Raw genomic sequence first — 112,372 nt, 5'->3', positions numbered from 1 at the left:
TACGGGCATTGGCCTGGCGGTGTCGAAACGTCTGGCGAAAAGTATGGGCGGGGATATCACCGTTGCCAGCCAGCCGGGTAAAGGCTCCACCTTTACGCTTACCGTCCACGCGCCTGCCGTCGCGGAAGAGGTGGAAGATACGTTTGAGAACGACGATATGCCGCTGCCAGCCCTGCACGTCCTGCTTGTGGAAGATATTGAGCTGAACGTCATTGTCGCCCGGTCGGTACTGGAAAAACTCGGCAACAGCGTGGATGTGGCGATGACCGGCAAAGCCGCGCTGGAGATGTTCACGCCGGGCGAGTACGACCTGGTGCTGCTCGATATTCAGCTACCGGACATGACCGGGCTGGATATTTCCCGCGAGCTGACGCGCAAATACGCTTCTGACGAGCTGCCGCCGCTGGTGGCGTTGACCGCAAACGTGCTGAAAGATAAAAAAGAGTACCTCGAGGCCGGTATGGACGATGTGCTCAGCAAGCCGCTGGCAGTGCCTGCCCTGACGGCGATGATCAAGAAGTTCTGGGATACCTGTGATGAAGAGGAGAGCACCATGACGTCTGTTGATAGCGCCAAAGCCCAAACGATTCTGGATACCGCCATGCTGGAGCAGTATATCGATCTGGTGGGACCCAAACTGATCACCGATGGCCTGGCCGTGTTCGAAAAAATGATGCCGGGCTATCTGAACGTGCTCGAATCCAACCTGACGGCGCGTGACCAGAAGGGCATCGTCGAAGAGGGACATAAAATCAAAGGCGCGGCTGGCTCCGTCGGATTACGCCATCTCCAGCAACTGGGCCAACAGATTCAGTCACCTGATTTACCTGCCTGGGAAGATAACGTGGGTGATTGGGTTGAAGAGATGAAACAAGAGTGGCAAAACGACGTGGCAGTGCTGAAAGCCTGGGTGGATGCCAGAAAAAAATGACCCCGGCTATACCGGGGTGCGCGAATACTGCGCCAACACCAGGGAAATCGTGGCTGCGCCTGATTTTTATGGGTTGTTTTCGCATGGACGCCGCCTGAAAATTGAGGCCGCACGCAGACAAGATAGCAAATCTTAAATAGTTTGTTACATGAATCAGTGAAATATGTGAAGCATAGCGTTTTAATCAGAATTTTTAATGTGCTTCAGCGAGTTGCATAGAAGGATCGTCAGAATGAAAAAGATTGGTGTCGTGCTGAGCGGATGTGGTGTTTTCGATGGTTCAGAGATACATGAAGCCGTATTAACGCTACTGGCATTATCGCGCCAGGGGGCGGAGGTTATCTGTTTCGCCCCGGATAAAACCCAGGCAGACGTGATTAATCATCTTACCGGCGAGCCGATGGCGGAAAGCCGTAACGTCCTGATTGAAGCGGCGCGTATTGTGCGCGGGGATATTCACCCGCTGGCACAGGCTGATGCCGCTGAACTTGATGCCCTCATCGTGCCGGGCGGTTTTGGCGCGGCGAAAAACCTGAGCACGTTTGCAACTGAGGGGGCGGCGTGTCATGTCGATCCTGATTTAAAAGCGCTATCGCTGGCGATGCATGCGGCAGGTAAGCCACAGGGCTTTATCTGCATAGCGCCAGCCATGCTGCCGAAAATTTTTGATTTCCCACTGCGGCTCACGATCGGAACCGACATTGATACCGCTGAGATGGTCGAGGATATGGGCGGCGAACACGTGCCATGTCCGGTAGACGACATTGTGGTGGATGAGGACAACAAAATCATCACCACGCCAGCCTATATGCTGGCGCAGAACATCGCCGAGGCTGCCGCAGGCATTGAAAAGCTGGTGGACAGAGTCCTGGTTCTTACCGAATGAGTCGTAAATTATCCCCCGGCGGGTGGCTAAAACGGATCCTGCTGCGTTTTGTGTTGGTTCTGGCGGTTTTCTGGGGCGGCGGTATTGCGCTTTTCAGCATCCTGCCCGTCCCGTTCTCCGCCGTGATGGCAGAGCGGCAAATTAGCGCCTGGCTCTCCGGTGATTTTGGCTACGTTGCCCACTCAGACTGGGTCAGCATGGATGCAATCTCCCCGTGGATGGGGCTGGCGGTCATTGCGGCAGAAGATCAGAAATTCCCGGAACACTGGGGTTTTGACGTGGCGGCGATCGAAAAGGCGCTGGATCATAATGAACGCCATGAGAACCGCGTCCGCGGCGCATCGACGCTTTCTCAGCAGACGGTAAAAAACCTGTTCTTGTGGGACGGTCGTAGCTGGGTGAGAAAAGGGCTGGAGGCAGGGCTGACGCTGGGAGTCGAGACGGTGTGGAGCAAAAAACGCATTTTAACCGTCTACCTGAATATCGCGGAGTTTGGTGACGGCGTGTTTGGGGTCGAAGCGGCATCGCAGCGCTATTTTGGCAAGCCCGCCAGCAGGCTGACTATGTCCGAAGCGGCACTGCTCGCTGCCGTTCTGCCGAACCCGCTGCGGTTTAAGGCCAGCGCTCCGTCAGGCTACGTGCGAAGCCGCCAGGCGTGGATTATGCGCCAGATGCGTCAGCTGGGTGGGGAAGGGTTTATGGAGCGAAATCATCTCATGTAGAGCGGGTGAGCGCAGCGCCACCCGCCAGAACAGCAGGTTTTAGTCTTCGTCAAACCCGGCATTAAACAGGGCAATCACCGCCGCCAGCGCTTCTTCTTCCTGCGGGCCGGTGGCTTCCACTTCAATCTGGCGGCCTTTGGCAGAATCCAGCATCAGCAGCGCAATCACGCTGTTGGCTTCTGCCTCGGTTCCCTCGTCGTTGCGCAGCAGCACCTCAGCATCAAAACCCTGCATCAGTTCAAACAGCTTCATCGCCGGGCGCGCATGCATGCCCAGCTTGTTGGTGATTTCGACGGTCTGTTTTACGGTCATGTTTTGCGTTTTTCCAGCGTGCGATGACGGGACTGAACGTTCTTCCCGCGTGAGCGGAAGTAATCGGCCAGCTGTTCGGCAATGTACACCGAACGATGTTTACCGCCGGTACAGCCAATCGCTACCGTCAGGTAGCTGCGATTGTTTGTTTCCAGCATAGGTAACCATAGCTCAAGGTAGCTTCGCGTCTGGTAGATAAAATTGTGTACTTCTGTGTGTCGATCGAGGAACGCCGCCACGGGCTTATCCAGACCGGTCATAGGACGCAGTTTCGGATCCCAGTGTGGGTTCGGCAGGAAACGCACATCAAAAACGTAATCCGCATCGATAGGTATGCCGTGCTTAAAGCCGAAGGATTCAAACACCATTGTCAGTTCGCGCTCGCGCTTGCCGAGTAAGCGAGTACGCAGCATTTCCGCCAGCTCGTGGACGGACATTTCTGAGGTGTCGACAATCAGGTCGGCCCGGGAACGCAGCGGCTCAAGCAGATCGCTCTCTTTATCGATGGCGCTTTCCAGCGAAAGATTTTTACTGGAGAGCGGATGCAAACGACGTGTATCGCTGTAACGACGGATCAACGTGTTGCGGTCAGCATCCAGGAACAAGAGCTGAGGCGAGAAGCATTCCGGCAGGCTGTTCATTGCCTGCTCGAAGATTTCCGGCGATTCCGGCATGTTACGCACGTCAATACTGACCGCGGCAGAGATTTGCCTGTCCGCAAGCGTCCGCGCCAGATCGGGTAACAGCACTACCGGTAGGTTATCTACGCAGTAAAATCCCATGTCTTCCAGCGCGCGCAGGGCCACGGACTTCCCGGACCCCGAACGACCGCTGACGATCATCAGCACCATGTTCCGTTTCTCCTCAGGGCAGCAGTTCTGAAAGCCATCTCCCGATTATGCCTCATCCTGGTGGCCTTCTGCTTCAGTGATAATTTGATAAAGCTCTTCATCACTTTGGGCTGAGCGCAGTCGACGACAAATGGTTTTATCCGCCAGACGTTTGGCAACCAGCGACAGCGTGTGCAGGTGGGTTTTGGTCTGATCGGCAGGAACCAGCAGCGCGAAGAGCAGATCCACAGGCTGGTTATCGATGGCGTCAAAAGCGATAGGCGTTTCCAGTTGCACAAACACCCCCACGGCACGCAACGTATCTTCTTCCAGCTTGCCATGCGGGATCGCAATGCCATTGCCGATGCCGGTACTGCCCATTTTTTCACGGGTCAGAATGGCTTCAAACACGATCTGCGGCGGCAGACCCAGCTGCTTTGCGGCCAGCTCACTGATAATTTCCAGCGCACGTTTTTTGCTCTGGCAGTGAACGCCACTGCGGGTACAATCCTGGTTAAGGACATTGCTCAGTTGAAGAGCGGAATCGTTGTTTATCATAATTTCACCTAAGCGCTAACTGTACAAATGGCCTGTTGTGTTTCACAACAGGCCGTCCTGCACCCGTTAACTGCCCGGACAATTAGTGTTGTTTCAGTTTATCTTTATGTTTATTGAGCTGTCTCGCAAGCTTATCAATCAAGCCGTCGATAGCCGCGTACATGTCTTGCCCTTCCGCACTGGCATGGAGTTCCCCTCCGTTGACGTGCAGGGTCGCATCCGAGATATGCGTCACTTTCTCCACTTTCAACACAACATAGACCTGGTTGATCCTCTCGAAATACTGCTCGAGTTTCGCAAACTTAGTGTTTACAAAATCGCGTAAAGCCTCAGTAATCTCGACGTTATGTCCGGTGATATTGAGCTGCATAGTGTCTTCCTTATCGGTTGTGTCAAACCAGTTGTTTACGCTGGTTAGACGGCGGAATGGATAAAGACTCTCGATACTTCGCGACAGTACGACGTGCCACCATAATACCCTGATCGGACAGCATGGTGGTTAACTTACTGTCACTGAGTGGCTTCGCGGGGTTCTCCGCGGCGATCAACTTCTTCACCAGTGCGCGAATGGCCGTTGACGAGGCTTCGCCGCCGCCTTCGGTATTCACGTGGCTGGAGAAGAAATACTTAAGCTCAAAAATACCGCGCGGGCTGTGCAGATACTTCTGCGTAGTCACGCGGGAAATGGTTGATTCATGCATCTCGACGGCCTGGGCGATGTCCGCCAGCACCATCGGTTTCATAAACTCTTCGCCCTGCTCAAAGAACGCCTGCTGCTGTTCGACAATACAGCGGCTGACGCGCAGCAGCGTGTCATTACGGCTCTCCAGACTCTTGATCAACCAGCGTGCTTCCTGAAGGTTGCTGCGAATGTATTGATTGTCGGCATCGTTACGTGCGCTGGTGCACATGGAGGCGTATTGCTGGTTGATTTGCAGGCGAGGGATGCTGTCGGCGTTCAGTTCAACGACCCAGCGGTCATTGTGTTTTCTCACCAGCACGTCCGGGATAACGTACTCGGGTTCGCTGGTCTGGATCGACTGCCCCGGACGCGGATCGAGGGACTGGATCAGATTCACCGCTTCCTTCAGCACCTCTTCTTTCAGGCGCGTCACGCGCATCAGGGTGCGGAAGTCGTGGTTCGCTAGCAGATCCAGATGATCGCTGATGATGAGCCGGGCTTCGTCAATCCACGGTGTCTCTTTGGCAAACTGCGAAAGCTGGATCAGCAGGCAGTCGCGCAGATCTTTCGCGGCGACGCCAATCGGGTCGAAACGCTGAACGCGTTTCAGGACGGCTTCGATCTCTTCCATCTCAATGTCGTCATCGCCGATGCTTTCCAGTATTTCGTCCAGCGTCACGGTCAAATAGCCCGTGTCGTCAACGGCATCGACAATGGAGGTGGCAATCGCGCGATCGGTATCGGAGAAAGGGGTCAGCTCGACCTGCCACATCAGGTAGTCCTGAAGCGACTGGGTCGTTTCGCCCTGATAAACCGGCAACTCGTCGTCCTGGTAGTCTGCACGGGTCCCGGAGGGCGTACCCGCGGTGTAGATTTCATCCCAGCTGGCATCCAGCGGCAGTTCGTCTGGCATCTCTTTCTGTTCGAGCGCATCTACGGAGTCGAGCGTTTCTGTGTCCTGCGTCTGCTGGGTGTCTACCTCGTCATGAAGATCGGTTTGCTCCAGCAGCGGGTTACTGTCCAGCGCTTGCTGGAGCTCCTGCTGGAGTTCTAACGTGGACAACTGCAACAGACGGATTGCCTGCTGTAGCTGCGGCGTCATGGCCAGTTGCTGGCTGAGCCGTAATTGCAAACCTTGCTTCATGTTCAGCGCGTTTTTCTCCGGTTCGGCGTGATTTAACCTCTACCCTATCAGAGTCTGAAGTCTTCCCCAAGGTACACGCGCTTAACATGCTCATCTTCGAGGATTTGCTGCGGCGTACCGTGGGCAATCAGATGGCCCTGGCTCACAATGTAGGCGCGCTCACACACGGCCAGCGTTTCACGAACGTTGTGGTCCGTAATCAGTACGCCAAGCCCGCTGTCGCGCAGATGCTCAATGATACGTTTGATATCGATAACGGAGATGGGGTCAACGCCCGCAAACGGTTCATCCAGCAGGATGAATTTCGGGTTTGCTGCCAGCGCGCGCGCAATCTCAACGCGGCGGCGTTCACCGCCAGACAGTGCCTGACCGAGGCTGTCGCGTAGGTGTTCGATATGAAACTCTTCCATCAGCTCGTTCGCACGGTCAGTGCGCTGCTCGCTGGTCAGATCGTCACGGATCTGGAGCACGGCCATCAGGTTATCGAACACGCTTAAACGGCGGAAGATAGAGGCTTCCTGCGGCAGATAGCCGATGCCACGACGCGCGCGAGCATGCAGCGGCAGCAGGCTGATGTCTTCATCATCGATAATAATGTTGCCAGCGTCACGCGGGACAATGCCCACCACCATGTAGAAGGTCGTGGTTTTACCCGCACCGTTAGGGCCAAGCAACCCCACGATTTCGCCGGAGTTGACGGTCAGACTGACATCTTCGACGACGCGGCGGCCCTTGTACGCTTTCGCGAGGTTTTTTGCAGTTAATGTTGCCATAACGAATTAGTTACTCTTTTTCTGTGCCGGAGCCTGACCGTTGTTCTTGTCCTGCAACTGCGAAGGCACAAGCACGGTAGTGACGCGTTTGCCTTTTTCGCTGGAGGCCTGCATTTTCTGCTCTTTCACCAGATAGGTGATCTTGTCGCCTTTGATATTGCTGTCCAGCTGTTCCAGGTAGGCATTACCGGTCAGGATGACCAGATCTTTCGCCAGTTCATAGTGCATATGCGAGGCATGGCCTTTCACCGGCTTGCCGTTGTCCTGCATCTGGTAGAAGGTGGCCGGGTTGCCATAACCATCGATAATCTCTTTGCCCTGCTCGCCGCCCGGACGGGTAACGACCACTTTGTCGGCGTTGATTTTGATGGTGCCCTGGGTCATGACGACGTTGCCGGTAAAGGTGACGACGTTACCCTGCATATCCAGAGACTGGGTATCGGATTCAATATGAATCGGCTGTTCGGTATCGCCAGTCACAGCAAGCGCGGGAAGACTGGCCGCCAGCAGCGCGCTGGCGATAACCACTTTAAGGCTGAGTTTGTTTGTTTTGAATTTCATAGGAGGTTCTAACCTTTTCAATCAGCTCGGCGTTTTTGCTGCGTAAGTTCCCGCGCATTCTTAAACCGCTGGAATTAAATGTTGTGCCATACAGGGTGACTAAATCCTGCGACGTGACATCCTGGGTGACCAGGTTGATCTGGGCGTTATCCGTCGTAATTTTGCGCAGTTGAGCGTCAGCGGTCAGGGCGTTGACTTCAACGTGCCCATACAGGTAAAGCATACGGTCATTTGTCAGTTTTGCCCGGTCAGACTTGATCGACCACGTCGGCACTTTGTCCGTATCAAAGGTGGTCATGACCGGTTGGGTAAACCACGACGTACCGTCATCTGAAAAATATTCGACATGCTGCGCAACCAGGCGATAGTTCAGCGCGCCTTCCGGGCTATAGACCACGGTATCGCTGTGATCGCTTTTATAGGTCGGGTCGCTCGTGTTAACCACTTCCGCTTGTGAATCATCGCGATCGGCGAGGTTTACGCCAATCAGTACCAGGGCGACAAGCGCAAGCAGAATGATAACCCAACGTCTGGTTTTACTCATATTGATTGCCCTTTCGCCTCATCAAGCTTGCCCTGCGCCAGCAGAAGCAGATCGCAGACTTCACGGACGGCGCCACGGCCACCGTGAATATGGGTTACGTAATCAGCACGCGGGATCAGCAGCGGGTGCGCGTCAGCCACGGCGATGCTCAGACCCACCTCCGCCATCACTGGCCAGTCGATCAAATCATCGCCGACGTACGCCACATTCTCTGGCGCAATGCCCAGTTTTCCCAGCAGATCCCGGAAGGCTACCATCTTATCAGACTGCCCCTGATAGAGATGGGTAATGCCCAGCGTTTCACACCGATCTTCTACCAGTTTAGCTTTCCGTCCGGTGATGATTGCAACTTCAATGCCGGACGTGAGCGCACAGCGGATGCCGTAACCGTCGCGAACGTTAAAGGCTTTCAGCTCTTCGCCGTTATTGCCCATATAAATCAGACCGTCAGAGAGCACGCCATCTACATCGAGGATCAGCAGGCGGATATTTTCCGCCTTTGCCATCATGTGGGCACTCACCGGGCCATAACAGGTTGCAAGGGATGCACCCGCATTACTCATTGTCTTATCCTTCATTACACTACGCCAGCGCGCAGCAGATCATGCATATGTACCACACCCAGCAGTTGGTCGCCATCGGCAACCATCACTGAGGTAATATGACGGGACTGCATCAGGTTCAGCACATCTACCGCCAGCGTACCCGGACGGACGCGGATCCCGCCTGGCGTCATCACATCAGCGATACCCAGCGTTCGGACATCCACACCCATATCGAATACCCGGCGCAGGTCACCGTCGGTGAAAATGCCCTGAATCTTCATCAGGTCATCGCAGATGACCGTCATGCCCAGGTTTTTACGGGTGATCTCCAGTAACGCGTCGCGCAAAGAGGCCTCTTTGCTGACGTGCGGGATCTCATCCCCGGTGTGCATAATATCGTTCACCCGCAGCAGCAGCTTGCGCCCGAGCGCGCCGCCGGGGTGAGACAGGGCGAAATCTTCAGGCGTAAAACCACGGGCTTCCAGCAGCGCAACGGCAAGGGCATCGCCCATCACCAGCGCGGCGGTTGTGCTGGAGGTCGGCGCCAGCCCCAGTGGACAGGCTTCTTTTGGCACCTTCACGCAAAGGTGGATATCCGCCGCACGCGCCATACTGCTTTCCGGGCGGCTGGTCATGCAAATTAGCGGTACGTGCAGACGCTTCAGCACCGGGATCAACGCCAGAATTTCATTCGATTCCCCGGAGTTGGAGAGCGCAATAACCACGTCCTGCGGCGTAACCATGCCGAGGTCACCGTGCGCGGCTTCACCGGGATGAACGAAGAATGACGACGTGCCGGTACTGGCAAAGGTCGCCGCCATTTTGCGCCCGATATGGCCGGACTTGCCCATCCCCATCACCACGACTTTGCCGGCACAGTAGAACATTTTCTCACAGGCCCGACTAAAATCCTGATTAATGTACTGATCTAACTGCGCCAGACCTTCACGTTCAATCTCCAGAACGTCTTTGCCTGCTTTCTGAAAGTCAAAACCCGGTTGCAATTCTATTTGCGACATAATGCGTTTCCGTTTACCCAGAGAGAAGAGGCGAAAGCCAGTACAGCATCGCCAGCCATACGATAAATCCACCCGTCAATAGCGCGCCTGCGCCTTTGCCGATCTGCTCTTTTCGCCGCCAGCAGAGCAGGGCGAAAATCACGCTGACCAGCAGCATCACACCGTAATCGCGCGTGAAGACCATAGGGTTAAACGGCCCCGGCGAAATTAACGCTGGCAGCCCCGTCACGATCGCGATATTGAAAATATTAGAGCCAATGATATTGCCGATGGCGATATCATCTTCCCCTTTACGCGCCCCGGCGATGGCGGTAGCCAGCTCTGGCAGGCTGGTGCCGATGGCGATGACCGTCAGGCCGATTGTCAGTTCGCTCATCGCAAACGCGTTCGCCAGCACCGTCGCGTTATCGACTACCATCTGCGTGGCCATTGGCATGATGATCAGCGCGACGCCCAGCCACAGCAGGGCGACGGGCAAGGTCCCTTCCCGGGGCAGCTCGGCGAGATGCTCACGCGTGAGGCTATCGTTACCCTGTTTTTCCGCCAGACGTGCGATCTTCACGCTGTAAAGCAACCAGATCACGGCCAGGGCGAGCAGGAATATACCGTCATCGACGCTCAGCACGCCGTCATAAAGCACGTAGCCTGCCAGCAGGCTAACGAATAACATTAGCGGCAATTCACGACGCAAAACATCAGAATGCACGCGAAATGGATGCAATAATGCGGCTAAGCCTAAAATCAGTAAGATATTGACGATGTTAGAGCCAATCGCGGTGCCGATAGCGAGGTCGACCTGGCCATGCAGCGAGGCTGAAACAGAAACGATGATTTCAGGTAGCGATGTGCCTACACTGACCACCGTCATGCCGATAATGATGGGCGGCATGCCAATGAGTCGACAGAGAATGGATGCGGCAAAGACCAAACGGTCAGCACTGTAGACCACCAACAGTAAACCAATTATTAACAGTGCTGTTGCTAAAAGCATCAAAAGTCCTTTCTTCAGGTATACTCGCTGGTCCACTGCGCACGAATGTTGGCGCCAGATGAAGTCTGAGACGTAACGAATTCCTAATTTTGACTTTATGCGCCGGAAAAGTAAAACAAATGCCAGCTTTCGCTAACCCCAATAGTGAATATTCTGTAAAAATGCGGGGTTTAGGGCTGATTTACGCTTCATGCCAGCCGTGAAGCAAGGTAAGTAAGGAACCATAAATGAGCCAAACGATGGCGAATATAGTCGATGTCCGGGGCGTCAGTTTTTCTCGCGGCAACCGGTTAATATTTGATGATATTTCGCTGACCGTGCCGCGCGGTAAAATCACCGCCATCATGGGGCCGTCAGGGATCGGTAAAACCACGTTGCTGCGTCTGATCGGCGGGCAAATCCCCCCTGATAGCGGCGAAATTCTCTTCGACGGCGAAAATGTCCCGGAGATGTCTCGCTCGCGCCTCTACACGGTTCGCAAACGGATGAGCATGCTCTTTCAGTCGGGCGCGCTGTTCACGGATATGAACGTTTTTGACAACGTGGCCTATCCGCTGCGTGAGCACACCCATCTTCCCCCTGAGCTGTTGCACAGCACGGTGATGATGAAGCTTGAAGCCGTAGGGCTGCGGGGGGCGGCGAAACTCATGCCGTCCGAACTCTCGGGTGGGATGGCGCGCCGCGCCGCGCTGGCGCGTGCTATTGCCCTGGAACCCGATTTAATCATGTTCGATGAACCGTTCGTCGGGCAGGACCCTATCACCATGGGCGTGCTGGTAAAGTTAATCTCAGAGCTGAACAGCGCCCTTGGCGTCACCTGCGTGGTGGTGTCCCACGATGTGCCGGAAGTGCTGAGTATCGCTGATTACGCCTATATTGTGGCTGACAAAAAGATCGTCGCCCACGGCAGCGCCCAGGCGTTGCAGGAGAATGGCGATCCGCGTGTGCGGCAGTTCCTGGACGGTATCGCAGATGGGCCAGTGCCTTTCCGCTATCCGGCGGGCGACTATCATGACGATTTACTGGGAATAGGGAGTTAAGCCACTCATGCTGTTAAATGCGTTGGCGGGTCTTGGACACCGTGGCCTAAAAACCATCAGTACGTTCGGGCGTGCCGGATTAATGTTATTCAACGCGCTGGTTGGCAAACCGGAGTTCCGCAAGCATGCGCCGTTACTGGTGCGGCAGCTCTATAACGTCGGCGTTTTGTCGATGCTTATCATCATCGTGTCGGGTCTGTTTATCGGCATGGTGCTGGGGTTGCAGGGGTATCTGGTGCTGACAACCTACAGCGCGGAAACCAGTCTTGGCATGCTGGTGGCGCTTTCGCTGCTGCGTGAACTCGGGCCGGTGGTTGCCGCGCTGCTGTTCGCCGGGCGTGCCGGGTCCGCACTGACGGCTGAAATTGGCCTGATGCGCGCAACCGAACAGCTCTCCAGTATGGAGATGATGGCGGTTGATCCGCTGCGCCGGGTCATCTCTCCGCGTTTCTGGGCCGGGGTTATCTCCTTGCCGTTACTGACTATCCTCTTTGTGGCGGTAGGTATCTGGGGAGGCGCGCTGGTTGGCGTCAACTGGAAAGGCATTGATGCTGGCTTCTTCTGGTCTGCCATGCAGGACGCCATCGATCTGCGTATGGATCTGGTGAACTGTCTGATCAAGAGCGTGGTTTTCGCTGTGACGGTTACCTGGATTGCGTTGTTTAATGGTTACGATGCCATTCCGACGTCGGCGGGCATTAGCCGTGCAACGACGCGTACTGTCGTACATTCGTCGCTGGCCGTTTTAGGTCTGGATTTTGTGCTCACCGCACTGATGTTTGGGAATTGAGTTCATGCAAACGAGAAAAAATGAAATTTGGGTTGGCGTGTTTCTGCTTCTGGCGCTGCTGGCCGCGCTGTTCATCTGCCTGCGAGCGGCGGACATCACCTCAGTTCGCGCCGAGCCGACGTATCGCGTCTACGCGACTTTCGATAATATCGGCGGCCTGAAGGCGCGCTCACCGGTGCGTATTGGTGGCGTCGTTATCGGACGTGTCGCTGATATTACGCTTGATGAGAAAACCTATCTGCCGCGCGTCGCGATGGATATCGAAGAGCGTTATAACCACATTCCAGACACCAGCTCACTTTCTATCCGCACCTCTGGCCTGCTGGGGGAGCAATATCTGGCCCTTAACGTTGGTTTTGAAGATCCTGAGCTGGGAACGACTATCCTTAAAGACGGTAGCGTTATCCAGGATACCAAGTCAGCGATGGTGCTGGAAGATATGATTGGTCAGTTCCTTTACAACAGTAAAGGGGATGATAAAAAGTCTGACGATGCCCCTGCGCAGAGTGAAGACCACACCAACGTCGAACCGACGCCAGGCGCGACGAATTAATTTCAGGAGAAGTCATTCATGTTTAAACGACTGTTAATGGTTGCCATGCTGGTCATTGCCCCTCTTACCGCGGCGCATGCCGCGGATCAGAGTAACCCGTACAAACTGATGGATGAGGCCGCGAAGAAAACCTTCGACCGTCTTAAAAACGAACAGCCAAAAATCCGCTCTAACCCTGATTATCTGCGTGATGTGGTGGATCAGGAACTGCTGCCGTATGTGCAGATCAAGTATGCGGGCGCACTGGTACTGGGCCGTTACTACAAAGACGCGACCCCGGCACAGCGCGAGGCTTACTTCGCGGCGTTCCGTGAATATCTGAAACAGGCTTACGGCCAGGCGCTGGCGATGTACCACGGACAGACCTATCAGATTGCCCCTGAGCAGCCGCTGGGCGATGCCACCATCATTCCTATCCGCGTGACGATTATCGATCCAAACGGTCGTCCACCGGTTCGTCTGGATTTCCAGTGGCGTAAAAACAGCCAGACCGGTAACTGGCAGGCGTACGACATGATCGCTGAAGGCGTCAGCATGATCACCACTAAACAGAACGAGTGGAGCGATCTGCTGCGCACTAAAGGCATTGATGGCCTGACGGCTCAGCTTCAGTCTATCTCTCGTCAGAAAATTACCCTGGACGAGAAGAAGTAATGTCGCAGCAGCTTAGCTGGGCGCGTGACGGCGAGACGCTGACGCTGACGGGAGAGCTGGATCAGGATCTGCTTAACCCGTTGTGGGACGCTCGCCATAACGTGATGCAGGGCGTGACGCTGATTGATCTCCATGGCGTCACGCGGGTAGATACCGCCGGTATTGCCCTGCTGGCGCACCTGGTGGCCACGGGGAAAAAGCAGGGGAGCAACGTCACCCTGACGGGGGTAAGCGATAACGTGATTACCCTTGCACAGCTTTACAATTTGCCGCAAGACGTATTACCTCGCTAATTTTTTCAGTACGTTACTTCCGAAAGCCCCGACAGTTTACTGGTTGGGGCTTTTTGCTTGTTTAAGACCGCGCCACTTTGCTCTAAGATGTTGGGCTTGTTTTCACTATCAGATGATGTAGACCCCATGGAAAATAATGAAATCCAGACTGTGCTGATGAATGCACTCTCCCTTCAGGAAGCCCACGTCTCTGGCGATGGCAGTCACTTCCAGGTTATTGCTGTGGGTGAGATGTTCGACGGAATGAGTCGCGTGAAGAAACAGCAGGCTGTGTACGCGCCGCTGATGGAATACATTGCGGATAACCGCATTCACGCCCTGTCGATTAAAGCGTTCACCCCACAGGAGTGGGCACGCGATCGCAAACTAAACGGTTTTTGAGCTGAGGGCGAAGCGCCCGCAGCACGGTTGAATTTATAAGAGAGCAAACAATGGATAAATTTCGTGTTCAGGGACCCACGCGTCTCCAGGGCGAAGTCACAATTTCTGGCGCTAAAAACGCCGCGCTGCCCATTCTTTTCGCTGCGCTGCTCGCAGAAGAGCCGGTAGAGATCCAGAACGTACCGAAGCTGAAAGATATCGACACGACCATGAAGTTGCTCGGCCAGTTGGGCACCAAAGTGGAGCGTAACGGTTCCGTCTGGATCGATGCCAGCAACGTGAACAACTTCTCAGCACCATATGAGCTGGTGAAAACCATGCGTGCGTCCATCTGGGCGCTTGGTCCGCTGGTGGCGCGTTTTGGTCAGGGACAGGTTTCACTGCCGGGCGGATGCGCTATCGGCGCGCGTCCAGTCGACCTGCATATCTTCGGCCTCGAAAAACTCGGCGCGGAGATCAAGCTGGAAGAAGGTTACGTTAAAGCGTCCGTAAATGGTCGTCTGAAAGGCGCGCACATTGTCATGGACAAAGTGAGCGTGGGCGCAACGGTCACCATCATGTCGGCTGCTACGCTGGCAGAAGGCACCACCATCATCGAAAACGCCGCACGTGAACCGGAAATCGTGGATACCGCGAACTTCCTGGTCGCGCTGGGTGCGAAGATCAGCGGGCAGGGCACTGACCGTATCACCATCGAAGGCGTTGAACGTCTGGGTGGCGGTGTGTACCGCGTACTGCCAGACCGTATCGAAACCGGTACTTTCCTGGTCGCGGCCGCGATTTCTGGCGGTAAGATTGTCTGCCGTAACGCCCAGCCGGATACCCTGGATGCGGTGCTGGCGAAACTGCGCGATGCGGGTGCGGACATTGAAATCGGTGAAGACTGGATCAGCCTGGATATGCACGGGCAGCGTCCTAAAGCCGTTAACGTGCGTACTGCGCCACACCCGGCATTCCCGACGGATATGCAGGCACAGTTCACGCTGCTGAACCTGGTGGCCGAAGGCACGGGCTTTATCACGGAAACCATCTTCGAAAACCGTTTCATGCACGTACCGGAACTGATCCGTATGGGTGCGCATGCTGAGATTGAAAGCAACACGGTAATTTGCCACGGCGTTGAAAAACTGTCCGGTGCGCAGGTGATGGCGACCGATTTGCGCGCGTCTGCGAGTCTGGTACTGGCTGGTTGTATTGCGGAAGGGACTACCGTTGTCGATCGTATCTACCACATCGATCGTGGTTATGAGCGTATTGAAGACAAACTGCGCGCGCTGGGTGCTAATATCGAGCGTGTGAAGGGCGAGTAATCTTTCCGGCACCCCCCTGCCAGAACAGGCCGGGGGATTGCTGTTCCTGTAAATCTGTGTGCATCAGCCCTGATGTGCTTTCTTCGTTTTGCTCTGGCGCATCATGCGCGTTCTGTCGATAAATTCATGGGTAATGGGATCGTGGTAGCGTGATGGCCAGATTACCCACGGATGCGTATCCAGCGCCGTCGCGATAATCAGTTCCCCCTTCGGCCATGGGCGGGTCAGTGCGTTTGCCAGCGTCGACGAGCTCAGCCCATGACGACGTGATTCGGCAGCCAGCGATGTCCCTTTTTTACGCAGTGCCGCAATGATGTCAGCAGAATGCCAGTCGATGAATTTTGTATCCATAATGCTGTCCTTGTGTTCGTTATCGTCCACGTCGTTTCGTGTGAAAAGACAGCATTACTATACTCACTTCGAACTTCTGTTCTAAAAAGTTCATGTTACGAGAAGCAATATTCAGAATAAGACACGGCTTTATACATGCGGCCTGTAACCTGATGAGCTTACACGGGAAAGTAATTTACTGGTGCGTACTGGAATCTCCCTGCAAGGACGCAGGGAGACGAGGAGAGGATTAACGGTCGCGCTGAACGGCGATGTGGGCGAGGCCGATTAACGCATCACGCCATGGGCTGTCAGGGATGACCTGAATTGCAGCGATGGCTTTGTCTGCTTCTTCTTCAGCGCGCTGGCGCGTCCATTCCAGGGAGCCGCAGATTGCCATTGTTTCCAGTACCGGTTCCAGAAGATGGCGACCATTTCCCTGCTCGATAGCTTCCCGGATCATTTTCGCCTGCTCTGGGGTGCCGTTGCGCATCGCATGGAGCAGCGGCAGCGTTGGCTTGCCTTCGTTGAGGTCATCGCCGACGTTTTTACCGAGCGTTTCGCCATCCGCGCTGTAATCCAGCAAATCATCAATCAGCTGGAACGCGGTGCCGAGGTAACGGCCATAGTCCTGAAGCCCTTTTTCCTGAGCTTCGCTACAGCCCGCCAGAATGCCAGAGCACTGCGCGGCTGCTTCAAACAGACGTGCGGTTTTGCTGTAAATCACCCGCATATAGTTCTCTTCGGTGATGTCCGGGTCGTTAACGTTCATCAGCTGTAGGACTTCGCCTTCAGCGATAACGTTCACGGCTTCTGACATCACTTCCAGCACCTTCAGCGAGCCAAGGCTGGTCATCATCTGGAACGCTCGGGTATAGATAAAATCCCCTACCAGAACGCTTGCCGCATTACCAAACGCGGCATTAGCGGTGGCTTTGCCACGACGCATGTCTGATTCATCCACAACATCGTCGTGAAGCAGGGTGGCGGTGTGGATAAATTCGATCAGCGCCGCGATCGTGACGTGGGCATTTCCCTGATAGCCAACCGCGCGTGCGGCCAGAATGGCAATCATCGGACGAATACGTTTACCGCCGCCACTGACGATGTAATAGCCCAACTGATTGATCAGCTGAACGTCAGAGTTGAGTTGCTCCAGGATTGCTGCATTCACACCCGCCATATCTTGCGCGGTTAACTCATTGATTTTTTCTAAATTCATCGCAAAAGCCGGGCTTTTTATCCTGTTTATCCCACACGAGATGGGTACACAAAGGGTTTCGGTTTATAAATAGTATTGCTGATTGTACTGAAAAAACGGCTCAGATAAACGTTACCGTACGTGTTGTGTTTTTTTTCTTCATGTATTGATGGTAGCACTTGTCAAAGGCTCGCGTTTTGCGTAATATTCGCGCCCTATTGTGAATATTTATAGCGCACTCTGAATCATACGAGGATGTGCGCGGAAGCGGAGTTTATATGTACGCGGTTTTCCAAAGTGGTGGTAAACAACACCGAGTAAGCGAAGGTCAGACCGTTCGCCTGGAAAAGCTGGACATCGCAACTGGCGAATCTGTTGAGTTCGCTGAAGTTCTGATGATCGCAAACGGTGAAGAAGTCAAAATCGGCGTTCCTTTCGTTGATGGCGGCGTTATCAAAGCTGAAGTTGTTGCTCACGGTCGTGGCGAGAAAGTTAAAATCGTTAAGTTTCGTCGTCGTAAACACTATCGTAAGCAGCAGGGCCACCGTCAGTGGTTCACTGATGTGAAAATTACTGGCATCAGCGCCTAAGACCTGAGGAGAGATTTAAATGGCACATAAAAAGGCTGGCGGCTCCACACGTAACGGTCGCGATTCAGAAGCTAAACGCCTGGGCGTTAAGCGTTTCGGTGGCGAATCCGTTCTGGCGGGTAGCATCATCGTTCGTCAGCGTGGCACCAAGTTCCACGCAGGTACTAACGTAGGTTGCGGTCGTGACCACACTCTGTTTGCTAAAGCAGACGGTAAAGTGAAATTTGAAGTTAAAGGCCCGAACAACCGTAAATACATCAGCATCGTTGCTGAGTAAGGTTTTCTCGGTCCGGTAACGGATTAAAGCCCCGCAACGTGTTGCGGGGCTTTTTACATTGGAAACCCGGAAAATTTTCTGTAGGGAAAACGGGCATGAAGCAGCAGGCCGGCATTGGTATTCTTTTGGCGCTCACTACCGCAATGTGCTGGGGTGCACTGCCAATTGCAATGAAGCAGGTACTGGAAGTGATGGAACCGCCGACGGTGGTGTTTTATCGCTTCCTGATGGCAAGCATTGGCCTGGGCGCCATTCTGGCCGTCAAAGGTAAGCTGCCACCGCTGCGCATCTTCCGAAAACCGCGTTGGCTGGTGTTACTGGCTATCGCGACGGGCGGACTGTTCGGTAACTTCATTCTGTTCAGCTCTTCCCTGCAATATCTTAGCCCTACAGCGTCGCAGGTGATTGGTCAGCTTTCACCGGTCGGCATGATGGTCGCCAGCGTATTTATCCTCAAGGAGAAGATGCGTGGCACGCAGATCATCGGGGCAAGCATGCTGCTTTGCGGTCTGGTGATGTTCTTTAACACCAGTCTGATCGAGATTTTTACCCGCCTGACGGATTACACCTGGGGTGTCATTTTTGGGGTGGGTGCAGCAACGGTCTGGGTGAGTTATGGCGTCGCGCAAAAGGTGTTATTGCGCCGTCTTGCCTCACAGCAGATCCTCTTTTTGCTGTACACTTTGTGTACACTTGCATTATTGCCGTTAGCGAAGCCGGGTGTGATCACCCAGCTCAGCGACTGGCAACTGGCGTGCCTCATTTTTTGTGGGCTGAATACGCTGGTCGGTTATGGCGCGCTGGCTGAAGCCATGGCGCGCTGGCAGGCAGCACAGGTGAGCGCCTTAATCACGCTTACCCCGCTGTTTACGCTGTTATTTTCAGATTTGTTATCAATGGCCTGGCCCGATGTCTTCGTCAAGCCGATGCTCAACCTGTTGGGTTATCTCGGTGCGTTTGTCGTGGTTGCGGGCGCGATGTATTCCGCCATTGGTCATCGTCTCTGGGGACGTTGGCGCAAAAATGAAGCGGTTGTAGTAGTCCCCCGCTCAGGCGAATGAGTTACGGAGAGTAAAATGAAGTTTGTTGATGAAGCGACGATTCTGGTCGTGGCAGGTGATGGCGGTAACGGTTGTGTAAGCTTCCGCCGTGAAAAATATATTCCTCGTGGCGGTCCTGACGGCGGTGACGGTGGAGACGGTGGAGACGTGTGGCTGGAGGCGGATGAAAACCTCAACACGCTGATCGACTACCGTTTCGAAAAATCTTTCCGCGCCGAGCGTGGTCAGAACGGCCAGAGCCGTGACTGTACCGGTAAACGCGGTAAAGACGTGACGATCAAAGTGCCGGTGGGTACGCGTGTGATCGACCAGGGCACGGGCGAAACCATGGGTGATATGACCAAACACGGTCAGCGCCTGATGGTGGCGAAAGGCGGCTGGCACGGTCTGGGTAACAGCCGTTTCAAATCTTCCGTAAACCGTACCCCGCGTCAAAAAACCATGGGTACCCCGGGTGATAAGCGCGACCTGCAACTGGAACTGATGCTGCTGGCGGATGTTGGGATGCTGGGTATGCCAAACGCCGGTAAATCGACGTTTATCCGTGCTGTCTCTGCGGCGAAACCAAAAGTGGCGGACTATCCGTTTACGACGCTGGTGCCGAGCCTGGGCGTTGTCCGTATGGATAACGAGAAAAGCTTCGTGGTAGCGGACATCCCGGGTCTGATTGAAGGGGCAGCAGAAGGCGCCGGTCTGGGTATTCGCTTCCTGAAGCACCTTGAGCGTTGCCGCGTACTGTTGCACCTCATCGACATCGATCCCATCGACGGTTCCGATCCGGTTGAAAACGCCCGTATCATTATTGGCGAGCTGGAGAAATACAGCGAAAAACTGGCGCAAAAACCACGCTGGCTGGTCTTCAACAAGATCGACCTGATGGACAAAGCGGAAGCTGAAGCGAAAGCTAAAGCGATTGCCGACGCGATGGGATGGGAAGATAAGTACTACCTGATCTCTGCCGCCAGCCAGGTTGGCGTGAAAGATCTCTGCTGGGATGTGATGACCTTTATCATCGAGAATCCGGTTGTTCAGGCAGAAGAAGCGAAACAGCCTGAAAAAGTCGAATTCATGTGGGATGACTACCACCGCCAGCAGCTCGAAGAGCTGGAAGCGGAAGAAGATGATGAAGACTGGGACGATGACTGGGATGAGGACGACGAAGAAGGCGTCGAATTCATTTACAAGCACTAACCCCTGTATCAAGCCCCTTAACGGGGCTTTTTTTTATCCTATTTTCGCGGGTAACCAACAACTGGCGATTAATCCGCCCTCAGCACAGTTCTCCAGCGTTAAATGGCCATGATGGAGCTGCACGATTCGCTGTACGATGCTCAGCCCAAGGCCGCTGCCGCCATAGCGCTGGTCGAGACGGCGAAAAGGTTGGGTGATCGACTGGCGGTGTGCCTCATCAATACCCGGCCCCTGATCGGTAACGCTGATCCGGGTACCGCCCTCCGTCGCTGTTAATGCCACTTCAATGGTTGTGCCTGCCGGGCTGTAGCGGGCGGCATTCTCCAGAAGGTTCCTTAGCATCAGGCGTAACAGAACGGCGTCCCCCTGTACCGTCAGCGCGCTGTGCGCCGGCCATATTACCGTGTGCTCTTTGGCTTCATGTTCCAGGCTGAGCGGGGCAATGATCGTCTCTGTCCAGTTCACGGTATCGTAGTGGCCGCTGGCCATCGCCTGCCCGGCACGCGCCAGCATCAGCAGCTGTTCCACCGTATGCATTAACTGATCGATACGGCTTATCAGAGGCGTGGCCTGAGGGGAACCGGACTGGGCCATTAGTTCCAGATGGAGCCTGATCCCCGCAAGCGGTGTTCGTAACTCGTGTGCCGCATCGGCGGTAAACAGGCGTTCCTGTTGAATAGTGTGGTCCAGCCGGGCGAGCAGTTGATTCAGCGACGTGGTCACTGCGCCAATCTCTTCCATATCGGAATACATCGGCAGGGGGGTCAGATTATCCGCCGATCGGTTCGCCAGGCTGTCGCGAAGTTTATTGAGGGGCCGGGTGATCCAGGTGACCGCCCAGAATGAGAAGAACAGGGTAAAACCGACCATCACCAGGGAAGGGACCAGCAACGAGGCTATGGCTTCGCGGATCTCTTTTTCGACATGGTTGTTGCGCGCTTTCGCGGACAACGTTTCGTTCACCAGAAAACCGATTTGCTCACGGCTTTCATGCCATAGCCAGATAACGCTAATCAGTTGGAAAAATAACAGAATAACCGCCAGCAACACCATTAATCGCCGACGCATACTGTTCATTTCTGACTCTCCAGACGATAGCCCACGCCGCGCACGGTTTTGATGCGATCTTTGCCAAGCTTACGTCGCAGGTTGTGTATATGGACTTCAAGCGTATTTGATCCCGGATCGTCCTGCCAGGAGTAGATGTCCTGTTGCAGCGTTTCACGGTGTACCGTCTGTCCGCTGCGCATGATCAGGCGCGTCAGCAGAGCGAACTCTTTTGGTGTCACTTCCACAGGCTGAGACTGGCGCAGCACCTGCTGGGTTTGCAGATTGAGGGTGATATCCCCGTCCGTCAGCAGGTTGTCGCTGTGACCCTGATAGCGGCGAATCAACGCCCGTACGCGAGCCTGTAGCTCGGCAAGGGCGAAGGGTTTTACCAGATAATCGTCAGCGCCAGAATCCAGCCCGTTAATTCTGTCTTCAATGGCATCGCGGGCGGTAAGAATCAAAACGGGATTCTCCACCCCGCGCCGACGCCACTGGCAGAGCAGCGTCGCGCCGTCTTTATCCGGCAGCCCCAAATCCAGGATCACCAGACTGTATTCTCCGCTCTGGATCAGGGCATCTGCTTCAGCGGCCGTGGCGGCACAATCCAGGGCGTAGCCTTCATTCCCCAGCGCCAGCGCTAACCCTTCCTGCAATAACAGATCGTCTTCAACTATAAGTAGTTTCATCGCTAGTTATTCTGGTAGATGTCCTTATAGAGCCTGCTTTCGAAACGCACCAGTGGAATACGACGATTGCGCTGGTCAGCCGGTTCGACGGCATAGCCGGAAAGATACTGCACAAATGCCATGCGTTGTCCGCTGGCTGTCGTGATAAAACCGGCAAGGTTGTAAACACCTTGCAGAGAACCCGTTTTCGCCGACACTTTGCCATCCACGCCCGCAGCGTGAAGGCCCGCACGGTACTGAAGTGACCCATCGTGCCCGGCAAGCGGCAGCATCGTAATAAAGTTTAGCTCAGCGTCATGCTGAGCAATGTACTGCAACACCTGCATCATGGTGGCTGGCGAGATCAGGTTATGACGCGATAAACCGGAACCATCGACCGCAATCGTATTGCCCAGATCGATTCCCGCCTGCTGGCGCAGGATTTGACGTACGGCATCCGAACCGGCCCGCCAGGTGCCCGGCACACCGAAGCGCGCGTGTCCAATCATGCGGAACACCGTGTCGGCAATCATGTTATCCGACTTTTTCAGCATAATCTTAAGCAAATCATGCAGTGGCGCGGACTGTTTACTGGCGATCACCGTGCCTGGTTCATTCACCTGCGTCTGGCGCAGCAGCGTTCCGGTGTAGGTAATACCCGCCTGCTTCAGTTCGTCTTTAAAAATGGCCCCGGCATAGCCTGCGCCATCCTGAATGGCGAATGCCAGCGGGAGTGGGTCAGCCCGCTGGGTCAGGCAGCCAGTCAGCGTATAACGGTTGAGATCGCCAGGTACAACGTCCAGTTCGCAATACTGTGCCTCAGGCGAGCCTTTCGCCAGCGTCCGGACCTGGCTGAACATCGTGACCGGGTAGTAAGATGCGACGCGGATAAAAGCTAAGTCATTTGGTTTTGGCGCGCTGTAAAGCGATACGGAGAAGCAGTTACGGTCGACGATGGCGGCGGCTGGCGGGGCGCTAAAGCACTGCGTCATGTCGTTCCACGGCCAGCCAGGTGCTTTATCGTGGCTGGCGAAAATGGAGGTGTCGATCAGCACATTGCCATCGATTTTTGTCACGCCGGATTTTTTCAGAACCGCCACCATGTTGCGGACATCCTGGCGCTTAAAGGTGGGATCGCCACCAAAACGGGCGATAAGATCGCCTTTCAGTTCGCCACCCTCAACGTTACCTCTGGTTTCAAGGGTGGTGGTAAAACGGAAGTCGGGCCCGAGCTGAAGCAGGGCGGCGAGGGCAGTGATCACCTTCTGGGTACTGGCAGGCAGCGCCATCTGTTGACTGTGATAGTCAATCTCGGGAGCCTGCGCGCCAACCTTTTGCACCATCAGGGCAAGGTTCGCGCCAGCGGGCAGTTGATTAATGTACTCATCAACATTCGCGGCCTGAACGGTGAACGTTATACTGGTAGTCAATCCGATGATAAAACTGGAAAATCGCATAATCTCGCGCTAACAACCCGAAAACAAACCGTCATACTACGGTGCATGGCACTGTAAAGTAAACGATGACCCATAGTGAACTTCGCGGTAAAATGCGTATCAAATTGAAAAATTGCTGCTGACCTGGGACGTTGCTCCCGGGTCGGTTTTCTTTTTGCTTCTGGCCTGTTCAGGTGGGCTGGAGCAGGGAACACTGCTCCCAACAGGAATGTTTAAGAGGTATAACAAATGCAAGCTATTCCGATGACCTTACGTGGTGCCGAAAAACTGCGCGAAGAGCTGGATTTTCTCAAATCCGTGCGTCGTCCTGAAATCATCGCCGCTATCGCGGAAGCGCGTGAGCATGGCGACCTGAAAGAGAATGCTGAATACCACGCGGCGCGTGAGCAGCAGGGTTTCTGTGAGGGGCGCATTAAGGATATCGAGGCGAAACTGTCTAACGCGCAGGTTATCGATATCACTAAAATGCCAAACAATGGCCGTGTGATCTTCGGCTCTACCGTCAGCGTCCTGAACCTGGATAACGACGAAGAGCAGACCTATCGCATCGTGGGTGATGATGAAGCGGACTTCAAACAGAACCTGATTTCGGTGAACTCGCCGATTGCTCGTGGCCTGATTGGCAAAGAGCAGGACGATGTTGTCACCATCCGCACCCCTGGCGGCGAAGTAGAATACGAAATTATTAAGGTTGAATACCTGTAATTCGCTTCTCTACTAAGATGTTGATACATTGTAAAGAAAAGAAAAAGGCCGCATAGCGGCCTTTTATCAACTCAAGGAGCATGGCATTTTGCTCGCCTGCTGAAAGAAATCCCTCGTTTCACACAGAAAATGTGTTCGATTCAGGATATCCTTAACGTGGCAGCGAGATTTTGCGCTCTTTAGATGGGCGATAGAGCACCAGCGTTTTACCGATGACCTGTACATTACAGGCGCCGGTTTCGCGCACGATGGCTTCCACGATCAGGTTTTTAGTGTCTCTGTCTTCAGAGGCGATTTTCACCTTGATCAGCTCGTGGTGTTCCAGCGCTTGTTCAATCTCGGCAAGCACCCCTTCGGTCAAACCATTGTTGCCAAGCATCACTACAGGCTTGAGCGGATGTGCCAGACCTTTAAGGTGCTGTTTTTGTTTAGTACTCAGATTCATCGTATATTTTTGCTTACGTTGGGATTGAAAACGGTTCATTCTACCGCCATCTCCCTAATATCGCCAAATAGCTGCGTAGAAATTTACGTCACAGGCAAGTAACGATGAACCAGGACGGAAATGTTAAATGACAGGTAAAAAGCGTTCTGCCAGCTCCAGCCGCTGGCTTCAGGAACACTTTAGCGATAAATATGTTCAACAGGCGCAGAAAAAGGGGTTGCGTTCCCGCGCCTGGTTTAAACTTGATGAAATACAGCAAAGTGACAAACTTTTTAAACCGGGAATGACGGTGGTCGACCTCGGTGCGGCACCGGGCGGATGGTCCCAGTATGCGGTTACGCAGATCGGCGGAACGGGCCGAATCATCGCATGCGATCTTTTACCAATGGATCCCATCGTCGGTGTCGACTTCCTTCAGGGCGACTTTCGTGATGAATTAGTGCTTAAAGCATTACTTGATCGTGTAGGTGACAGTAAGGTCCAGGTTGTCATGTCGGATATGGCACCAAATATGTGTGGAACACCGGCGGTGGATATCCCCCGCGCCATGTATCTGGTGGAACTAGCGTTAGAAATGTGTCGTGATGTACTAGCGCCTGGTGGTAGTTTTGTTGTGAAGGTGTTTCAGGGCGAAGGTTTCGAGGAGTATCTTAAGGAAATTCGCTCCCTGTTTGCGAAGGTCAAAGTTCGTAAGCCGGACTCTTCCCGGGCCCGTTCCCGTGAAGTGTATATTGTAGCGACCGGGCGAAAATGATAACCGGTAGATTTCAGGCGAAAGTTTGAATGAAACTGGATATAGAGTATCCTGACGCTGTTTTTAACACAGTTGTAATATGAGGTTAATCCCTTGAGTGACATGGCGAAAAACCTAATACTCTGGCTGGTCATTGCCGTTGTGCTGATGTCAGTATTCCAGAGCTTTGGGCCCAGCGAGTCGAATGGCCGCAAGGTGGATTATTCTACCTTCCTGCAAGAGGTCAATCAGGACCAGGTTCGCGAAGCGCGTATCAACGGACGTGAGATCAACGTTACCAAGAAAGATAGTAACCGTTACACGACTTACATCCCGGTGAACGATCCTAAGCTGCTTGATAACCTTCTGACCAAAAACGTCAAAGTGGTAGGCGAGCCGCCGGAAGAACCAAGCCTGTTGGCTTCTATCTTCATTTCCTGGTTCCCGATGCTGCTTCTTATCGGCGTCTGGATCTTCTTTATGCGCCAGATGCAGGGCGGTGGTGGCAAAGGTGCCATGTCGTTCGGTAAGAGCAAGGCGCGTATGCTGACGGAAGACCAGATCAAGACCACGTTTGCTGACGTCGCAGGTTGTGACGAAGCAAAAGAAGAGGTGGGTGAACTGGTTGAATACCTGCGCGAGCCGAGCCGTTTCCAGAAACTGGGCGGTAAGATCCCGAAAGGCGTCCTGATGGTCGGCCCTCCGGGTACCGGTAAAACCCTGCTGGCAAAAGCCATCGCGGGTGAAGCGAAGGTACCGTTCTTTACGATTTCAGGTTCTGACTTCGTTGAAATGTTCGTGGGTGTCGGTGCATCTCGTGTGCGTGACATGTTCGAGCAGGCTAAGAAGGCAGCACCGTGCATCATCTTCATCGATGAAATCGACGCCGTAGGCCGCCAGCGTGGCGCAGGTCTGGGCGGTGGTCACGATGAACGTGAGCAGACCCTGAACCAGATGCTGGTTGAGATGGATGGCTTCGAAGGTAACGAAGGTATTATCGTTATCGCGGCAACTAACCGTCCGGACGTACTCGACCCTGCGCTGTTGCGTCCAGGCCGTTTCGACCGTCAGGTTGTGGTTGGTCTGCCGGATGTTCGTGGTCGTGAACAGATTCTGAAAGTGCACATGCGTCGCGTTCCGCTGGCGCCAGATATCGACGCGGCAATCATTGCGCGTGGTACTCCGGGCTTCTCCGGTGCGGATCTGGCTAACCTGGTCAACGAAGCCGCACTGTTTGCCGCTCGCGGTAACAAGCGCGTGGTTTCCATGGTGGAATTCGAGAAAGCGAAAGACAAAATCATGATGGGTGCGGAACGTCGCTCCATGGTGATGACGGAAGCGCAGAAAGAGTCCACGGCATATCACGAAGCGGGCCACGCGATTATTGGTCGACTGGTGCCGGAACACGATCCGGTGCACAAGGTGACGATTATTCCACGTGGGCGTGCGCTGGGTGTGACCTTCTTCCTGCCTGAAGGCGACGCGATCAGCGCCAGCCGTCAGAAGCTGGAAAGTCAGATCTCAACGCTGTACGGCGGTCGTCTGGCTGAAGAGATTATCTACGGTGCGGAACATGTTTCTACCGGTGCGTCGAACGATATTAAAGTGGCGACAAACCTGGCGCGTAACATGGTGACTCAGTGGGGCTTCTCCGACAAACTCGGTCCGCTGCTGTATGCAGAGGAAGAGGGCGAAGTATTCCTGGGCCGCTCTGTGGCAAAAGCGAAACATATGTCCGATGAGACGGCACGTATCATCGACCAGGAAGTGAAAGCGCTGATTGAACGTAACTACGGTCGCGCCCGTCAGATCCTGAACGACAATATGGACATTCTGCACTCGATGAAAGATGCGCTCATGAAATATGAGACCATTGATGCACCGCAGATTGACGACCTGATGGCGCGCCGCGAAGTGCGTCCGCCAGCTGGCTGGGAAGACCCAGGTGCGTCTAACAATTCTGACAACAATGGCACCCCGCGTGCGCCGCGTCCGGTCGATGAACCGCGTACGCCAAACCCGGGCAACACCATGTCAGAGCAGTTGGGCGACAAGTAAGTCACTGCTGTTGAAGCGTTTGTCTGTATCTCAAACCCTGGAGCTTGCTCCGGGGTTTTTCTTATCTGTTTAACCACATCAATTCCAGGGATTTCACCATGAAACTATTCGCCCAGGACTCGCATCTCGACCTTTCACATCCCCATGTGATGGGGATCCTGAATGTCACGCCTGATTCCTTCTCTGACGGCGGCACGCATAACTCGCTCATCGACGCGGTTAAACACGCGAATTTAATGATCAACGCGGGTGCCACCATCATTGACGTTGGAGGGGAGTCAACGCGGCCTGGCGCGGCGGAGGTTTCGGTGGAAGAAGAGCTAGCGCGCGTGGTGCCGGTGGTTGAGGCGATCGCGCAACGTTTCGAGGTATGGATCTCCGTCGATACGTCCAAACCCGAAGTGATCCGCGAAGTGGCGAGAGTGGGCGCTCACATTATCAATGATATCCGCTCACTGACCGAGCCTGGCGCGATTGAAGCCGCCGCAGAAACCGGGCTACCGGTGTGTCTGATGCATATGCAGGGCCAGCCTAAGACAATGCAGGAGGCGCCGAAATATGAAGATGTGTTTGCTGACGTCACCCGCTTCTTTATTGAGCATATCGAACGCTGTGAACGTGCGGGTATCGCAAAAGAGAAATTGCTGCTCGACCCGGGCTTCGGTTTCGGTAAAAATCTCTCACACAATTACGCGTTGCTTGCGCGCTTATCAGAGTTTCATCAGTTCGGCCTGCCACTGCTGGTGGGAATGTCGAGAAAATCGATGATTGGTCAGTTGTTGAATGTCGGGCCGAGCGAACGTCTGAGCGGCAGTCTGGCCTGCGCGGTGATTGCCGCGATGCAAGGTGCACACATCATTCGCGTCCATGACGTAAAAGAAACAGTAGAAGCCATGCGTGTGGTGGAAGCCACACTGGCAGCGAAGGAAAACAAACGCTATGAGTAATCGTAAATATTTTGGTACCGATGGCATCCGTGGGCGCGTAGGCAATGCGCCAATTACCCCTGATTTTGTCCTGAAGCTGGGCTGGGCGGCGGGGAAAGTGCTGGCGCGTCATGGTTCCCGTAAGATCATTATTGGGAAAGATACCCGTATTTCGGGTTATATGCTGGAATCCGCGCTGGAAGCCGGGCTTGCGGCGGCGGGGCTTTCCGCTTCTTTTACAGGCCCAATGCCGACCCCTGCTGTTGCTTACCTGACCCGTACCTTCCGTGCGGAAGCGGGCATCGTCATTTCAGCTTCGCATAACCCGTTCTACGACAACGGTATCAAATTCTTCTCCATTGACGGCACCAAACTGCCGGATGACGTGGAAGAGGCGATTGAAGCGGAAATGGAAAAAGAGATCACCTGTGTCGACTCTGCTGAACTGGGTAAAGCAAACCGTATTGTCGATGCGGCAGGTCGCTACATTGAATTCTGCAAAGGCACCTTCCCGAATGAACTGAGCCTGGCACACCTCAAAATTGTGGTGGACTGTGCCAACGGTGCGACGTACCACATTGCGCCGAATGTGTTCCGCGAGCTGGGCGCGAAAGTGATCACGATTGGCTGCGAGCCGGACGGCCTGAACATCAACGAAGAAGTTGGCGCGACAGACGTGCGTGCCTTGCAGGCGCGTGTACTGGCTGAAAAAGCCGATCTGGGCATTGCCCTGGATGGCGATGGCGACCGTGTGATCATGGTTGACCACGAAGGTAACAAGGTCGATGGCGATCAGATCCTCTACATCATTGCGCGTGAAGGCCTGCGTCAGGGACAACTGCGCGGTGGCGCGGTGGGCACGCTGATGAGCAATATGGGTCTTGAGCTGGCGCTGAAACAGCTGGGCATCCCGTTTGTCCGTGCGAAAGTGGGTGACCGCTACGTGCTGGAAAAACTCCAGGAGAAAGGCTGGCGCATTGGCGCGGAAAACTCCGGCCACGTGATCCTGCTTGATAAAACCACCACCGGTGACGGCATTGTGGCGGCGCTTCAGGTTGTTGCCGCGATGGCGCGTAACCATATGAGCCTGCACGATCTTTGCAGCGGCATGAAAATGTTCCCGCAGATCCTGGTGAACGTACGTTTCACCGCCGGTAAAGGCGATCCGCTGGAAAATGACAACGTGAAAGCGGTGATGGCAGACGTTGAAGCCGCTTTGGGCAGCCGTGGGCGTGTCCTGCTGCGTAAGTCAGGTACGGAGCCGCTGATCCGCGTGATGGTGGAAGGTGAAGACGAAGCGCAGGTGACTGAATTTGCGCACCGTATTGCGGATGCGGTGAAAGCTGCATAATCTTTCAGAATAAGTGTTTAAAAAGGCGGCGTTTGCCGCCTTTGTTTTAAGCAATTAATGGCTTTTTGCTGTTTTTTTCCGCAGTTGATACAATGCCTCGAAAATGCCCTTGCGAAGGTGATTCGCTTTGGTTAGTATTCACACCCGCTTCAGTGGGAAACAAAATCCTGCTAATTGGTCGAAGCATTGGTATGCGGCAAATCCGCAAGGAACAGGTTGATTATGTACGAAGCTCTTTTAGTTATTTTCCTTATTGTAGCCATCGCTCTCGTAGCGCTGATTATGCTACAGCAAGGTAAAGGCGCTGATATGGGAGCCTCCTTTGGAGCAGGCGCTTCCGGTACGCTGTTCGGTTCAAGTGGTTCTGCGAACTTCATGACCCGTACGACGGCGATTCTGGCTACGCTGTTCTTCATCATCAGTCTGGTGCTGGGTAATATCAACAGCAACAAGACCAGTAAAGGAAGCGAGTGGGAAAATCTGAGCGCGCCAGCAAAAACTGAGCAAACTCAGCCAGCTGCACCGGCTAAGCCAACCAGCGATATCCCGCAGTAAGTATTCCGTACCGAGGTGGTGGAATTGGTAGACACGCTACCTTGAGGTGGTAGTGCCCTAACGGGCTTGTGGGTTCGAGTCCCATCCTCGGTACCAATATTCCAGAAGAAAGACGTCGCAAGACGTCTTTTTTTCGTCTGTACATTGTGGTGGCGGGCAAATGGCGGGTGGCGCTGCGCTTACCCGCCCTATAAATACCCAATAAAAAAGGCGCCTGTTGGGCGCCTTTTGCATGTCTGGCTGTCGATTACTTCTTATCGCTGTGTTCCAGGTTCTCGACCTGCGGCAGACCATTACCGGAATGCGCGGAGAGCAGGCCATTCTCAACATAGTTGAACAGCTTCTCACGGGTATCGGTGATGTCCAGGTTACGCATGGTTAGCTGGCCAATACGATCGTCCGGAGAGAACACTGATTCACCTTTCTCCATGGTCAAACGCTCTGCTTTATAGGTCAGGTTGTCAGACACGGTATTCAGGATGGAGTAGTCATTGCCGCGACGCAGTTCCAGCGTCACTTCGCCGGTGATTGCGCTTGCCACCCAACGTTGCAGGGCGTCACGCAGCATCAGTGCCTGTGGATCGAACCAGCGGCCCTGATACAGCAATTTGCCCAGCTGACGGCCATGAGAGTGATACTGCTCAATGGTGTCTTCGTTGTGAATACCGGTCAGCAGACGCTCGTAAGCGATATGCAGCAGCGCCATCCCCGGCGCTTCGTAAATGCCACGGCTTTTCGCTTCGATGATACGGTTTTCGATCTGATCGCTCATGCCCAGACCGTGACGACCGCCGATGCGGTTTGCTTCCAGCATCAGTTCAACATCGTCGGAGAAGGTTTTACCATTCAGGGCAACCGGATGACCCCGTTCGAAACGCACGGTCACTTCTTCCGCCGGGATCTTCACGTTCTCGTCCCAGAACTTCACGCCCATAATCGGGTTAACAATTTTGACGCTGGAGTTCAGGAATTCAAGGTCTTTCGCTTCGTGCGTTGCACCCAGCATGTTGGAGTCGGTTGAGTAAGCTTTCTCAACGGACATTTTGTAGTCAAAGCCGCAGGCAATCATAAACTCAGACATTTCATGACGGCCACCCAGCTCGTCGATGAAGTCGGTATCCAGCCACGGTTTGTAGATCTGCAACTCAGCGTTGGTGAGCAGGCCATAACGATAGAAACGTTCAATATCGTTGCCTTTATAGGTGCTACCGTCACCCCAGATGTTCACGCCATCTTCTTTCATGGCGGCGACCAGCATGGTGCCGGTGACGGCACGGCCCAGCGGGGTGGTATTGAAATAGGTCAGGCCGCCGGTCGTGTTATGGAAAGCACCGCACTGGATCGCGGCAATCCCTTCGGCAACCAGCTGCTTACGGCAGTCGATCAGACGTGCGTTCTCTGCGCCATATTCCATGGCACGACGAGGGATCGCGTCATAATCTTCCTCGTCCGGCTGACCCAGGTTCGCAGTATATGCATAAGGAACCGCTCCCTTCTGGCGCATCCACAGCAGTGCAGCGCTGGTATCCAGGCCGCCAGAGAAAGCGATGCCAATACGTTGTCCTACCGGGAGATGCTTGAGAATCGTCGTCATATAATAAAACCCTGCTTGATTGACTGATTAGAGACCGCTTTCGCTCTCGATGCATGTTTATGCAAAATAAGTGAGTATTCATTTAATCATCTTTTATCGACGACCGAAAGAGACGTATGCGTTTTTTGTAAAAATTTCCCTTTTATTACCCTGACTGAAGTTGGGTTGACAGGTGGGGTCAACTATCAATATACTGAACGCCGATTTTACGTCCCGTCTTCGGTACCAAATCCCAGCATTATTTGCAAATTCTGTCCAAAACGCGTAGAATTTGCCACGTTTCAGGCGCGGGGTGGAGCAGCCTGGTAGCTCGTCGGGCTCATAACCCGAAGGTCGTCGGTTCAAATCCGGCCCCCGCAACCACTTTCCCATAAAGTTCTTTTTCAAATATACTGTGAAGACTTAGAGCCTTCGTAGCTGGATTTGAAAAAATTCTTTCGGAGAGTGCTCCAGGCCACAGTTGTGGCTATAGGGTTCAGTTATCTAAAGCCCCGATTTATCGGGGTTTTTTGTTATCTGACTACAGAATAACTGGGCTTTACGCCCTTTTTTTATGTCTTGGGGGTGGGCTTGTCCACATTAGAGCAAAAATTAACAGAGATGATTACTGCACCGGTCGAAGCACTGGGCTACGAACTGGTCGGCATCGAATTCGTTCGCGGCCGTACATCCACACTGCGCATCTATATTGATAGTGAAGATGGCATCAATGTTGATGATTGTGCTGATGTCAGCCACCAGGTGAGTGCGGTTCTTGATGTTGAAGATCCGATTACCGTTGCGTACAACCTGGAAGTTTCCTCACCTGGCCTCGATCGCCCGATGTTCACGGCCGAGCACTATGTGCGCTTTACCGGTGAAGAAGTGGCTCTCGTTCTGCGTATGGCCGTACAGAACCGCCGTAAATGGCAGGGAATTATCAAAGCCGTTGATGGTGAAATGATCACGGTAACAGTCGAAGGCAAAGATGAAGTGTTCGCGCTGAGTAATATCCAGAAGGCGAACCTGGTTCCCCACTTTTAACAGTCTGGATTGAGGTGAAAAGCCCGCGATGAACAAAGAAATTTTGGCTGTTGTTGAAGCCGTCTCCAACGAGAAATCACTGCCGCGTGAGAAGATTTTCGAAGCGCTGGAAAGTGCACTGGCTACAGCAACCAAGAAAAAATACGAACAAGAGATCGATGTTCGCGTAGAAATCGATCGTAAAAGCGGTGACTTCGATACATTCCGTCGTTGGGTAATTGTTGAAGAAGTGACCCAGCCGACCAAAGAGATCACCCTGGAAGCGGCACGTTTTGAAGACGAAAGTCTGAACGTGGGTGACTACGTTGAAGATCAGATTGAATCTGTCACCTTCGACCGTATCACCACCCAGACCGCGAAGCAGGTTATCGTGCAGAAAGTGCGCGAAGCCGAGCGCGCGCTGGTTGTCGATCAGTTCCGCGATCAGGAAGGCGAAATCATCACTGGCGTGGTGAAGAAAGTGAACCGCGACAACATCTCTCTGGAGATCAAATCCGAAGGGCTGCCGGGTAACGCTGAAGCCGTGATCCTGCGCGAAGACATGCTGCCGCGTGAGAACTTCCGCCCAGGCGACCGTATTCGTGGTGTGCTGTATGCCGTACGCCCTGAAGCGCGTGGTGCACAGCTGTTCGTGACGCGTTCTAAACCAGAAATGCTGGTTGAACTGTTCCGTATTGAAGTGCCGGAAATCGGCGAAGAAGTTATCGAGATTAAAGCGGCGGCCCGCGATCCGGGTTCCCGTGCGAAAATTGCGGTGAAAACCAACGACAAGCGTATCGACCCGGTCGGTGCTTGCGTCGGTATGCGTGGCGCACGTGTTCAGGCGGTGTCTACCGAACTGGGCGGCGAGCGCATTGATATCGTTCTGTGGGACGACAACCCGGCGCAGTTCGTGATCAACGCAATGGCACCGGCTGATGTGGCGTCTATCGTTGTTGACGAAGACAAACACACCATGGATATCGCTGTAGAAGCGGGCAACCTGGCGCAGGCGATTGGCCGTAACGGTCAGAACGTACGTCTGGCGTCACAGCTGAGCGGCTGGGAACTCAACGTGATGACCGTTGATGACCTTCAGGCCAAGCATCAGGCTGAAGCCCACGCGGCGATCGATACCTTCACCAAATACCTGGACATTGACGAAGACTTCGCCACTGTGCTGGTTGAAGAAGGTTTCTCTACGCTGGAAGAACTGGCCTACGTGCCAATGAAAGAGCTGCTGGAAATTGACGGTCTGGATGAACCAACCGTTGAAGCCCTGCGTGAACGCGCTAAAAACGCACTGACCACCCTGGCGCTGGCTCAGGAAGAAAGCCTTGGCGATAAGAAGCCGGCTGATGACCTGCTGAATCTGGAAGGTCTTGATCGTGCGATTGCGTTCAAGCTGGCTGCCCGTGGTGTTTGTACGCTGGAAGATCTCGCTGAGCAAGGCGTTGATGACCTGGCTGATATCGAAGGTTTAACCGACGAGAAAGCCGGCGAACTCATCATGGCCGCACGTAATATTTGCTGGTTCGGCGACGAAGCGTAATAAACTGTAGCAGGAAGGAACAGCATGACTGATGTAACTGTAAAATCGCTGGCTGCTGAGATTCAGACCTCCGTGGACCGCCTGGTACAGCAATTTGCTGATGCAGGGATCCCGAAGTCCGCTGATGACTCGGTGACCGCGCAAGAAAAACAAACCTTGTTAGCGCACCTGAACCGTGAACACGGCTCTACGCCTGACAAGTTAACGCTACAGCGCAAAACGCGTAGCACGTTGAACATCCCTGGTACCGGTGGCAAAAGCAAGTCGGTACAAATCGAAGTCCGCAAGACGCGCACCTTTGTAAAACGTGATCCGCAAGAGGCAGAACGCCTTGCCGCGGAAGAGCAGGCACAGCGTGAAGCGGAAGAACAAGCTCAGCGTGAGGCAGAAGCCACTGCCAAACGTGAAGCAGAATTAAAAGCTGAACGTGAGGCCGCAGAAAAAGCGAAACGCGACGCCGGTGAAAAAGCGAAGCGTGACGCTGCGGAAAAAGACAAAGTGAGCAATCAACAGACCGACGAAATGACCAAAACAGCCCAGGCTGAAAAAGCCCGCCGTGAAAATGAAGCTGCCGAGCTGAAGCGTAAAGCGGAAGAAGAAGCCCGCCGCAAGCTTGAAGAAGAAGCTCGCCGCGTCGCCGAAGAAGCGCGTCGCATGGCAGAAGAAAACGAGAAGAATGGTGTGAATACCGCTGAACCAACTGAAGATACCAGCGATTATCACGTCACCACGTCTCAGCATGCGCGCCAGGCAGAAGACGACAACGACCGTGAAGTTGAAGGTGGTCGTGGCCGTACTCGCAGTGCAAAAGCTGCACGTCCTGCGAAAAAAGGTAACAAGCACGCTGAATCGAAAGCTGACCGTGAAGAAGCACGTGCAGCGGTTCGCGGCGGTAAAGGCGGCAAGCGTAAAGGTTCCGCTCTACAGCAGGGCTTCCAGAAGCCAGCTCAGGCCGTTAACCGTGACGTTGTGATCGGTGAAACCATCACCGTTGGCGAACTGGCTAACAAGATGGCGGTGAAAGGCTCTCAGGTCATCAAAGCGATGATGAAACTGGGCGCAATGGCCACCATCAACCAGGTTATCGACCAGGAAACCGCACAGCTGGTTGCCGAAGAGATGGGCCACAAAGTTATCCTGCGTCGTGAAAACGAACTGGAAGAAGCGGTAATGAGCGACCGTGATACGGGTGCAGCGGCTGAACCGCGTGCTCCGGTTGTGACCATCATGGGTCACGTTGACCACGGTAAAACCTCTCTGCTTGACTACATTCGTTCTACTAAGGTTGCCTCCGGCGAAGCGGGTGGTATTACCCAGCACATCGGTGCTTACCACGTAGAAACCGAAAACGGCATGATCACCTTCCTGGATACCCCAGGCCACGCAGCGTTTACTTCAATGCGTGCTCGTGGTGCTCAGGCAACGGATATCGTTGTACTGGTTGTTGCTGCCGACGATGGCGTGATGCCACAGACCATTGAAGCTATCCAGCACGCGAAAGCGGCGCAGGTGCCTCTGGTTGTCGCAGTTAACAAAATTGATAAGCCAGAAGCCGATATGGATCGCGTGAAAAACGAACTCTCCCAGTACGGCGTTATGCCGGAAGAGTGGGGCGGTGAAGCGCAGTTCATCCCTGTATCTGCAAAAGCAGGTACCGGTATCGACGACCTGCTGAACGCTATTCTGCTTCAGGCTGAAGTTCTGGAACTGAAAGCGGTGCGTAAAGGTATGGCGAGCGGCGCGGTAATCGAATCCTTCCTGGATAAAGGTCGTGGTCCGGTTGCAACCGTTCTGGTTCGCGAAGGTACTCTGCACAAGGGCGATATCGTTCTGTGTGGTTTCGAATATGGTCGCGTTCGTGCTATGCGTAACGAACTGGGTCAGGAAGTGCTGGAAGCGGGTCCATCCATTCCAGTGGAAATCCTCGGCCTGTCCGGTGTTCCGGCTGCCGGTGACGAAGTTACCGTGGTACGTGACGAGAAGAAAGCGCGTGAAGTGGCTCTGTATCGTCAGGGTAAATTCCGTGAAGTGAAACTGGCTCGTCAGCAGAAATCTAAACTCGAGAACATGTTCGCCAACATGACCGAAGGCGAAGTTCACGAAGTGAACATCGTTCTGAAAGCGGACGTTCAGGGTTCTGTGGAAGCAATCTCCGATTCCTTGCTGAAACTGTCTACCGACGAAGTGAAAGTGAAGATCATCGGTTCTGGTGTAGGTGGTATCACCGAAACCGACGCAACCCTGGCAGCCGCGTCCAACGCTATCCTGGTTGGCTTCAACGTTCGTGCTGACGCATCTGCGCGTAAAGTGATTGATGCTGAAAGCCTGGATCTGCGTTACTACTCCGTCATCTATAACCTGATTGACGAAGTGAAAGCAGCGATGAGCGGCATGCTGTCTCCTGAGCTGAAACAGCAGATCATCGGTCTGGCTGAAGTACGTGACGTGTTCAAATCACCGAAATTCGGTGCGATCGCGGGCTGTATGGTTACCGAAGGGACCATCAAGCGTCACAACCCAATCCGCGTACTGCGTGACAACGTGGTTATCTACGAAGGCGAGCTGGAATCCCTGCGCCGCTTCAAAGATGACGTTAACGAAGTCCGTAACGGTATGGAATGTGGTATCGGCGTGAAGAACTACAACGACGTTCGCGTTGGCGATATGATCGAAGTGTTCGAGATCATCGAAATTCAGCGTACCATCGCGTAATCTTCGTCAACAGAAGATTAATAAGCGTAGGCCGGGTAAGCGAAGCGCCACCCGGCAGTAATTTTAAAAAGGGGCTTAAGCCCCTTTTTTGTCTGGAGAATTTATTATGGCGAAAGAATTTGGTCGCCCACAGCGCGTCGCGCAGGAGATGCAGAAAGAGATCGCACTCATTCTGCAACGTGAAATCAAAGATCCACGCGTGGGTATGATGACCACCGTGTCTGGCGTGGAAATGTCCCGCGACCTGGCGTACGCCAAAGTGTTTGTGACTTTCCTGAATGATCAGGATGAAGACGCAGTGAAGAACGGCATTAAAGCGTTGCAGGAAGCCTCTGGTTTCATCCGCTCTCTGCTTGGCAAAGCGATGCGCCTGCGTATCGTGCCGGAACTGACCTTCTTCTACGACAACTCGCTGGTTGAAGGTATGCGTATGTCCAACCTGGTGACCAGCGTGGTGAAACATGACGATGAGCGTCGTGTTAACCCGGCGGACGACAGCAAGGAGGACTGATGAGTCGTCCTCGTCGTCGCGGTCGTGACGTGCATGGCGTGCTGTTGCTGGATAAACCGCAGGGTGCATCCAGCAACGACGTGCTGCAAAAAGTGAAGCGTATTTATAACGCCAACCGTGCAGGGCACACTGGCGCGCTGGATCCGCTGGCAACCGGCATGCTGCCGATCTGCCTGGGGGAAGCGACAAAGTTTTCCCAGTACCTGCTGGATTCCGATAAGCGCTACCGCGTGATTGCCAAACTGGGCCAGCGCACGGATACCTCCGATGCAGATGGTCAGGTCGTGGAAGAGCGCCCGGTGACCTTCAGCGCAGAGCAACTTGATGCGGCACTGGACAGTTTCCGTGGTGATACGCTTCAGGTGCCGTCGATGTATTCGGCGCTGAAATATCAGGGCAAGAAGCTCTACGAATATGCGCGTCAGGGCATTGACGTTCCGCGCGAAGCTCGTCCGATTACCGTGTATGAGCTGCTGTTCATCCGCCACGAAGGTGATGAACTGGAGCTGGAAGTGCACTGTTCGAAAGGGACCTACATTCGTACCATCATTGATGACCTCGGTGAAAAGCTGGGCTGCGGCGCGCATGTGATTTATCTGCGTCGTCTGGCGGTCAGCAAATATCCGGTCGAACGCATGGTGACGCTCGAGCATCTGCACGCGCTGGTTGAACAGGCGCAAGCGCAGGGAATGGCGCCAGCCGATCTGCTGGACCCGCTGCTAATGCCGATGGACAGTCCGGCAGCAGATTTCCCGGTTGTTAATCTTCCTTTAACATCGTCCGTTTACTTTAAGAACGGGAACCCGGTTCGTACAACGGGGGCGCCGCTTGAGGGCCTGGTACGTGTGACAGAAGGTGAAGAAGGGAAATTCATCGGGATGGGCGAAATGGACGGAGAAGGGCGCGTGGCGCCGCGTCGTCTGGTCGTCGAATATCCGCTCGAAGCATGACGGTGATAACGCCTCACCTTGCGATAAGCAGGGGAGACGAGTAGAATATCGCCGCTTAACGCCTGGTAAATTGTTTAACAATCTGCGGGGCGTACATGGGATAGCTGAATTAGAGATCGGCATCCTTACATTCTTTATACTTTGGAGTTTGAAAATGTCTCTAAGCGTTGAAGCTAAAGCTAAAATCGTTTCTGAGTTTGGTCGTGGTACTAACGACAGCGGTTCTACCGAAGTTCAGGTTGCACTGCTGACTGCACAGATTAACCACCTGCAAGGTCACTTTGCAGAGCACAAAAAAGATCACCACAGCCGTCGTGGTCTGCTGCGTATGGTTTCTCAGCGTCGTAAACTGCTCGACTACCTGAAGCGTAAAGATGTTGCACGCTACACCGCGCTGATCGAGCGTCTGGGTCTGCGTCGCTAAGTCTTGCGAGTTTCAGAAAAGGGGGCCTGATGGCCCCTTTTTTCAACCAGACGGCAGCAATTCAATGGAAACTATTGTATTGTTGCTATAAATGATCTTCATTGCAGAGGTTCGCGCGGCTAATGAGAGGCTTCACCCATGGGGGTGTCGGTTGTCATTAGTCGCGAGGATGCGAAGAAGGTCGGGTTAAATCGTCAGCACACCTGAGGTGTGCTTTCAAACATTTAAGAAAGGACAGAATTTTGCTGAATCCGATCGTTCGTAAATTCCAGTATGGTCAGCATACCGTCACGCTGGAAACCGGCATGATGGCGCGTCAGGCTACTGCTGCCGTAATGGTAAGCATGGATGACACTGCTGTATTCGTTACCGTAGTTGGCCAGAAAAAAGCTAAACCAGGTCAGGACTTCTTCCCGCTGACCGTTAACTACCAGGAGCGTACCTACGCTGCCGGTAAAATCCCGGGTGGCTTCTTCCGTCGTGAAGGCCGTCCAAGCGAAGGCGAAACCCTGATCGCGCGTCTGATTGACCGCCCGGTTCGTCCGCTGTTCCCGGAAGGCTTCGTCAATGAAGTACAGGTTATCGCAACCGTTGTTTCCGTTAACCCACAGGTTAACCCGGACATCGTCGCGATGATCGGTGCGTCTGCTGCCCTGTCACTGTCTGGTATTCCATTCAATGGCCCAATCGGTGCTGCGCGCGTTGGTTACATCAACGATCAGTACGTGCTGAACCCAACTCAGGAAGAGCTGAAAGAGAGTAAGCTGGACCTGGTTGTTGCCGGTACTGAAGCCGCGGTGCTGATGGTTGAATCCGAAGCTGAACTGCTGAGCGAAGACCAGATGCTGGGCGCTGTGGTATTTGGCCACGACCAGCAGCAGGTTGTTATCCAGAACATCAACGACCTGGTGAAAGAAGCCGGTAAACCACGTTGGGACTGGCAGCCAGAAGCGGCCAACGACGCGCTGAACGCACGTGTTGCTGCCCTGGCAGAATCTCGTCTGAGCGACGCATACCGCATCACCGACAAACAGGAGCGCTATGCTCAGGTTGATGTGATCAAATCTGAAGTGACCGCGACCCTGGTTGCCGAAGACGAAACGCTGGACGCTAACGAAATTGGCGAAATCCTGCACGCCATCGAGAAAAACGTTGTTCGTAGCCGCGTACTGGCAGGCGAGCCGCGTATCGACGGCCGTGAAAAAGACATGATCCGTGGTCTGGACGTGCGTACCGGCGTACTGCCACGTACACACGGTTCTGCGCTGTTCACCCGTGGTGAAACGCAGGCGCTGGTAACCGCGACCCTGGGTACTGCACGTGACGCACAGATCATCGACGAACTGATGGGCGAGCGCACTGACAGCTTCCTGTTCCACTATAACTTCCCTCCGTACTCTGTGGGCGAAACCGGTATGGTTGGCTCACCGAAGCGTCGTGAAATTGGTCACGGTCGTCTGGCGAAGCGCGGCGTGCTGGCAGTGATGCCAGAAGCAGACAAATTCCCGTACACCGTACGTGTTGTGTCTGAAATCACTGAATCCAACGGTTCTTCTTCCATGGCTTCCGTGTGTGGTGCCTCTCTGGCGCTGATGGATGCAGGCGTGCCAATCAAAGCCGCCGTTGCGGGTATCGCAATGGGTCTGGTGAAAGAAGGCGACAACTACGTTGTTCTGTCTGACATTCTGGGTGACGAAGACCACCTGGGCGATATGGACTTCAAAGTGGCGGGTTCCCGCGACGGTATCTCTGCCTTGCAGATGGATATCAAAATTGAAGGTATCACCAAAGAGATCATGCAGGTTGCTCTGAACCAGGCTAAAGGTGCGCGTCTGCACATCCTGGGCGTGATGGAACAGGCTATCAACGCACCACGCGGTGATATCTCTGAATTCGCTCCGCGTATTCACACCATCAAGATCAATCCAGACAAGATCAAAGATGTCATCGGTAAGGGCGGTTCTGTTATCCGTGCGCTGACCGAAGAAACGGGCACCACCATCGAAATCGAAGATGACGGTACTGTGAAAATCGCAGCAACCGACGGCGAGAAGGCGAAATACGCTATCCGTCGTATCGAAGAGATCACGGCAGAGATCGAAGTGGGCCGTATCTACAATGGTAAAGTGACCCGTATCGTTGACTTTGGTGCGTTCGTTGCCATCGGTGGCGGTAAAGAAGGTCTGGTACACATCTCTCAGATCGCTGACAAGCGTGTTGAGAAAGTGACCGATTACCTGCAAATGGGTCAGGAAGTACCGGTGAAAGTTCTGGAAGTTGACCGCCAGGGCCGTATCCGTCTGAGCATTAAAGAAGCAACCGAGCAGTCTCAGCCTGCTGCGGCGCCGGAAGCTCCGGCTGCTGAACAGCAGGGCGAGTAAGGTTGCCATTTGCCCTCCGCACTGGCGGAGGGCTTATTATCAGGCAGGACGCCTTGTTAAGCCGCCGGGGGACAGGACGTTCATCCAATAGTTGTCTTCGGGAGTGGGAAATGAAGCCTTTTTTGCGCTGGTGTTTCGTTGCGACAGCTTTAACGCTGGCAGGATGCAGCAACTCTGCCTGGCGTAAGAGCGAAGCCCTCGCAGTGCCATTGCAACCGACTTTGCAGCAGGAAGTCATTCTGGCACGCATGGAACAAATACTTGCCAGTCGGGCTTTAACCGATGACGAACGCGCACAGCTTTTATATGAGCGCGGAGTGTTGTATGATAGTCTCGGTCTGAGGGCATTAGCGCGAAATGATTTTTCACAAGCGCTGGCGATTCGACCTGATATGCCTGAAGTATTCAATTACTTAGGCATTTATTTAACGCAGGCAGGCAATTTTGATGCTGCCTATGAAGCGTTTGATTCTGTACTTGAGCTTGATCCAACTTACAACTACGCGCACTTGAATCGCGGTATCGCATTGTATTACGGCGGTCGTGATAAGTTAGCGCAAGATGATCTGCTGGCGTTTTATCAAGACGATCCTAATGATCCTTTCCGCAGCCTGTGGCTTTACATCGTTGAGCAGAAGCTCGATGAGAAGCAGGCCAAAGAAGCACTGAAACAGCGCTTCGAGAAATCGGACAAGGAACAGTGGGGATGGAACATTGTCGAGTTCTACCTGGGCAACATTAGCGAAGCAACGCTGATGGAACGCCTCAAGGCGGACGCAACGGATAACACCTCGCTCGCTGAGCATCTCAGTGAAACCAACTTCTATTTAGGTAAGTACTACCTAAGTCTGGGGGATATGGACAGCGCTACGGCACTGTTCAAATTAGCGGTTGCTAACAACGTACATAACTTCGTTGAGCACCGTTATGCATTGTTGGAATTATCGCTCTTGGGCCAGGAGCAAGACGACCTGGCAGAATCGGACCAGCAATAGCTGACGACATAAACATCAGCCCGTAATCTTTTGATTGCCATCACCTTCACTGGTGAGGGCGTTGTTGTTCGTCAATACACCTAATTTGAGCCGGTTCACACTTTTCAATGAAAATTGCTAATCATTTTCACGATGAGCTAAGTAGACTGGCCGCCATTAATATCGAGGCACTTGTACTACATGGCTGAATTCGAAACCACTTTTGCAGATCTGGGCCTGAAGGCTCCTATCCTTGAAGCCCTTAACGATCTGGGTTACGAAAAACCATCTCCGATCCAGGCTGAGTGTATCCCACACCTGCTTTCTGGTCGTGACGTGCTGGGCATGGCCCAGACTGGTAGCGGTAAAACCGCAGCATTCTCGCTGCCGCTGCTGAACAACATTGATCCGGACCTGCGTGCACCGCAGATCCTTGTCCTGGCTCCAACCCGTGAACTGGCTGTTCAGGTTGCTGAAGCCATGACGGAATTCTCTAAACATATGCGCGGCGTAAACGTGGTAGCCCTGTACGGCGGCCAGCGTTATGACGTGCAGTTACGCGCCCTGCGCCAGGGCCCACAGATTGTTGTCGGTACGCCGGGCCGTCTGCTGGATCACCTGAAGCGCGGTACCCTGGACCTCTCTAAACTGAGCGGCCTGGTACTGGACGAAGCCGATGAAATGCTGCGTATGGGCTTCATCGAAGACGTTGAAACCATCATGGCGCAGATCCCGGAAGGTCATCAGACCGCTCTGTTCTCTGCAACCATGCCAGAAGCGATCCGTCGCATTACCCGCCGCTTCATGAAAGAGCCGCAGGAAGTGCGCATTCAGTCCAGCGTCACTACTCGCCCGGACATCAGCCAGAGCTACTGGTCTGTGTACGGCATGCGCAAAAACGAAGCGCTGGTGCGTTTCCTGGAAGCGGAAGATTTTGATGCGGCGATTATCTTCGTTCGTACCAAGAACGCGACCCTGGAAGTGGCTGAAGCCCTGGAGCGTAGCGGCTACAACAGCGCCGCGCTGAACGGCGACATGAACCAGGCTCTGCGTGAGCAGACGCTGGAGCGTCTGAAAGACGGTCGTCTGGATATCCTTATTGCAACTGACGTGGCAGCACGTGGCCTGGACGTTGAGCGTATCAGCCTGGTTGTTAACTATGATATCCCAATGGATTCCGAGTCTTACGTTCACCGTATCGGCCGTACCGGTCGTGCGGGTCGTGCGGGTCGTGCGCTGCTGTTCGTTGAGAACCGCGAGCGTCGTCTGCTGCGTAACATCGAACGCACCATGAAGCTGACCATTCCAGAAGCTGAACTGCCAAACGCAGAACTGCTGGGCAAACGCCGCCTGGAAAAATTCGCCGCGAAAGTACAGCAGCAGCTGGAAAGCAGCGATCTGGATCAGTACCGTGCGCTGCTGTCGCAGATCCAGCCTGTCGCTGAAGGCGAAGAGCTGGACATGGAAACCCTGGCCGCAGCACTGCTGAAAATGGCCCAGGGCGAACGTAGCCTGATCGTGCCACCTGATGCACCGATGCGTCCTAAGCGTGAGTTCCGTGACCGTGACGATCGTTTCGAACGTCGTGGCGACCGTAACGACCGTGGTCCACGTGGTGACCGTCCAGAGCGTGGTGGTGAAGACCGTCCACGTCGTGAGCGTCGTGACGCGGGCGACATGGAACTGTATCGCATTGAAGTGGGCCGTGATGATGGTGTTGAAGTTCGTCACATCGTTGGCGCGATCGCGAACGAAGGCGACATCAGCAGCCGTTACATTGGTAACATCAAGCTTTTCGGTTCCCACTCCACCATCGAGCTGCCAAAAGGCATGCCGGGCGAAGTACTGCAACACTTTACTCGCACCCGCATCCTGAACAAGCCGATGAACATGCAGCTGCTGGGCGATGCACAGCCACGTCCTGACCGTGGCGGCGAACGTCGTGGCGGTGGTCGCGGTTTCGGTGGTGAGCGTCGTGAAGGCGGTCGTAGCGAAGGCCGCGGTGAACCCCGTCGTTTCTCCGGTGAGCGCCGCGAAAACCGTGGTCCACGCCGTGAAGAAGGCACCAGCCGTCGTCGTTTCGGTGACGCGTAAGCCTTTCGATTCTGACGTAAAGTAAAATATACAGCCCCGATAGTTGCTATCGGGGCTTTTTTTATTCCTTTTGTACTCCTGTACTGGTACAGTGCAACACACTAAAATACAGAACCACATTTTTCACTGGAGATCAGGCCGCATGGCAACACTAACCACCACCCAAACGTCACCATCGCTGCTTGGCGGCGTGGTGATCATCGGCGGAACCATCATTGGTGCCGGGATGTTTTCCCTGCCTGTGGTCATGTCCGGTGCGTGGTTCTTCTGGTCACTGGCGGCGCTGGTTTTTACCTGGTTTTGCATGCTCCATTCGGGGCTGATGATCCTTGAGGCCAACCTCAACTACCGCATCGGCTCCAGCTTCGACACCATCACCCGGGATCTGCTGGGCAAAGGCTGGAACCTGGTGAATGGGCTGTCCATCGCGTTTGTGCTCTATATCCTGACCTACGCGTACATTTCTGCGAGCGGGTCGATTCTGCACCACACCTTCTCCGAGATGTCGCTGAACGTTCCGGCGCGTCTGGCGGGACTCTGCTTTGCGCTGGGCGTGGCGTTTATCGTCTGGATGAGTACCAAAGCGGTGAGCCGCATGACGGCCATCGTGCTGGGCGCAAAGGTCATTACTTTCTTCCTGACCTTCGGCAGCCTGCTGGGGCACGTCACGCCAGCCACGCTGTTTAACGTTGCCGAAGTGAACACCTCCTATACGCCGTACCTGCTGATGACGCTGCCATTCTGTCTGGCGTCGTTTGGCTACCACGGCAACGTGCCGAGCCTGATGAAGTACTACGGCAAAGATCCGCGCACCATCGTGAAATGCCTGGTTTACGGCACGCTGCTGGCGCTGGGGCTGTATGTGATCTGGCTGCTGGGGACGATGGGCAACATCCCTCGTCCGGAATTTATCGGCATTGCGCAGAAGGGCGGTAACATCGACGTGCTGGTGCAGGCCCTGAGTGGCGTGCTGAACAGCCGCAGCCTGGATCTGCTGCTGGTGGTCTTCTCGAACTTTGCCGTGGCGAGCTCATTCCTCGGTGTGACGCTGGGCCTGTTTGACTACCTGGCGGATCTGTTTGGTTTTGATGACTCTGCGATGGGGCGCTTCAAAACGGCGCTGTTGACCTTCCTGCCACCAATCGTGGGCGGTCTGTTGTGGCCGAACGGCTTCCTGTACGCCATCGGCTATGCAGGACTGGCGGCCACCATCTGGGCGGCGATTGTGCCAGCGCTGCTGGCGCGCAAATCACGTAAGCGCTTCGGCAGTCCGAAATTCCGCGTCTGGGGCGGCAAGCCGATGATTGCGCTGATTCTGGTATTTGGTATCGGCAACGCCGTGGTGCACGTGCTGTCGAGTTTTAATCTGTTGCCTGTGTATCAGTAAATCGTGCGGTCTGAACCCCTCACCCCGGCCCTCTCCCACAGGGAGGGGGAGAAAAGAATGTAGGCCCGGTAAGCGTAGCGCCACCGGGCGAAACAATGGCTACCCCACCAACTCCTCTTTCACCTGCATCGCCAAATCAAACGAATGCAGACGCGCCTGGTGATCGAAAATCTGGCCGTTGACCATAATCTCATCCGCCTGCGTTTCACGCAGCACCGCCTCCAGCCCGTGACGCACTTTCGCCTTATCACCCACCAGCGACATGCTCAGCGCCTGCTGCACGCCATACTGCTCGGAGGTCGACCACAGCTGATGCATATTCTCTACCGGCGGCGGAAGCTGGCCTGTCTCGCCGCGACGCAGCTTCACAAACGCCTGCTGCATGGAGGTAAACAGGAATTCCGCGTCGCGGTTGCTGTCAGCGGCAATGATATTGATACACACCATCGCATACGGCTTCTCCAGACGTTCAGACGGTTTGAAGTGCGTGCGATAAAGATGCAGTGCCTGATGCAGCATATCCGGCGCGAAGTGGGAAGCGAACGCGAACGGCAGCCCCAGCTGGGCGGCGAGCTGGGCGCTGTACAGGCTTGAACCTAACAGCCATACCGGGATCTTTTCCCCGTAGCCCGGCACAGGACGCACGTGCGGGTTCGGATCCCGCGCGTCAAACCAGTCCACCAGTTCTGCGACATCGCGTGGGAAGTTATCGATATCGCCGCTCATATGACGGCGCAGGGCGCGCATGGTCGGCTGGTCGCTGCCCGGCGCGCGGCCAAGGCCTAAATCAATACGCCCCGGATAGAGGGTATTCAGCGTCCCGAACTGCTCGGCAATCACCAGCGGGGCGTGATTCGGCAGCATCACGCCGCCAGAGCCGAGGTGCAGAGTAGTGGTATTCGCCGCCAGATAGCCAATCAGCACCGAGGTGGCGGCACTGGCGATGCCCACCATGTTATGGTGCTCTGCCAGCCAGTACCGGTGATAGCCACGCTTTTCGGCAAGTTGAGCAAGATCGAGAGAGTGCGTAAAGGCCTCTCTGGCCGAGGAGCCTTGCGGGATCGGCGCCAGATCCAGCACCGAAAATGGAATGGTTTTGTCAGTCATAACAGCTCACTTTGTCGACGGTCAATCTTTAATACTGCATTAAAAAATGATAACCGTTGTTAACAAAGTGAGCTTTTTTTACGCCTGCAATTCCAGCCCGGCGAGACGTCGCCAGTAACCGTTGCAGTCGCTGTTCGCCGTCAGCGGCAGCGGCGAGGTGCCGTTTTCGTTGGCGCGAAAGGCGTCCAGCATCGCGAACACGCCGGTATCAAGCGGCGAAAGACGCACCATATCCACCAGCCCGTGCATTGACGCCAGTTCGTTGCCGAGGTTATAGACGTAACCGCTCATGGTCTGAATGCCGTTGAGGACAAACACCTGCTGGTTCTCCTGCGACAGCATACTGCGTCCGTTCGGGTACTTAATGCAGCAGGTTTCACACTCATCTTTCGGACGATCTTCGGAACGCGCGGTAAAGCAGCGGGCGGAGTAGGCCAGCGGCAGATGGCCGTAGCTCAACACTTCCACTTCAAACTGATTGCGAATACCCAGTTCGTCACACTGATTCAGCAGGTTGGCCAGCCAGTCGCGGGAGAGTTCCACCGGCATGCACCAGCGCGTCATCCCCTGTTTAAGCAACAGGCGCAGGGTCACCGCGTTATAGCAGTTCAGCGCATGTCCGGCGACAAACGGTAGCTTACGCTCGGCGCACAGGTTCACCACGCCCAGGTCGCTCGCCTCCAGCAGAAACTCACCGTTTTCGACGTAGCGCTTCAGCTCGCCCAGCTCAGAGGACGCCTGCACCAGCGCCAGCGTCGAGAGCACAACCTGTTTGCCGCTCCCGGCCAGACTTTTCGCCATATCCAGCCAGTCGCCCACTTTGGTAGCGCGGCGTTTGCTGCACACCGCTTCGCCGAGGTAAATCACATCGGCGCTGCTGGTGGCGGCCTGCTGGTAAAAATCTTCCAGCGTCTCTTTTGACCAGTAGTAGAGCACCGGCCCTAACGAATATTTCATGATGATCTCACTGCCATTTACGGTGATACGCGCCAAGCGTGGTTTGGGTACCTTCGGACATCGCGCCGAGCGTCTCCATCCAGGCCGCTTGCGGGGCGTAGTTTTGCGGGTCCGCCATGCAGCGGTCGATGGCCTGACGCCAGACCTTCGCCACCTGGCTCACGTAGGCCGGGCTGCGCTGGCGGCCTTCGATTTTCACCGAGGCAATATTGGCGGCCAGCAGTTCCGGCAGCAATTCCAGCGTGTTGAGGCTGGTAGGCTCCTCCAGCGCGTGGTAGCGCTCGCCGTCTACCAGATAGCGGCCTTTGCACAGCGTCGGGTAGCCCGCGTTTTCACCGTCCTGATAGCGGTCAATTAACACGTCATTCAGGCGCGACTCCAGTCCCTGCGGCGTTTGCTGCCAGCGAACGAAGCGGGCAGGCGAGCAGGCACCGACGGTATTGGGCGATTCCCCGGTGAGATATGAAGAAAGATAGCAGCGGCCTTCGGCCATGATGCACAGGCTGCCGAAGGCAAAAACCTCCAGCGGCACTGGCGTGACGCGCGCCAGTTGCTTAACCTGATGAATAGAGAGCACGCGCGGCAGCACCACGCGGGCTACGTCAAAGTGTCGATGATAAAAACGCACGGCCTCTTCATTGGTGGCCGATGCCTGAACAGAGACGTGGCGCTCAATATGCGGATAACGTTCTGCCGCATACTCAAGCATGGCGAGGTCGGCCAGGATCAGCGCATCGGCGCCCAGCTGGGCCGCCATATCCACGGCGCGCTGCCAGCGGGCATAGCCATCAGGATGGGCAAAGGTATTGATGGCAATGTGCAGTTTGCGCCGGTGCTGGTGAACGAAGTTAACGGCTTCCTGAAGCTTTTTCTCCGTAAAGTTAAGACCCGCAAAATGGCGGGCGTTGGTATCATCCTTCAGCCCGATATAGACCGCATCGGCCCCATTTTCGATGGCCGCCTTAAGCGCCGGAAGGTTTCCGGCAGGGCAGAGCAGCTCCATAATTTATCCCGATGTTGTCGATCGCAGGGATCGTAAAAAATGTTAACGAGCTGGGATTTTAATTAACCCATACGCGACAATTTTTGATTTAAGGCAGCTAATGGCGTATTGATGGCACCAATAATGAGGTATACCGGACAACGGTTTGTTGATTTACGCCGCTATCTTCTTGTCGGGATATGGCAAAATAGCAGGACTATAGCTATCAGGGAGTAAAGCTCGTGCTGGATAAACTGCGTTCACGTCTCGTACAATTTGGTCCATCAATGCTGAGCGTGCCGGTAAAACTGGCGCCGTTCGCGCTTAAACGCCAGGTGCTGGAGCAGGTGCTGAGCTGGCAGTTCCGCCAGGCGTTACAGGATGGTGAACTGGAGTTTCTGGAAGGCCGCTGGTTACAGATTGAAGTGCGCGATATCGGGTTGCGCTGGTTTACTTCCGTCGAGAACGAACGGCTGATCGTCAGCGAGTCCGCCAGCGCGGATGTGAGCTTTAGCGCGGACGCCAGCGATCTGCTGATGATCGCCGCGCGCAAACAGGATCCGGACACACTTTTCTTCCAGCGCCGACTGGTGATTGAAGGCGACACGGAGCTTGGTCTGTACGTCAAAAATTTAATGGATGCCATTGAGCTGGAGCAGATGCCGAAAGCGCTGCGTATGATGTTGATGCAAATGGCAGATTTCGTTGAGGCCGGGCTGAAAACCCCGCCGGACAGTAAACACACTTCAGTAGGTGAGCCATGCTGATTCGAGTCGAAATTGGGATTGATGCGCCGGGTATCGATGCGTTGTTACGCCGCTCTTTTGCAGGCGACGCCGAAGCCCAACTGGTTCACGATCTCCGCGAAGATGGCCTGATTACGCTGGGCCTGGTTGCCACCGACGATGAAGGGCAGGTGGTCGGCTACGTGGCGTTCAGCCCGGTGATTGTGCAGGGTGAGGAGTTGCAGTGGGTCGGGATGGCGCCGCTGGCGGTGGATGAAAACTACCGTGGCCAGGGTCTGGCACGCCAGCTGGTCTATGAAGGGCTGGATTCCCTGAATGAATTTGGCTATGCCGCGGTTGTCGTGCTGGGCGATCCGGCGTTCTATGAACGTTTAGGTTTTGAGCCAGCGGCTAAACACGATCTGCGCTGCCACTGGCCGGGCACGGAAACGTCGTTCCTGGTGCATCCTCTGGCGGACGATGCGCTCGACGGCGTTAACGGTCTGGTTGAGTACCACGATCATTTCAATCGCTTTTAATCAGGCTTTCGCGTAGCGCCTCAAAAGAGCCGTCTCCGGTAACGAGGCGCTCTTTCTGGCGCTTCGTCAGCTGCTTGATGCGGTATTCCAGCCTGAGCGCCAGTGATCTGTCGCCCACGGCGGCTGAAAACGCTAAATGAAGTTCACCTTTCCCCCGCAGTGCTTTCGCCCCTTTCCCCGTTTGATGTTGTAAAAAACGCCGTGCCACATCGGTGGTGATCCCGGTGTAGAGTGCGTTATCAGCGGTTCGGACAAGATAGAGAAACCAGCACACAGTAGACAGATTCAGTATGTTAAGGTGAACGCACCATAGCATGAGAGAGAGCGAAAATGGAAACACTGGCCGCCATTAACCGCTGGCTGGCAAAGCAGCATGTCGTGACCTGGTGCGTCTGTAAAGACGAGGAGATGTGGTGCGCAAATGCCTTTTATTACTACGATCCCGAGCGCGTGGCCTTTTACGTGATGAGCGAAGACAAAACGCGACATGCGCAGATGTCAGGCCCGCAGGCAAAAGTGGCGGGCACGGTAAACGGTCAGCCTAAAACCGTTGCGCTGATCCGCGGGGTTCAGTTCAAAGGCGAAATTCGTCGCCTGGAAGGTGAGGAAAGCGACGCACAGCGTAAACGCTATACGCGCCGCTTCCCGGTGGCCGCGGCGCTAAAAGCCCCGGTGTGGGAAATCCGCCTTGATGAGCTGAAATTTACCGACAACACCCTGGGCTTTGGCAAGAAACTGCACTGGTTACGCGCCGAGCAGGCGTAGCGCTTCGCGGTTAAATGCAGGCAGATCGTCAGGCGTACGGCTGGTGATCAACTGGTCGTTATCGTTCACCACTTCCTGATCGTAAAACTCGGCTCCCGCGTTTTTCAGATCGATAACGATCGGCTTCACCGCGGTGAGCTTACGCCCGCGTACCACCTCAGCGCTGATCAGCAACTGCGGACCGTGGCAAATGGCAAATACCGGTTTACCGGTGCCGACGAAGTCACGGGTAAAGGTGACGAAGCGTTCGTCTCCGCGCAGGGAATCCGGTGAATGGCCGCCCGGTAACAGCAGGGCGTCGAAATCCGACGGGCTGACGTTATCAATGGATTCATCAATGGTCACGCTGGCTTCGCCCTTATGGCCTTTCACGGTTTTACCCGCTTCTTTCTCGATGGTGACCACCTCGTGGCCCGCCTTGCGGAATGCCTCTGCTGGCGACGTAAATTCTGAATCTTCAAACTCGTCGGTAATCAAGACTGCGATTTTTTTACCCATGCTTCCTCCGTTGTTTTCGCTTCAGACTGTTTTTTTCCCGTTTGTGGTAAATACTTACCGGTAACAGACTTTTAAGTGTGGTAGAGCAGGCCCAGAACGCAAACGGACAATTCTGTAAAGGGGATAAGATGAGTCAGGTACTGATTACCGGCGCAACCGGGCTGGTGGGTGGACATCTGCTGCGGCTGCTGATCCAGGATCGCCATATCAACTCTATCGCCGCACCGACGCGTCGTCCGCTGTTGGATATCACCGGCGTCTATAACCCGCACGATCCACAGCTCACCGACGCGCTGGCGCAGGTGCAGGATCCCATTGATATCGCCTTTTGCTGCCTTGGCACCACCCGACGGGAAGCGGGCAGTAAAGAAGCCTTTGTCCATGCGGATTACACGCTGGTGGTGGATACCGCCCTGACGGCGAAAAAGCTGGGTGCGAAGCATTTTCTGGTGGTCAGCGCGCACGGTGCGAATGCAGGCTCGCCGTTTTTTTACAATCAGGTGAAGGGCAAGATGGAAGAGGCGTTAATCGCGCAGAAATGGGAGCGCCTGACCATCGTGCGGCCTTCCATGCTGATGGGGCACCGTGACGAACGTCGTTTTAACGAGTCTTTTTTCGCTCCGCTGTTTCGCATTCTGCCGGGTAACTGGAAGTCCATCGAGGCGCGGGATGTCGCGCTGGCGATGCTAAAAGAGGCGCTGGCTCCGTCGCAGGAGGGCGTTAATATTATCCCTTCGGCAAAACTGCGTGAAATCGCGCAGGGCGAGGCGTAAACTTCCCCGGCTTATTAAATAACACCTTCCGGGGAATGGTATGACTGGTCAGTCTTCATCTCAGGCGGCAACACCTGTTCAGTGGTGGAAGCCCGCACTCTTCTTTCTCGTGGTCATCATTGGCCTCTGGTATGTGAAATGGCAGCCATACTACGGTAAAGCCTTTACCGCCGCCGACACTCACAGCATCGGTAAATCAATCCTCGCCCAGGCCGATTCCAGCCCACTACGCGCGGCGTGGGATTACGCCATGGTCTATTTTCTTGCCGTCTGGAAAGCGGCGGTATTGGGCGTATTGCTTGGCTCGCTGATTCAGGTACTCATCCCGCGTAACTGGCTGGTGAAAACCCTGGGTCAACCGCGCTTACAGGGGACGCTGCTGGGAACGATATTCTCCCTGCCGGGCATGATGTGCTCCTGCTGCGCCGCGCCGGTGGCGGCGGGCATGCGCCGACAGCGCGTGTCGATGGGCGGCGCGCTTGCCTTCTGGATGGGTAACCCTCTGCTGAACCCGGCGACGCTGGTGTTTATGGGCTTTGTACTCGGCTGGCATTTCGCGTTTATCCGTCTGGTGGCTGGCCTGCTGACGGTGGTGCTTGTCGCTACGCTGGTCCAGCACCTGGTGAAAGACAACGAGGCCGGGCCTGCCTCCGTTGAGCTGGACGTCAGCGAGCCGCAGGGCAGTTTCTTTGCTCGCTGGGGTAAAGCGCTGTGGCAGCTTTTCTGGAGCACCATTCCGGTTTATATCCTGGCCGTACTGGTGCTGGGGGCGGCGCGTGTCTGGCTGTTCCCGCATGCGGATGGCGCTATCGACAACACGCTGATGTGGGTGATTGCGATGGCGGTGGCCGGGTGCCTGTTTGTGATCCCCACCGCGGCGGAGATCCCGATTATTCAGACCATGATGCTGGCCGGTATGGGTACCGCACCGGCGCTGGCGCTGCTCATCACGCTGCCAGCGGTGAGTCTGCCATCGCTTATCATGCTGCGTAAGTCATTCCCGGCGAAAGCGCTGTGGCTGACGGCGGGGCTGGTGGCGTTGAGCGGAGTGATTGTGGGAAGTATGGCGCTTGTGTGAAAAAAAGCCCGGTGGCGCTAGCGCTTACCGGGCTTACTGCCAGGCGGGAATTACTTGATGTAGGTAAAGGCGGTGGTGACGTGTTTCACGCCGCTCACCCGGCTGGCGATATCCGCTGCCGCTTTCCCTTCACGTTCCGTTACCAGACCCAGCAGGAACACTTCGCCGTTCTCCGTGGTCACTTTCACGTTTGAGGATTTCACCTGGTCGGTCCCCAGCAGCTGGGAACGGACTTTGGTGGTGATCCAGGTATCGGATGACGCGGTGCCGAGACCAATCGGCTGGCCCTGGCGGATCTCGTTAAACACTTCCGCCGTGCCTTCCACACCCATCGCGATCTGTTTGGCGCGCGAGGCGAGTTCAGGGTTTGGCGCCTGGCCTGCCAGCAGCACTTTGCCCTGATAAGCCGTCACGTTGATGCGTGCTTCCTTCTTAATCTGTTCGTCTTTCGACAGCGCACTGTTAACGCGCAGCTCAAGCGTACCGTCATCCACCTGCGTCCCAACGGTACGCGGATCGGTCGCTGCTTTGGTGCCGACCGCTGCGGTACCGACTACAGCGGCAGCGATGCATCCCTGAAGCAGTAATGCAGACATCACGACTGCAAGGGCCGATAAAACCTTCATGAGAACTCCTTAATCATCCTGGTGAGGGAAAAGCGTGTTATCGATCAGATCGCATAAGCAGTTCACCGTGAGCATATGCATCTCCTGGATGCGGGCGCTACGGTGCGAAGGAATGCGGATCTCCACATCCTGCGGCCCCAGCAGGCCAGCCAGCTCACCGCCGTCGTAGCCGGTCAGGGCGACAATCGTCATATCCCGGGTCACTGCCGCTTCAACTGCTTTAACGATATCCCGGCTGTTACCGCGCGTGGAGATCGCCAGAAGCACGTCTCCGGCATGGCCCAGGGCGCGCACCTGCTTGGCGTAAATTTCGTCATGCAGACGATCGTTGGCAATCGCAGTTAAGACCACGTTATCGGTGTTTAGTGCAATGGCAGGTAAACTCGGGCGCTCGGTTTCGAAGCGATTGATCATGCTGGCAGCAAAATGCTGTGCGTTGGCGGCGGACGTGCCATTGCCACAACAGAGGATTTTGTTGCCGTTGAGCAGCGACTGAACCAGCGTCATCGCTGCACGAGAGATCGCGTCCGGAAGGGCTTCCGCCGCGGCAATCTGCGTTTGAATGCTTTCTGTGAAGCACACTTTAATTCGTTCGAGCACGGTATCCCTTTAAAATCTTATTTATGCGTCTTCGCCAAACGCGTTTTTAAGCCAGTCGATCGCATTTCCGGTGAAGGCTACCACATCGAAACGGCAATCCACAGTATCAAAACTCCCATTATGGCGGGCAAGCCACAAGTGGGCAGTCTGTAATAATTTTTGTTGTTTGGCGAGCGTCACGCTGGCGGCAGCACCGCCAAAACGGGACGACTGTCGGTAGCGAACTTCAACAAACACGATGGTCTGACCGTCTTTCATGATCAGGTCAATCTCGCCGCCGCGCCCGCGAACGTTGGCGGCGACAAAGCGCAGTCCTTTGCCTTCAAGCCAGCGGCGCGCCGTTAACTCCCACGCGTCGCCGGTCTGTTTACGGCTTAACTGGCCGGGACAATCTGCCCCTGCTGGTATTTGAGCCATGATAACTTCCTGTTAATCACACAATCCTGGTCGGCAGTCAGATCGCCGGTATTCCCGTTAAGCTCGAAGCCCGGTACCTGACGCATCTGGGTGAAGTGGTTTGCCAGCGCCCAGGCATCGACCCCCATCGCGTACAGACGCGCCAGGGAATAGTCATTGCGCACCGCGCCCAGCGCCTGCTGCATCAACTGCGGGTTACTGCCCGCCAGCATAGGGATCTCGCTGTATTGCAGCCCGTCCATTTCCAGACGGAAATCCGGGCCTGCGGTACCCTGTGCGCTGCGTGAGCTGGCGTAGAGCGTTGCGCCGCTCTGGCTGCCGTTCCGCATGGCGATCATCGGTTTGATAAAGGCGATCTCTTCCGGCGTAGCGACGATGTATGCCGAATCCACTTTACCGCCGCCGCTGATTTGCGCGTCGGTAGGTGGTGCCGGGATCGTCAGGCCGCCGATGGTGACGCTCTGCTGCTGCGGCAGGCTGGCGGAGACCGGGCTACCGTTGAGGGCAATACCTGCCCCGCCGTTCACGCCTGCTCTCAGTTCAGACGCTGAACCAAATTTTTGCTGCAACACCACGCCGCCGCCAAGGGTTTGCCACTCCTGGGCAAACGCGTTGGCAACGCGGTCGCCCAGCGTGCTGCGCGGGATCAGCAGCAGCGGCGCCTGTTTGCCCTGCTCGTGAATATGACGGGCCGCGTCGCGGGCTTCATCCTCCGGAGAGAGGGCGAAGTAACAGATATTGGCGCGGTTCTGAACCTGCTCAGGCTGGTTAAGCGCCAGCACGTTCAGCGTGGTGTTGCTCTTCATCAGCGCTTCCACGTTGTTTTTTAACAGCGGGCCGACAACGATGCTGGCCCCGTCCTGCTGAACCTGCGCCAGCACCTGGTCAAGCGGCTGGGCGCTGGTGTCGTAGATTTTCAACTCTGCGCCAGGGTTAGCGCTGGTGGTGGCCACAGCCTGCGGCTGGGTTGCTGGCTGCTGTTCCGGCTGCGTGGTTTGCGGCTGAGGTTGTTCTGCCGTAGCGGCTGCTGGTGTTTCAGCCGGGGCCTGTGTCGCCGCAGGCGCTGGGGTCGCGGGCTGCGTCGTTGGGGCGGTGACCGGGTTCTGCATGGTGCCCTGCGCAGGGGTTTGCGCGGTGGTCAGGTCGCTGGTTTCGGCGGCGGACGGGCTGACAACGTCATTCACGTTTGCCGCCTGTGCAGCCTGCGCCGGAACGGCGCTGCCGGTGACGGCGGTGGTGCCGTTTTTCGCGGCTTCAAAACCTTGCTGAATGGCGCGACCAAACACCGCTGCCTGGCCGTTCAACGGCAGCAGCAGGGCGATTTTGCTGGTGGAGGCGGGCTTAAAGTTTTGCACGTTCACCAGCTGCGTGGGCAACATTTTCGCCCCCGGGTTTTGCGGGTAGCGCTTCTGCCAGTCGGTAATACCGGCTTTCAGCATGTCCGGATCGCTGCGGTTGTTGAACCACATCTGTTGCAGATCCAGCCAGCCTTGCAGGACATTCTCATCGGCGTTGATCACCAGCGTTTTGGCCTGATCCGGCGTCATGGAGGCGAGCGCCTGCCAGGTTGCGTCAATATTTTTCTGCTTGTCCGCACCCGCGAGCAGAGGCTCCTGGGCAATCAGCGCGCGGAGTAGCGTCAGGGAAGGGCGACCCTGCTCAGCGGTGATACCGGCCTGCCAGAAACGGGCCTGCTGGTTTTTATCCAGCGTGTTCAGATCGATGGTGCCGAGGATCTTCTTCGCGCCGTCATAATCTTTCTGCGCGACCTTCAGTTCTGCCGACAGCAAGGTCTGCTCACGACGCTGATCGTCGTTAAGCTCCTGCGGCAGCTGGCTGAACAGTTCGGCGGCCTGCTGGGTTTTCCCTTCTTTCAGCAGTGCACGAATGGCGAGTAATTGCCAGTTGATCCTGGTATCATTTGTACTCTGCGACATTTGTTGCAGATAAAAGCCAGAATCAGCCTGAGCGGATCCCTGCATATGAGCAGTGCTCTGGTCAGGTGCCTGGGTGCCGCAGCCTGTAAAGATCAGGGCTGCCAGCAGGAGGGGCACGCTGTGCGCGGCTTTTTTTCGAAGAAACGTTAACGGTACCATACTGTATCCAGTGATTTTTTTACGCAATGCTCAATATTAAATCGGCAATACGGACGAGACAATGAAACAACACGAAACGGCAGATAATTCTCAAGGCCAGCTTTATATTGTACCTACTCCTATCGGGAATTTGTCTGATATTACCCAACGTGCACTCACTGTATTGCAAGCTGTTGATTTAATTGCGGCTGAAGACACCCGTCATACCGGTTTACTGCTACAACATTTTGCCATTAACGCTCGTTTGTTTGCCCTGCACGATCACAATGAGCAACAAAAAGCCGAAACGCTGGTGGCGAAGCTTAAGGAAGGACAGAACATCGCGCTGGTCTCCGATGCGGGAACGCCGCTGATCAACGATCCGGGTTACCATCTGGTGCGCACCTGCCGTGAAGCCGGGATCCGCGTGGTCCCACTGCCGGGGCCGTGTGCTGCTATTGCCGCATTAAGCGCGGCGGGCCTGCCGTCCGATCGTTTCTGCTACGAAGGTTTCCTGCCGGCTAAATCCAAAGGTCGCCGCGATGTATTAAAGGATCTTGAAGCCGAACCGCGTACGTTGATCTTCTACGAATCCACTCACCGTCTGCTGGAAAGCCTGGAGGATATGGTGACCGTCTGGGGCGAAGGGCGCTACGTGGTGCTGGCGCGCGAGTTGACCAAAACGTGGGAAACCATTCACGGTGCGCCGGTCGGTGAACTGCTGGCGTGGGTGAAAGAAGATGAAAACCGCCGCAAGGGCGAAATGGTGCTGATTGTCGAAGGACACAAAGCGCAGGAAGACGCTCTGCCTGCTGATGCGCTGCGTACGCTGGCCCTGCTACAGGCTGAACTTCCTCTGAAAAAAGCGGCTGCGCTGGCGGCGGAGATCCACGGCGTGAAGAAAAATGCGCTGTATAAATATGCACTGGAGCAGCAGGGGGAGTAAGTCCCTGCCGCCTGTTTTGCCGGGTGGCGGCTGCGCCTTACCCGGCCTACAAATTATACCGTTATGATTTCGGTGCCCGTTTTACCCAGCAGTTCTTTTTCCTGCTTTCCGATCCCATCATCCGTGATCACACAGTCGATTTTCTCCATCGGCAGCACCTGGTTAAAGCCGCGACGGTTGAACTTGCTGGCGTCCAGCACGGCAACCACCTTGTGCGCGGCAGCTGCCATCACGCTGCTGATGGAGTAACCCTCATTGAAAGTGGTGATGCCATTGGTGGCATCAATACCGTCAGCCCCAACAAACATCAAATCGGCACTGATGCCAGTCAGCGAACGCTCGGCGATAGTGCCGTGCATAGAGTGCGTTTTATGGCGCACCGTGCCGCCGCAGACTACCAGCGTAATGTCTTTGTTCTCTGAGAGGGCAAACGCGGCGGGCAGGCTGTTAGTGATGACCGTAATATTGGCTTTTTTGGTCAACGCCTCGGCGATCAGCATCGTGGTGCTTCCGCTATCCAGAATGACCGTCATCCCTTCTTCAATCATGGCCGCCGCTGCTTGTGCGATGCGTTTTTTCGGATCGCTCGCCAGCTGGTAACGGTCTTCCAGGACGACTTCCTGACTTTCGCTTTCGGCCAGATTGCTGCCAGGCCTTGCGGCGCCACCGTGAAAGCGAGTGACCAGTCCTTTTTCTTCCAACAGGCGCAGGTCTGTTCGAATAGTCACTTCTGAAATGCCAAACATATTCGACAGATCCAGCACCATCACGCTGCCATGCGTGTTGACGAGGTCAACGATTTTATTCCTTCGCTCAAATGAGTTCATATTGAAATGCCTGATAATTAACTGCCTCCTATTCTAATCGAAGGTATGCGAAAGGGGTACGGTAATATTCGAAAGCAAATGTGAGCCAGCTCAGGTTTGCTGGCTCGCGAGGTTATGCGAAGCGCAGCATAATTTTGCCCTGCATGGGTGAACCGTTCAGGGCCTGCACGGCCTGAGCAAAACTTTCACTGTCGCCACTGTGCGCGACAAGCGGAGCTAACTGTAGTTTTTTATCTGCGAGCAGACGGGCAGCCATTTCCCACTCTTCCCCAGGCCATGACGCGGAATAGTTCATCCAGCTTCCCAGCAGCGTCAATTCCTTACGCAGAATTTTGCCGAAAGTTGCAGCGGGTAAATGCAGGTCATGATGCAATGTTCCTACCAGTGCAAGCTGGGCTCGCGGCCCGGCAATATCAATGGCAAGCGTGACGGTTTGCGGGGTTCCGGCAGTCTCCAGTACCAGTTGATCAAACCGGCTTTCGCTGAGCGCACTGTAGATGTCATCAGCGCTCATAGAACGGCTGTTAAATACCCGGGTCGCGCCCAGCCGGGATGCCAGGGCAAGCTTTTCGTCGTTGATATCGATCGCGGTGACACTGCTGGCACCCAGCGCCAGCGCGCACTGCATCGCCAGCAGACCGATGGTACCAGCACCGACAATAATGACATTTTTTCCCTCGCAGCCTGAAGCCAGGTGGAACGCATGTAACCCGACGGTAATCGGCTCAATAAATGCACCATCTTCAATCGTCATCGTCTCTGGAAGACGGAACAAATTTGCGCGCTTAACAACCACATATTCCGCATTGCCGCCCTCACTGCGTGAACCAACGAACTGGTAATGCTTACATAATGAGTAGTAGCCTTTTTCACATTCGGGGCAAGAAAAACAAGGAAGTAGCGGAACACACGCCACACCATCACCAACCTTAAGATCGGCTACGTCGGTGCCGCATGCTTCGACGTATCCGCTGAATTCATGGCCTAACGTGATGGGATAGTAGTGTGCGCCTTTGGCGAAAATTCGTGGAATATCCGAGCCACATAACCCAGAGCAGGTAACGCGTACCAGCACATCATCTGCGGCCTGAATGAAAGGAAGGGGGCGTTCTTCAACCCGCACGCTGCCCTCAGCGTGAATTACCACTGATTTCATGAATGACTCCAGAAAAAAGAGGGGAGCGTCGCTCCCCCTGTTATTAAGATGCCGTCTGGCTTTGAGGATTGGCGGCGCGTTTTTCTGCCGCAATAAAGGTGCGGGCACGACGCCATGTCAGCAGTACGCCCGTAAAGTAAATCGCAGCAATTACGATGAACCCCACTACGTTTTGCCAGGTAAAGAGTTGAATCAACAGCCAGGTTATCGGTGATCCACCCTGGTCCATAGAGGCCACCAGCCCGCCAGCTTTCAACGCGCCAGCGTTTTGCGCAAGCTGGGTATGCAGGCCGATGGTCTGGGTCGCAATCCACAGGGTGATGCCCATTATGATGACGCCGGAGATAAGCGTGCGGAACAGATTGCCCTGGTGAACTGCGACCGCCATTGCCACAAAGAAGCCGATAGTGGCGAGGTCGCCGAACGGTAGCACCTGATTTCCCGGCACCAGCACTGCAATGAGGATGGTGAGCGGGATAAAGATCAGGCTGGCGGAGACCACGGATGTATGACCCAGCAGCAGCGCGGGATCGAGCCCAATTAAAAACTCCTGGCCGCCGAATTTAGCTTGCAGACGCTTACGGGCATGTTTGGCGATGGGGTTCAGGCCGTCCATGATCGGCTTAATCACGCGCGGCATCAGCAGCATAACGGCGGCGGTTTTTACTGCCAGCTGGAGAACAGATTTAGCGTCATAGCCTGCCAGCATGCCGATAACCAGTCCCATGACAAACCCAACGGTCACAGGTTCCCCAAACGGACCAAAGCGTTTCTGAACGTCGTCAGCGCTAAAGTGAATGCGATTCAGACCCGGAATTTTGTTGATAATCGTATCCACCAGGACCGCGATCGGGCCGAGATACGCTGATGAGCCGTGAGGGATAGCGATCCCTTCGAGACCAAAGAAGTCTCGCGTGTCTTTGGCAAACCAGTCCCCCAGTTTGTAGACAAAGGCTGCGTGTACGACCACTCCCAGGATCCCGAGCCAGTAAGAGCCGGTTGCCAGGTGCAGCATCGCACCGGTGAAGGTCATGTGCCAGATGTTCCAGATATCCACGTTCACCACGCGGGTCATTCGGGTGACCAGCATGAGAATATTGACGCCAATGGCTACCGGAATTGCCACCAGCGCTATCTGCGAAGCCCAGGTCATCGGTGATGAACCCGGCCAGCCGACGTCCACCACGTGCAGATTGATCTGAAATTGCTCTGCCATCGCTTTGGCTGCCGGGCCGATGGAGTCGAGCATCAGGCCGATAACCAGCCCGATCCCCACGAAACCGATGCCGATATGCAAACCGGATTTAAAACAATCACCCAGCTTCATCCCCAGGAGCTTAGAGAAGATGATGATGACGATAGGCAGCATTACGGTTGGCCCCAGATCGAGGATGTACCGCATGATTTCGGTAAACATAATCTTACCCCTCGAGGATGGTCAGAATTTTTTGTTGCAGGGCTTCGATACCAACGCCAGAGACAAACGGCATACCGTGTACCACGGGAATGTCGCCAAAAGATCTGTCGACTTTCGCCGTGGTGCAGATGAGATCCGCGCCATCCATGTAGGTTTCAATTTCGGTTACCCGGCACTGCACCAGATCCAGCTCAATGTGGTGGGCCTCACAAAGCTCTTTGATTTCTTCTGCGGCCATAGTTGAGGTGGCAACAGCGCCGCCACAGGCGACGATAATTTTACGTTTCATAGGGTACACCTTCTTATTATCAGTATGTTATGACGCCTGGGCACAGGCCTCAGGCTCAAGGATCGTCGTCCGGAAACGGTCCGCCAGATGCTCAGCAGGGGTCGCCAGAAGCATGTCCAGCGTGTCCGGGTTTTGCAACTCACTAAAAAGGCGGCGCAGCAATTTCATTCGTGCCGCAGGGTTTTCAACAATTAGGGCGATAATGAGCGACACGGCGACGTCGCCATCATCATCTGCCTGCTGAAAGTTGACCGGTTTATCCGGGCGAATCAGGTAAATGGCGGGGCTTTTCGCATGTACGGCTTCACAGTGCGGAATTGCAACCGCATGTCGCTCCAGGGCAATGCCGGTGGGGTAGTTCATCTCCCTTTCCAGGAGTGCATCGGGATAGGTAGCGTGCACGACACCTTTTGTCAGCATCTCCTCGCCAATATGCGCCAGTGCCTGCTGGCAATCTTCAAACTCAATTCCGGTACGGACAAAAACGTGACTCATACACTCTCCGGTATCAAACGTGTTCAGGGGTACAGCCAAATCGATAGGCGCGTAATACATCCTGTATTTTGTCGATGATGAGATTTTGCGGTGTTGCCGGGATCGCATTCATTGACAATCGCTCGAACTGGACGGGCATAAACTGGCTGATTAACCCCAGAGGCAGGGACGCTGCGCTCAGGTTAGCGATCAATTTCTCTACGCTCTGGCGAATACGCGGGTGCGGCCAGTAGTAGCGAATGCGATCGGACAGGCTAAAGTGAATATCCACCATCGCCTGGCTCCAGGTCGGACGGTAGTACTTTTTCCAGTAGCCAGGTTCGTTCAGCATCACTTCATCGATGACCTCAAGCACATGGCTCCGTTGCTCCGGGGCGATGAGCGCTTGCTCCATCTGCGCAAGGGCGAAGATGGCTTCGCGCAGGGCAAAGGTGAGCGCCGGGCCGACTTTCAGGATCGCAAAGTGATCGCGAACCAGTGCTCGATAGGCCTGACGGGTCTGATAATCAGTTGAATGCGCTTCGTAAACTATCGGGGTCTGACGGATCCAGCCGGAGAGCGCTTCTGCTGCGTGTGACTGGTAGTGAATAATTTGCGTGTGGTCGAACTCCACCCCTGGCTGAACTACCATCGCAATGACGCGCGACATAGCGTCATCCAGGCCGAGCGCACCAAAGGCCACGCGATGCGTTTCCAGCGTCTGCTCTGCATCTTCCACGCGCGTCACATGTACGCGATTAATGCTGCTGGCTTCGCCTCCTGGTACAGGGACTTCTGTGCCAATGACATAGGTCAGCGCCGCTTTTTGCGCGTCGGTGGCCGTCTCCTCTGCCGCCTGACACAGACGCGCCGCACGCTGGGCTACGACCATTGGCGCTAGCGGGACAGGGTCATCGGCGCAGGACATTGAGGCATCCAGATGGATCTTGCTAAACCCGGCCGCGACATAGGCTTTGATCAGCTCAATGGACTTTTCCATCGCCGCCTCTGCGGGTTCATTCTGCCAGCAGTTTGGCCCCAGATGATCGCCACCCAAAATCAGGCGTTCCTGTGGAAAACCGACTTCCTTAGCGATTTTGAGGACAAAGTCACGGAAGTCAGCCGGTTTCATGCCGGTATAACCGCCGAACTGGTTTACCTGATTCGAGGTAGCCTCAATCAACACCTTATTGTTTGTTTGCAAATCGAAGCGCAGGGCGGCCTCAATCACCAGCGGGTGGGCTGAGCAAACTGAGCAAATGCCGAGGTGTTCTCCCGCCTTATGGCGAGCAATAATATCTTTCACGTTTCCTCCAGTTCGGGACAACAGGCTTTCGTATTCAGAGTTTTCCTTCACAGCCACAGTCAGCAATCACCTTACGCACCACCTCCTTCATGGCGTTCTTGGCAGGCACCATGTAGTGACGTGGGTCGCTGGCAGCAGGATGTGAAGAGAGATAGGTTTTCAGGGCATTCGAGAAGGCAATTTTCAGTTCTGTGGCGACGTTGACTTTACAAATGCCCAGGCTAATCGCGGTACGGATATCCGCAGCCGATAAACCGGACGCGCCATGCAGAACCAGTGGCACGTCGACCTGATTGCGGATCGCTGCCAGACGTTCAAAATCAAGTTTTGGTGTGGCAGTGTACAGTCCGTGAGCGGTACCGATAGCAACGGCCAGAGAGTCGATACCCGTCAATTCCACAAACTCGCGAGCCTGTTGCGGATTGGTGTAAAGGGCATCCTTACTGTCGACGATGAGGTCATCCTCCTGACCGCCAAGGCGGCCTAGCTCGGCTTCAACGCTTACATCGTAGCGGTGACAGAAATTCGTCACTTGCTTCACCAGTGCGACATTTTCAGAGAACGGATGATGAGAGCCGTCGATCATCGCTGAGCGGATACCTGCATGGATTTTCTGTGCGATATCGTCGAAATCTTCATGGTGATCGAGATGGATCGCCAGCGGCTGGTTGTGGGTTTTCGCCAGATCGCTGGCAATGGCGACAACATTTCCTGTTCCGGCGTAGCTGAACGTGCCGGGAGTGCCCGCAACAATCAGCGGAGAACGCATTTCAGCGGCGGTTTCAATAACCACTTGCAGCGTTTCGAGATTATGAATATTGAATGCCGGGACGGCGTAACCTTCACGCTGAGCCTTCAGCAGCATCGCTTTCGATGAGATGATAAACATCTTTCCTCCGAAACCTTTCGTTTTGTTTATGCGAAAGAAGATATAGGGTTTCGGAATATTTTTTTGTGATTCACATCTTAAAAATGAAAGAGACGAAAGTGAAAGTAAGAATGCGAAAGAATCGAAAGCAAAAAAAAGCATGGCCGAAGCCATGCTAAGCAAGGTTCACTATGAATTCACGTCACCGGCGCCGGGTTAAACACCGCCAACTGGTTATGCAATCCCCATTGATCGGAGAAGGTTTTCTTCCGCCCGCTTGCCACATCCAGAATGAAGTGGAACAGCTTCCAGCCCACCTCTTCAATACTCTCTTCCCCGGTGGCGATGGTGCCCGCGTTGATATCCATTAAGTCATACCAGCGGTTTGCCAGTTCGGTGCGGGTCGCCATTTTGATCACCGGGACCGCCATCAGGCCGTACGGCGTGCCGCGCCCGGTGGTAAAGACCTGCACCGTAATACCGGACGCCACCTGCTGGGTACCGCAAACGAAATCACTGGCAGGCGTTGCCGCGTAGATCAGGCCGCGTTTGGTTGGCCGCTGGCCAGGCGAGAGCACTTCCACAATCGCGCTCTGGCCGGATTTGGCAATCGAGCCGAGGGCTTTTTCCACCACGTTCGCGAGGCCGCCTTTCTTATTCCCCGGCGACGGGTTGGCGCTGCGGTCGGTTTTGCCCATATCGAGATAGTTATCGTACCAGGCCATCTCCTCCAGCAGGCGCTTGCCCACCTCCTCGTTGGCGGCGCGCGGCGTAAGCAGGTGGATGGCGTCACGCACTTCGGTGACTTCGGAGAACATCACCGTGGCGCCGCAGCGCACAAACAGATCGGAGGCATAGCCCACTGCCGGGTTAGCGGTGACGCCGGAAAACGCATCGCTGCCGCCGCACTGTGTCCCAACGACCAGTTCAGAGGCCGGGCAGGTTTCACGCTGGCGTTTATTCAGCTTCTCCAGATGGCGTTCTGCCACCTGCAAAATGTCGTCGACCATCGATCTGAAGCCGACATGGTGTTCATCCTGAAGACGCACAATACTGGCATCGTCAACCGGAATGGCTTTCACATCCTCCGTACCCTGCAACAGGCGTTCTGGCTGTAATTTTTCACAGCCGAGGCCAATCACCATTACCTCGCCGCCAAAGTTGGGGTTGAGGGCGATATTGTGGATCGTGCGGATCGGCACGACCGCCGCGGGTGCGTTGATCGCCACGCCGCAGCCGTACAGGTGGTTAAGACCCACCACGCCGTCGACGTTCGGGTACTTCGGCAGCAGATCGCGCTCAATCAGTTTCACCACGTAATCCACGACGCCCGCCACGCAATGCACGCTGGTGGTAATGCCGAGCAGGTTTTTGGTTCCCACACTGCCGTCCGCGTTGCGGTAACCTTCGAAGGTATAACCTTCCAGCGGAGGCAACGGCTCAGGCACGCGGGTAGCCAGCGGCAACGTCTCCAGCGGCGGGGCGGTGGGCAGCTCAACCAGCGACTCCTCGATCCAGCTACCCTGCGGGATAGCGCGCACCGCATAGCCGATGACTTCGCCATAGCGCACGATTTCGCCGTGCGCCGGGATGTCGACCAGGGCGACTTTATGCCCCTGCGGAATGTGCTCAATCAGCTCCAGGCCATCCGGAAAGCGGGTGCCTGCTTTTAAGCCATTGTCGTTGACGATAATCGCCACGTTATCGGTATCGTGCACTTTTATATAGAACGCCGTCGGCGATGCCTGTCGAATTTCAATATCGGCCATTGTTCACTCTTCTCCAGCAAAAATATCTGATACTCACTATAGCCAGATGGGTAATTGTTTCTTATTGAAGAAATAAAGAATGTCAGGTGAGGAAAGGTGAGAATGTGATCGCGATCGCTACCGAACCATTAATCGTTGATTCTGTGCATCAGCGCCCACTGTATTGTGCATATGCTCAAAATAGCGTTCGGCTCACGATGGATAATTGAGCATTAAAACAATGTACTGCCGTGTGGTGACGATTATACTGAATGACGATTTTATAACGCCAAAATTCAGGCAGGAAAATAAATATAACGCTGACGATGAGTCGGAATAAATAAAAAGATCCTGGCTAAAACTGCGGAATTAAAAAAGGTATAAGTAATGAACGACGACATCTTCCCGAATAAATTTAAGGCGGCCCTCGCCGCGCACCAGATTCAGATTGGCTGCTGGTCTGCGCTGGCCAACCCCATCAGCACCGAAGTGCTGGGTCTCGCCGGGTTCGACTGGCTGGTGCTGGACGGCGAACATGCGCCGAACGATATCAGCACGTTTATTCCGCAGCTGATGGCGCTGAAAGGCAGCCACAGCGCGCCGGTGGTGCGCGTACCTACCAACGAGCCGGTGATCATTAAGCGGCTGCTGGATATCGGCTTCTATAACTTCCTGATCCCGTTTGTTGAAACGGAAGAAGAAGCGGTGCTGGCCGTGGCGGCGACCCGCTATCCGCCGGAAGGGATCCGCGGCGTGTCCGTCTCGCACCGCGCCAACATGTTTGGCACCGTGCCGGACTATTTCGCCCAGTCAAACAAGAACATCACCATTCTGGTTCAGATCGAGAGCCAGCAGGGGGTCGATAACGTCGACGCCATTGCCGCGACCGATGGGGTGGACGGTATTTTCGTCGGCCCAAGCGATCTGGCTGCCGCTTTTGGTCATCTGGGCAACGCCAGCCACCCGGACGTGCAGCGCGCTATCCAGCACATTTTTGCCCGTGCCAAAGCGCACGGTAAACCGTGCGGCATTCTGGCGCCAGTGGAAGCCGATGCCCGCCGCTACCTGGAGTGGGGCGCAACGTTTGTTGCCGTCGGCAGCGACCTCGGCGTATTCCGCGCCGCCACGCAGAAATTAGCGGACGCTTTTAAAAAATAAACATCATTGAGGAAACAGATTATGACGCTGAAAGTGGGTTTTATTGGCCTGGGTATCATGGGCAAACCAATGAGCAAAAACCTCATCAAAGCAGGTTACTCACTGGTGGTTTTAGATCGTAATTCAGACGCGGTGGCAGAGGTGATTGCGGCTGGCGCAGAAACGGCGACTACTGCAAAAGCGATTGCTGAGCAGTGCGACGTCATTATCACTATGCTGCCAAACTCACCGCACGTGAAAGAGGTGGCGCTGGGTGAGAACGGCATTATCGACGGCGCGAAGCCGGGCCTGGTGGTGATTGATATGAGTTCTATCGCACCGCTGGCGAGCCGCGAAATCAGCGAGGCGCTGAAAGCGAAAGGCGTGGAGATGCTGGATGCGCCGGTCAGCGGCGGCGAGCCGAAAGCCATCGACGGCACCCTGTCGGTGATGGTCGGCGGCGATAAGGCCGTCTTCGACACATACTACGACCTGATGAAAGCGATGGCTGGCTCCGTGGTGCACACCGGTGAAATTGGCGCAGGCAACGTTACCAAGCTGGCGAATCAGGTCATTGTGGCGCTGAATATCGCGGCAATGTCCGAAGCGCTGACGCTGGCCACCAAAGCGGGCGTTAATCCGGATCTGGTTTATCAGGCCATTCGTGGTGGTCTGGCGGGCAGCACCGTGCTGGATGCCAAGGCGCCGATGGTGATGGATCGTAACTTCAAGCCGGGCTTCCGCATCGACCTGCATATTAAAGATTTGGCGAATGCGCTGGATACGTCCCACGGCGTGGGGGCACAGCTGCCGCTGACTGCCGCCGTCATGGAGATGATGCAGGCGCTGCGTGCGGATGGTCTGGGCACTGCCGATCACAGCGCGTTAGCGTGCTACTACGAAAAACTGGCGAAGGTCGAAATTGCTCGCTAATGACGTCCTGCCCGGTGTCGCCATGATCACCGGGCCTACGGTCCAGGCATATCACTATGAAAATCGTAATCGCGCCAGACTCTTATAAAGAAAGCCTGTCTGCCACTGAAGTGGCGCAGGCAATAGAAAAAGGATTTCGGGAAATTTTCCCCGACGCTCATTACGTCTCTGTTCCCGTTGCTGACGGTGGGGAAGGTACGGTTGAAGCGATGATCGCCGCGACGCAGGGCACCTGGCAACAGGCTGTCGTCACCGGCCCGTTAGGGGAAAAGGTGAATGCCTGCTGGGGGATCTCGGGCGACGGTACCACCGCATTTATCGAGATGGCCGCCGCCAGCGGCCTGGCGCTTGTTCCTCCCGCGCGGCGTAACCCGCTTATCACCACCACCCGCGGTACGGGGGAGCTGATCCTCAGTGCGCTGGATAAAGGCGCGCGCAATATCATTATCGGTATCGGCGGGAGCGCAACCAACGATGGGGGCGCAGGCATGATGCAGGCGCTGGGCGCGAGGTTTACGGATGCGAACGGGACGGAGATCGGCTACGGCGGCGGTAGCCTGATGGCGCTAAACCATATTGATATTTCGGGTCTCGATCCGCGTCTTCAGGGATGCACAATCCGCGTCGCCTGTGACGTGACGAATCCGCTGGTGGGTGAAAGCGGCGCGTCGCGTATCTTTGGCCCGCAAAAAGGGGCGACGGAGGCGATGATCCTCGAACTCGACGCCAGCCTTAGCCACTATGCCGAGGTGATCAAAAAATCGCTGCGTATTGACGTCAACCCGGTGCCGGGGGCAGGCGCCGCGGGCGGCATGGGCGCGGCGCTGATGGCCTTCCTGGGGGCTGAGCTGAAAAGCGGCATTGAGATTGTCACCCAGGCGCTCAATCTTGAAGAACATATTCACGACTGCACCTGGGTGCTGACAGGGGAAGGGCGTATCGACAGCCAGAGCATTCACGGCAAAGTACCCGTTGGCGTGGCGAGCGTTGCCAAAAAATATCATAAGCCGGTGATAGGGATTGCCGGAAGTCTGACGCAGGACGTGGGTGTGGTACACCAGTACGGCATCGATGCGGTGTTCAGCGTACTGACCCGCATCGGTTCGCTGGAAGAGGCGTTCCGGGGAGCCTCTGACAACATTTACCGCGCCTCGCGCAATATCGCGGCCACATTGCAGGTAGGCATGCGCAGCCAGGGGTGACAGCGGCGCGCAAACCCTCTATACTGCGCGCCGAAGCTGACCAGACAGTCGCCGCTTCGTCGTCGTCCCTTTCGGGGGAGACGGGCGGAGGGGAGGAAAGTCCGGGCTCCACAGGGCAGGGTGCCAGGTAACGCCTGGGGGGGAAACCCACGACCAGTGCAACAGAGAGCAAACCGCCGATGGCCCGCGCAAGCGGGATCAGGTAAGGGTGAAAGGGTGCGGTAAGAGCGCACCGCGCGGCTGGTAACAGTCCGTGGCACGGTAAACTCCACCCGGAGCAAGGCCAAATAGGGGTTCACATGGTACGGCCCGTACTGAACCCGGGTAGGCTGCTTGAGCCAGTGAGCGATTGCTGGCCTAGATGAATGACTGTCCACGACAGAACCCGGCTTATCGGTCAGCTTCAACTTCTTACAAAACCCCGCTTCGGCGGGGTTTTTGCTTTCTGAAGGTTGCTGAAGAGTGGGTAAGCGTAGCGCCAAACGACATCAATTCTCAATTTTGCGACGCTAAGCACATTTCACTGTTTTCTCCGATACACGTTCCTCTCATCTGCTGCGCATGATCGCAATCACAAAATTTAACGCTATAAAATGAGAAAAATGTAGTGTTGATTCAATGTTGCATTTGTTGGCTTTGTGATACGGAATGTTTTTTATTTGATAATCGAATATTGAATCTAAAAACATTCTTCTGGTGAATGTGTGATATATCCCACCCTTTAACCGAAAATGGAATAAATATTCCTGGTAAAGTTGATAAACCACAAAAATGTTTTAAAGGAATAATGCTGTTTTATTAACCTTTAATTGCCTGAAAGATAGCCTTTATTAATATTTTTAAGGCAAAAAATTCACGCTGGTTATTGCCATAAAATAAATTTATTACTGCGTTTTTTATTGGTCAATATCAGCGTAATTGCGTATTTTTATTGTGATAACTAGTTGATTAATAAAGAAATAAATCGCTATTGGGTGCGTTTGAAAAATGGGCGTTCTGGCAAATTGTGAGTAACAGCACATACCCCCGGAAACAATATTGGGTAGAATCCGCTGCGTCATAGGGAAATAAGCGCAGAATATTATGAATACTATTATTCTACCGAAAACACAGCACCTCGTGGTATTTCAGGAAGTCATCAAAAGTGGCTCCATAGGTTCTGCTGCAAGACAACTGGGGCTGACGCAACCTGCCGTCAGCAAAATCATCAGCGACATCGAATCCTACTTTGGGGTGGAAGTGATGGTGCGTAAAAACACCGGCGTAAAACTCACTGCCGCTGGCCAGGTGCTGCTGTCGTACGCTGAGTCGATCACCCGCGAAATGAAAAACATGGTAAGCGAGATCAACAGCCTCAGTTTCAGTACCGTCATGGACGTTTCCTTTGGCTATCCGTCGCTGATTGGCTTCACCTTTCTGTCCGGGATGATCAAAAAATTCAAGGAAGTGTTCCCGAAAGCGCGCGTCTCCATGTATGAAGCGCAGCTCTCTTCATTCCTGCCCGCCATTCGCGATGGTCGGCTGGATTTCGCCATCGGCACGCTGAGCGACGGAATGCAGCTTCAGGATCTTCACGTCGAGCCTCTGTTTGAATCCGAGTTTGTGCTGGTGGCGAGTAAATCACGAACGTGCACCGGCCCGACCAGACTGGCATCGCTCACGCATGAGCAGTGGGTGATGCCGCAAACCGATATGGGCTACTACAACGAACTCCTGACCACCCTGCAAGACAACCACATCAGCATTGAAAACATCGTCCAGACCGATTCCGTCGTCACCATCTATAACCTTGTCCTCAATGCCGATTACCTGACGGTGATCCCCCGTGACATGATTGCACCATTCGGTTCGGATCAGTTTATCGTTTTGCCAGTAGAAGATGAATTACCCGTGGCGCGTTATGCCGCCGTGTGGTCGAAAAATTACAGTATTAAAAAATCGGCGTCAGTATTAGTTGAGTTGGCAAAACAATATTCGTCGATGAATATCGAAAAACGACGATAGAAATAATGATGATTTAAAACACCCGGAGCGATGCTTTTTAACGCTCTGATACCCTGACTTTGCCTGAAAACAATGAATTATTATAACGAGGATATTATGCACATTACTTACGATCTCCCGGTGACTATTGAAGATATTCAGGACGCCAGAAAAAGACTGGCGGGAAAAATCTATAAAACCGGTATGCCGCGCTCAAATTATCTCAGCGAACGGTGTAAGGGTGAGATATTCCTGAAATTTGAAAATATGCAGCGTACCGGTTCGTTTAAAATACGTGGAGCGTTTAATAAATTAAGCTCGCTGACCGATGCGGAAAAACGCAAGGGCGTGGTGGCCTGCTCTGCGGGAAACCACGCGCAGGGGGTCTCGCTCTCCTGTGCCATGCTCGGCATTGACGGCAAAGTGGTGATGCCGATGGGCGCGCCGAAATCCAAGGTTGCCGCCACGCGCGACTACTCCGCCGAAGTGGTGCTGCACGGCGAAAACTTTAACGACACCATCGCCAAAGTGAGCGAAATCGTCGAGATGGAAGGGCGCATATTTATCCCGCCTTACGACGATCCGAAAGTGATCGCGGGTCAGGGCACCATTGGCCTGGAAATCCTCGAAGATTTATATGACGTGGATAACGTGATTGTCCCCATCGGCGGCGGCGGTTTAATTGCCGGTATTGCGACAGCAATTAAATCCATCAACCCGACCATTAATATTATCGGCGTACAGTCTGAAAACGTGCACGGCATGGCGGCATCGTATCAGGCCGGAGAAATAATCAACCATCGCGTTACCGGTACATTAGCCGACGGCTGCGACGTGTCTCGCCCGGGTAAATTAACCTTCGAAATCGTTCGTGAATTAGTCGATGACATTGTGCTGGTCAGTGAAGACGAAATTCGCAACAGCATGATCGCGCTTATTCAGCGAAATAAAGTGGTGACGGAAGGCGCGGGCGCGCTGGCGTGCGCGGCGTTATTAAGCGGCAAACTTGACCACTATATTCAGGGCCGAAAAACCGTGTGCATTATTTCCGGCGGCAATATCGATCTCTCCCGTGTTTCCCAAATTACCGGCTTCGTTGACGCATAAAGGATGACTTATGAGCAACACAGAAAGCATTATCGTTGGCCAGACAAAAACGTCCACCTGGCGTAAATCGGATACCACCTGGACGCTCGGCCTGTTTGGTACCGCCATTGGCGCAGGCGTGCTGTTTTTCCCCATTCGCGCAGGCTTTGGCGGACTGATCCCCATCCTGCTGATGCTGGTACTCGCCTTCCCGATTGCGTTTTACTGCCACCGCGCGCTGGCGCGCCTGTGTTTGTCCGGCAGTAACGTCTCCGGCAACATCACCGAAACGGTGGAAGAGCATTTTGGTAAGACCGGCGGGGTGGTGATCACCTTCCTCTACTTCTTCGCCATTTGCCCGCTGCTGTGGATTTACGGCGTCACCATTACTAACACCTTTATGACCTTCTGGGAAAACCAGCTCCAGATGCCCGCGCTGAACCGCGGCGTGGTGGCGCTGTTCCTGCTGCTGCTGATGGCCTTTGTGATCTGGTTCGGTAAAGACCTGATGGTGAAGGTGATGAGCTACCTGGTGTTCCCGTTCATCGCCAGCCTGGTGCTGATTTCTCTCTCGCTGATCCCGTACTGGAACTCAGCGGTTATCGACCAGGTCAACCTGAGCGATATCGCCTTCACCGGTCATGACGGCATTCTGGTCACGGTGTGGCTGGGGATCTCCATCATGGTCTTCTCCTTCAACTTCTCGCCTATCGTCTCGTCGTTCGTGGTCTCCAAGCGCGAAGAGTACGAGCCGGAGTTCGGGAAAGAATTCACCGAGCAGAAATGTTCCAAAATCATCGGTCGCGCCAGCCTGCTGATGGTTGCCGTGGTGATGTTCTTTGCCTTTAGCTGCCTGTTTACGCTCTCGCCGCAGAACATGGCGGACGCCAAAGCGCAGAACATCCCGGTGCTCTCTTACCTGGCAAACCACTTTGCGTCCATGTCAGGCAGTAAATCCACGTTCGCTACGGTGCTGGAATACGGTGCGTCCATTATCGCGCTGGTCGCTATCTTTAAATCCTTCTTCGGCCACTACCTGGGTACGCTGGAGGGACTGAATGGCCTGATCCTCAAGTTCGGTTACAAGGGCGACAAGAAGAAAGTCTCCGTCGGCAAGCTGAACACCATCAGCATGGTCTTCATCATGGGCTCCACCTGGATTGTGGCCTACGCCAACCCGAACATTCTGGACCTCATTGAAGCCATGGGCGCGCCAATTATCGCTTCACTGCTGTGCCTGCTGCCGATGTACGCCATCCGCAAGGCGCCTGCGCTGGCGAAATACAAAGGCCGTACCGAGAACATCTTCGTTACCGTGGTTGGCCTGCTGACCATTCTGAACATCGTGTACAAACTGTTTTAAATCAAAGCTCAGGAAGAGCGGAGCCATACCATGATTGAGTTTCCGGTAGTACTGGTCATTAACTGCGGATCGTCCTCTGTTAAGTTTTCGGTGCTGGACGCCGCAAGCTGCGATGCTCTGATGACGGGCATTGCGGACGGCATCAACACTGAAAAAGCCTTTATTTCCGTGAACGGGGGTGAGCCAGTCAGACTGGCTCACCAGGACTACGAAGGGGCGCTGGCTGCCATCGCCCTGGAGCTGGAGAAGCGCAACCTGATGAGCAGCGTGGCCTTAATCGGCCATCGCATTGCGCACGGCGGCGATCTCTTCAGCGAGTCAACCCTGATCACGGAAGAGGTGATTGAGCAGATCCGCCAGGTTTCCCCGCTGGCGCCGCTGCATAACTACGCCAACCTGAGCGGCGTGGAAGCCGCAGAGCGCCTGTTCCCTGGCGTGCAGCAGGTGGCGGTATTTGACACCAGCTTCCACCAGACCATGGCGCCGCAGGCGTATCTGTACGGCCTGCCGTACCGCTATTTTGAAGAGCTGGGCGTACGCCGCTACGGCTTCCACGGCACCTCTCATCGCTACGTGGCGGCGCAGGCGCATACGCTTCTCGGGCTGTCCCCCGGTGACAGCGGCCTGGTGATTGCCCATCTCGGCAACGGCGCGTCCATCTGCGCGGTGCGTAACGGCGAAAGCGTGGACACGTCCATGGGCATGACGCCGCTGGAGGGGCTGGTGATGGGTACGCGCTGCGGCGACGTGGATTTTGGCGCGATGGCGTGGATCGCCCAGCAGACCGGCCAGTCGTTCGAGGATCTGGAGCGCGTGGTCAACAAAGAGTCGGGGTTGCTGGGGATCTCCGGGATTTCTTCAGATCTGCGGGCATTAGAGAAGGCCTGGCACGAAGCTAATGAGCGGGCCGCGCTTGCGATACACACCTTCGTTCACCGCGTTGCGCGGCACATTGCGGGGCACGCCGCGTCCCTGCACCGTCTGGATGGCGTGGTGTTCACCGGCGGGATCGGTGAGAACTCCGTGCTCATCCGTACGCTGGTGGTGGAGCACCTGAAGGTGTTTGGCATCACCCTCGACGAGGCGAAAAATGCCCTGCCGGGCAGCGCGGGTGAGCGCGTCATCTCCACCGAGTCGTCCCGCGCGGCCTGCGCGGTTATCCCTACCAACGAAGAAAAAATGATCGCGCTGGATGCCCTCCGTCTTGGGAAGGTTACTCCGGCCGCGGCTTACGCCTGATAAAGCGAGAATCTGATGAAAGTAACAATCGATACGGGCGTCGCGCCTTACAGCGACGCATGGGCCGGGTTTCGCGGTGAAGAATGGAAAAACGCCGTTAACGTGCGCGATTTTATTCAGCATAACTACACCCCTTATGAAGGCGATGAAGCTTTCCTCGCGCAGGCGACGCCAGCAACGACGGCGCTGTGGCAGAAGGTGATGGTCGGTATTCGCCAGGAGAATGCCACCCACGCCCCGGTGGATTTTGATACCAACATCGCGACCACCATTACCGCCCACGGGCCGGGCTATATTGACCAGGAGCTGGAGACAATCGTCGGCCTGCAAACCGACAAGCCGCTCAAGCGCGCCCTGCACCCGTACGGCGGGATCAACATGATCCGCAGCTCGTTTGAAGCCTACGGTCGCGAGATGGATCCGCAGTTTGAATATCTCTTCACCGACCTGCGCAAAACCCACAACCATGGCGTGTTTGACGTTTACTCCCCGGAAATGATGCGCTGCCGCAAATCGGGCGTGTTAACCGGTCTGCCGGATGGCTACGGGCGCGGACGCATCATCGGCGACTACCGCCGCGTGGCGCTGTACGGCATCAGCTATCTGGTGCGCGAACGTGAACTCCAGTTCGCCGATCTCCAGGGGAAACTGGAGCGCGGAGAAGATCTGGAGGCCACGATCCGCCTGCGTGAGGAGCTGGCGGAGCATAAACGTGCGCTGCTTCAGATCCAGCAGATGGCGGCGAACTATGGCTTTGATATTTCACGTCCGGCGATGAATGCGCAGGAAGCGGTGCAGTGGGTCTACTTTGCCTACCTTGCCGCAGTGAAATCCCAGAACGGCGGGGCGATGTCGCTGGGGCGCACGGCCTCGTTCCTCGATATCTACATTGAACGCGACATGCAGGCAGGAAGGCTGAATGAGGTTCAGGCCCAGGAGCTGATCGACCACTTCATCATGAAGATCCGCATGGTACGCTTCCTGCGCACGCCGGAGTTCGACACCCTCTTCTCTGGCGATCCGATCTGGGCCACGGAAGTGATTGGCGGCATGGGTCTGGATGGCCGCACGCTGGTGACCAAAAACAGCTTCCGCTACCTGCATACCCTGCACACCATGGGGCCTGCGCCGGAGCCAAACCTGACGATCCTCTGGTCCGAGAAACTGCCAATCGCCTTCAAGAAATATGCCGCGCAGGTCTCTATCGTTACCTCCTCGCTGCAATATGAGAACGACGATCTGATGCGCGCTGACTTCAACAGTGACGACTACGCCATTGCCTGCTGCGTCAGCCCGATGGTGATCGGCAAGCAGATGCAGTTCTTCGGCGCGCGCGCTAACCTGGCGAAAACGCTGCTGTACGCGATCAACGGTGGGGTGGATGAGAAGCTGAAGATCCAGGTGGGGCCGAAAACCGAGCCGCTGCTGGATGAGGTGCTGGATTACGACACCGTGATGGCGAGCCTCGACCACTTTATGGACTGGCTGGCGGTGCAGTACATTAGCGCGCTGAATCTCATTCACTACATGCATGATAAGTACAGCTACGAAGCCTCGCTGATGGCGCTCCACGACCGGGACGTCTACCGCACCATGGCCTGCGGCATTGCCGGACTGTCGGTGGCGGCGGATTCCCTGTCGGCCATCAAATACGCCACGGTAAAACCGGTGCGCGACCACACTGGTCTGGCGGTCGATTTTGTCATCGAAGGCGACTACCCGCAGTACGGCAACAACGACGATCGCGTGGACAGCATTGCCTGCGACCTGGTGGAGCGCTTTATGAAGAAGATCCAGGCGCTGCCGACATACCGCAACGCGGTGCCGACGCAGTCGATCCTGACCATCACCTCCAATGTGGTTTACGGCCAGAAGACCGGCAACACGCCGGACGGACGCCGCGGTGGTACGCCGTTTGCACCGGGGGCCAACCCGATGCACGGGCGCGACAGAAAAGGGGCGGTGGCGTCGTTAACCTCGGTCGCCAAGCTGCCGTTCACCTATGCGAAAGACGGGATCTCCTACACCTTCTCCATCGTGCCGCAGGCGCTGGGCAAGGACGAGCCGGTGCGCAAAAACAACTTGGTAGGGCTGCTGGACGGGTATTTCCACCACGAAGCGACCATTGAGGGCGGTCAGCACCTGAACGTTAACGTGATGAACCGGGAGATGCTGCTGGATGCGATTGCCCATCCGGAGAACTACCCGAACCTGACGATCCGCGTTTCAGGCTATGCGGTGCGGTTTAACGCCCTGACGCGTGAGCAGCAGCAGGACGTGATATCGAGGACGTTTACGCAGGCGATGTAATTCCGGCTGCCTTCAAGCCTCCTCGCTTGAGGAGGCTTTTAATTTCGTGAACACCGTTACTTTTAGAAAATAACCTCTTTATCGAATCCACCAAAAGCAAAATTTCCTCCCAACGAAGAAAACCCTCATTAAAGTTGTGACTTTTTTCTCCCGCGCTCCGGATATGATCTCCCCATACCAATAACACACACCTGCACTCTCTGACTCGCCATCGCTGGCGGTCGGAAACTTATAAAAACAACTAGTTACCCTACAAAATAAGCGAGTGCCCAATGAATATGGCAACAAACAGCAATGTGATTGTGAGTGATTCCCCTGCGGCAAGGCGGGCGGGAATGAGCGAAAGCGAATGGCGAGAGGCGATCAAATTCGACAGTACCGATACGGGCTGGGTCATCATGAGTATTGGGATGGCTATCGGCGCGGGGATTGTTTTTCTCCCGGTGCAGGTCGGATTAATGGGGCTGTGGGTCTTTTTGCTCTCGTCGATTATTGGCTATCCGGCCATGTACCTGTTCCAGCGCCTGTTTATTAATACGCTGGCGGGATCCCCGGAATGTAAAGACTACCCGAGCGTCATTAGCGGTTATTTAGGTAAAAACTGGGGCATCTTGTTGGGTGCGCTTTATTTCGTGATGCTGGTGATCTGGATGTTTGTCTATTCCACGGCTATCACCAACGACAGCGCATCTTATTTGCACACCTTCGGCGTGACCGACGGTTTGTTATCTGAAAATCCGTTCTACGGTTTATTCCTGATCTGCATTCTGGTCGCTATTTCGTCGCGCGGTGAAAAGCTGCTGTTTAAAGTCTCCAGCCTGATGGTGCTGACCAAATTATTTGTGGTGGCGGCGCTGGGTCTTTCGATGATTGGACTCTGGCATTTAGCCAATGTCGGCATGCTGCCACCGATGGGGCTGCTGATTAAAAATGCCATTATTACGCTGCCTTTCACCTTAACCTCCATTTTGTTTATTCAGACCTTAAGCCCGATGGTAATTTCCTATCGGTCGCGGGAAAAATCCGTTGAGGAGGCGCGTCATAAAGCGCTGCGGGCGATGAATATTGCTTTCGGCGTGCTGTTTGTCACGGTCTTTTTCTACGCGGTCTCCTTCACACTGGCGATGGGGCACGACGAGGCGGTGAAAGCCTACGAGCAGAACATTTCTGCCCTGGCAATCGCGGCACAGTTTATCAGCGGCGACGGTGCGGGCTGGGTCAAAATCGTCAGCGTGATCCTCAATATCTTCGCTGTGATGACCGCCTTCTTCGGCGTCTATCTCGGCTTTCGTGAGGCGACGCAGGGCATCGTAATGAATATCCTGCGCCGCAAAATGCCGGTGGAGAAAATCAATGAAAACACCGTCCAGCGCGGGATTATGCTCTTCGCCATCCTGCTGGCCTGGAGCGCGATTGTATTAAACGCGCCGGTGCTGAGCTTCACCTCCATCTGTAGCCCTATTTTCGGGATGGTGGGCTGCTTAATTCCGGCGTGGCTGGTCTACAAAGTGCCCGCACTTCATAAATATAAAGGCGTATCGCTGGTGATTATTGTGATTACCGGGCTGCTGCTTTGTGTTTCTCCTTTCCTCGCCTTCTCATGAGGTTAAATAAGGTCGTAACGATGTCTGAGCAAATTAATCCTTTATGGAACCATTTTATTCGCGCCGTGCAGGAAGAGGTAAAGCCTGCGCTGGGGTGTACCGAACCCGTCTCGCTGGCGCTGGCCTGCGCCATGGCTGCCGGACAGCTTTCCGGCGATGTAACGCGTATCGAGGCGTGGGTATCGCCGAACCTGATGAAAAACGGGCTTGGCGTAACGGTACCCGGCACCGGTATGGTTGGTTTGCCAATAGCGGCCGCGCTGGGGGCCATCGGTGGCAATGCGCAGGCGGGGCTGGAGGTGCTGAAAGATGTCACCGCCGATGCGCTGGCGCGCGCCAAAGCAATGCTTAGCGCCGGTCTGGTGCAGGTGAAATTGCAGGAGCCGTGCGATGAGATCCTCTATTCGCGTGCCTGCGTTTACGCCGGTGAGTCCTCGGCGATGGTGACTATTGCGGGCGGGCATACCCGGGTGGTGGAGGTGGTTTGTCAGGGCGAAACGCGCTTCAGGCTTGACGAGCAACAGCGCCAGACGAACGATGATCCGCTTGCGGTGCTCTCGACCACCACGCTCTCGCAGATCCTTGAGTTTGTGGAACAGGTGCCGTTCGACGCGATCCGCTTTATCCTCGATGCAGGGCGACTGAACGATGCGCTCTCCCGGGAAGGTTTACGTGGTAACTGGGGGTTGCACATTGGCGCGACGCTCAATAAACAGCGCGCACGGGGATGGATGGCCCAGGATCTGGGTTCAGACATTGTTATCCGCACCAGCGCGGCCTCGGATGCCCGCATGGGGGGCGCGACGCTACCGGCGATGAGCAACTCGGGGTCCGGGAATCAGGGCATCACCGCCACCATGCCGGTGGTCGTGGTGGCTGAACATGTTCAGGCTGATGACGAACGCCTGGCGCGGGCGCTGATGCTCTCGCATCTGTCGGCTATCTATATCCATTACCAGCTTCCGCGCTTGTCCGCGTTGTGCGCGGCGACAACGGCAGCAATGGGGGCTGCGGCGGGGATGGCGTGGCTGATGGGCGGTTCTTACCAGACCATTTCCATGGCGATCGGCAGTATGATCGGCGACGTGAGCGGGATGATCTGCTATGGGGCGTCTAACAGCTGCGCAATGAAAGTCTCGACCAGCGTCACCAGCGCCTGGAAAGCCGTGATGATGGCGCTGGATGATACTGCCGTGACAGGTAACGAGGGGATTGTGGCGCACGATGTGGAACAGTCTATTTCTAACCTGTGCGCCCTGGCGTGCCGCTCAATGCAGGCAACGGACCGGCAGATCATAGAGATTATGGCGAATAAGGTGTAAAAATTTCCCCTCACCCCAACCCCTCTCCCCAGAGGGGCGAGGGGCTTGATCGTTCCCTCTCCCCTTTGGGGAGAGGGCCAGGGTGAGGGGTAAGGGCGAGTGCGTTCTTTACACCGGCAAATCAATCAGCAGCGCGCGCAGCGGCGTGTCTGCCACCAGGGTGATATTCGCTTCATCACGAATAAACGCCCCGTCACCGCAGGTGAGCGCTTCTTTCTCTTCCGTATGCGTTACCGCATGCACCGTTCCGTGAATGGACTGCAAATAGGCGCGCGGGCCATGAAGCTGGAAGCTCGCCTGTTCACCTTTTTTCAGTTCGATATGGTGCAGCCATACCTGCTGGCGTAACTGCAAACTGCCTTTGCTGCCGTCTGGTGAGGCAATCAGCTGCTGTTTATCGCCCTTCAGATCGATCTTTTGCACCAGCGGATTTTCCCGCTCCGGACAGGCATCAAGCCACAGCTGCATGCGGGTCAGCGTTTTATCTTTGCTGAGGTTATGCTCGCTATAGCTAATGCCTGGCTGCGTGGAAATTAGCAGCGCCTCGCCAGCCTTCGCCTGGACATGATTGCCCTCGCTATCGCGGTATTCTGCCTCGCCTTCCAGGATCAGGTTCAGGATATCGACTTTAGGGTACGTGCGCGGCTGGAAGGACGCGCCCGGGGCGAGTACTTCCTGATTCAATACGCGCAGTGAAGCGTAACCGAGAAGTTTAGGGTCAAAGTAGTGTCCAAAGGAAAAGGTGTAGCGGGCCTGCAACCAACCGAAATCGGCTTGTCCGCACTGTTTCGCTGTTCTTGTCGTAATCATAAACTTGACCTCTCTTTACACTAAATCAATGGTAAAGGTATGGACGCTGCATTGTTAGCCAGATATTCTGCCCGGTATGTTCAAATTTCCTGAATGAGAACGAGATGGCTAAAGAGAGAGCATTGACGCTTGAGGCGCTTCGCGTCATGGACGCGATTGACAGGCGCGGCAGTTTTGCCGCGGCGGCAGATGAACTGGGGCGCGTTCCGTCTGCGCTGAGCTACACCATGCAAAAGCTGGAAGAGGAGCTGGATGTCGTGCTCTTCGATCGCTCCGGTCATCGAACAAAATTCACCAACGTTGGGCGAATGCTGCTGGAGCGCGGCCGCGTATTGCTGGAAGCGGCGGATAAGCTGACGACGGATGCCGAAGCGCTGGCCCGCGGCTGGGAAACCCACCTGACGTTAGTCACCGAAGCGCTGGTGCCCACCGAGGCGCTGTTCCCGCTGGTGGACAGACTGGCCGCGAAAGCCAATACCCAGCTGTCGATCATCACCGAGGTGCTGGCCGGGGCGTGGGAGCGTCTTGAGACGGGCAGGGCGGATATCGTCATTGCGCCGGACATGCATTTCCGCTCATCGTCAGAGATCAACTCACGCAAACTGTACAGCGTGATGAACGTTTACGTCGCAGCCCCGGATCACCCTATCCATCAGGAGCCGGAGCCGCTTTCTGAGGTCACGCGCGTGAAGTATCGTGGCGTGGCGGTCGCGGATACTGCCCGTGAACGACCGGTGCTGACGGTACAGTTGCTGGATAAACAGCCGCGACTGACGGTAACGTCGCTGGAAGATAAGCGTCAGGCGCTCCTGGCGGGGTTGGGCGTGGCGACCATGCCGTATCCGTTTGTCGAAAAGGACATTGCAGAAGGGCGGCTGCGCGTCGTCAGCCCGGAATACACCAGCGAAGTGGATATTATTATGGCGTGGCGTCGCGACAGCATGGGCGAAGCCAAATCGTGGTGTTTGCGTGAAATTCCAAAGCTCTTTGCCCACCACAACAAATAAGCGCAGGCCCGGTAAGCGTAAGCGCCACCGGGCAGAATTTACGCGCTTGCCTTAGGATCCGGACCAAAGCGGTTTTCGCCAGGCGTTCCGCTCTGACAGTTGAAAATCAAAATCACGATCCAGCCGATAAGCGGGATCAGCAGTAACAGCAGCCACCACGCCGAACGATCGGTGTCGTGGAGACGACGAAACAGTACGGCCCATGAAGGCAGCAGAACTAACACACCATAAATGGTGGTGAGAATGCCTTCACCCCCCTCGCGTTCCCAGCCGAGGATCTTGTCCACAATGCCCAGCACCATAATCAGGACGAAGTTCACCAGAACGAACATCCAGTACTCTTTGCGGCGGGCGCGGCCACCAAAACCAAAATAGTTGCGCAGTACCTTTAAATACCAGTCCATTTTTCCTTGCCTCTTATATCAGTCAATCACTTGTTTTCTAAGCGATCGAGGTAAGGATAGATGCATGCCGTAAATTAAAAAAGGGAATCAATTGATTCCCTAAATAATTATCCGAAACGCACGTCGCGCCCGTGTGGTTCATCCAGATCCTGCCACGGGCCAATGGAGATAATGCCCGTTGGGTTGATGGTCTTATGGCTGCGGAAATAGTGGGTGCGAATATGGTCAAAATTGACCGTCTCCGCAATCCCCGGCATCTGATAGATGTCGCGCAGGAAACCGTGCAGGTTCAGGTAATCACTGATGCGATGCTTGTCGCACTTGAAGTGGGTGACATACACCGGATCAAAGCGGATCAGCGTGGTCCACAGGCGGATGTCCGCCTCCGTCAGGCGGTCGCCCGTCAGATAGCGATGCTGGCCGAGGATCTGCTCCAGACGCTCCAGGGATTCAAAGACTTTTCCGACCGCTTCGTCGTACGCTTCCTGGCTGGTGGCAAATCCTGCTTTATAGACGCCGTTGTTAACGTTGTCGTAGATCCAGCCGTTCAGCTCGTCAATTTTCTCGCGCAGCTCAACCGGGTAGTAATCCCCGGCGCGGGCGCCGTGCGCGTCAAACGCGGTATTGAACATGCGAATGATTTCAGCGGATTCATTGCTGACGATCGTCTGGTTTTTCTTGTCCCACAGCACAGGCACTGTTACGCGTCCGGTGTAGTGCGGATCGGCGCGTAAATAGAGCTGATACAGGAAATCGTGATGATAAAGCTCATCACCGGTCGCGGCAGGGAAGTCACTGTCGAACGTCCAGCCGTTTTCCAGCATCAGCGGGTTGACCACCGAAACCGGAATCAACGATTCGAGACCTTTAAGTTTGCGCACAATCAGCGTGCGGTGCGCCCACGGGCAGGCGAGAGAAACGTATAGATGATAACGATCTTTCTCCGCCGCAAAACCCCCTTCGCCACTCGGGCCGGGTGCGCCGTCGGCGGTCAGCCAGTTACGGAAGGCCGAAACAGAGCGCTTAAAGCGTCCACCGGTGGATTTGGTGTCATACCAGACATCCTGCCAGACGCCGTCTACGAGTTGTCCCATTTTTTACTCCTCCGTCAGATAGCAAAAGCGAGGAGATGTCTCCTCGCTTTGAATGTAATCAGTATAGCCTGCTTACCACTTCTTATTCAGAAGACGGTCGATGCTGTAAGCCCCTGGACCAGTGATGGCCAGCAGCAGGAAGCCACCCGCGATGGTCAGGTTTTTCATGAACATCAGGGAGTTCACGCCTTCCGCAAAGTTACTGTGGAAGATGAACGCGGTCAGCAGGGTAAAGCCTGCGGTGAACAGCGCCGTGGTGCGGGTCAGGAAACCGAACAACACTGCCAGGCCGCCGCCGAACTCAAGCAGGATGGTCAGCGGCAGCAGGAACCCTGGCACGCCCATCGCTTCCATATATTGCTGAGTGCCCGCATAGCCGGTGATTTTGCCCCAACCTGCGGTAATGAACAGAACAGGCATCAGAATTCGCGCTACCAGTACACCAACATCTTCTAATTTTTTCATTTTACTATCCAGGAAACCACATCAGCGGCTAAACGTTATTTGCGTGCAAATTCGGGTAGATACCGCGTCTTTGCTGTCGATGGAGAGGAGTGTAAACGGGGCGGATGGCAATTGTTAGCAAGGAAAACTGTTAATCTTTTTCAAAGATATTGAGTAAGGGAGGAAGTTTTGCCGGGTAAGCGCAGCGTCACCCGGCAAGAAAGCTAGCGCAACTGCTGCTGTCGCAGCGTAGTTTTCACCAGACGCCATGCGCTCCAGACACCAAAGCCACGGCGTGCCCAGCGAATCAGCATGTTTGGATGATGAATCGTCCAGATAGCCATCACGCTGCTACCCACCAGCGCCCACGATCGCAGGCTCAGGAGAGTATTCCAGCCGCGATCGTAACGCTGAGTCAGCTCCAGCCAGTCGCGACGGCTGGCGGACAGATCCAGCCGCTGCTGCTGGATTTGGCTCAGCAGATACGCTTTTCGCTTCTGACGTTCGGCTTTGTCGCTCACGACTTATCATCCTCCAGCAGGGCGCGGTCGTTAGCCAGCTCCTGACGCGTGTGGCGCAGGAAGGTTGACGTACGCGCTTTATGCAGGGTCCAGATACCGCCTATCAGCGCCGCCACCAGCAGAACCACGGTAGTCGCAATCATCGCGTTCAGACGATATTGTGGATCGATTGCCCAGATGATTAACACCATCAGGCTCATCAGACCAAACGCGGCAAAGAGCATCGTAAGGCCAAGCATGAGCAGCATCTGGAAGAGATTGGCTTTCTCTTCTTCCAGTTCCACTACCGCAAGCCGGACGCGCGTTTCGGCAATCCCGACCAGCGTGGTAAGAATACGCTGGCCGATGCCGAGGACGTTTTTAGCAGGCCCTTGTGCGTGACGTGGATCTTCCATAATCAACGACGCGTCAGCAGGACACCCAGCACCACACCCACTGCGGCACCAATACCTACACCCGTCCATGGATTATCACGTACATATTCGTCTGCGCGCGCTGCCGCTTCGCGGGTCTGTTTCGCCAGTGCATCACCGGTTTCACCCAGACGGTAACGGCTCTCTTTCAGCGCCTGCTCCGCTTTGCTGCGCAGTTTGCTCACTTCTTCTTTCGATTTATCGGCAGAAGAGTTCAGTACCTCTTCCAGGGTATCCGCCAGGGATTTCAGTTCAGCGCGCAGATTTTCTGAAGTTGTATCTTTTGACATGATTTTCTCCTGTTGAGATTTCCGTTAACTCAATAATCGCGAGCTTCCAGCGCTTTCAGTTCGTCCTGCGCCTCTTGCAACTTCCTCTCGCGCTTGGCAATTTTTTCCGCATCACCTTTCTCTTTCGCTTCTTGCAGGTCTTGACGGCGCTCGGCTATCTCCTCCTTCTGTTCAGCGATCTTTTCCTGATGATCGGCACGCAGCTTGCTGTCCGTACAATTGTCTTTCACTTCGCTCAACGCTTTTTTCAGTCCGTCGATCCGGTGCTGATTGTTATGCTTTTCGGCATAACTGATTTCGCGTTGGATATCCTGTTCTTTCTCCTGACAAAGAGACATAGCGAAGGAAGCTGTGCTTAAAGAAAAAAGGGCCAAAGCCAGAGTGATGCGGTATTTCATTATAGAAACCTTCCATTGTGTAACGGCGTAAGCCGTGTTCCAGAACTATGCGGAGAACATCTGAGGGGTGCTCCGCGTACTTAAGCATAGTAAGTAAACGGGAGTTTCACCAAAGTCGGTGAAAATATTCGGAATCTTAGTCGTTAACCAAATCGATGCGAGGTGTCGCGTAACCGTGACATCCAGGAGGCAACGTGGCTGTCATCATCCTGTTGCGCGATGATGTAACCCTGCGGCAGCGTGCGGTCCAGCACGGCTTTCGCCGCGGCGCTTTGCGCACTGGAGTCAAATTTTATCAGCAGCACATCGTCTTGCGGCGTGATGCTCTTAAAGCGGATCCCGTTTGCGTCCAGATGATGCCAGATGGAAAAACCATCCGGCACGCTGGCTCCCTGACTCACAGGACGGATAGCGAGCGTAGACTCCTCATGCTGTAGCGCCGACCACAGCAGAATGAGGGCGCTGAACATCATCAGCGCGACGATGGCGTAAGAGAAGCGGCGCAGCGCGAGCGGGGAGATAACCATCGTTAACCCCTGGCTCCGTATTTCTTCTTCCACAGCACAACCAGTGAACCGACCAGGCCAAACACCAGCAGGACGACGGGCAGCAGCATCAGGCAAGACATCAGCTGGTCTTCATATTTCATAAAGACCGGCGTTTTACCGAGCGCGTAGCCGAGCGTGGTCAGGATCAGCACCCACAGCAAGCCACTCATCCAGTTAAAGAACTGGAAGCGCGTACTGCTCAGGCCGGACAGACCCGCGATGGTGGGCAGCAGGGTGCGTACAAAGGCGATAAAACGGCCAATCAGCAAGGCGGAAAGCCCATGCTTATGGAAAAGGTGGTGCGCTCGCTGGTGGTAATGTGCCGGGAGATGCGAAAGCCAGTTCTGAACGATTCGCGTGTTGCCCAGCCATCGCCCCTGAATATAACTCACCCAGCAACCCAGGCTGGCGGCAATGGTCAAAAGCAGGACCGTTTGCGGGAAAGCCATTGCCCCCTTCGCACAGAGCACGCCGACCAGCACCAGCAGACTGTCGCCCGGTAAAAAGGCAGCAGGCAGCAGACCGTTCTCAAGGAACAGGATCATAAATAACACAAAGTAGAGCATGCCAATCATGGACGGGTTGGCCAGCGTTTCGAAATCCTGAGCCCAGAGGGCGTTCAGTAGTTGGGTCAAAAGTTCCATTCAGTGTTCCTGGAAATCGGTTAACGTCACGCCTGTCATTCGGGAAAAACAGCACGGCGACATTGTCGTGATTTCATTATGGTCGCTCGCGGACACATTGATGTGTGGCCAACACTGTTCCCTGTTAATTGGCTGGTTAGCAAGCACTAACTTACAAAATAACGAAGTGAATCCAATTGTAACAAAGCCCGACGTTCTGCGTCACAGAATTTGAGGGGAAACACGATTTTGGCGTAAGCCACGGAGGGGAGCGAGAAATTTTACAAAGGCTGACACTATAGAGGTTTTCTTACCCTGTCTGACCGGAAGGCGCAGCGGTGCGCCTGCCAGCAGTTTGGGAGCTTATTTTGCGACATTGGTCGCCGTATCGAGGTGAACCACCGGATTATCGGCAAAAAGATAGCGGTCAGCGTTAAATTCAAAGTCATCACTTGTTTCATTAAACAGCATCTGTTTTGTGTTCTCGAGATGCTGCCACATCGCCAGTTTCGCCGCATGTGGATCTTTACGAATCAGGGCTTTAAGAATTTGGTCATGGTCGTCACACCAGTTATCAACCGTGCGGGAATCAATGTGATCGTGCAATTTTTTCCAGTACGGGTTGTGAACGCGCTGAGTCCACATTTTTTCAACGATTGCCGCCAGCGCCGTATTCTGAGTCGCAAGGGCAACCTGGACGTGGAATTGCAGGTCCCATTCTGAATCGCGGAAACATTTTTCTTTACGCGCGTGATCCTGGATTTCCATCAGCTTCATGATGTCCTGCTTGGTCACCTGCGTCGCCGCAAATTCCGCGATGTTGCTTTCAATCAGCTGGCGAGCCTGGAGAAGCTCAAACGGACCGTAGCTGGCAAACTCCAGACTTTCGTCCGGCGCGGGGGAGTGTTTCGCCTGGCTGGAAATCACATGAATGCCGGAACCTTTGCGTACCTCAACATACCCTTCCACTTCCAGCATGATGATGGCTTCGCGGACCACCGTACGGCTGACGCTTTTTTCATCCGCAATGAAGCGCTCAGCGGGAAGTTTATCACCGACAAGATAGACCCCTTGCTCGATGCGATCTTTCAGCTCGGCGGCAAGTTGTTGATATAAACGACGTGATTCGGTGATTTCCATATGCGCTCCAGGCAGGGTACGGCGAATGATTTATTATACCACTTTTGCGTGCCAGTCTCCAGATTTCGCCATGAAAAAAGCCGCCCGGAGGCGGCTTTTGAGTAGATTTTGCCGGGTGGCGCTGCGCTTACCCGGCCTACGATTTTATTAGGTTTTGTAGGCCGGGTAAGGCGGAGCCGCCACCCGGCACAACAACGCTAACTCTGCGTCGCCGGTCCCCCAAGGGACTCTTTCGCCAGTTCATCGGCGGATTTACTTTTCAGCACCGTCCAGATAACCACCGCACCCAGCAGGTCGAAGATAGCCAGTACCGCGAACAGCGGGCTGAAGCCGATGGTATCCGCCAGCGCGCCGACCACCAGCGCAAACATCGTGCTCGCTGTCCAGGCGGCCATACCGGTCAGGCCGTTGGCGGTAGCCACTTCGTTACGACCAAACACGTCGGAAGAGAGCGTAATCAGCGCACCGGACAGAGACTGGTGAGCGAAGCCCCCGATACACAGCAGGGCGATAGCCACGTAAGGGCTGGTGAACAGGCCGATCATGCCCGGACCAATCATCAGCAGGGCGCCCATGGTGACCACCATCTTACGGGAAACAATCAGGTTCACACCGAACCAGCGCTGGAACAGCGGTGGCAGGTAGCCGCCGACGATACAGCCCAGGTCAGCAAACAGCATCGGCATCCAGGCGAACATCGCGATCTCTTTCAGGTTAAAGCCGTAAACTTTAAACATGAACAGCGGGATCCAGGCGTTGAACGTACCCCAGGCCGGTTCTGCCAGGAAGCGTGGCAGGGCGATACCCCAGAACTGACGGGTGCCCAGGATCTGCCAGACGGACATCTTCTTACCGTTGTCGGTCTGATGCTGAGATTCCTGACCATTGATAATGTAGTCACGTTCTTCGTCAGACAGCTTTTTCTGATCGCGCGGGTGTTTATAGAAGATCAGCCACGCCATGGCCCAGGCAAAGCTCAGCACACCAGAGATGATGAACGCCATCTGCCAGCTGTGCATCACGATAGCCCACACCACCAGCGGTGGCGCAATCATCGCCCCGATGGAGGAGCCGACGTTGAAGTAACCGACAGCGATTGAACGCTCTTTGGCCGGGAACCACTCGGAGCTGGCTTTCAGACCCGCGGGGATCATCGCCGCTTCGGCCGCACCGACCGCGCCACGCGCCAGCGCCAGTCCACCCCAGCTGCCAGCCAGCGCGGTTGCTCCACAGAAGACGGCCCAGGCTACTGCGAAGAAGGCATAACCAATTTTTGTACCCAGAATATCAAGAACATAACCTGCAACAGGCTGCATTACGGTGTAAGCGGCAGAATAGGCCGCAATGATGTAAGAGTATTGCTGCGTGGAGATATGTAACTCTTCCATCAACGTTGGCGCCGCTGCTGCCACGGTGTTACGTGTCAGGTAGCCCAGCACGGTGCCGAGCGTCACCAGTGCGATCATGTACCAACGTAACCCTTTAATTTTACGCATGTAAAACCTCATCGTTATGTTATTTCCGTGTCGGGACACGGCAACAACTCAACCGTTGCCGGGAGCTGTTCTGTAACGGGAGGGGCGTAACCGGGAACCTGTCCCGGAACGGCCCGAACCTTGCCATAAGTAATCGTGCTAAGTCGGCTTCCGTACCGTTAAATCCGATGTATCAAACACCGGTAATGCATTCCGTCGGCTTATAGTTTGCGACGGCGAAAAGATAACTTGTCATACAACTTTAAAAGGTGAGTGACATCACAAAAGTGTGAATCTTTGTAGGGACATTATGCGGCGTGCGTAAAGCCAGAACTGGCGCGGCCTGCGAGTGGGTTTACCCCTTTGAGGGTAATTTATTTGTCGACGTTTATTGATCTAACTCACGAAAAAAACGTCGGCCTGTGGAAATTGGTGTGATAACTTTGCAGCATCTGAACATAAGCTTTCTGACGCTCCCGTAATGAGGAAGACGATAATGACGCCGTTTATGACCGAAGATTTTCTGTTAGATACCGAATTTGCTCGCCGCCTGTACCACGACTACGCAAAAGACCAGCCGATTTTCGACTACCACTGCCATTTACCGCCGCAGCAGGTTGCCGAAAATTACCGTTTCAAAAACCTGTATGATATCTGGCTGAAGGGTGACCACTATAAGTGGCGCGCAATGCGCACCAACGGTGTGGCCGAGCGCCTGTGTACCGGCGACGCGACCGATCGCGAGAAGTTTGACGCATGGGCCGCCACCGTGCCGCACACCATCGGTAACCCGTTATACCACTGGACGCACCTCGAACTGCGTCGTCCGTTTGGTATTACCGGCAAGCTCCTTTCTCCCGCCACGGCGGATGAAATCTGGGATCAGTGCAACGAACTGCTGGCGCAGGATAGCTTCTCGGCGCGCGGCATCATGAAGCAGATGAACGTGAAGATGGTGGGCACTACCGACGATCCGATCGACTCGCTGGAACACCACGCAGTTGTCGCGAAAGACACCTCTTTTGACATCAAAGTGCTGCCAAGCTGGCGCCCGGATAAAGCCTTCAACATCGAACAGGCCACCTTCAATGACTACATGGCGAAGCTGGCGGAAGTGTCCGATACCGACATCCGTCGTTTCGCCGATCTGCAAACCGCGCTGACCAAACGCCTGGATCACTTTGCGGCGCATGGCTGTAAAGTGTCTGACCACGCGCTGGACGTGGTGCTGTTCGCGGAATCGAACGAAGCCGAACTGGACAGCATTCTGGCGCGTCGTCTCTCTGGCGAACAGCTAAGCGAGCACGAAGTGGCGCAGTTCAAAACCGCGGTGCTGGTGTTCCTCGGTGCGGAATACGCCCGTCGCGGCTGGGTTCAGCAGTACCACATCGGTGCGCTGCGTAATAACAACCAGCGCCAGTTCAAACTGCTGGGCGCGGACGTGGGCTTTGACTCCATCAACGACCGTCCGATGGCGGAAGAGCTGTCAAAACTGCTGAGCAAACAGAACGAGCAAAACCTGCTGCCAAAAACCATCCTTTACTGCCTGAATCCACGCGATAACGAAGTGCTGGGCACCATGATCGGCAACTTCCAGGGCGAAGGGATGCCGGGCAAGATGCAGTTTGGCTCCGGCTGGTGGTTTAACGATCAGAAAGACGGCATGGAGCGTCAGATGACGCAGCTGGCGCAGCTCGGTCTGCTGAGCCGCTTTGTTGGCATGCTGACCGACAGCCGCAGTTTCCTCTCCTATACCCGTCATGAATATTTCCGCCGCATTCTGTGCCAGATGATTGGCCGCTGGGTGCATGCGGGTGAAGCGCCAGCGGATCTTCAGCTGCTGGGCGAAATGGTGAAAAACATCTGCTTTAACAATGCGCGTGACTACTTCGCCATTGAACTGAACTAAGGCCGTTTGAGGTTGATATGCAATACATCAAAATCCATTCGCTGGATAACGTTGCCGTCGCGCTGGCTGATTTAGCCGAAGGGACGGAAGTCACCTTCGACCACCAGTCGGTGACGTTACGCCAGGCCATTGGACGTGGACATAAGTTTGCCCTGATCCCCATCGCGAAAGGGGAGAACGTGGTGAAGTACGGTTTGCCCATCGGTCATGCGCTGGCGGATATTGCGCCGGGTGAGTACATTCATTCCCACAATACCCGCACCAATCTCAGCGATCTGGACGAGTACAGCTATCAACCTGACTTCCAGGCAGAAGAAGGACAGGCGGCCGATCGTGAGGTGCAGATCTACCGCCGCGCCAACGGCGAGGTGGGGATCCGCAATGAACTGTGGATCCTCCCGACCGTCGGGTGCGTGAACGGGATCGCGCGTCAAATTCAGACGCGTTTCCTGAAAGAGACCAACGATGCTGAAGGCACCGACGGCGTGCATCTGTTCAGCCACACCTACGGTTGTTCCCAGCTGGGTGACGACCACATTAATACCCGCACCATGCTGCAAAACATGGTGCGCCACCCGAATGCGGGGGCGGTGCTGGTGATTGGCCTTGGCTGTGAAAACAATCAGGTCGATGCCTTCCGCGACACGCTGGGCGAATTTGACCCTGAGCGCGTGCACTTTATGGTGTGCCAGCATCAGGACGACGAGGTGGAAGCGGGCGTTGAACAGCTGCACCAGCTGTATGAGGTGATGCGTCACGACAAACGCGAGCCGGGCAAGCTGAGCGAACTGAAGTTTGGCCTGGAGTGCGGCGGATCGGATGGGCTTTCCGGCATTACCGCTAACCCGATGCTGGGCCGCTTCTCGGATTACGTGATTGCCAACGGCGGCACCACGGTGCTGACCGAAGTGCCGGAGATGTTCGGCGCAGAGCGCATTCTGATGAGCCACTGTCGCGACGAAGAGACGTTTGAGAAGACCGTTACCATGGTCAACGACTTCAAACAGTACTTCATCGCCCACAACCAGCCGATTTATGAGAACCCGTCGCCGGGTAACAAAGCGGGCGGGATCACCACGCTTGAAGAGAAATCACTCGGCTGCACCCAGAAAGCGGGCGCCAGCCAGGTGGTGGACGTGCTGCGCTACGGTGAGCGTCTGAAAACCCACGGTCTGAACCTGCTGAGCGCACCGGGCAACGATGCAGTCGCCACCAGCGCGCTGGCGGGGGCGGGCTGTCACATGGTGCTGTTCAGTACCGGGCGCGGAACGCCGTACGGTGGATTTGTGCCGACGGTGAAAATCGCCACTAACAGCGAACTGGCGGCGAAGAAAAAGCACTGGATCGATTTTGATGCCGGACAGCTGATCCACGGCAAAACGATGCCACAGCTGCTGACGGAGTTTGTGGATACCATTGTGGAATTTGCCAACGGCAGGCAGACCTGCAACGAGAAGAACGACTTCCGCGAACTGGCGATCTTTAAAAGTGGTGTGACGCTGTAAGTGTTATGTCGGGTGGCGCTAACGCTTACCCGACCTACGATATTCTGTAGGCCCGGTAAGGCGTAGCCGCCACCGGGCTTTTGTTTTAACTGCGCAGGGCGTTCTTCGCTAACCGCGCGTCTTCCGCCTGACAGGCCGCTGCGGTAAACAGCACGTCGGTAGAAGAGTTCAGCGCGGTTTCGCAGGAATCCTGCAATACGCCGATAATGAAGCCCACGGCCACAACCTGCATGGCAATCTCGTTCGGGATACCGAACATGTTACAGGCCAGCGGGATCAGCAGCAGCGAACCACCCGCCACGCCAGAGGCGCCACAGGCACACAGCGATGCGACGATGCTCAGCAGCAGCGCGGTAGGCAGATCAACCGGAACACCCAGCGTATGTACGGCCGCCAGCGTCAGCACGGTGATGGTGATTGCCGCACCCGCCATGTTCACGGTTGCACCCAGTGGAATCGACACCGAATAGGTATCGCGATCCAGGTTCAGCTTCTCCGCCAGCGCCATGTTCACCGGAATGTTTGCCGCAGAGCTGCGGGTGAAGAAGGCGTACACGCCGCTCTCGCGCAGGCAGGTCAGCACCAGCGGGTACGGGTTGCGGCGGATCTGCCAGAACACCAGCAGCGGGTTGATCACCAGCGCCACCAGCAGCATACAGCCGACCAGCACGAACAGCAGCTGCGCATAGCCCCACAGCGCATCGAAACCGGTGGTGGCCAGCGTCGAAGAGACCAGACCAAAGATCCCGACTGGCGCAAAGCGAATCACCAGCTTCACCATAAAGGTGACGGCGTTCGACATATCGTTCACCAGGTTTTTCGTGGTCTCGTTACCATGGCGCAGCGCGAAGCCCAGACCAATCGCCCAGACCAGAATACCAATGTAGTTCGCGTTCATCAGCGCGGTGACAGGGTTAGAAACCATGCTCATCAGCAGACCGCGAAGCACTTCCACAATCCCGGACGGCGGGGTGATATCACCGGCGGCGCTGGTCAGGTGCAGCGTGGACGGGAACAGGAAGCTGAACACCACAGCCGTTAAGGCAGCAGAGAAGGTTCCCAGAAGATACAGGAACAGAATAGGACGAATGTTGGTTTTTTGTCCGTGCTGGTGGTTGGCAATTGATGCCATCACCAGCATCAGCACCAGTACCGGTGCAACGGCCTTCAGTGCGCCAACGAAAAGGGTACCGAGCAGTCCCGTCGCTTCCGCAGCGGGTTTTGACACCATCGCCAGCAGAATACCCAGTACCAACCCGACCAGAATTTGTTTTACAAGACTGCCCTGCGCCAGGCGCGCGAACAGACCGCGTGATTGTGTGCTCATACGTTATTCCTGAGTGAAATTGCGTTCCATCCTGGATGTGCTCTAAGTCACATTTTTGTCCGGATGTAAGTATTTGTTTGCCTGGTTGAGTATCAGGGAAAGCAGCGAAAGGCGGAAGAGTAAAATGCTGGATTTTACGTGTTGCGTCATGTTTTTTAACTATTGGTTAACGAAAGTGCCGGGTAGCGCAGCGCCACCCGGCAAAACGCACTAAACCTGCTGCTTTTTATCGTGCTGGCGGTTAACCCAGGTATTGATAATCAGCGTTACCAGCAGAATGCCAAACACCACGCCGAGCGAAATGGCGATCGGAATATGGTAGAAATCAACAATCAGCATCTTGATACCAATGAACACCAGAATCACCGACAGACCGTACTTCAGCATTGAGAAGCGCTCTGCCGCACCCGCCAGCAGGAAGTACATCGCACGCAGGCCCAGGATGGCGAACAGGTTTGAGGTCAGCACGATGAACGGGTCGGTGGTGACGGCGAAGATAGCCGGGATACTGTCCACTGCGAAAATCACGTCGCTCAGTTCAACAAGGATCAGCACCAGCAGCAGCGGGGTGGCGAACAGGAGACCGTTCTTACGCACGAAGAAATGCTCGCTCTCGATCTTGTCCGTCATGCGCAGATGACCCCGGATCCACTTCACCAGTGGCTTATCACCGATACCGGTATCGTCTTCTTTCGCCAGCGCCATTTTGACCCCGGTGAATAGCAGGAACGCACCAAACACGTACAGCAGCCATTCAAACTGAGTAATCAGCCAGCTGCCGGCGAAGATCATGATGGTACGCAGGACAATGGCACCCAGCACGCCATACACCAGTACGCGACGCTGAAGAGCCGCAGGCACGGCGAAATAGCTAAACAGCATCAGCCAGACGAAGACGTTATCAACCGCCAGCGCTTTTTCAATCAGATAGCCGGTGAGGAAGGCGAGTGCCTGAGGATCGGCCACCGCGCGGCCTTCGGTTGAGGCCAGATACCACCAGAAGGCGGCGCAGAAAAGGAGTGAGAGGGTAACCCATACCAGCGACCAGACGGCGGCTTGCTTGACGCTCATGCCGTGCTCGCCGCGACGACCCTGCAAAAAGAGGTCGATTGCCAGCATGATGAGCACGACAACCGCGAATCCGCCCCACAGCATTGGAGTGCCGACAGAATGCATACTATTTTCCTTACACATAAAAAAACAAAAACGGCTATGGTCAGAAGACGATAGCCGTTAGCTTTTTATGCATAGACCTCGCCTTCCGGCAAGGTCTCACTTACAACCACGAGGGTTGCCCGGCGACCGGATGCGGTTTTGCACGCATCGTAATGACGATCCACCGGCGAAGAAGTTACTCCCCTTTGCAGGTAACAAATTATGTCAGACCATCGGTTTCGTCAATGGTCTGCACGGTTTCATTACACAGCTTTACGCGACGGCTTCCACATTCACGCCGTCTGCGGGGAACACCACGCCAGTCTGTCGGCGGATCTCCGTTTGCAGCTTCGCGGTTGTGCGGCTGATCGCAAGCCCGGGGTGGTTCACTTCGTTGTCTTCTACCAGGCGGGCGAAGACCTCTGCCTCATAGAGCATAGTGTTAATATGCTGAGGCTGCGTCAGCTCCTGCGCTTTGCCGCCGCGCGGGACGATGCTTAGCTTCTGGCATTCGGAGATTTTTTCGATCACCAGCGAGCCGTCTTCGCCCTGAATTTCGCTTGGCAGTACGGAGTCACTGACCTTCGAGTGCTGCAACGTCACGCTGAAATCACCGTAGTCCAGCACCACAACGCCGTGTGCATCCACGCCGCTCTCCAGCAGGCTGGCGGTGGCCGTTACGCCGTGCGGTTCACCCCACAGGGCGACCGCAGAGGCCAGGCAGTAAAAACCGATATCCATAATCGAGCCATTCGAGAAGGCCGGGTTAAAGGTATTCGGGTTTTCGCCGTCCAGGTAGCGCTGGTAGCGCGAGGAATACTGGCAGTAGTTGATAAAGGCTTTACGCACTTTGCCAATTTTTGGCAGCGACTGCTGCAACAGCAGGAAGTTCGGCAGGCTGGCGGTTTTGAACGCTTCAAACAGCACCACCTGGTTTTCGCGGGCAAGCGCAATGGCGGCTTCTACTTCCTCAATGTTCGAAGCCAGCGGCTTCTCGCAGATCACATGCTTTTTGTGGCTGAGGAACAGCTTCGTTTGCGGGAAGTGCAGAGAATTCGGGCTGGCGATATAGACCGCGTCAATGGCGTCGCTTTGCGCCATCTCATCGAGCGAGGTGAACAGATGTTCAACCAGGTAGTCATTCGCAAAACTCTGCGCCTGCTCAAGGCTGCGGGAATAGACTGCGGTGAGCTTATATTTGCCGGTTTCGTGGGCGGCGTCGACGAACTGGCGCGTGATCCAGTTCGTACCGATGACTGCGAAACGTATCATAAACGTTTACGTACTCCGTAGCTGGGAACCTAATGCCACTGTAGCACGTCATCATGACATTTCGCGTGCGCTACTGCGCATTACTCTTTAACGATAAATGCGTCAGCCATAAACGGGTATCAAACTCCAGCTGGTGGTACTGCGGCTCCATATGGCAGCACAGGGAGTAGAACGCTTTGTCGTGCTCTTTCTCTTTCAGGTGGGCCAGCTCATGGACCACGATCATCCGCAGAAAGGCTTCCGGCGCGTTGCGAAAGACGGTCGCGACGCGGATTTCGGCCTTCGCCTTCAGCTTGCCGCCCTGCACGCGGGAGATGGCGGTGTGCAGGCCGAGCGCATTTTTCAGCACGTGGATCTTGTTGTCGTACATCACCTTATTGATCGGCGGCGCGCTCTTCAGATACCGGTTTTTCAGATCCTGCGTATACTGCCAGAGCGCCTTATCAGTGGTCACATCGTGCGTGTCGGGGTAGCGTTTTTCCAGCACCGCGCCGAGCTTTCCCCCGGCAATCAGGTCACGCACCTGGGAAAGTAATTGCTCCGGGTAGCCCTGGAGATAAGTCAGCTGGTTCATCAAAACCCCAAAATAGTGTGAAAACGGGTATACTCACGCACCCTTTTCAGGGATACGCCAAATTTTACCATTCAGGAGGGCCGATGAGCCACTTAGACAACGGTTTCCGTTCACTCAACCTTAAACGTTTCCCGGAAACGGACGACGTTAACCCGCTTCAGGCGTGGGAAGCGGCGGATGAATATCTGCTGCAACAGCTGGATGAGACTGAAATCAGCGGGCCGGTTCTGATCCTGAATGACGCGTTTGGCGCGCTGGGCTGCGCGCTGGCGGAACATGCGCCTTATAGTATCGGTGATTCTTACTTAAGCGAGCTGGCGACGCGTGAAAACCTGCGCCATAACGACATCGACGAGTCCAGCGTGAAGTTCCTCGACAGCACCGCGGACTACCCGCAGGCGCCGGGGGTGGTGCTGATCAAAGTGCCCAAAACCATGGCGCTGCTGGAGCAGCAATTGCGCGCGCTGCGTAAGGTCGTGACGCCGGATACCCGCATCATCGCGGGGGCCAAAGCGCGCGATATTCACACTTCGACGCTGGAATTGTTCGAGAAAGTGCTCGGCCCGACCACCACGACGCTGGCCTGGAAAAAAGCGCGCCTGATCAACTGCACCTTCAGCGCACCGGCGCTGGCCGACGCGCCAGAGACTCTGAGCTGGAAACTGGAAGGCACCGACTGGACCATCCACAACCACGCGAACGTCTTCTCCCGCACCGGTCTGGATATCGGGGCGCGTTTCTTTATGGAACATCTGCCGGAAAATCTGGAAGGTGAGATTGTCGATCTCGGCTGCGGTAACGGCGTGATTGGCCTGACGCTGCTGGCGAAGAACCCGGAAGCCAGCGTGGTGTTCAGCGACGAGTCACCGATGGCGGTGGCCTCCAGCCGTCTGAACGTGGAAACCAATATGCCGGACGCGCTGGATCGCTGCGAGTTTATGATCAACAACGCACTGTCCGGCGTAGAGCCTTTCCGCTTCAACGCCGTGTTCTGCAACCCGCCGTTCCACCAGAAGCACGCCCTGACGGATAACGTCGCGTGGGAGATGTTCCACCACGCGCGCCGCTGCCTGAAAATCAACGGCGAGCTGTACATCGTGGCGAACCGCCACCTGGACTACTTCCACAAGCTGAAGAAGATTTTCGGCAACTGCGTCACCATTGCGACGAACAACAAGTTTGTGGTGCTGAAATCGGTGAAGCTGGGGCGTCGTCGGTAAGATTGTTTTGCCTGGCGGCGCTGCGCTTGCACAGGCCTACGGTTTAGTAGGCCCGGTAAGCGCAGCGCCACCGGGCAATGCTCTAGATCTCCAGAGCTAATTTCGTCCCCTGCGCAATCGCCCGCCGCGCATCCAGCTCCATCGCCACATCGCACCCGCCAATCAAATGCACCGTTTTGCCCGCCTCGCGCAGCAGATCGGCCAGATCGCGCTTCGGCTCCTGCCCGGCGCACAAAATCACATGATCCACGTTCAGCAGCTGCGGCTCACCGCCGATCGTGACGTGCAGCCCCTGGTCGTCGATCTTCTGATAGCTCACCGCCGGGATCATCTTCACCCCGCGCGAGAGCAGGGTGGCGCGGTGGATCCAGCCCGTGGTTTTGCCCAGCCCTTCACCCGGCTTGCTGGCTTTACGCTGGAGCATCACGATCTGACGCGGGCTTTTCGGCAGCTGTGGCCCTTCCGGGCGTAAACCGCCGGACTGACTGAGACTGGTATCAATGCCCCATTCCACGCAGAACTCAGCGATGTTCTGGCTGGTGGCCTCGCCCGGCTGGCTTAAATACATTGCGGTATCAAAACCGATCCCGCCGCAGCCGATAATCGCCACCTTCTCGCCAACCGGTGCTTTGTCACGCAGCACGTCGAGATAGCTCAATACCTTCGGATGATCGATACCCTCGATCGCCGGGGTACGCGGGGCGATCCCACTCGCCAGGATCACCTCGTCGAAACAGACCAGATCCGTCGCGCTGACAAACTGGTTGAGCCGCAGATCGACGCCCGTCAGCTCGATCATCCGGCGGTAGTAGCGCAGCGTTTCGTAGAACTCCTCTTTGCCGGGGATCTGTCTGGCGATAGTAAACTGCCCACCGATTTCCGCCAGCGCATCAAACAGCGTCACGCTGTGCCCGCGCGAGGCGGCATTCACCGCAAACGCCAGCCCGGCGGGGCCAGCGCCCACCACGGCCAGGCGTTTTTTATTCACCGCCGGAACGACCGGCATTTTGGTTTCATGGCAGGCGCGTGGGTTAACGAGACAGGAAGTGACCTTGCCGACGAAGATCTGATCCAGACACGCCTGGTTACAGCCGATGCAGGTGTTGATCTCATCCGCACGGCCGCTTTGCGCTTTGGAGAGCAGTTCGGCATCCGCGAGGAATGGACGCGCCATCGACACCATATCGGCGTCGCCGCGCGAAATCACATCGTCCGCCACCTGCGGATCGTTAATGCGGTTGGTAGTCACCAGCGGAACGGAGACTTTGCCTTTCAGCTTCCGCGTCACCCAGCTGAACGCCGCGCGCGGCACCGGGGTGGCGATGGTCGGGATGCGCGCTTCATGCCAGCCGATGCCGGTGTTGATAATGGTGGCGCCAGCGGCTTCAATCGCCTGCGCCAGCTGAACGGTTTCGTCGAACGTGCCGCCGCCCTCCACCAGGTCGAGCATCGACAGGCGGAAGATGATAATAAAGTCCGCGCCCGCACGTTCGCGCACCGCGCGCACCACCTCCACGGCAAAGCGCATGCGGCGGGCATAGTCGCCGCCCCATTCGTCTTCGCGCTGGTTGGTGCGGGCGGCGAGGAATTCGTTGATCAGATAGCCTTCAGAGCCCATCACCTCGACGCCGTCGTAGCCCGCCTCACGCGCCAGCGCGGCGCAGCGGGCAAAATCGTCGATCAGCGCCAGGATCTCATCGTGGGTGAGGGCATGGGGCGTAAAGCGGTTAATCGGTGCCTGAAGGGCCGACGGCGCGACCAGGTTCGGCTGATAGCTGTAGCGCCCGGTATGCAGAATTTGCAGGGCGATCTTGCCGCCCTCGTTGTGAACCGCGTCGGTGACAATACGGTGGTGCGGCAGCTGTGACGCATCGTTCAGGACCGCGCCACCCTCCATCGTCACGCCCGTGGGCGCGGGCGCTACACCGCCGGTCACAATCAGCGCCACCCCGTGGCGTGCGCGTTCGGCATAGAAGGCCGCCAGACGTTCAGCCCCGTCCGGACGCTCCTCCAGACCGGTGTGCATCGAGCCCATTAACACGCGGTTTTTAAGGGTGGTGAACCCGAGATCGAGAGGGGCGAATAACGACGGGTAGCGGCTCATAGTCTCTTCCAGTGTAAAATTATTGTTATGTGGTCGGATGAGTTACTAATTTAGCCAGCGGCAGCGGAAAGGTAAAAGCGGGATCGAATGATTGTGATAGATCTCAAAGAACTTCGCCCCTCACCCTAACCCTCTCCCCGGAGGGGAGAGGGGACTGGCCGGTGCGGTCTTAACGTATTGGCTCGATCTGGTTTTCTCCCTCGCCCCTTTGGGGAGAGGGCCGGGGTGAGGGGGAGCGCGCTAACCCCGGCGCCTGCCACATCGACGTCGTCAGCCCGCTGTCCACCAGCCCAAGCTGGTCGGCGTACACCGCCTGCCACTTCTGCATCATGCCGTTGTACAGCTCGCGGTGCTCCGGGTTTGGCGTGAACTCGCGGCTCCACTTCACCAGCCGCTCGCCCGTCGAGGCCATATCTGCGAACAGCCCCGCGCCCGTTCCGGCGGCAATGGCGCAGCCGAGCGCCGTTGCCTCTTTCACTTCCGGTACGCGCACGGGCAGGCCGGTGACGTCGCTTAAAATCTGGCTCCACAGCGCGCCTTTCGCGCCGCCGCCCGCAAACACCAGGCTCTCAAAGGTCACGCCGGAGAAGCGCGAAATCTGCGCCAGATTGCAGGCCGAGACGATCGCCGCGTTCTCTTCAAGCGCGCGGAACAGCGTCGCTTTGTTGCACTTTTCCGGGTCGATGGAGAGGTTAATAAACGACGGCGCGGCGTGGTACCACTGTTTGAAATGCATCGCATCAGAGAAAATCGGCATCACGCCGTGGGAGCCAGCGGGCACGCGGCCCGCCATCTCTTCCAGAAGGGAGTAGGTGTCCATTCCCATTCGTTCGGCAATCAGCTTCTCTTCGGCGCAGAAGGCGTCGCGGAACCAGCGCATGGTCAGCCCGGTAAAGAAGCTGATTGACTCCGCCTGCGCCATGCCGGGGATCACGTGCGGGTTTACGCGGATATTCATTTCAGGGTCGGTGCGCACCTGCGGCAGGTTGACCACCTGCTGCCAGAAGGTGCCGCCCAGCACCGCCGTTTGTCCGGCGCGGACCACGCCCAGCCCCAGACACCCAAGCTGCACGTCGCCACCGCCCATCACCACCGGCGTGCCCTCGCCCAGGCCGCTTTGCTGCGCGGCCTCTTTCGTTACGGCGCCCAGCACGGTGCCGGTCTCTTTCACCGGGGAGAGAATATCGGCGCGCAATCCGGCCATGTCGAGCAGCGCCGGACGCCAGTCGCGTGAAAAGAGATCAAGCATGCCGGTCGTGCCCGCGTTCGACGGGTCAACCGCCAGCTCGCCGGAGAGCTTCGCCGCCAGCCAGTCGCTGATCATGGTGATGGTGGCGGCTTTACGATAAATATCCGGGCGATGATGCGCCAGCCACAGCAGGCGCGGCATGGCGCTCAGCGCCAGCGTCTGGCCGGAGACGTCATACACTTCGGATTCAAAACGGTAATCGTGGATCTCTTTGAGTTCGGCCACCTCGCGGCTGGCGCGGGCGTCGACGTTAGCGCAGGCCCAGATAGCCTCGCCGTTGCGGTCGTACAGTACGATCCCTTCGCGCATCGAGCAGCAGGCGACGGACTGAATGTCCGCCGCGCTCAGGCGCGCGCGTTCCAGCGCCTGATGAATACACTGGCAGGCCAGCCGCCAGTTAGTATCGAGGTCGAACTCCATCGACCCCGGTACGTTTTCCACGCTCAGGTGTTTCCACTCGGCCTGGCCCACGGCAATCTGGTTGCCCTGTAAATCGAAAATCACGGCGCGAACGCTGCCTGTCCCTGCATCTAACGCTAAAAGGTAACTCATGAGCTTGCCTCGTGTCAGGCGCAGGGCTGCTCTTATCCGGCCAGAGCCAGCACCGCGCGGGCTGTCGTCTCTTCCGTCACCAGGCCATTGATACGGCGACCTTTCAGTGCGGCATAAATCGCATCGGCTTTTTCTTCCCCTCCGGCCACGCCTACGATGGTGGGCAGTTGCGCCAGTTCATCGAGCGTGACGCCCAGTAATTCTTTGTGGATCTCCAGCTCCTCAACGCATTCCCCTTCGGCATTAAGGAAATAGCCGAGGATATCGCCCACCGCGCCTTTACGGGCGTACATCAGCTGTTCACCTTCGCTGATATAGCCGGAGCGCAGTATGGTCGCGTCACGGCGCTGATTTACCGAACCAATCCCGACCACCGCCACGTCAGCGGCCGTGGCGGCGAGGATCACGTCCCGCACGCTGGTTTCGCGTTTTAAGATCCCGGCGACTTCAGCGGATGAAACGCGAAGCGGGGCGGGGATCATGCTGACGCTACAGGCTGCATCCAGCTGGCCGATACCGGTCATATACGGCCCGACGCCGCCGGAGAGCGTCACCAGGCGGATCTGCTGCGAGCTGATAAAGCCGCTTAAGTGTTGCAGGCTGCTCATGGTGGTTTCACCGAAGCCCACCGCTAACAGCTGGCCGGGTTGCAGTACGCCCATCAGCGACTGCGCCGCGCCAATGCCTAACCGCACGTTCATCGGCGGCGTATTCAGGGCGGGCATCACGCGCACCAGCTTCAGGCCAAAGCGCTGTTGTAGCTCGGTTTCCAGCGCCAGACAGCCTTCATAGCGGGAGTTGATCTGCACGCGGATCACCCCTGACTGGCGGCCCTTCTCCAGCAGGCGGGAGATCTTCAGACGCGGCAGCCCGAGCCGTTCGCCGATGTCGTTCTGGGTCAGCCCGTCGTGGTAGTAGCACCAGGCCACGCGCGCCACCAGCTCCTCTTCCGCCAGTGCCAGCCCGGCAAACCGTCCTTCTTCCGCAGTGCGTTTATCGCTCATAATTGAACTCTTATAAAAATTTAGATCATATGTTCGTGATGGCGCGACGTGAAAATGTGAGCCACGCGGCAAAACGGATCTTTTCGATCGTTTCTGGTTTATCTGAATCTCAATCGATAAAACTGTGATCCCTGCACGGTTGTAAATATAGTTCACCGTCTACGCTTTTGAACATTATTAAATCTAAAAATCATTTGTTCAATAGCGGAGCGATGATGACCCCACTTCTCGACGCGCGGAATATCAGCAAGCAGTTCTCAGGCGTGCCGGTTTTAAAAGGCATTGATTTCACGCTGCTTGCGGGGCAGGTGCACGCGCTGATGGGCGGTAACGGCGCGGGAAAATCGACGCTGATGAAGATCATCGCCGGGGTGGAAACGCCGGACAGCGGTGAACTTTCGGTTGCCGGTGAGTCTTTTGCACGGCTTACCCCCGCGCAGGCGCACCGGTTAGGCATTTATCTGGTGCCGCAGGAGCCGCTGCTTTTCCCCAACCTGACGGTGCGGGAAAACATCCTGTTTCGTCTGCCGCGAGAGCGCGATCGGGAAAAACGCCTGACGGAGAAACTCCGGCAGCTGCAATGCCAGCTTAACCTCGATGCCGCCGCCAGCACCCTGGAGGTGGCGGATCAGCAGATGGTGGAGATCCTGCGTGGGCTGATGCGCAACGCCAGAATTTTGATCCTCGATGAACCCACGGCCTCGCTGACGCCCGGTGAGACCGAGCGCCTGTTCCGCCAGATCCGCGCTTTGCAAGATCTCGGCGTCGGGATTGTTTTTATCTCGCACAAGCTGCCGGAGATTCGCATGCTTTCGAGCCACGTCTCGGTGATGCGCGACGGCGCGGTGGTGCTCAGCGGCGAAACCGCGCAGTTTGACGATAACGCCCTGATCGCCGCCATGACGCCGGTCAGCCGGGAAACTTCCCTGAGCGATACACAAAAGCTGTGGCTGGCGCTGCCGGGCAATCGCCGCACCCAGGCGCAGGACTTTCCCGTGCTGCGCGTGGAAGCGCTCACCGGGGAGGGCTTTATCGATCTCAGCCTGGAGATCTACGCCGGGGAGATCGTCGGTCTGGCCGGGCTGGTGGGATCCGGGCGTACCGAGTTTGCCGAAACGCTCTACGGCCTGCGTCCGGTACGCGGCGGGCGGGTGTGGCTGGAGAGCCAGGAGATCACCGCCGATCCGGTCAGTTCACGTCTGGAAAAAGGGCTGGTCTATCTGCCGGAAGACAGGCAGGTGTCCGGCCTGTTTCTCGACGCGCCGATCCGCTGGAACACCGTGGCGCTGAACGAGCCGTCGCTCTGGCAGCAGCGCAAGCGGGAGTCTGCGGTTGTCGAGCGCTATCACCGGGCGCTGGGGATCAAGCTCAACCATGCGGATCAAACCGTGCGCACGCTCTCCGGCGGCAATCAGCAGAAGGTACTGCTGGCCCGCTGTCTGGAGGCGAATCCTTTGTTGCTGATCGTCGATGAGCCGACGCGCGGCGTGGATGTGTCGGCGCGCGCCGATATTTATCAACTGCTGAAAAGCGTGGCGGCGCAGAACGTGGCGGTATTGATGATCTCAAGCGATCTTGATGAGTTTCCCGGCCTCGCGGACCGCGTGCTGGTGATGCATCAGGGCGTACTCAGCGGCGAACTGCCGCGCCACGCCGTCAGCCTTGACCGGATGATGGCGCTGGCGTTTGGAGGGCAATCATGAAGATCTTACTGAAAAACCGCGAGTTGAGCGCGTTTCTGGCGATCCTCGCCCTGTTCGCCGTGCTGGTGGCGCTGAACCCGTCCTACTTCAGCCTGCAAACGCTGGGGATGATTTTCGCCAGCGCGCAGATCCTGATTTTGCTGGCAACCGGCGCTGCGCTGGTGATGCTGACCCGTAATATCGACGTCTCAGTTGGCTCCATCGTCGGGCTGTCTGCCATCGCCGTCGGCGTGGCGCTCAATAGTGGCTACAGCCTGCCCGTTTCAATCCTCTTCGCGCTGTCGACTGGCGCGCTGGCCGGAGCGTTCAACGGGTTTCTGGTGGTGGGCCTGCGCATTCCGGCGATTGTCGCCACCCTCGGCACGCTGGGGCTGTACCGCGGGGCGATGCTGCTCTGGACCGGCGGAAAGTGGATTGAGGGGCTGCCGCCGGGGCTGAAATCCCTCTCTGAGCCAGCGGCCGTCGGCATTTCGCCGCTCGGCATGCTGGTGTTGATTATCGCGGCCACAGGCGCGTGGACGCTGTCGCGCACCGCCTTTGGGCGGGATTTTTATGCTGTAGGGGATAACCTCGCCGCCGCGCGGCAGCTGGGCGTGGCGGTGAACCGCACCCGTATGCTCGCCTTTACCCTCAACGGCATGCTGGCGGCCTGCGCCGGGATTGTCTTTGCCGCGCAGATTGGCTTTGTGCCCAACCAGACCGGCAGCGGGCTGGAGATGAAGGCCATCGCCGCCTGCGTGCTCGGCGGTATTTCGCTGCTTGGCGGCACCGGCACGCTGGTCGGCGCCTTCCTCGGCGCGTTCTTCCTCACCCAAATCGACACCGTGCTGGTGCTGTTCAGGCTGCCGGCCTGGTGGAACGACTTTATCGCCGGGCTGGTGCTGCTGGGCGTGCTGGTGCTCGACGGGCGTCTGCGTCAGGCGCTCTCAAAACATCAGCGAGCGCTGAAATACAGCCGCTTCCAGCCGGGTAACAAAGGGGGAAAGCACGTTACCCCGTTTCCAGAAAGCAAAAAAGAGGTGGCGTAAATGAGGCTTAACTGGGAAAGCGCGCTGCTCATTTTACTGGTGCTGGAGATCCTGCTCTTTGGTGCCCTCAACCCGCGCATGCTCGACATCAACATGCTGCTGTTCAGCACCAGCGACTTCATCTGCATCGGCATTGTGGCGCTGCCGCTCACGCTTGTGATTATCAGCGGCGGGATCGATATCTCCCTCGGCTCGACCATCGGCCTGTGCGCCATCGCGCTGGGGGTGATGATGCAGGCCGGGTGGCCGATGGCGGTGGCTATTCCGCTGACGCTGCTGCTGGGACTGCTGTGCGGGCTGCTGAATGCGGCGCTGATCCACTACACCGGCATTAGCCCGCTGGTGATCACCCTCGGTACGCTCTACCTCTACGGCGGCGGGGCGCTGCTGCTCTCCGGCATGGCGGGGGCGACGGGCTACGAGGGCATCGGCGGCTTCCCGGACAGCTTTACCGCCTTCGCTAACCTCACGGTGGTGGGCCTGCCGATCCCGCTGGTGCTGTTCACGGTGATTACGTTTTTCTTCTGGCTGATTACCCATCGCGGGCGCTTTGGCCGTCATCTGTTTTTGATTGGGCAAAACCCACGCGCGGCGCGCTATGCGGCGCTGTCGGTGAACGGCATGCCCTACGCGCTGTACGGCCTGGTGGGCGTGGCCTCGGCGATTGCCGCGCTGGTGATGGTCTCTTATTTCGGTTCCGCGCGCTCGGATCTGGGGCGCGATCTGCTGATGCCTGCGCTTACCGCCGCCGTGCTCGGCGGGGCCAATATCTACGGCGGGTCAGGTTCGGTTGTCGGTACGGCGCTGGCGGCGCTGCTGGTGGGCTACCTGCAACAGGGGTTACAGATGGTCGGCATCCCCAACCAGGTGTCGAGCGCGCTGTCAGGGGCGCTGCTGGTTGTGGTGGTGATGGGGCGTTCGTTGAGTCTGCACCGCGAATGGGTGCGATCTCTCTTCAGAAAACTATCCGGAGCGTAAGATGAAAACAAAACTGCTCGTTCTGGCAATGGCCCTCAGCTTCGCTTCGGCGCAGGCGGCGGATCGCATTGCCTTTATCCCGAAGCTGGTGGGCGTGGGCTTCTTCACCAGCGGCGGCAACGGCGCGAAAGAGGCGGGGAAAGATCTTGGCGTGGACGTCACCTACGACGGCCCGACCGAGCCGAGCGTCTCCGGCCAGGTGCAGCTCATCAATAACTTCGTCAACCAGGGCTATAACGCCATCATCGTCTCCGCCGTGTCGCCGGATGGCCTCTGCCCGGCGCTGAAGCGCGCGATGCAGCGCGGCGTGAAGGTTCTGACCTGGGATTCCGACACCAAACCGGAGTGCCGCAGCATCTACATCAACCAGGGTACGCCGGAACAGCTGGGCGGCCTGCTGGTGGAGATGGCAGGCAAGCAGGTCAACAAACCGAATGCCAAAGTGGCGTTCTTCTACTCCAGCCCGACCGTCACCGATCAGAACCAGTGGGTGAAAGAGGCGAAGGCCAAAATCGAGAAAGATCACCCCCAGTGGCAGATCGTCACCACCCAGTTTGGCTATAACGACGCCACCAAATCCCTGCAAACCGCCGAGGGGATCTTAAAGGCGTATCCTGATCTGGATGCGATTATCGCCCCGGATGCCAACGCGCTGCCTGCGGCGGCGCAGGCGGCGGAGAATCTGAAGCGGGAAGGGGTGGCGATTGTCGGCTTCAGCACGCCGAACGTGATGCGTCCGTACGTTGAGCGCGGCACGGTGAAAGCCTTCGGCCTGTGGGATGTCGTACAACAGGGCAAAATTGCGGTCAATGTCGCCGATCGTCTGCTGAAAAAAGGCGATCTTAACGTGGGCGACAGCGTGGATGTAAAAGACATTGGCGCGCTGAAGGTCGAGCCGAACAGCGTGCAGGGCTACCAGTATGAGGCGAAGGGCAACGGCATCGTCCTGCTGCCGGAGCGCGTGGTGTTCACCAAAGAGAACATCAATAAATACGATTTCTGACGGGGGAGCAAATGGCTGATTTAGACGACATCAAAGACGGCAAGGATTTTGGCATCGGCACGCCGCAGCAGAATGTGCCTTACACCCTGAAGGGCTGCGGCTCGCTGGACTGGGGCATGCAGTCCAGGCTTGCGCGCATCTTCAACCCGCAGAGCAGCCGCACGGTGATGCTGGCCTTTGACCACGGCTACTTTCAGGGGCCGACCACCGGCCTGGAGCGTATCGACCTCTCCATCGCGCCGCTGTTTGGCGAAACCGACGTGCTGATGTGTACCCGCGGTATTCTCAGGAGCCAGGTGCCCGCCGCGACGAACAAACCGGTGGTGCTGCGCGCCTCGGGGGGTAACTCGATTCTGGGCGAGCTGTCGAACGAGTGCGTGGCGGTGGCGATGGAGGATGCCCTGCGCCTGAACGTCTGCGCGGTGGCGGCGCAGGTGTACATTGGCAGCGAGTTTGAGCATCAGTCAATCAACAACATCATCAAGCTGGTGGACGCGGGCGCGCGCTACGGTATGCCGACGCTGGCGGTGACGGGCGTAGGGAAAGAGATGGCGCGTGACGCGCGTTATTTCTCGCTTGCCAGCCGAATTGCCGCCGAAATGGGGGCGCAGTTCGTCAAAACCTACTACGTGGACGAGGGCTTTGAAAAAGTGACCGCCAGTTGTCCGGTGCCGATCGTCATCGCCGGGGGCAAAAAGCTGCCGGAGCACGAGGCGCTGGAGATGTGCTGGCGGGCGATCGACCAGGGGGCATCGGGCGTGGACATGGGGCGCAATATTTTCCAGTCCAGCGCGCCGCTCGCCATGCTGAAGGCGGTGAAAAAAGTGGTACACGAGAACATGAGCGCCCGCGAGGCGTTCCAGTTCTGGCAGGAAGAGAAACAGGGAGAAGCAAAATGAACGTGACGTTAGTGGAGATCAACATCAAGCCCGAGCGGGTGGACGAGTTTCTGGAGGTGTTTCGCGCCAACCACGAGGGGGCGATCAGGGAGCCGGGAAACCTGCGCTTTGACGTGTTGCAGGATCCCAGGGTGAAAACCCGGTTCTTTATTTATGAGGCCTACAAAGACGAAGAGGCGGTGCTGGCGCACAAGCAAACCCCGCACTATCTGGCCTGCGTGGATAAGCTTGAGGAGCTGATGTCAGAGCCGCGCAAAAAACGCTGTTTTGTGGGGCTGTTGCCGGAGTAGCGGCTTTGCCCGGTGGCGCTAACGCTTACCGGGCCTACGGGTACTAAAGTGTTACCCATGTTTCCGGTTCATACCGAAGCGCCACCCGGCATTTTCAGGCCAGCGCTGAGGGGGGAACCTCCGCCAGTATGACATTGCCGGAGGTATAGGTTTATGCGCAGCAGGAAAGTCAGTCGTAATCGATCTGTATCTGTTCCAGCAGGCTGTCGCTGTCGAGATAACGCGTGGTCACCGTGGCGTTATTCGCCGTCAGTGACAGGGTGCGGGCGCTGGCTGTCTGGTAGTGGGTCGTGATGTGATTACGTTCGCAGGTAATCTCCTGCGTTCCCGTCCTGTTCCAGCAGCCCGCCTCAACAACAGCGCCGATAAAGCGGATTTTACCCGTATGCCCGGCGTGGCAAAATGAGGCAGAAACGGCGAACAGCGCCAGAGCGGCGCAGGTTTTTTTGGGATCCATGTTTAACACTCCTGTGTTTGTCCTTGAGAATATCCTGATTACGCCGAAAAAATTGCATGGCTAATCATTAGCCGTCAATGCTTATATTCGCCGGACAAAAAAAAGCTCACGCCTGAGTCGGAACGTGAGCAAACGACGAGCCAATAGAGAGTTAGAGAAGGAAGCCAGTGTCTCCCGGGCAGGGACGGGGGGCGGTCTGGCAGCGCCCCGGCGCTATTGCCCTTTCTGCAACGTAGCGTTCACATTAACGTGCAGCGGCGGCATCACGGCCCCGTAGTCATCAATGGTCTGCCATTGCAGGGCGCACTCACCGCTGGCCGGGCACCAGGGCTGGGTACGCGAAGAGAAGGGGGCGACCATCCCGGCATCGGGTCGCCGTGTGCCGTTTACCGTTAAGTTGAAGAGGGTGACATAATAAGGCGTGGGATTTTTAACGGTCACGTTACTGCCGGTGTGCGACCAGCTCAGCTGCCGGTAGGCATCTGCGGAGCGACCCGGTATCCCTTCAGGGCGATAAAACAATTTAATCCGGTTGCGTACGGCAATTTGCAGCGTATTGTCGCGAGCTTTTTCTTTCGTGCCCGGTATCCCGGTCACCGACAGCCAGAACACACTTTCCCTGTCCTTCGGTAAATTCCCCGCCGTGTACATAATACGCACCACGTTCTCCCGGCCCGCTTTCAGCGGAAAGAGCGGCGGCGTGGCGATAAAAGGCACATCAGTCGGCGGCGTCAACCCGGTGGTGCCGAGGGTATTTTTGCCATCCTCGCTGATGATTTTACTCTGCACCAGATAAGGGTTTTGCGAGGTATTTTTCACCTGAAAAGTAATGCTGGCATCCTTGCTGTTGTAAATAAAGCGTGTTCCGCCGATCACCAGTCCGGCCTGGACAGCAGTACAGGGGATGGCCGTTATAACAAGCAAGGAGAATGTGCAAAATCGTTTTCTGGTCATTAAGGGATCACTGATAAGTCAACGTAAACGTCGCCGTCGCATTCGCTGCACCCGCAGTAATCTGCGGTTGCGTCGATTGATACTGGGCATAGAAAGTCAGGTGATTATTTTCCTGCGCTGGATTAAGCGCATAGACGCGGCTGGCGCTATTGAGCGGCAGCGCCGTGTGTTTATCGTCCTGAATGGCGATGGCAATGCCCGAAGCCGCGGCAGCAGCGCTGTCCACGGCGAGCAGAGCGCTGTCGGTTTTATCCGTGGTGCCGGAAAAATTCACCGTCACGCCCGTTGTCGCGGAACCGCATTTTTGCAAATTAATCCCAAAGGCGACGGGAAGCGAAACCTGGCCCACCTGCGTAAACTGGCGTGCCGAAATGTCGCCTAGCGCAACCTGCTGATCGACGGAATCAGGTGCCACCGTACAACTGGAGTTCTCAATGACACCGCCAATATTGACGGTGCCACCCGCCGCACAGGCTGCGGTCATTCCACTTGCGTAGAGAAAAAGCATCATTAATGATTTCATTATTGATAATCCACATCGAAATACATGATGGATGAGGCATTGCCTGCCGTAACCGGAATTTTGGTCGCTTTATAACGCAGCAGGAAATTGAGCGTATTATCCCCGGCGTTTAACGGCAGCTGATTACTCTGCGTATTAATGGGAACAGTGACGTTATCTTTAGTGAGAATTTCTATGCCGACACCGCTGGCCATTCCCCCTGCGCCGCCGGTATCGGAGAGCGCCAGCAACTGGTTATTATCGCGGTCTGCCGTACCGGTAAACGTCACTTTCGCGCCGATGATATTTTCGGAACACCCCGTTAATTTAATATCCAGCGGCGCGGTGGCAGAGGTTGCACCTACGTTAGCAAAAGCGTTACTGGCGAACTCACCAATATAAACATCCGGGTTTTGGCTGGTGGTATCGATATCACAGGTCGAAGGCAATACCGTGCCGCTGATGTTCATTGTCCAGGTGCCAATCTGCGTCTCGGCGCGGCCAGGCGATGCCGCCAGCATTAGCCCCAGCAAGGGCAGAGTGAAAACATAACACTTCATTTATCTCTCTCCAGCTCAGGGAATGGTAACGGCGATAGTTTCGATGGCGGTATATTCCCCCGGCTTCGGTGGTTTACCGGTTATTGCCGTTGGCACATAGGTAAAGGGCACATCGACCTGACCATTATGTAAAATCGCTAAGACTTTGCCGCTGTTAGCGGACACGGTATTGCCCCTGCCATCCAGAATTCGCACCCCGACATCCGGGTTACTGGTAACGATGTCATCCCCGGAGACTTTATTGGTGGTGACATGCAGATCGATGGTGGCAGATTGGCTACCGCCCAGGCATTTAATGGTCATCGGCTGTGTGGTGCCGGTACCTACCTTGCCGCCAGTACCCGCTTTGCTGTATTCGCCAGCGTAGGTATTCGGTAAAACCACCACCGAGCTTGAGGCCAGCTGGCAGGAGGCGGGAATGCTTACCGTACCGGACAGATAGACTTTGGTTAGCGGTGCGCCGCCAATTTTTTTGCCGTTATAATTCGCGGTAGTAATAAATATCGTGCCAACCAGAACGTTATTTAAGGTGATATTTCTGGCCTGGGCGGAATCGGATATTTTCAGCTGCGCCCCGGCGTACTTCCACGGTTGCAAGGCGCCTTCCATTGTTCCCTTGGCTGGCCACTTACCACCCGTATTGCCAATAGCAAAACAGCCGCCGTAATCGAGGGTGGTGAGATTTCCATCAGAGGCGTATGCACCGCCGGTTATTCCGGGCGCCAGAACGGCTGATGTACTGCCACCAATATATTGGGCATCGGTTCCACATATTGCTAAATAATTTGTGGGCGCGGGGCAGCTGTAAGTTTCCTCCGCATTTCCACTCCAGAATGTGACCGATTTGGGTGTTTCATGACTTTGTTGAATAAATCGAACTTTTGCTGAGTTGAAGGATCAGATCACGCATCTT

At 55.7% G+C, this 112,372-nt stretch carries 116 protein-coding genes, 2 tRNA genes and 1 other RNA gene (1 of these 119 cut by a window edge); 60 read left to right on the top strand and 59 right to left on the bottom strand.

Features of this window, described 5'->3' with window-relative positions; all coding sequences use genetic code 11:
• The 3 genes from arcB to mtgA all read left to right on the top strand — a co-directional run.
• On the top strand, positions 1-931 hold the 3' end of the coding sequence (arcB, locus tag ACOTX7_RS08205) for an aerobic respiration two-component sensor histidine kinase ArcB (protein WP_221256520.1). The gene continues 1,403 nt to the left of window position 1, outside the view; the window shows 931 of its 2,334 coding nt (coding positions 1,404-2,334); its start codon lies beyond the left edge, outside the window; it ends in the stop codon at positions 929-931.
• Between the two features lie 232 nt (positions 932-1,163).
• Positions 1,164-1,817, top strand: coding sequence for an isoprenoid biosynthesis glyoxalase ElbB (gene elbB, locus ACOTX7_RS08200; RefSeq protein ID WP_032674072.1), 654 nt, complete (start codon positions 1,164-1,166; stop codon positions 1,815-1,817).
• Positions 1,814-2,539, top strand: coding sequence for a monofunctional biosynthetic peptidoglycan transglycosylase (gene mtgA / locus ACOTX7_RS08195; RefSeq protein WP_125358612.1), 726 nt, complete (start codon positions 1,814-1,816; stop codon positions 2,537-2,539). Before elbB ends, mtgA begins: the two co-directional genes overlap by 4 nt.
• Positions 2,540-2,578: 39 nt before the next feature.
• Here mtgA and npr read toward each other — a convergent pair whose 3' ends face one another.
• The 11 genes from npr to ACOTX7_RS08140 form a co-directional block, all read right to left on the bottom strand.
• Complete coding sequence (gene npr, locus ACOTX7_RS08190; RefSeq protein ID WP_003861872.1) at positions 2,579-2,851, bottom strand: PTS phosphocarrier protein NPr; 273 nt, start codon at positions 2,849-2,851, stop codon at positions 2,579-2,581.
• Positions 2,848-3,702, bottom strand: coding sequence for an RNase adapter RapZ (rapZ, locus tag ACOTX7_RS08185; RefSeq protein WP_003861870.1), 855 nt, complete (start codon positions 3,700-3,702; stop codon positions 2,848-2,850). Before rapZ ends, npr begins: the two co-directional genes overlap by 4 nt.
• 45 nt (positions 3,703-3,747) lie before the next feature.
• Positions 3,748-4,239 (bottom strand): PTS IIA-like nitrogen regulatory protein PtsN, encoded by a 492-nt coding sequence (ptsN, locus tag ACOTX7_RS08180; RefSeq protein WP_006812138.1) that lies wholly within the window; start codon positions 4,237-4,239, stop codon positions 3,748-3,750.
• Between the two features lie 82 nt (positions 4,240-4,321).
• Positions 4,322-4,609: a ribosome hibernation promoting factor gene (gene hpf, locus ACOTX7_RS08175; protein WP_003861866.1), complete on the bottom strand. Its 288-nt coding sequence runs from the start codon at positions 4,607-4,609 to the stop codon at positions 4,322-4,324.
• A gap of 22 nt (positions 4,610-4,631) precedes the next feature.
• Positions 4,632-6,065, bottom strand: coding sequence for an RNA polymerase factor sigma-54 (rpoN, locus tag ACOTX7_RS08170; protein ID WP_221256519.1), 1,434 nt, complete (start codon positions 6,063-6,065; stop codon positions 4,632-4,634).
• Between the two features lie 47 nt (positions 6,066-6,112).
• Positions 6,113-6,838 carry an LPS export ABC transporter ATP-binding protein gene (gene lptB / locus ACOTX7_RS08165; protein ID WP_003861862.1) on the bottom strand — a complete coding sequence of 242 codons (726 nt, stop codon included), beginning with the start codon at positions 6,836-6,838 and terminating at the stop codon, positions 6,113-6,115.
• Positions 6,839-6,844: 6 nt separating this feature from the next.
• A complete protein-coding gene (lptA, locus tag ACOTX7_RS08160) occupies positions 6,845-7,399 on the bottom strand; it encodes a lipopolysaccharide ABC transporter substrate-binding protein LptA (RefSeq protein ID WP_006812136.1) in 555 nt (184 codons plus the stop codon).
• Complete coding sequence (gene lptC / locus ACOTX7_RS08155) at positions 7,368-7,943, bottom strand: LPS export ABC transporter periplasmic protein LptC (RefSeq protein ID WP_006812135.1); 576 nt, start codon at positions 7,941-7,943, stop codon at positions 7,368-7,370. The genes lptA and lptC overlap by 32 nt, the downstream gene beginning before the upstream one ends.
• Positions 7,940-8,506 (bottom strand): 3-deoxy-manno-octulosonate-8-phosphatase KdsC, encoded by a 567-nt coding sequence (kdsC, locus tag ACOTX7_RS08150; protein ID WP_032674071.1) that lies wholly within the window; start codon positions 8,504-8,506, stop codon positions 7,940-7,942. Before kdsC ends, lptC begins: the two co-directional genes overlap by 4 nt.
• A 14-nt stretch (positions 8,507-8,520) precedes the next feature.
• Complete coding sequence (kdsD, locus tag ACOTX7_RS08145; RefSeq protein ID WP_221256518.1) at positions 8,521-9,507, bottom strand: arabinose-5-phosphate isomerase KdsD; 987 nt, start codon at positions 9,505-9,507, stop codon at positions 8,521-8,523.
• 13 nt (positions 9,508-9,520) lie between these two features.
• Positions 9,521-10,498 (bottom strand): calcium/sodium antiporter, encoded by a 978-nt coding sequence (locus ACOTX7_RS08140; protein ID WP_421626067.1) that lies wholly within the window; start codon positions 10,496-10,498, stop codon positions 9,521-9,523.
• A gap of 227 nt (positions 10,499-10,725) precedes the next feature.
• Between ACOTX7_RS08140 and mlaF the strand changes: the two genes are divergently transcribed.
• From mlaF to murA, 7 genes are all read left to right on the top strand, one after another.
• A complete protein-coding gene (gene mlaF, locus ACOTX7_RS08135) occupies positions 10,726-11,538 on the top strand; it encodes a phospholipid ABC transporter ATP-binding protein MlaF (protein ID WP_006812132.1) in 813 nt (270 codons plus the stop codon).
• A 7-nt stretch (positions 11,539-11,545) separates the two neighbouring features.
• Positions 11,546-12,328 carry a lipid asymmetry maintenance ABC transporter permease subunit MlaE gene (gene mlaE / locus ACOTX7_RS08130; RefSeq protein ID WP_003861848.1) on the top strand — a complete coding sequence of 261 codons (783 nt, stop codon included), beginning with the start codon at positions 11,546-11,548 and terminating at the stop codon, positions 12,326-12,328.
• 4 nt (positions 12,329-12,332) lie between these two features.
• On the top strand, positions 12,333-12,881 hold the full coding sequence (gene mlaD / locus ACOTX7_RS08125) for an outer membrane lipid asymmetry maintenance protein MlaD (RefSeq protein WP_006812131.1): 549 nt from the start codon (positions 12,333-12,335) through the stop codon (positions 12,879-12,881).
• A gap of 18 nt (positions 12,882-12,899) precedes the next feature.
• Entirely contained in the window at positions 12,900-13,535 is a 636-nt protein-coding gene (mlaC, locus tag ACOTX7_RS08120) for a phospholipid-binding protein MlaC (protein WP_006812130.1), read from the top strand.
• Complete coding sequence (mlaB, locus tag ACOTX7_RS08115) at positions 13,535-13,828, top strand: lipid asymmetry maintenance protein MlaB (protein WP_047354110.1); 294 nt, start codon at positions 13,535-13,537, stop codon at positions 13,826-13,828. Before mlaC ends, mlaB begins: the two co-directional genes overlap by 1 nt.
• A gap of 126 nt (positions 13,829-13,954) precedes the next feature.
• Positions 13,955-14,209: a BolA family iron metabolism protein IbaG gene (ibaG, locus tag ACOTX7_RS08110; RefSeq protein ID WP_003861840.1), complete on the top strand. Its 255-nt coding sequence runs from the start codon at positions 13,955-13,957 to the stop codon at positions 14,207-14,209.
• A gap of 50 nt (positions 14,210-14,259) precedes the next feature.
• Complete coding sequence (murA, locus tag ACOTX7_RS08105) at positions 14,260-15,519, top strand: UDP-N-acetylglucosamine 1-carboxyvinyltransferase (RefSeq protein WP_006812128.1); 1,260 nt, start codon at positions 14,260-14,262, stop codon at positions 15,517-15,519.
• A 63-nt stretch (positions 15,520-15,582) separates the two neighbouring features.
• On the opposite strand, the gene sfsB is transcribed toward murA, so the two are convergent.
• Both sfsB and ispB read right to left on the bottom strand, forming a co-directional pair.
• Positions 15,583-15,870: a DNA-binding transcriptional regulator SfsB gene (gene sfsB, locus ACOTX7_RS08100; RefSeq protein ID WP_221256517.1), complete on the bottom strand. Its 288-nt coding sequence runs from the start codon at positions 15,868-15,870 to the stop codon at positions 15,583-15,585.
• 229 nt (positions 15,871-16,099) lie between these two features.
• Complete coding sequence (ispB, locus tag ACOTX7_RS08095) at positions 16,100-17,071, bottom strand: octaprenyl diphosphate synthase (RefSeq protein WP_006812126.1); 972 nt, start codon at positions 17,069-17,071, stop codon at positions 16,100-16,102.
• Positions 17,072-17,328: 257 nt separating this feature from the next.
• On the opposite strand from ispB, the gene rplU reads away from it, so the two are divergent.
• From rplU to cgtA, 4 genes are all read left to right on the top strand, one after another.
• Positions 17,329-17,640 carry a 50S ribosomal protein L21 gene (rplU, locus tag ACOTX7_RS08090; protein ID WP_003025032.1) on the top strand — a complete coding sequence of 104 codons (312 nt, stop codon included), beginning with the start codon at positions 17,329-17,331 and terminating at the stop codon, positions 17,638-17,640.
• Positions 17,641-17,659: 19 nt separating this feature from the next.
• Positions 17,660-17,917 carry a 50S ribosomal protein L27 gene (rpmA, locus tag ACOTX7_RS08085; RefSeq protein WP_003861831.1) on the top strand — a complete coding sequence of 86 codons (258 nt, stop codon included), beginning with the start codon at positions 17,660-17,662 and terminating at the stop codon, positions 17,915-17,917.
• 95 nt (positions 17,918-18,012) lie between these two features.
• Positions 18,013-18,978, top strand: a complete 966-nt coding sequence (locus tag ACOTX7_RS08080; protein WP_006812125.1) for a DMT family transporter — start codon at positions 18,013-18,015, stop codon at positions 18,976-18,978.
• Between the two features lie 15 nt (positions 18,979-18,993).
• A complete protein-coding gene (gene cgtA / locus ACOTX7_RS08075; RefSeq protein WP_006812124.1) occupies positions 18,994-20,169 on the top strand; it encodes an Obg family GTPase CgtA in 1,176 nt (391 codons plus the stop codon).
• A 33-nt stretch (positions 20,170-20,202) separates the two neighbouring features.
• Here the strand turns inward: cgtA and pmrB are convergent, their stop codons facing one another.
• From pmrB to dacB, 3 genes are read right to left on the bottom strand one after another with little or no spacing between them, the layout of a single operon-like run.
• Positions 20,203-21,246, bottom strand: a complete 1,044-nt coding sequence (gene pmrB / locus ACOTX7_RS08070; RefSeq protein ID WP_221256516.1) for a two-component system sensor histidine kinase PmrB — start codon at positions 21,244-21,246, stop codon at positions 20,203-20,205.
• A complete protein-coding gene (gene pmrA / locus ACOTX7_RS08065) occupies positions 21,243-21,905 on the bottom strand; it encodes a two-component system response regulator PmrA (protein WP_003861819.1) in 663 nt (220 codons plus the stop codon). Before pmrA ends, pmrB begins: the two co-directional genes overlap by 4 nt.
• A gap of 2 nt (positions 21,906-21,907) precedes the next feature.
• Positions 21,908-23,341 carry a serine-type D-Ala-D-Ala carboxypeptidase gene (gene dacB / locus ACOTX7_RS08060; RefSeq protein WP_003861817.1) on the bottom strand — a complete coding sequence of 478 codons (1,434 nt, stop codon included), beginning with the start codon at positions 23,339-23,341 and terminating at the stop codon, positions 21,908-21,910.
• A 228-nt stretch (positions 23,342-23,569) separates the two neighbouring features.
• Between dacB and greA the strand changes: the two genes are divergently transcribed.
• Positions 23,570-24,046 carry a transcription elongation factor GreA gene (gene greA / locus ACOTX7_RS08055; protein WP_006812122.1) on the top strand — a complete coding sequence of 159 codons (477 nt, stop codon included), beginning with the start codon at positions 23,570-23,572 and terminating at the stop codon, positions 24,044-24,046.
• Between the two features lie 151 nt (positions 24,047-24,197).
• On the opposite strand, the gene yhbY is transcribed toward greA, so the two are convergent.
• Positions 24,198-24,491: a ribosome assembly RNA-binding protein YhbY gene (gene yhbY, locus ACOTX7_RS08050; RefSeq protein WP_003861814.1), complete on the bottom strand. Its 294-nt coding sequence runs from the start codon at positions 24,489-24,491 to the stop codon at positions 24,198-24,200.
• A 127-nt stretch (positions 24,492-24,618) separates the two neighbouring features.
• On the opposite strand from yhbY, the gene rlmE reads away from it, so the two are divergent.
• The 6 genes from rlmE to ACOTX7_RS08020 all read left to right on the top strand — a co-directional run bounded on the left by rlmE (position 24,619) and on the right by ACOTX7_RS08020 (position 30,210).
• Positions 24,619-25,245 (top strand): 23S rRNA (uridine(2552)-2'-O)-methyltransferase RlmE, encoded by a 627-nt coding sequence (gene rlmE, locus ACOTX7_RS08045; RefSeq protein WP_003861812.1) that lies wholly within the window; start codon positions 24,619-24,621, stop codon positions 25,243-25,245.
• A gap of 102 nt (positions 25,246-25,347) precedes the next feature.
• Entirely contained in the window at positions 25,348-27,282 is a 1,935-nt protein-coding gene (gene ftsH / locus ACOTX7_RS08040; RefSeq protein WP_014833437.1) for an ATP-dependent zinc metalloprotease FtsH, read from the top strand.
• Positions 27,283-27,380: 98 nt separating this feature from the next.
• On the top strand, positions 27,381-28,229 hold the full coding sequence (folP, locus tag ACOTX7_RS08035; RefSeq protein WP_006812120.1) for a dihydropteroate synthase: 849 nt from the start codon (positions 27,381-27,383) through the stop codon (positions 28,227-28,229).
• A complete protein-coding gene (gene glmM / locus ACOTX7_RS08030; RefSeq protein WP_221256514.1) occupies positions 28,222-29,559 on the top strand; it encodes a phosphoglucosamine mutase in 1,338 nt (445 codons plus the stop codon). The genes folP and glmM overlap by 8 nt, the downstream gene beginning before the upstream one ends.
• 222 nt (positions 29,560-29,781) lie before the next feature.
• Positions 29,782-30,114, top strand: a complete 333-nt coding sequence (gene secG / locus ACOTX7_RS08025) for a preprotein translocase subunit SecG (RefSeq protein WP_003861803.1) — start codon at positions 29,782-29,784, stop codon at positions 30,112-30,114.
• A gap of 9 nt (positions 30,115-30,123) precedes the next feature.
• Positions 30,124-30,210, top strand: a tRNA-Leu gene (locus tag ACOTX7_RS08020).
• Between the two features lie 151 nt (positions 30,211-30,361).
• Here ACOTX7_RS08020 and argG read toward each other — a convergent pair.
• A complete protein-coding gene (argG, locus tag ACOTX7_RS08015; protein ID WP_205924452.1) occupies positions 30,362-31,708 on the bottom strand; it encodes an argininosuccinate synthase in 1,347 nt (448 codons plus the stop codon).
• Positions 31,709-31,994: 286 nt separating this feature from the next.
• On the opposite strand from argG, the gene ACOTX7_RS08010 reads away from it, so the two are divergent.
• The 12 genes from ACOTX7_RS08010 to mtr all read left to right on the top strand — a co-directional run bounded on the left by ACOTX7_RS08010 (position 31,995) and on the right by mtr (position 45,695).
• Positions 31,995-32,071: transfer RNA gene (locus ACOTX7_RS08010), tRNA-Met, on the top strand.
• A 207-nt stretch (positions 32,072-32,278) separates the two neighbouring features.
• Positions 32,279-32,731 (top strand): ribosome maturation factor RimP, encoded by a 453-nt coding sequence (rimP, locus tag ACOTX7_RS08005; protein ID WP_014833432.1) that lies wholly within the window; start codon positions 32,279-32,281, stop codon positions 32,729-32,731.
• 28 nt (positions 32,732-32,759) lie between these two features.
• A complete protein-coding gene (nusA, locus tag ACOTX7_RS08000) occupies positions 32,760-34,262 on the top strand; it encodes a transcription termination factor NusA (RefSeq protein ID WP_003861798.1) in 1,503 nt (500 codons plus the stop codon).
• Between the two features lie 24 nt (positions 34,263-34,286).
• Positions 34,287-36,974: a translation initiation factor IF-2 gene (infB, locus tag ACOTX7_RS07995; protein ID WP_006812117.1), complete on the top strand. Its 2,688-nt coding sequence runs from the start codon at positions 34,287-34,289 to the stop codon at positions 36,972-36,974.
• Between the two features lie 106 nt (positions 36,975-37,080).
• Complete coding sequence (rbfA, locus tag ACOTX7_RS07990; RefSeq protein WP_003861793.1) at positions 37,081-37,485, top strand: 30S ribosome-binding factor RbfA; 405 nt, start codon at positions 37,081-37,083, stop codon at positions 37,483-37,485.
• Positions 37,485-38,435, top strand: coding sequence for a tRNA pseudouridine(55) synthase TruB (gene truB, locus ACOTX7_RS07985; protein WP_006812116.1), 951 nt, complete (start codon positions 37,485-37,487; stop codon positions 38,433-38,435). The genes rbfA and truB overlap by 1 nt, the downstream gene beginning before the upstream one ends.
• 154 nt (positions 38,436-38,589) lie before the next feature.
• Positions 38,590-38,859: a 30S ribosomal protein S15 gene (gene rpsO / locus ACOTX7_RS07980; RefSeq protein WP_003861789.1), complete on the top strand. Its 270-nt coding sequence runs from the start codon at positions 38,590-38,592 to the stop codon at positions 38,857-38,859.
• A 242-nt stretch (positions 38,860-39,101) separates the two neighbouring features.
• The gene (gene pnp / locus ACOTX7_RS07975) at positions 39,102-41,240 is read left to right on the top strand and encodes a polyribonucleotide nucleotidyltransferase (protein ID WP_003861786.1); all 2,139 of its coding nucleotides are present in this window, start codon (positions 39,102-39,104) and stop codon (positions 41,238-41,240) included.
• A 110-nt stretch (positions 41,241-41,350) separates the two neighbouring features.
• Entirely contained in the window at positions 41,351-42,235 is an 885-nt protein-coding gene (gene nlpI, locus ACOTX7_RS07970; protein WP_221256513.1) for a lipoprotein NlpI, read from the top strand.
• A gap of 107 nt (positions 42,236-42,342) precedes the next feature.
• Positions 42,343-42,423, top strand: coding sequence for a protein YrbN (yrbN, locus tag ACOTX7_RS07965; RefSeq protein WP_097397692.1), 81 nt, complete (start codon positions 42,343-42,345; stop codon positions 42,421-42,423).
• The gene (locus tag ACOTX7_RS07960) at positions 42,416-44,308 is read left to right on the top strand and encodes a DEAD/DEAH family ATP-dependent RNA helicase (protein ID WP_205924453.1); all 1,893 of its coding nucleotides are present in this window, start codon (positions 42,416-42,418) and stop codon (positions 44,306-44,308) included. The genes yrbN and ACOTX7_RS07960 overlap by 8 nt, the downstream gene beginning before the upstream one ends.
• A 142-nt stretch (positions 44,309-44,450) precedes the next feature.
• Positions 44,451-45,695 (top strand): tryptophan permease, encoded by a 1,245-nt coding sequence (mtr, locus tag ACOTX7_RS07955; RefSeq protein WP_006812114.1) that lies wholly within the window; start codon positions 44,451-44,453, stop codon positions 45,693-45,695.
• Positions 45,696-45,794: 99 nt separating this feature from the next.
• Here mtr and ACOTX7_RS07950 read toward each other — a convergent pair whose 3' ends face one another.
• The 3 genes from ACOTX7_RS07950 to ubiU all read right to left on the bottom strand — a co-directional run bounded on the left by ACOTX7_RS07950 (position 45,795) and on the right by ubiU (position 48,762).
• On the bottom strand, positions 45,795-46,802 hold the full coding sequence (locus ACOTX7_RS07950) for a luciferase-like monooxygenase (protein ID WP_221256511.1): 1,008 nt from the start codon (positions 46,800-46,802) through the stop codon (positions 45,795-45,797).
• 78 nt (positions 46,803-46,880) lie between these two features.
• Positions 46,881-47,759 (bottom strand): U32 family peptidase, encoded by an 879-nt coding sequence (locus tag ACOTX7_RS07945; RefSeq protein WP_205921374.1) that lies wholly within the window; start codon positions 47,757-47,759, stop codon positions 46,881-46,883.
• A gap of 7 nt (positions 47,760-47,766) precedes the next feature.
• A complete protein-coding gene (gene ubiU / locus ACOTX7_RS07940; protein WP_003861773.1) occupies positions 47,767-48,762 on the bottom strand; it encodes a ubiquinone anaerobic biosynthesis protein UbiU in 996 nt (331 codons plus the stop codon).
• 221 nt (positions 48,763-48,983) lie between these two features.
• On the opposite strand from ubiU, the gene ubiT reads away from it, so the two are divergent.
• The gene (ubiT, locus tag ACOTX7_RS07935; RefSeq protein ID WP_047636368.1) at positions 48,984-49,508 is read left to right on the top strand and encodes a ubiquinone anaerobic biosynthesis accessory factor UbiT; all 525 of its coding nucleotides are present in this window, start codon (positions 48,984-48,986) and stop codon (positions 49,506-49,508) included.
• Positions 49,502-50,005 carry a GNAT family N-acetyltransferase gene (locus ACOTX7_RS07930; protein WP_006812108.1) on the top strand — a complete coding sequence of 168 codons (504 nt, stop codon included), beginning with the start codon at positions 49,502-49,504 and terminating at the stop codon, positions 50,003-50,005. Before ubiT ends, ACOTX7_RS07930 begins: the two co-directional genes overlap by 7 nt.
• Here ACOTX7_RS07930 and ACOTX7_RS07925 read toward each other — a convergent pair.
• A complete protein-coding gene (locus tag ACOTX7_RS07925) occupies positions 49,992-50,321 on the bottom strand; it encodes a GIY-YIG nuclease family protein (protein WP_006812107.1) in 330 nt (109 codons plus the stop codon). The two genes, ACOTX7_RS07930 and ACOTX7_RS07925, sit on opposite strands and share 14 nt — an antisense overlap.
• 14 nt (positions 50,322-50,335) lie before the next feature.
• Between ACOTX7_RS07925 and ACOTX7_RS07920 the strand changes: the two genes are divergently transcribed.
• Positions 50,336-50,770 carry a YhbP family protein gene (locus tag ACOTX7_RS07920; RefSeq protein ID WP_148386388.1) on the top strand — a complete coding sequence of 145 codons (435 nt, stop codon included), beginning with the start codon at positions 50,336-50,338 and terminating at the stop codon, positions 50,768-50,770.
• Here ACOTX7_RS07920 and ACOTX7_RS07915 read toward each other — a convergent pair.
• Complete coding sequence (locus ACOTX7_RS07915) at positions 50,750-51,268, bottom strand: type 1 glutamine amidotransferase domain-containing protein (RefSeq protein ID WP_015571965.1); 519 nt, start codon at positions 51,266-51,268, stop codon at positions 50,750-50,752. The two genes, ACOTX7_RS07920 and ACOTX7_RS07915, sit on opposite strands and share 21 nt — an antisense overlap.
• Positions 51,269-51,396: 128 nt before the next feature.
• Here ACOTX7_RS07915 and ACOTX7_RS07910 point away from each other — a divergent pair, with 128 nt between their 5' ends.
• Together ACOTX7_RS07910 and ACOTX7_RS07905 are read left to right on the top strand one after the other, a co-directional pair.
• Positions 51,397-52,041, top strand: a complete 645-nt coding sequence (locus tag ACOTX7_RS07910) for an NAD(P)H-binding protein (protein ID WP_205921375.1) — start codon at positions 51,397-51,399, stop codon at positions 52,039-52,041.
• A gap of 40 nt (positions 52,042-52,081) precedes the next feature.
• Positions 52,082-53,119, top strand: a complete 1,038-nt coding sequence (locus ACOTX7_RS07905) for a permease (protein WP_221256510.1) — start codon at positions 52,082-52,084, stop codon at positions 53,117-53,119.
• A gap of 50 nt (positions 53,120-53,169) precedes the next feature.
• On the opposite strand, the gene dolP is transcribed toward ACOTX7_RS07905, so the two are convergent.
• From dolP to ACOTX7_RS07885, 4 genes are read right to left on the bottom strand one after another with little or no spacing between them, the layout of a single operon-like run.
• Positions 53,170-53,745, bottom strand: coding sequence for a division/outer membrane stress-associated lipid-binding lipoprotein (dolP, locus tag ACOTX7_RS07900; RefSeq protein WP_006812102.1), 576 nt, complete (start codon positions 53,743-53,745; stop codon positions 53,170-53,172).
• Between the two features lie 9 nt (positions 53,746-53,754).
• Entirely contained in the window at positions 53,755-54,345 is a 591-nt protein-coding gene (gene diaA, locus ACOTX7_RS07895) for a DnaA initiator-associating protein DiaA (RefSeq protein WP_003861754.1), read from the bottom strand.
• Positions 54,346-54,366: 21 nt separating this feature from the next.
• Positions 54,367-54,762 carry a YraN family protein gene (locus tag ACOTX7_RS07890; RefSeq protein ID WP_006812101.1) on the bottom strand — a complete coding sequence of 132 codons (396 nt, stop codon included), beginning with the start codon at positions 54,760-54,762 and terminating at the stop codon, positions 54,367-54,369.
• Positions 54,720-56,858 carry a penicillin-binding protein activator gene (locus tag ACOTX7_RS07885; protein ID WP_221256509.1) on the bottom strand — a complete coding sequence of 713 codons (2,139 nt, stop codon included), beginning with the start codon at positions 56,856-56,858 and terminating at the stop codon, positions 54,720-54,722. The genes ACOTX7_RS07890 and ACOTX7_RS07885 overlap by 43 nt, the downstream gene beginning before the upstream one ends.
• 61 nt (positions 56,859-56,919) lie before the next feature.
• Here ACOTX7_RS07885 and rsmI point away from each other — a divergent pair, with 61 nt between their 5' ends.
• The gene (gene rsmI / locus ACOTX7_RS07880; RefSeq protein WP_000809144.1) at positions 56,920-57,783 is read left to right on the top strand and encodes a 16S rRNA (cytidine(1402)-2'-O)-methyltransferase; all 864 of its coding nucleotides are present in this window, start codon (positions 56,920-56,922) and stop codon (positions 57,781-57,783) included.
• A gap of 53 nt (positions 57,784-57,836) precedes the next feature.
• Here rsmI and ACOTX7_RS07875 read toward each other — a convergent pair whose 3' ends face one another.
• From ACOTX7_RS07875 to garD, 8 genes are all read right to left on the bottom strand, one after another.
• A complete protein-coding gene (locus ACOTX7_RS07875; protein WP_047354443.1) occupies positions 57,837-58,610 on the bottom strand; it encodes a DeoR/GlpR family DNA-binding transcription regulator in 774 nt (257 codons plus the stop codon).
• A 112-nt stretch (positions 58,611-58,722) separates the two neighbouring features.
• Complete coding sequence (gene gatD, locus ACOTX7_RS07870) at positions 58,723-59,766, bottom strand: galactitol-1-phosphate 5-dehydrogenase (RefSeq protein WP_221813316.1); 1,044 nt, start codon at positions 59,764-59,766, stop codon at positions 58,723-58,725.
• 43 nt (positions 59,767-59,809) lie between these two features.
• Positions 59,810-61,183, bottom strand: coding sequence for a galactitol-specific PTS transporter subunit IIC (locus ACOTX7_RS07865; RefSeq protein ID WP_221813319.1), 1,374 nt, complete (start codon positions 61,181-61,183; stop codon positions 59,810-59,812).
• A gap of 4 nt (positions 61,184-61,187) precedes the next feature.
• The gene (gene gatB / locus ACOTX7_RS07860) at positions 61,188-61,472 is read right to left on the bottom strand and encodes a PTS galactitol transporter subunit IIB (protein WP_000823261.1); all 285 of its coding nucleotides are present in this window, start codon (positions 61,470-61,472) and stop codon (positions 61,188-61,190) included.
• 27 nt (positions 61,473-61,499) lie between these two features.
• Positions 61,500-61,967, bottom strand: coding sequence for a PTS galactitol transporter subunit IIA (gatA, locus tag ACOTX7_RS07855; protein ID WP_221813321.1), 468 nt, complete (start codon positions 61,965-61,967; stop codon positions 61,500-61,502).
• A 13-nt stretch (positions 61,968-61,980) separates the two neighbouring features.
• Positions 61,981-63,252, bottom strand: coding sequence for a tagatose-bisphosphate aldolase subunit GatZ (gene gatZ / locus ACOTX7_RS07850; protein ID WP_221813323.1), 1,272 nt, complete (start codon positions 63,250-63,252; stop codon positions 61,981-61,983).
• 34 nt (positions 63,253-63,286) lie between these two features.
• Positions 63,287-64,141 carry a tagatose bisphosphate family class II aldolase gene (locus tag ACOTX7_RS07845; protein ID WP_221813325.1) on the bottom strand — a complete coding sequence of 285 codons (855 nt, stop codon included), beginning with the start codon at positions 64,139-64,141 and terminating at the stop codon, positions 63,287-63,289.
• A gap of 176 nt (positions 64,142-64,317) precedes the next feature.
• The gene (gene garD / locus ACOTX7_RS07840; protein WP_221256508.1) at positions 64,318-65,889 is read right to left on the bottom strand and encodes a galactarate dehydratase; all 1,572 of its coding nucleotides are present in this window, start codon (positions 65,887-65,889) and stop codon (positions 64,318-64,320) included.
• Between the two features lie 366 nt (positions 65,890-66,255).
• Between garD and garL the strand changes: the two genes are divergently transcribed.
• From garL to ACOTX7_RS07785, 11 genes are all read left to right on the top strand, one after another.
• On the top strand, positions 66,256-67,026 hold the full coding sequence (garL, locus tag ACOTX7_RS07835; protein ID WP_000997157.1) for a 2-dehydro-3-deoxyglucarate aldolase: 771 nt from the start codon (positions 66,256-66,258) through the stop codon (positions 67,024-67,026).
• A 21-nt stretch (positions 67,027-67,047) separates the two neighbouring features.
• The gene (gene garR / locus ACOTX7_RS07830) at positions 67,048-67,938 is read left to right on the top strand and encodes a 2-hydroxy-3-oxopropionate reductase (protein ID WP_006812089.1); all 891 of its coding nucleotides are present in this window, start codon (positions 67,048-67,050) and stop codon (positions 67,936-67,938) included.
• 56 nt (positions 67,939-67,994) lie between these two features.
• Positions 67,995-69,140, top strand: a complete 1,146-nt coding sequence (gene garK / locus ACOTX7_RS07825; protein ID WP_006812088.1) for a glycerate 2-kinase — start codon at positions 67,995-67,997, stop codon at positions 69,138-69,140.
• A 32-nt stretch (positions 69,141-69,172) separates the two neighbouring features.
• Positions 69,173-69,549, top strand: an RNA gene (rnpB, locus tag ACOTX7_RS07820) — RNase P RNA component class A.
• A 674-nt stretch (positions 69,550-70,223) separates the two neighbouring features.
• On the top strand, positions 70,224-71,144 hold the full coding sequence (tdcA, locus tag ACOTX7_RS07815) for a transcriptional regulator TdcA (RefSeq protein WP_006812085.1): 921 nt from the start codon (positions 70,224-70,226) through the stop codon (positions 71,142-71,144).
• 96 nt (positions 71,145-71,240) lie between these two features.
• Positions 71,241-72,230: a bifunctional threonine ammonia-lyase/L-serine ammonia-lyase TdcB gene (tdcB, locus tag ACOTX7_RS07810; protein WP_032674147.1), complete on the top strand. Its 990-nt coding sequence runs from the start codon at positions 71,241-71,243 to the stop codon at positions 72,228-72,230.
• Positions 72,231-72,240: 10 nt separating this feature from the next.
• Positions 72,241-73,572, top strand: coding sequence for a threonine/serine transporter TdcC (gene tdcC / locus ACOTX7_RS07805; protein WP_006812083.1), 1,332 nt, complete (start codon positions 72,241-72,243; stop codon positions 73,570-73,572).
• A gap of 30 nt (positions 73,573-73,602) precedes the next feature.
• Positions 73,603-74,811, top strand: a complete 1,209-nt coding sequence (gene tdcD, locus ACOTX7_RS07800; RefSeq protein ID WP_221813327.1) for a propionate kinase — start codon at positions 73,603-73,605, stop codon at positions 74,809-74,811.
• 15 nt (positions 74,812-74,826) lie between these two features.
• Positions 74,827-77,121 (top strand): formate C-acetyltransferase, encoded by a 2,295-nt coding sequence (pflB, locus tag ACOTX7_RS07795; protein WP_221813329.1) that lies wholly within the window; start codon positions 74,827-74,829, stop codon positions 77,119-77,121.
• 272 nt (positions 77,122-77,393) lie between these two features.
• Complete coding sequence (locus ACOTX7_RS07790) at positions 77,394-78,725, top strand: amino acid permease (RefSeq protein WP_221256506.1); 1,332 nt, start codon at positions 77,394-77,396, stop codon at positions 78,723-78,725.
• A gap of 20 nt (positions 78,726-78,745) precedes the next feature.
• Positions 78,746-80,047: a serine dehydratase subunit alpha family protein gene (locus ACOTX7_RS07785; RefSeq protein ID WP_221256505.1), complete on the top strand. Its 1,302-nt coding sequence runs from the start codon at positions 78,746-78,748 to the stop codon at positions 80,045-80,047.
• Positions 80,048-80,155: 108 nt separating this feature from the next.
• Here the strand turns inward: ACOTX7_RS07785 and ACOTX7_RS07780 are convergent, their stop codons facing one another.
• Positions 80,156-80,857, bottom strand: a complete 702-nt coding sequence (locus tag ACOTX7_RS07780; RefSeq protein WP_006812078.1) for a pirin family protein — start codon at positions 80,855-80,857, stop codon at positions 80,156-80,158.
• Positions 80,858-80,961: 104 nt separating this feature from the next.
• Between ACOTX7_RS07780 and yhaJ the strand changes: the two genes are divergently transcribed.
• On the top strand, positions 80,962-81,864 hold the full coding sequence (yhaJ, locus tag ACOTX7_RS07775; protein ID WP_003862655.1) for a DNA-binding transcriptional regulator YhaJ: 903 nt from the start codon (positions 80,962-80,964) through the stop codon (positions 81,862-81,864).
• 38 nt (positions 81,865-81,902) lie between these two features.
• On the opposite strand, the gene ACOTX7_RS07770 is transcribed toward yhaJ, so the two are convergent.
• The 11 genes from ACOTX7_RS07770 to ACOTX7_RS07720 all read right to left on the bottom strand — a co-directional run bounded on the left by ACOTX7_RS07770 (position 81,903) and on the right by ACOTX7_RS07720 (position 89,235).
• Complete coding sequence (locus ACOTX7_RS07770; protein ID WP_000384149.1) at positions 81,903-82,268, bottom strand: DUF805 domain-containing protein; 366 nt, start codon at positions 82,266-82,268, stop codon at positions 81,903-81,905.
• Between the two features lie 107 nt (positions 82,269-82,375).
• Positions 82,376-83,362 (bottom strand): glutathione S-transferase family protein, encoded by a 987-nt coding sequence (locus tag ACOTX7_RS07765; RefSeq protein ID WP_047355078.1) that lies wholly within the window; start codon positions 83,360-83,362, stop codon positions 82,376-82,378.
• A gap of 72 nt (positions 83,363-83,434) precedes the next feature.
• Positions 83,435-83,827, bottom strand: coding sequence for a DoxX family protein (locus tag ACOTX7_RS07760; protein WP_006812075.1), 393 nt, complete (start codon positions 83,825-83,827; stop codon positions 83,435-83,437).
• 203 nt (positions 83,828-84,030) lie between these two features.
• Positions 84,031-84,327: a YqjK-like family protein gene (locus ACOTX7_RS07755; RefSeq protein ID WP_221813331.1), complete on the bottom strand. Its 297-nt coding sequence runs from the start codon at positions 84,325-84,327 to the stop codon at positions 84,031-84,033.
• The gene (locus ACOTX7_RS07750; protein ID WP_003862647.1) at positions 84,324-84,722 is read right to left on the bottom strand and encodes a phage holin family protein; all 399 of its coding nucleotides are present in this window, start codon (positions 84,720-84,722) and stop codon (positions 84,324-84,326) included. The genes ACOTX7_RS07755 and ACOTX7_RS07750 overlap by 4 nt, the downstream gene beginning before the upstream one ends.
• A 2-nt stretch (positions 84,723-84,724) precedes the next feature.
• The gene (locus ACOTX7_RS07745) at positions 84,725-85,030 is read right to left on the bottom strand and encodes a DUF883 family protein (protein WP_003862645.1); all 306 of its coding nucleotides are present in this window, start codon (positions 85,028-85,030) and stop codon (positions 84,725-84,727) included.
• Between the two features lie 29 nt (positions 85,031-85,059).
• Positions 85,060-85,428, bottom strand: coding sequence for a DUF1090 domain-containing protein (locus tag ACOTX7_RS07740; protein ID WP_006812073.1), 369 nt, complete (start codon positions 85,426-85,428; stop codon positions 85,060-85,062).
• 143 nt (positions 85,429-85,571) lie between these two features.
• Complete coding sequence (gene mzrA, locus ACOTX7_RS07735) at positions 85,572-85,955, bottom strand: EnvZ/OmpR regulon moderator MzrA (protein WP_006812072.1); 384 nt, start codon at positions 85,953-85,955, stop codon at positions 85,572-85,574.
• A 2-nt stretch (positions 85,956-85,957) separates the two neighbouring features.
• On the bottom strand, positions 85,958-86,620 hold the full coding sequence (gene yqjA / locus ACOTX7_RS07730; protein WP_003862638.1) for a DedA family general envelope maintenance protein YqjA: 663 nt from the start codon (positions 86,618-86,620) through the stop codon (positions 85,958-85,960).
• 342 nt (positions 86,621-86,962) lie between these two features.
• Positions 86,963-87,739, bottom strand: a complete 777-nt coding sequence (exuR, locus tag ACOTX7_RS07725; RefSeq protein WP_192970766.1) for a transcriptional regulator ExuR — start codon at positions 87,737-87,739, stop codon at positions 86,963-86,965.
• Positions 87,740-87,936: 197 nt separating this feature from the next.
• Positions 87,937-89,235 (bottom strand): MFS transporter, encoded by a 1,299-nt coding sequence (locus ACOTX7_RS07720; RefSeq protein ID WP_032674065.1) that lies wholly within the window; start codon positions 89,233-89,235, stop codon positions 87,937-87,939.
• A gap of 475 nt (positions 89,236-89,710) precedes the next feature.
• Between ACOTX7_RS07720 and uxaC the strand changes: the two genes are divergently transcribed.
• Together uxaC and ACOTX7_RS07710 are read left to right on the top strand one after the other, a co-directional pair.
• Positions 89,711-91,123, top strand: coding sequence for a glucuronate isomerase (gene uxaC, locus ACOTX7_RS07715; protein WP_032674064.1), 1,413 nt, complete (start codon positions 89,711-89,713; stop codon positions 91,121-91,123).
• Positions 91,124-91,140: 17 nt separating this feature from the next.
• Positions 91,141-92,628: a UxaA family hydrolase gene (locus ACOTX7_RS07710; RefSeq protein ID WP_221256504.1), complete on the top strand. Its 1,488-nt coding sequence runs from the start codon at positions 91,141-91,143 to the stop codon at positions 92,626-92,628.
• Between the two features lie 85 nt (positions 92,629-92,713).
• Here ACOTX7_RS07710 and sstT read toward each other — a convergent pair whose 3' ends face one another.
• The 4 genes from sstT to ACOTX7_RS07690 form a co-directional block, all read right to left on the bottom strand.
• The gene (gene sstT, locus ACOTX7_RS07705) at positions 92,714-93,955 is read right to left on the bottom strand and encodes a serine/threonine transporter SstT (RefSeq protein WP_006812067.1); all 1,242 of its coding nucleotides are present in this window, start codon (positions 93,953-93,955) and stop codon (positions 92,714-92,716) included.
• A gap of 210 nt (positions 93,956-94,165) precedes the next feature.
• The gene (locus ACOTX7_RS07700) at positions 94,166-95,131 is read right to left on the bottom strand and encodes a TerC family protein (protein WP_047355082.1); all 966 of its coding nucleotides are present in this window, start codon (positions 95,129-95,131) and stop codon (positions 94,166-94,168) included.
• A 252-nt stretch (positions 95,132-95,383) separates the two neighbouring features.
• Positions 95,384-96,382, bottom strand: coding sequence for a Gfo/Idh/MocA family protein (locus tag ACOTX7_RS07695; RefSeq protein WP_047355083.1), 999 nt, complete (start codon positions 96,380-96,382; stop codon positions 95,384-95,386).
• A 70-nt stretch (positions 96,383-96,452) separates the two neighbouring features.
• Positions 96,453-96,956, bottom strand: coding sequence for a M48 family metallopeptidase (locus tag ACOTX7_RS07690; protein WP_006812064.1), 504 nt, complete (start codon positions 96,954-96,956; stop codon positions 96,453-96,455).
• 83 nt (positions 96,957-97,039) lie between these two features.
• Between ACOTX7_RS07690 and rlmG the strand changes: the two genes are divergently transcribed.
• Complete coding sequence (rlmG, locus tag ACOTX7_RS07685) at positions 97,040-98,176, top strand: 23S rRNA (guanine(1835)-N(2))-methyltransferase RlmG (protein WP_006812063.1); 1,137 nt, start codon at positions 97,040-97,042, stop codon at positions 98,174-98,176.
• A gap of 82 nt (positions 98,177-98,258) precedes the next feature.
• Here rlmG and ACOTX7_RS07680 read toward each other — a convergent pair whose 3' ends face one another.
• From ACOTX7_RS07680 to lsrR, 3 genes are all read right to left on the bottom strand, one after another.
• Complete coding sequence (locus ACOTX7_RS07680) at positions 98,259-100,280, bottom strand: NADPH-dependent 2,4-dienoyl-CoA reductase (RefSeq protein WP_221813333.1); 2,022 nt, start codon at positions 100,278-100,280, stop codon at positions 98,259-98,261.
• A gap of 169 nt (positions 100,281-100,449) precedes the next feature.
• Positions 100,450-102,081, bottom strand: coding sequence for an autoinducer-2 kinase (lsrK, locus tag ACOTX7_RS07675; protein WP_221813335.1), 1,632 nt, complete (start codon positions 102,079-102,081; stop codon positions 100,450-100,452).
• 32 nt (positions 102,082-102,113) lie between these two features.
• Positions 102,114-103,085: a transcriptional regulator LsrR gene (lsrR, locus tag ACOTX7_RS07670; RefSeq protein WP_015571933.1), complete on the bottom strand. Its 972-nt coding sequence runs from the start codon at positions 103,083-103,085 to the stop codon at positions 102,114-102,116.
• 215 nt (positions 103,086-103,300) lie between these two features.
• On the opposite strand from lsrR, the gene lsrA reads away from it, so the two are divergent.
• Genes lsrA through lsrG form a run of 6 tightly spaced genes read left to right on the top strand, consistent with a single transcriptional unit; the run spans position 103,301 to position 108,986 of the window.
• On the top strand, positions 103,301-104,788 hold the full coding sequence (gene lsrA, locus ACOTX7_RS07665) for an autoinducer 2 ABC transporter ATP-binding protein LsrA (RefSeq protein ID WP_221257178.1): 1,488 nt from the start codon (positions 103,301-103,303) through the stop codon (positions 104,786-104,788).
• Positions 104,785-105,816 (top strand): autoinducer 2 ABC transporter permease LsrC, encoded by a 1,032-nt coding sequence (gene lsrC / locus ACOTX7_RS07660; RefSeq protein ID WP_221256501.1) that lies wholly within the window; start codon positions 104,785-104,787, stop codon positions 105,814-105,816. Before lsrA ends, lsrC begins: the two co-directional genes overlap by 4 nt.
• Positions 105,817-106,794, top strand: a complete 978-nt coding sequence (lsrD, locus tag ACOTX7_RS07655) for an autoinducer 2 ABC transporter permease LsrD (RefSeq protein WP_047355091.1) — start codon at positions 105,817-105,819, stop codon at positions 106,792-106,794.
• A 1-nt stretch (position 106,795) separates the two neighbouring features.
• A complete protein-coding gene (gene lsrB, locus ACOTX7_RS07650) occupies positions 106,796-107,797 on the top strand; it encodes an autoinducer 2 ABC transporter substrate-binding protein LsrB (RefSeq protein ID WP_221256500.1) in 1,002 nt (333 codons plus the stop codon).
• Positions 107,798-107,808: 11 nt separating this feature from the next.
• Positions 107,809-108,696, top strand: a complete 888-nt coding sequence (lsrF, locus tag ACOTX7_RS07645) for a 3-hydroxy-5-phosphonooxypentane-2,4-dione thiolase (RefSeq protein WP_221256499.1) — start codon at positions 107,809-107,811, stop codon at positions 108,694-108,696.
• Complete coding sequence (gene lsrG, locus ACOTX7_RS07640; RefSeq protein WP_006812054.1) at positions 108,693-108,986, top strand: (4S)-4-hydroxy-5-phosphonooxypentane-2,3-dione isomerase; 294 nt, start codon at positions 108,693-108,695, stop codon at positions 108,984-108,986. Before lsrF ends, lsrG begins: the two co-directional genes overlap by 4 nt.
• A 169-nt stretch (positions 108,987-109,155) precedes the next feature.
• Here the strand turns inward: lsrG and ACOTX7_RS07635 are convergent, their stop codons facing one another.
• The 5 genes from ACOTX7_RS07635 to ACOTX7_RS07615 all read right to left on the bottom strand — a co-directional run bounded on the left by ACOTX7_RS07635 (position 109,156) and on the right by ACOTX7_RS07615 (position 112,056).
• On the bottom strand, positions 109,156-109,443 hold the full coding sequence (locus ACOTX7_RS07635) for a hypothetical protein (RefSeq protein WP_221813337.1): 288 nt from the start codon (positions 109,441-109,443) through the stop codon (positions 109,156-109,158).
• 213 nt (positions 109,444-109,656) lie between these two features.
• Positions 109,657-110,319, bottom strand: coding sequence for a fimbrial biogenesis chaperone (locus ACOTX7_RS07630; RefSeq protein WP_313771845.1), 663 nt, complete (start codon positions 110,317-110,319; stop codon positions 109,657-109,659).
• Positions 110,320-110,404: 85 nt separating this feature from the next.
• Entirely contained in the window at positions 110,405-110,920 is a 516-nt protein-coding gene (locus ACOTX7_RS07625; protein WP_221813344.1) for a fimbrial protein, read from the bottom strand.
• Entirely contained in the window at positions 110,920-111,459 is a 540-nt protein-coding gene (locus ACOTX7_RS07620; protein WP_221813346.1) for a fimbrial protein, read from the bottom strand. Before ACOTX7_RS07620 ends, ACOTX7_RS07625 begins: the two co-directional genes overlap by 1 nt.
• 15 nt (positions 111,460-111,474) lie before the next feature.
• On the bottom strand, positions 111,475-112,056 hold the full coding sequence (locus ACOTX7_RS07615; RefSeq protein ID WP_221813348.1) for a fimbrial protein: 582 nt from the start codon (positions 112,054-112,056) through the stop codon (positions 111,475-111,477).
• Between the last annotated feature and the right edge of the window lie 316 nt (positions 112,057-112,372).

Source organism: Enterobacter cloacae complex sp. IR5418 (assembly GCF_049238105.1).
In the GTDB taxonomy this organism is placed as follows: domain Bacteria; phylum Pseudomonadota; class Gammaproteobacteria; order Enterobacterales; family Enterobacteriaceae; genus Enterobacter; species Enterobacter hormaechei.
The sequence above is the reverse complement of the archived record's forward strand: the minus strand, read 5'-3'. Positions and strand labels throughout refer to the sequence as shown.

Bases quoted from the DNA above. Each gene is read 5' to 3' on its own strand.
- kdsD (WP_221256518.1), bottom strand. From the start codon at position 9,507: ATGTCGCAAATAGAATTGCAACCGGGTTTTGACTTTCAGAAAGCAGGC.
- ACOTX7_RS07745 (WP_003862645.1), bottom strand. From the start codon at position 85,030: ATGTCAAAAGATACAACTTCAGAAAATCTGCGCGCTGAACTGAAATCC.
- yqjA (WP_003862638.1), bottom strand. From the start codon at position 86,620: ATGGAACTTTTGACCCAACTACTGAACGCCCTCTGGGCTCAGGATTTC.
- ptsN (WP_006812138.1), bottom strand. From the start codon at position 4,239: ATGATAAACAACGATTCCGCTCTTCAACTGAGCAATGTCCTTAACCAG.
- ACOTX7_RS07770 (WP_000384149.1), bottom strand. From the start codon at position 82,268: ATGGACTGGTATTTAAAGGTACTGCGCAACTATTTTGGTTTTGGTGGC.
- folP (WP_006812120.1), top strand. From the start codon at position 27,381: ATGAAACTATTCGCCCAGGACTCGCATCTCGACCTTTCACATCCCCAT.
- garR (WP_006812089.1), top strand. From the start codon at position 67,048: ATGACGCTGAAAGTGGGTTTTATTGGCCTGGGTATCATGGGCAAACCA.
- tdcB (WP_032674147.1), top strand. From the start codon at position 71,241: ATGCACATTACTTACGATCTCCCGGTGACTATTGAAGATATTCAGGAC.
- ACOTX7_RS07620 (WP_221813346.1), bottom strand. From the start codon at position 111,459: ATGAAGTGTTATGTTTTCACTCTGCCCTTGCTGGGGCTAATGCTGGCG.
- tdcA (WP_006812085.1), top strand. From the start codon at position 70,224: ATGAATACTATTATTCTACCGAAAACACAGCACCTCGTGGTATTTCAG.
- ftsH (WP_014833437.1), top strand. From the start codon at position 25,348: ATGGCGAAAAACCTAATACTCTGGCTGGTCATTGCCGTTGTGCTGATG.
- elbB (WP_032674072.1), top strand. From the start codon at position 1,164: ATGAAAAAGATTGGTGTCGTGCTGAGCGGATGTGGTGTTTTCGATGGT.
- mzrA (WP_006812072.1), bottom strand. From the start codon at position 85,955: ATGGTTATCTCCCCGCTCGCGCTGCGCCGCTTCTCTTACGCCATCGTC.
- ACOTX7_RS07920 (WP_148386388.1), top strand. From the start codon at position 50,336: ATGGAAACACTGGCCGCCATTAACCGCTGGCTGGCAAAGCAGCATGTC.
- ACOTX7_RS07750 (WP_003862647.1), bottom strand. From the start codon at position 84,722: ATGGAAGATCCACGTCACGCACAAGGGCCTGCTAAAAACGTCCTCGGC.
- sstT (WP_006812067.1), bottom strand. From the start codon at position 93,955: ATGAGCACACAATCACGCGGTCTGTTCGCGCGCCTGGCGCAGGGCAGT.
- ACOTX7_RS07925 (WP_006812107.1), bottom strand. From the start codon at position 50,321: ATGCTATGGTGCGTTCACCTTAACATACTGAATCTGTCTACTGTGTGC.
- dacB (WP_003861817.1), bottom strand. From the start codon at position 23,341: ATGCGATTTTCCAGTTTTATCATCGGATTGACTACCAGTATAACGTTC.
- rbfA (WP_003861793.1), top strand. From the start codon at position 37,081: ATGGCGAAAGAATTTGGTCGCCCACAGCGCGTCGCGCAGGAGATGCAG.
- greA (WP_006812122.1), top strand. From the start codon at position 23,570: ATGCAAGCTATTCCGATGACCTTACGTGGTGCCGAAAAACTGCGCGAA.
- ACOTX7_RS07790 (WP_221256506.1), top strand. From the start codon at position 77,394: ATGAATATGGCAACAAACAGCAATGTGATTGTGAGTGATTCCCCTGCG.
- sfsB (WP_221256517.1), bottom strand. From the start codon at position 15,870: ATGGATACAAAATTCATCGACTGGCATTCTGCTGACATCATTGCGGCA.
- garD (WP_221256508.1), bottom strand. From the start codon at position 65,889: ATGGCCGATATTGAAATTCGACAGGCATCGCCGACGGCGTTCTATATA.
- ACOTX7_RS07700 (WP_047355082.1), bottom strand. From the start codon at position 95,131: ATGCATTCTGTCGGCACTCCAATGCTGTGGGGCGGATTCGCGGTTGTC.
- yrbN (WP_097397692.1), top strand. From the start codon at position 42,343: ATGAAAATTGCTAATCATTTTCACGATGAGCTAAGTAGACTGGCCGCC.
- pmrB (WP_221256516.1), bottom strand. From the start codon at position 21,246: ATGAACAGTATGCGTCGGCGATTAATGGTGTTGCTGGCGGTTATTCTG.
- tdcC (WP_006812083.1), top strand. From the start codon at position 72,241: ATGAGCAACACAGAAAGCATTATCGTTGGCCAGACAAAAACGTCCACC.
- ispB (WP_006812126.1), bottom strand. From the start codon at position 17,071: ATGAATTTAGAAAAAATCAATGAGTTAACCGCGCAAGATATGGCGGGT.
- ACOTX7_RS07930 (WP_006812108.1), top strand. From the start codon at position 49,502: ATGCTGATTCGAGTCGAAATTGGGATTGATGCGCCGGGTATCGATGCG.
- mtr (WP_006812114.1), top strand. From the start codon at position 44,451: ATGGCAACACTAACCACCACCCAAACGTCACCATCGCTGCTTGGCGGC.
- rpoN (WP_221256519.1), bottom strand. From the start codon at position 6,065: ATGAAGCAAGGTTTGCAATTACGGCTCAGCCAGCAACTGGCCATGACG.
- gatB (WP_000823261.1), bottom strand. From the start codon at position 61,472: ATGAAACGTAAAATTATCGTCGCCTGTGGCGGCGCTGTTGCCACCTCA.
- ACOTX7_RS07845 (WP_221813325.1), bottom strand. From the start codon at position 64,141: ATGTTTATCATCTCATCGAAAGCGATGCTGCTGAAGGCTCAGCGTGAA.
- truB (WP_006812116.1), top strand. From the start codon at position 37,485: ATGAGTCGTCCTCGTCGTCGCGGTCGTGACGTGCATGGCGTGCTGTTG.
- ACOTX7_RS07885 (WP_221256509.1), bottom strand. From the start codon at position 56,858: ATGGTACCGTTAACGTTTCTTCGAAAAAAAGCCGCGCACAGCGTGCCC.
- ACOTX7_RS07710 (WP_221256504.1), top strand. From the start codon at position 91,141: ATGCAATACATCAAAATCCATTCGCTGGATAACGTTGCCGTCGCGCTG.
- pflB (WP_221813329.1), top strand. From the start codon at position 74,827: ATGAAAGTAACAATCGATACGGGCGTCGCGCCTTACAGCGACGCATGG.
- mlaE (WP_003861848.1), top strand. From the start codon at position 11,546: ATGCTGTTAAATGCGTTGGCGGGTCTTGGACACCGTGGCCTAAAAACC.
- gatA (WP_221813321.1), bottom strand. From the start codon at position 61,967: ATGAGTCACGTTTTTGTCCGTACCGGAATTGAGTTTGAAGATTGCCAG.
- lsrF (WP_221256499.1), top strand. From the start codon at position 107,809: ATGGCTGATTTAGACGACATCAAAGACGGCAAGGATTTTGGCATCGGC.
- nlpI (WP_221256513.1), top strand. From the start codon at position 41,351: ATGAAGCCTTTTTTGCGCTGGTGTTTCGTTGCGACAGCTTTAACGCTG.
- mtgA (WP_125358612.1), top strand. From the start codon at position 1,814: ATGAGTCGTAAATTATCCCCCGGCGGGTGGCTAAAACGGATCCTGCTG.
- ACOTX7_RS07695 (WP_047355083.1), bottom strand. From the start codon at position 96,382: ATGATACGTTTCGCAGTCATCGGTACGAACTGGATCACGCGCCAGTTC.
- dolP (WP_006812102.1), bottom strand. From the start codon at position 53,745: ATGAAGGTTTTATCGGCCCTTGCAGTCGTGATGTCTGCATTACTGCTT.
- ACOTX7_RS07915 (WP_015571965.1), bottom strand. From the start codon at position 51,268: ATGGGTAAAAAAATCGCAGTCTTGATTACCGACGAGTTTGAAGATTCA.
- npr (WP_003861872.1), bottom strand. From the start codon at position 2,851: ATGACCGTAAAACAGACCGTCGAAATCACCAACAAGCTGGGCATGCAT.
- infB (WP_006812117.1), top strand. From the start codon at position 34,287: ATGACTGATGTAACTGTAAAATCGCTGGCTGCTGAGATTCAGACCTCC.
- rlmE (WP_003861812.1), top strand. From the start codon at position 24,619: ATGACAGGTAAAAAGCGTTCTGCCAGCTCCAGCCGCTGGCTTCAGGAA.
- lptA (WP_006812136.1), bottom strand. From the start codon at position 7,399: ATGAAATTCAAAACAAACAAACTCAGCCTTAAAGTGGTTATCGCCAGC.
- ubiU (WP_003861773.1), bottom strand. From the start codon at position 48,762: ATGGAGCTGCTCTGCCCTGCCGGAAACCTTCCGGCGCTTAAGGCGGCC.
- lsrG (WP_006812054.1), top strand. From the start codon at position 108,693: ATGAACGTGACGTTAGTGGAGATCAACATCAAGCCCGAGCGGGTGGAC.
- ibaG (WP_003861840.1), top strand. From the start codon at position 13,955: ATGGAAAATAATGAAATCCAGACTGTGCTGATGAATGCACTCTCCCTT.
- kdsC (WP_032674071.1), bottom strand. From the start codon at position 8,506: ATGAGTAATGCGGGTGCATCCCTTGCAACCTGTTATGGCCCGGTGAGT.
- ACOTX7_RS07875 (WP_047354443.1), bottom strand. From the start codon at position 58,610: ATGAACTCATTTGAGCGAAGGAATAAAATCGTTGACCTCGTCAACACG.
- lsrR (WP_015571933.1), bottom strand. From the start codon at position 103,085: ATGAGCGATAAACGCACTGCGGAAGAAGGACGGTTTGCCGGGCTGGCA.
- lptC (WP_006812135.1), bottom strand. From the start codon at position 7,943: ATGAGTAAAACCAGACGTTGGGTTATCATTCTGCTTGCGCTTGTCGCC.
- ACOTX7_RS07765 (WP_047355078.1), bottom strand. From the start codon at position 83,362: ATGGGACAACTCGTAGACGGCGTCTGGCAGGATGTCTGGTATGACACC.
- pmrA (WP_003861819.1), bottom strand. From the start codon at position 21,905: ATGAAACTACTTATAGTTGAAGACGATCTGTTATTGCAGGAAGGGTTA.
- rlmG (WP_006812063.1), top strand. From the start codon at position 97,040: ATGAGCCACTTAGACAACGGTTTCCGTTCACTCAACCTTAAACGTTTC.
- nusA (WP_003861798.1), top strand. From the start codon at position 32,760: ATGAACAAAGAAATTTTGGCTGTTGTTGAAGCCGTCTCCAACGAGAAA.
- garL (WP_000997157.1), top strand. From the start codon at position 66,256: ATGAACGACGACATCTTCCCGAATAAATTTAAGGCGGCCCTCGCCGCG.
- rpsO (WP_003861789.1), top strand. From the start codon at position 38,590: ATGTCTCTAAGCGTTGAAGCTAAAGCTAAAATCGTTTCTGAGTTTGGT.
- ACOTX7_RS07625 (WP_221813344.1), bottom strand. From the start codon at position 110,920: ATGAAATCATTAATGATGCTTTTTCTCTACGCAAGTGGAATGACCGCA.
- murA (WP_006812128.1), top strand. From the start codon at position 14,260: ATGGATAAATTTCGTGTTCAGGGACCCACGCGTCTCCAGGGCGAAGTC.
- ACOTX7_RS07950 (WP_221256511.1), bottom strand. From the start codon at position 46,802: ATGACTGACAAAACCATTCCATTTTCGGTGCTGGATCTGGCGCCGATC.
- mlaB (WP_047354110.1), top strand. From the start codon at position 13,535: ATGTCGCAGCAGCTTAGCTGGGCGCGTGACGGCGAGACGCTGACGCTG.
- yhbY (WP_003861814.1), bottom strand. From the start codon at position 24,491: ATGAATCTGAGTACTAAACAAAAACAGCACCTTAAAGGTCTGGCACAT.
- ACOTX7_RS07690 (WP_006812064.1), bottom strand. From the start codon at position 96,956: ATGAACCAGCTGACTTATCTCCAGGGCTACCCGGAGCAATTACTTTCC.
- ACOTX7_RS07905 (WP_221256510.1), top strand. From the start codon at position 52,082: ATGACTGGTCAGTCTTCATCTCAGGCGGCAACACCTGTTCAGTGGTGG.
- ACOTX7_RS07720 (WP_032674065.1), bottom strand. From the start codon at position 89,235: ATGCGTAAAATTAAAGGGTTACGTTGGTACATGATCGCACTGGTGACG.
- lsrA (WP_221257178.1), top strand. From the start codon at position 103,301: ATGACCCCACTTCTCGACGCGCGGAATATCAGCAAGCAGTTCTCAGGC.
- ACOTX7_RS07945 (WP_205921374.1), bottom strand. From the start codon at position 47,759: ATGAAATATTCGTTAGGGCCGGTGCTCTACTACTGGTCAAAAGAGACG.
- argG (WP_205924452.1), bottom strand. From the start codon at position 31,708: ATGACGACGATTCTCAAGCATCTCCCGGTAGGACAACGTATTGGCATC.
- ACOTX7_RS07760 (WP_006812075.1), bottom strand. From the start codon at position 83,827: ATGAAAAAATTAGAAGATGTTGGTGTACTGGTAGCGCGAATTCTGATG.
- lsrB (WP_221256500.1), top strand. From the start codon at position 106,796: ATGAAAACAAAACTGCTCGTTCTGGCAATGGCCCTCAGCTTCGCTTCG.
- ACOTX7_RS07740 (WP_006812073.1), bottom strand. From the start codon at position 85,428: ATGAAATACCGCATCACTCTGGCTTTGGCCCTTTTTTCTTTAAGCACA.
- ACOTX7_RS07635 (WP_221813337.1), bottom strand. From the start codon at position 109,443: ATGGATCCCAAAAAAACCTGCGCCGCTCTGGCGCTGTTCGCCGTTTCT.
- mlaC (WP_006812130.1), top strand. From the start codon at position 12,900: ATGTTTAAACGACTGTTAATGGTTGCCATGCTGGTCATTGCCCCTCTT.
- ACOTX7_RS08080 (WP_006812125.1), top strand. From the start codon at position 18,013: ATGAAGCAGCAGGCCGGCATTGGTATTCTTTTGGCGCTCACTACCGCA.
- yhaJ (WP_003862655.1), top strand. From the start codon at position 80,962: ATGGCTAAAGAGAGAGCATTGACGCTTGAGGCGCTTCGCGTCATGGAC.
- ACOTX7_RS07960 (WP_205924453.1), top strand. From the start codon at position 42,416: ATGGCTGAATTCGAAACCACTTTTGCAGATCTGGGCCTGAAGGCTCCT.
- hpf (WP_003861866.1), bottom strand. From the start codon at position 4,609: ATGCAGCTCAATATCACCGGACATAACGTCGAGATTACTGAGGCTTTA.
- rpmA (WP_003861831.1), top strand. From the start codon at position 17,660: ATGGCACATAAAAAGGCTGGCGGCTCCACACGTAACGGTCGCGATTCA.
- lsrD (WP_047355091.1), top strand. From the start codon at position 105,817: ATGAGGCTTAACTGGGAAAGCGCGCTGCTCATTTTACTGGTGCTGGAG.
- rplU (WP_003025032.1), top strand. From the start codon at position 17,329: ATGTACGCGGTTTTCCAAAGTGGTGGTAAACAACACCGAGTAAGCGAA.
- rsmI (WP_000809144.1), top strand. From the start codon at position 56,920: ATGAAACAACACGAAACGGCAGATAATTCTCAAGGCCAGCTTTATATT.
- garK (WP_006812088.1), top strand. From the start codon at position 67,995: ATGAAAATCGTAATCGCGCCAGACTCTTATAAAGAAAGCCTGTCTGCC.
- mlaF (WP_006812132.1), top strand. From the start codon at position 10,726: ATGAGCCAAACGATGGCGAATATAGTCGATGTCCGGGGCGTCAGTTTT.
- tdcD (WP_221813327.1), top strand. From the start codon at position 73,603: ATGATTGAGTTTCCGGTAGTACTGGTCATTAACTGCGGATCGTCCTCT.
- mlaD (WP_006812131.1), top strand. From the start codon at position 12,333: ATGCAAACGAGAAAAAATGAAATTTGGGTTGGCGTGTTTCTGCTTCTG.
- lsrC (WP_221256501.1), top strand. From the start codon at position 104,785: ATGAAGATCTTACTGAAAAACCGCGAGTTGAGCGCGTTTCTGGCGATC.
- rapZ (WP_003861870.1), bottom strand. From the start codon at position 3,702: ATGGTGCTGATGATCGTCAGCGGTCGTTCGGGGTCCGGGAAGTCCGTG.
- gatD (WP_221813316.1), bottom strand. From the start codon at position 59,766: ATGAAATCAGTGGTAATTCACGCTGAGGGCAGCGTGCGGGTTGAAGAA.
- uxaC (WP_032674064.1), top strand. From the start codon at position 89,711: ATGACGCCGTTTATGACCGAAGATTTTCTGTTAGATACCGAATTTGCT.
- ACOTX7_RS07780 (WP_006812078.1), bottom strand. From the start codon at position 80,857: ATGATTACGACAAGAACAGCGAAACAGTGCGGACAAGCCGATTTCGGT.
- exuR (WP_192970766.1), bottom strand. From the start codon at position 87,739: ATGGAAATCACCGAATCACGTCGTTTATATCAACAACTTGCCGCCGAG.
- ACOTX7_RS07865 (WP_221813319.1), bottom strand. From the start codon at position 61,183: ATGTTTACCGAAATCATGCGGTACATCCTCGATCTGGGGCCAACCGTA.
- ACOTX7_RS07785 (WP_221256505.1), top strand. From the start codon at position 78,746: ATGTCTGAGCAAATTAATCCTTTATGGAACCATTTTATTCGCGCCGTG.
- ACOTX7_RS08140 (WP_421626067.1), bottom strand. From the start codon at position 10,498: ATGCTTTTAGCAACAGCACTGTTAATAATTGGTTTACTGTTGGTGGTC.
- lsrK (WP_221813335.1), bottom strand. From the start codon at position 102,081: ATGAGTTACCTTTTAGCGTTAGATGCAGGGACAGGCAGCGTTCGCGCC.
- ACOTX7_RS07890 (WP_006812101.1), bottom strand. From the start codon at position 54,762: ATGGCTCAAATACCAGCAGGGGCAGATTGTCCCGGCCAGTTAAGCCGT.
- secG (WP_003861803.1), top strand. From the start codon at position 29,782: ATGTACGAAGCTCTTTTAGTTATTTTCCTTATTGTAGCCATCGCTCTC.
- ACOTX7_RS07680 (WP_221813333.1), bottom strand. From the start codon at position 100,280: ATGAGCCGCTACCCGTCGTTATTCGCCCCTCTCGATCTCGGGTTCACC.
- glmM (WP_221256514.1), top strand. From the start codon at position 28,222: ATGAGTAATCGTAAATATTTTGGTACCGATGGCATCCGTGGGCGCGTA.
- lptB (WP_003861862.1), bottom strand. From the start codon at position 6,838: ATGGCAACATTAACTGCAAAAAACCTCGCGAAAGCGTACAAGGGCCGC.
- cgtA (WP_006812124.1), top strand. From the start codon at position 18,994: ATGAAGTTTGTTGATGAAGCGACGATTCTGGTCGTGGCAGGTGATGGC.
- ACOTX7_RS07910 (WP_205921375.1), top strand. From the start codon at position 51,397: ATGAGTCAGGTACTGATTACCGGCGCAACCGGGCTGGTGGGTGGACAT.